The 114,934-nt window shown below is 69.7% G+C and carries 96 protein-coding genes and 4 tRNA genes (1 of these 100 cut by a window edge); 34 read left to right on the forward strand and 66 right to left on the reverse strand.

Going from position 1 to position 114,934, the window contains the following annotated elements:
• The coding region (locus IWX63_RS00005; protein ID WP_199276119.1) for an endonuclease/exonuclease/phosphatase family protein at positions 1–1,352 on the forward strand (1,352 nt) is incomplete at its 5' end.
• 109 nt (positions 1,353–1,461) lie between these two features.
• Here the strand turns inward: IWX63_RS00005 and IWX63_RS00010 are convergent.
• From IWX63_RS00010 to IWX63_RS00070, 13 genes are all read right to left on the reverse strand, one after another.
• The gene (locus IWX63_RS00010) at positions 1,462–2,958 is read right to left on the reverse strand and encodes a glycosyltransferase (RefSeq protein ID WP_199276120.1); all 1,497 of its coding nucleotides are present in this window, start codon (positions 2,956–2,958) and stop codon (positions 1,462–1,464) included.
• A gap of 80 nt (positions 2,959–3,038) precedes the next feature.
• The gene (gene wecC, locus IWX63_RS00015) at positions 3,039–4,322 is read right to left on the reverse strand and encodes a UDP-N-acetyl-D-mannosamine dehydrogenase (RefSeq protein WP_199276121.1); all 1,284 of its coding nucleotides are present in this window, start codon (positions 4,320–4,322) and stop codon (positions 3,039–3,041) included.
• Positions 4,309–6,096: a glycosyltransferase family protein gene (locus IWX63_RS00020; protein ID WP_334685508.1), complete on the reverse strand. Its 1,788-nt coding sequence runs from the start codon at positions 6,094–6,096 to the stop codon at positions 4,309–4,311. Before IWX63_RS00020 ends, wecC begins: the two co-directional genes overlap by 14 nt.
• A gap of 128 nt (positions 6,097–6,224) precedes the next feature.
• Positions 6,225–7,115 (reverse strand): ABC transporter ATP-binding protein, encoded by an 891-nt coding sequence (locus IWX63_RS00025; RefSeq protein WP_199276123.1) that lies wholly within the window; start codon positions 7,113–7,115, stop codon positions 6,225–6,227.
• Positions 7,102–7,959: an ABC transporter permease gene (locus IWX63_RS00030; protein WP_334685509.1), complete on the reverse strand. Its 858-nt coding sequence runs from the start codon at positions 7,957–7,959 to the stop codon at positions 7,102–7,104. The genes IWX63_RS00025 and IWX63_RS00030 overlap by 14 nt, the downstream gene beginning before the upstream one ends.
• Before the next feature lie 35 nt (positions 7,960–7,994).
• Positions 7,995–9,431 (reverse strand): glycosyltransferase family 4 protein, encoded by a 1,437-nt coding sequence (locus IWX63_RS00035; RefSeq protein WP_334685510.1) that lies wholly within the window; start codon positions 9,429–9,431, stop codon positions 7,995–7,997.
• Positions 9,432–9,739: 308 nt separating this feature from the next.
• A complete protein-coding gene (locus IWX63_RS00040) occupies positions 9,740–10,930 on the reverse strand; it encodes a glycosyltransferase family 4 protein (RefSeq protein ID WP_199276126.1) in 1,191 nt (396 codons plus the stop codon).
• Between the two features lie 80 nt (positions 10,931–11,010).
• Positions 11,011–11,334, reverse strand: a complete 324-nt coding sequence (locus IWX63_RS00045) for a hypothetical protein (protein ID WP_199276127.1) — start codon at positions 11,332–11,334, stop codon at positions 11,011–11,013.
• Positions 11,335–11,864: 530 nt separating this feature from the next.
• Entirely contained in the window at positions 11,865–12,935 is a 1,071-nt protein-coding gene (locus IWX63_RS00050) for an LCP family protein (protein ID WP_199276128.1), read from the reverse strand.
• A 125-nt stretch (positions 12,936–13,060) separates the two neighbouring features.
• Entirely contained in the window at positions 13,061–13,933 is an 873-nt protein-coding gene (rfbA, locus tag IWX63_RS00055) for a glucose-1-phosphate thymidylyltransferase RfbA (RefSeq protein ID WP_199276491.1), read from the reverse strand.
• Between the two features lie 49 nt (positions 13,934–13,982).
• Complete coding sequence (locus IWX63_RS00060; RefSeq protein ID WP_199276129.1) at positions 13,983–15,410, reverse strand: sugar nucleotide-binding protein; 1,428 nt, start codon at positions 15,408–15,410, stop codon at positions 13,983–13,985.
• Positions 15,411–15,414: 4 nt separating this feature from the next.
• Entirely contained in the window at positions 15,415–16,413 is a 999-nt protein-coding gene (gene rfbB / locus IWX63_RS00065) for a dTDP-glucose 4,6-dehydratase (RefSeq protein WP_199276130.1), read from the reverse strand.
• Positions 16,414–16,504: 91 nt separating this feature from the next.
• Entirely contained in the window at positions 16,505–17,281 is a 777-nt protein-coding gene (locus IWX63_RS00070) for a hypothetical protein (RefSeq protein WP_199276131.1), read from the reverse strand.
• Positions 17,282–17,493: 212 nt separating this feature from the next.
• On the opposite strand from IWX63_RS00070, the gene IWX63_RS00075 reads away from it, so the two are divergent.
• From IWX63_RS00075 to IWX63_RS00090, 4 genes are all read left to right on the forward strand, one after another.
• Entirely contained in the window at positions 17,494–17,982 is a 489-nt protein-coding gene (locus IWX63_RS00075; protein ID WP_199276132.1) for a DUF3515 domain-containing protein, read from the forward strand.
• A 50-nt stretch (positions 17,983–18,032) separates the two neighbouring features.
• The gene (locus tag IWX63_RS00080) at positions 18,033–18,890 is read left to right on the forward strand and encodes an SMP-30/gluconolactonase/LRE family protein (protein WP_199276133.1); all 858 of its coding nucleotides are present in this window, start codon (positions 18,033–18,035) and stop codon (positions 18,888–18,890) included.
• Positions 18,891–19,153: 263 nt separating this feature from the next.
• A complete protein-coding gene (locus IWX63_RS00085; protein ID WP_199276134.1) occupies positions 19,154–19,966 on the forward strand; it encodes a glycosyltransferase in 813 nt (270 codons plus the stop codon).
• The gene (locus IWX63_RS00090; RefSeq protein WP_199276135.1) at positions 19,960–20,985 is read left to right on the forward strand and encodes a glycosyltransferase; all 1,026 of its coding nucleotides are present in this window, start codon (positions 19,960–19,962) and stop codon (positions 20,983–20,985) included. The genes IWX63_RS00085 and IWX63_RS00090 overlap by 7 nt, the downstream gene beginning before the upstream one ends.
• Positions 20,986–20,989: 4 nt before the next feature.
• On the opposite strand, the gene IWX63_RS00095 is transcribed toward IWX63_RS00090, so the two are convergent.
• On the reverse strand, positions 20,990–21,904 hold the full coding sequence (locus IWX63_RS00095; protein WP_199276136.1) for a 2-hydroxyacid dehydrogenase: 915 nt from the start codon (positions 21,902–21,904) through the stop codon (positions 20,990–20,992).
• A 168-nt stretch (positions 21,905–22,072) separates the two neighbouring features.
• Here IWX63_RS00095 and IWX63_RS00100 point away from each other — a divergent pair, with 168 nt between their 5' ends.
• Positions 22,073–23,455 (forward strand): D-arabinono-1,4-lactone oxidase, encoded by a 1,383-nt coding sequence (locus IWX63_RS00100; protein WP_199276137.1) that lies wholly within the window; start codon positions 22,073–22,075, stop codon positions 23,453–23,455.
• A gap of 45 nt (positions 23,456–23,500) precedes the next feature.
• Positions 23,501–24,352: a glycosyltransferase family 8 protein gene (locus IWX63_RS00105; RefSeq protein ID WP_199276138.1), complete on the forward strand. Its 852-nt coding sequence runs from the start codon at positions 23,501–23,503 to the stop codon at positions 24,350–24,352.
• A gap of 154 nt (positions 24,353–24,506) precedes the next feature.
• On the opposite strand, the gene IWX63_RS00110 is transcribed toward IWX63_RS00105, so the two are convergent.
• Complete coding sequence (locus tag IWX63_RS00110) at positions 24,507–27,443, reverse strand: discoidin domain-containing protein (RefSeq protein ID WP_334685511.1); 2,937 nt, start codon at positions 27,441–27,443, stop codon at positions 24,507–24,509.
• 400 nt (positions 27,444–27,843) lie between these two features.
• On the opposite strand from IWX63_RS00110, the gene IWX63_RS00115 reads away from it, so the two are divergent.
• Positions 27,844–28,071 (forward strand): DUF3072 domain-containing protein, encoded by a 228-nt coding sequence (locus IWX63_RS00115; protein WP_043445882.1) that lies wholly within the window; start codon positions 27,844–27,846, stop codon positions 28,069–28,071.
• Positions 28,072–28,162: 91 nt separating this feature from the next.
• Here the strand turns inward: IWX63_RS00115 and ribA are convergent, their stop codons facing one another.
• Both ribA and IWX63_RS00125 read right to left on the reverse strand, forming a co-directional pair.
• Positions 28,163–29,551, reverse strand: coding sequence for a GTP cyclohydrolase II (gene ribA / locus IWX63_RS00120; RefSeq protein WP_199276140.1), 1,389 nt, complete (start codon positions 29,549–29,551; stop codon positions 28,163–28,165).
• Positions 29,552–29,624: 73 nt separating this feature from the next.
• Entirely contained in the window at positions 29,625–30,551 is a 927-nt protein-coding gene (locus IWX63_RS00125; protein WP_199276141.1) for a LysR family transcriptional regulator, read from the reverse strand.
• 144 nt (positions 30,552–30,695) lie between these two features.
• Between IWX63_RS00125 and IWX63_RS00130 the strand changes: the two genes are divergently transcribed.
• Positions 30,696–34,229, forward strand: coding sequence for a bifunctional proline dehydrogenase/L-glutamate gamma-semialdehyde dehydrogenase (locus tag IWX63_RS00130; protein ID WP_199276142.1), 3,534 nt, complete (start codon positions 30,696–30,698; stop codon positions 34,227–34,229).
• 124 nt (positions 34,230–34,353) lie between these two features.
• Here the strand turns inward: IWX63_RS00130 and IWX63_RS00135 are convergent, their stop codons facing one another.
• Together IWX63_RS00135 and IWX63_RS00140 are read right to left on the reverse strand one after the other, a co-directional pair.
• Positions 34,354–35,004 (reverse strand): NADPH-dependent F420 reductase, encoded by a 651-nt coding sequence (locus IWX63_RS00135; protein WP_199276143.1) that lies wholly within the window; start codon positions 35,002–35,004, stop codon positions 34,354–34,356.
• Positions 35,005–35,105: 101 nt separating this feature from the next.
• On the reverse strand, positions 35,106–35,414 hold the full coding sequence (locus tag IWX63_RS00140) for a hypothetical protein (protein ID WP_199276144.1): 309 nt from the start codon (positions 35,412–35,414) through the stop codon (positions 35,106–35,108).
• Positions 35,415–35,531: 117 nt separating this feature from the next.
• On the opposite strand from IWX63_RS00140, the gene IWX63_RS00145 reads away from it, so the two are divergent.
• Positions 35,532–36,611 carry a YeiH family protein gene (locus IWX63_RS00145; RefSeq protein ID WP_199276145.1) on the forward strand — a complete coding sequence of 360 codons (1,080 nt, stop codon included), beginning with the start codon at positions 35,532–35,534 and terminating at the stop codon, positions 36,609–36,611.
• A 161-nt stretch (positions 36,612–36,772) separates the two neighbouring features.
• Here the strand turns inward: IWX63_RS00145 and IWX63_RS00150 are convergent, their stop codons facing one another.
• The 6 genes from IWX63_RS00150 to leuC form a co-directional block, all read right to left on the reverse strand.
• Positions 36,773–37,924 (reverse strand): D-alanine--D-alanine ligase family protein, encoded by a 1,152-nt coding sequence (locus IWX63_RS00150; protein ID WP_199276492.1) that lies wholly within the window; start codon positions 37,922–37,924, stop codon positions 36,773–36,775.
• Between the two features lie 5 nt (positions 37,925–37,929).
• Positions 37,930–38,973: an NAD(P)H-dependent glycerol-3-phosphate dehydrogenase gene (locus IWX63_RS00155; protein WP_199276146.1), complete on the reverse strand. Its 1,044-nt coding sequence runs from the start codon at positions 38,971–38,973 to the stop codon at positions 37,930–37,932.
• Positions 38,970–39,791 (reverse strand): lysophospholipid acyltransferase family protein, encoded by an 822-nt coding sequence (locus IWX63_RS00160; protein WP_199276147.1) that lies wholly within the window; start codon positions 39,789–39,791, stop codon positions 38,970–38,972. The genes IWX63_RS00155 and IWX63_RS00160 overlap by 4 nt, the downstream gene beginning before the upstream one ends.
• 11 nt (positions 39,792–39,802) lie before the next feature.
• Complete coding sequence (gene murA, locus IWX63_RS00165; protein WP_199276148.1) at positions 39,803–41,152, reverse strand: UDP-N-acetylglucosamine 1-carboxyvinyltransferase; 1,350 nt, start codon at positions 41,150–41,152, stop codon at positions 39,803–39,805.
• Positions 41,153–41,381: 229 nt separating this feature from the next.
• Entirely contained in the window at positions 41,382–41,981 is a 600-nt protein-coding gene (leuD, locus tag IWX63_RS00170; RefSeq protein WP_199276149.1) for a 3-isopropylmalate dehydratase small subunit, read from the reverse strand.
• Positions 41,982–41,990: 9 nt separating this feature from the next.
• A complete protein-coding gene (gene leuC, locus IWX63_RS00175; RefSeq protein ID WP_199276150.1) occupies positions 41,991–43,475 on the reverse strand; it encodes a 3-isopropylmalate dehydratase large subunit in 1,485 nt (494 codons plus the stop codon).
• Positions 43,476–43,623: 148 nt separating this feature from the next.
• On the opposite strand from leuC, the gene IWX63_RS00180 reads away from it, so the two are divergent.
• The 3 genes from IWX63_RS00180 to IWX63_RS00190 all read left to right on the forward strand — a co-directional run bounded on the left by IWX63_RS00180 (position 43,624) and on the right by IWX63_RS00190 (position 45,621).
• Positions 43,624–44,343, forward strand: a complete 720-nt coding sequence (locus IWX63_RS00180; protein WP_043445906.1) for an IclR family transcriptional regulator — start codon at positions 43,624–43,626, stop codon at positions 44,341–44,343.
• Position 44,344: 1 nt separating this feature from the next.
• Entirely contained in the window at positions 44,345–44,896 is a 552-nt protein-coding gene (locus IWX63_RS00185) for a DUF1697 domain-containing protein (RefSeq protein ID WP_199276151.1), read from the forward strand.
• Between the two features lie 77 nt (positions 44,897–44,973).
• Positions 44,974–45,621: an MBL fold metallo-hydrolase gene (locus IWX63_RS00190; protein WP_199276152.1), complete on the forward strand. Its 648-nt coding sequence runs from the start codon at positions 44,974–44,976 to the stop codon at positions 45,619–45,621.
• Positions 45,622–45,706: 85 nt separating this feature from the next.
• Here the strand turns inward: IWX63_RS00190 and IWX63_RS00195 are convergent, their stop codons facing one another.
• Complete coding sequence (locus tag IWX63_RS00195) at positions 45,707–46,099, reverse strand: SHOCT domain-containing protein (protein ID WP_199276153.1); 393 nt, start codon at positions 46,097–46,099, stop codon at positions 45,707–45,709.
• Positions 46,100–46,284: 185 nt separating this feature from the next.
• Between IWX63_RS00195 and IWX63_RS00200 the strand changes: the two genes are divergently transcribed.
• Positions 46,285–46,845: a potassium channel family protein gene (locus tag IWX63_RS00200; protein ID WP_199276154.1), complete on the forward strand. Its 561-nt coding sequence runs from the start codon at positions 46,285–46,287 to the stop codon at positions 46,843–46,845.
• A 37-nt stretch (positions 46,846–46,882) separates the two neighbouring features.
• Here IWX63_RS00200 and IWX63_RS00205 read toward each other — a convergent pair whose 3' ends face one another.
• The 8 genes from IWX63_RS00205 to IWX63_RS00240 all read right to left on the reverse strand — a co-directional run bounded on the left by IWX63_RS00205 (position 46,883) and on the right by IWX63_RS00240 (position 54,441).
• The gene (locus IWX63_RS00205; RefSeq protein ID WP_199276155.1) at positions 46,883–48,796 is read right to left on the reverse strand and encodes a GTPase; all 1,914 of its coding nucleotides are present in this window, start codon (positions 48,794–48,796) and stop codon (positions 46,883–46,885) included.
• Positions 48,793–50,583: a dynamin family protein gene (locus IWX63_RS00210; protein WP_199276156.1), complete on the reverse strand. Its 1,791-nt coding sequence runs from the start codon at positions 50,581–50,583 to the stop codon at positions 48,793–48,795. The genes IWX63_RS00205 and IWX63_RS00210 overlap by 4 nt, the downstream gene beginning before the upstream one ends.
• 134 nt (positions 50,584–50,717) lie before the next feature.
• Positions 50,718–50,790: transfer RNA gene (locus IWX63_RS00215), tRNA-Glu, on the reverse strand.
• A gap of 67 nt (positions 50,791–50,857) precedes the next feature.
• Positions 50,858–50,929: transfer RNA gene (locus tag IWX63_RS00220), tRNA-Gln, on the reverse strand.
• A 69-nt stretch (positions 50,930–50,998) separates the two neighbouring features.
• Positions 50,999–51,757: an HAD family hydrolase gene (locus IWX63_RS00225; protein WP_199276157.1), complete on the reverse strand. Its 759-nt coding sequence runs from the start codon at positions 51,755–51,757 to the stop codon at positions 50,999–51,001.
• A complete protein-coding gene (gltX, locus tag IWX63_RS00230) occupies positions 51,757–53,265 on the reverse strand; it encodes a glutamate--tRNA ligase (RefSeq protein WP_199276158.1) in 1,509 nt (502 codons plus the stop codon). The genes IWX63_RS00225 and gltX overlap by 1 nt, the downstream gene beginning before the upstream one ends.
• Positions 53,266–53,345: 80 nt before the next feature.
• A complete protein-coding gene (locus IWX63_RS00235) occupies positions 53,346–54,119 on the reverse strand; it encodes a fumarylacetoacetate hydrolase family protein (protein ID WP_043445921.1) in 774 nt (257 codons plus the stop codon).
• A gap of 181 nt (positions 54,120–54,300) precedes the next feature.
• A complete protein-coding gene (locus IWX63_RS00240; protein WP_199276159.1) occupies positions 54,301–54,441 on the reverse strand; it encodes a hypothetical protein in 141 nt (46 codons plus the stop codon).
• Positions 54,442–54,648: 207 nt separating this feature from the next.
• Here IWX63_RS00240 and IWX63_RS00245 point away from each other — a divergent pair, with 207 nt between their 5' ends.
• Together IWX63_RS00245 and IWX63_RS00250 are read left to right on the forward strand one after the other, a co-directional pair.
• On the forward strand, positions 54,649–55,683 hold the full coding sequence (locus tag IWX63_RS00245) for a hypothetical protein (RefSeq protein WP_199276160.1): 1,035 nt from the start codon (positions 54,649–54,651) through the stop codon (positions 55,681–55,683).
• Between the two features lie 288 nt (positions 55,684–55,971).
• Positions 55,972–57,549 carry a putative bifunctional diguanylate cyclase/phosphodiesterase gene (locus IWX63_RS00250; protein ID WP_199276161.1) on the forward strand — a complete coding sequence of 526 codons (1,578 nt, stop codon included), beginning with the start codon at positions 55,972–55,974 and terminating at the stop codon, positions 57,547–57,549.
• A gap of 119 nt (positions 57,550–57,668) precedes the next feature.
• On the opposite strand, the gene IWX63_RS00255 is transcribed toward IWX63_RS00250, so the two are convergent.
• The gene (locus IWX63_RS00255) at positions 57,669–58,775 is read right to left on the reverse strand and encodes a branched-chain amino acid aminotransferase (protein WP_199276162.1); all 1,107 of its coding nucleotides are present in this window, start codon (positions 58,773–58,775) and stop codon (positions 57,669–57,671) included.
• A gap of 97 nt (positions 58,776–58,872) precedes the next feature.
• Positions 58,873–59,925: a 3-isopropylmalate dehydrogenase gene (locus IWX63_RS00260; protein ID WP_199276163.1), complete on the reverse strand. Its 1,053-nt coding sequence runs from the start codon at positions 59,923–59,925 to the stop codon at positions 58,873–58,875.
• Positions 59,926–60,027: 102 nt separating this feature from the next.
• Between IWX63_RS00260 and IWX63_RS00265 the strand changes: the two genes are divergently transcribed.
• On the forward strand, positions 60,028–61,746 hold the full coding sequence (locus IWX63_RS00265; protein ID WP_199276164.1) for a sensor histidine kinase: 1,719 nt from the start codon (positions 60,028–60,030) through the stop codon (positions 61,744–61,746).
• A gap of 30 nt (positions 61,747–61,776) precedes the next feature.
• Positions 61,777–62,316 carry a hypothetical protein gene (locus IWX63_RS00270; RefSeq protein WP_199276165.1) on the forward strand — a complete coding sequence of 180 codons (540 nt, stop codon included), beginning with the start codon at positions 61,777–61,779 and terminating at the stop codon, positions 62,314–62,316.
• Between the two features lie 42 nt (positions 62,317–62,358).
• Here IWX63_RS00270 and metG read toward each other — a convergent pair whose 3' ends face one another.
• The 7 genes from metG to ilvD form a co-directional block, all read right to left on the reverse strand.
• Positions 62,359–63,933, reverse strand: a complete 1,575-nt coding sequence (gene metG, locus IWX63_RS00275; protein WP_199276166.1) for a methionine--tRNA ligase — start codon at positions 63,931–63,933, stop codon at positions 62,359–62,361.
• A gap of 67 nt (positions 63,934–64,000) precedes the next feature.
• Entirely contained in the window at positions 64,001–64,930 is a 930-nt protein-coding gene (locus tag IWX63_RS00280) for an acetamidase/formamidase family protein (protein WP_199276167.1), read from the reverse strand.
• 26 nt (positions 64,931–64,956) lie between these two features.
• On the reverse strand, positions 64,957–66,546 hold the full coding sequence (gene serA, locus IWX63_RS00285; RefSeq protein WP_199276168.1) for a phosphoglycerate dehydrogenase: 1,590 nt from the start codon (positions 66,544–66,546) through the stop codon (positions 64,957–64,959).
• Between the two features lie 139 nt (positions 66,547–66,685).
• The gene (gene ilvC / locus IWX63_RS00290; protein WP_199276169.1) at positions 66,686–67,711 is read right to left on the reverse strand and encodes a ketol-acid reductoisomerase; all 1,026 of its coding nucleotides are present in this window, start codon (positions 67,709–67,711) and stop codon (positions 66,686–66,688) included.
• Positions 67,712–67,766: 55 nt separating this feature from the next.
• The gene (gene ilvN / locus IWX63_RS00295) at positions 67,767–68,279 is read right to left on the reverse strand and encodes an acetolactate synthase small subunit (protein ID WP_199276170.1); all 513 of its coding nucleotides are present in this window, start codon (positions 68,277–68,279) and stop codon (positions 67,767–67,769) included.
• Between the two features lie 2 nt (positions 68,280–68,281).
• Positions 68,282–70,162, reverse strand: a complete 1,881-nt coding sequence (locus IWX63_RS00300) for an acetolactate synthase large subunit (protein WP_199276171.1) — start codon at positions 70,160–70,162, stop codon at positions 68,282–68,284.
• 358 nt (positions 70,163–70,520) lie between these two features.
• Positions 70,521–72,224, reverse strand: a complete 1,704-nt coding sequence (gene ilvD / locus IWX63_RS00305; RefSeq protein WP_199276172.1) for a dihydroxy-acid dehydratase — start codon at positions 72,222–72,224, stop codon at positions 70,521–70,523.
• Positions 72,225–72,456: 232 nt separating this feature from the next.
• Between ilvD and IWX63_RS00310 the strand changes: the two genes are divergently transcribed.
• Entirely contained in the window at positions 72,457–72,912 is a 456-nt protein-coding gene (locus IWX63_RS00310) for a hypothetical protein (RefSeq protein WP_199276173.1), read from the forward strand.
• Positions 72,913–72,955: 43 nt separating this feature from the next.
• On the opposite strand, the gene IWX63_RS00315 is transcribed toward IWX63_RS00310, so the two are convergent.
• Positions 72,956–73,924: a 2-hydroxyacid dehydrogenase gene (locus IWX63_RS00315; RefSeq protein ID WP_199276174.1), complete on the reverse strand. Its 969-nt coding sequence runs from the start codon at positions 73,922–73,924 to the stop codon at positions 72,956–72,958.
• Positions 73,925–74,075: 151 nt separating this feature from the next.
• Between IWX63_RS00315 and IWX63_RS00320 the strand changes: the two genes are divergently transcribed.
• From IWX63_RS00320 to IWX63_RS00330, 3 genes are all read left to right on the forward strand, one after another.
• A tRNA-Lys gene (locus IWX63_RS00320) sits at positions 74,076–74,148 on the forward strand.
• Between the two features lie 124 nt (positions 74,149–74,272).
• Entirely contained in the window at positions 74,273–74,995 is a 723-nt protein-coding gene (locus IWX63_RS00325; RefSeq protein WP_199276175.1) for a hypothetical protein, read from the forward strand.
• An 89-nt stretch (positions 74,996–75,084) separates the two neighbouring features.
• Entirely contained in the window at positions 75,085–75,546 is a 462-nt protein-coding gene (locus IWX63_RS00330) for a VOC family protein (RefSeq protein WP_199276176.1), read from the forward strand.
• 19 nt (positions 75,547–75,565) lie between these two features.
• Here IWX63_RS00330 and IWX63_RS00335 read toward each other — a convergent pair whose 3' ends face one another.
• Both IWX63_RS00335 and IWX63_RS00340 read right to left on the reverse strand, forming a co-directional pair.
• On the reverse strand, positions 75,566–77,125 hold the full coding sequence (locus tag IWX63_RS00335) for a PfkB family carbohydrate kinase (RefSeq protein WP_199276177.1): 1,560 nt from the start codon (positions 77,123–77,125) through the stop codon (positions 75,566–75,568).
• A complete protein-coding gene (locus IWX63_RS00340) occupies positions 77,125–78,534 on the reverse strand; it encodes an aldehyde dehydrogenase family protein (RefSeq protein WP_199276178.1) in 1,410 nt (469 codons plus the stop codon). The genes IWX63_RS00335 and IWX63_RS00340 overlap by 1 nt, the downstream gene beginning before the upstream one ends.
• 223 nt (positions 78,535–78,757) lie before the next feature.
• Between IWX63_RS00340 and IWX63_RS00345 the strand changes: the two genes are divergently transcribed.
• Complete coding sequence (locus tag IWX63_RS00345; RefSeq protein WP_199276179.1) at positions 78,758–79,909, forward strand: glycosyltransferase family 9 protein; 1,152 nt, start codon at positions 78,758–78,760, stop codon at positions 79,907–79,909.
• Here the strand turns inward: IWX63_RS00345 and IWX63_RS00350 are convergent.
• The 7 genes from IWX63_RS00350 to IWX63_RS00380 form a co-directional block, all read right to left on the reverse strand.
• Positions 79,875–80,600, reverse strand: a complete 726-nt coding sequence (locus IWX63_RS00350) for an SDR family oxidoreductase (protein ID WP_199276180.1) — start codon at positions 80,598–80,600, stop codon at positions 79,875–79,877. The genes IWX63_RS00345 and IWX63_RS00350 overlap by 35 nt on opposite strands.
• 59 nt (positions 80,601–80,659) lie before the next feature.
• The gene (locus IWX63_RS00355; RefSeq protein ID WP_199276181.1) at positions 80,660–82,027 is read right to left on the reverse strand and encodes a PfkB family carbohydrate kinase; all 1,368 of its coding nucleotides are present in this window, start codon (positions 82,025–82,027) and stop codon (positions 80,660–80,662) included.
• Positions 82,024–82,620, reverse strand: a complete 597-nt coding sequence (locus IWX63_RS00360) for a D-sedoheptulose-7-phosphate isomerase (protein ID WP_334685561.1) — start codon at positions 82,618–82,620, stop codon at positions 82,024–82,026. The genes IWX63_RS00355 and IWX63_RS00360 overlap by 4 nt, the downstream gene beginning before the upstream one ends.
• A 152-nt stretch (positions 82,621–82,772) precedes the next feature.
• Complete coding sequence (locus tag IWX63_RS00365; RefSeq protein ID WP_199276182.1) at positions 82,773–84,065, reverse strand: glycosyltransferase; 1,293 nt, start codon at positions 84,063–84,065, stop codon at positions 82,773–82,775.
• Positions 84,062–85,063 (reverse strand): glycosyltransferase, encoded by a 1,002-nt coding sequence (locus IWX63_RS00370; protein WP_199276183.1) that lies wholly within the window; start codon positions 85,061–85,063, stop codon positions 84,062–84,064. The genes IWX63_RS00365 and IWX63_RS00370 overlap by 4 nt, the downstream gene beginning before the upstream one ends.
• A complete protein-coding gene (locus IWX63_RS00375) occupies positions 85,060–86,163 on the reverse strand; it encodes a glycosyltransferase family 9 protein (protein ID WP_199276184.1) in 1,104 nt (367 codons plus the stop codon). The genes IWX63_RS00370 and IWX63_RS00375 overlap by 4 nt, the downstream gene beginning before the upstream one ends.
• Positions 86,160–86,708 (reverse strand): D-glycero-alpha-D-manno-heptose-1,7-bisphosphate 7-phosphatase, encoded by a 549-nt coding sequence (locus IWX63_RS00380; protein ID WP_199276185.1) that lies wholly within the window; start codon positions 86,706–86,708, stop codon positions 86,160–86,162. The genes IWX63_RS00375 and IWX63_RS00380 overlap by 4 nt, the downstream gene beginning before the upstream one ends.
• Before the next feature lie 107 nt (positions 86,709–86,815).
• Here IWX63_RS00380 and IWX63_RS00385 point away from each other — a divergent pair, with 107 nt between their 5' ends.
• Positions 86,816–87,844, forward strand: coding sequence for a glycosyltransferase family 9 protein (locus tag IWX63_RS00385; RefSeq protein ID WP_199276186.1), 1,029 nt, complete (start codon positions 86,816–86,818; stop codon positions 87,842–87,844).
• On the opposite strand, the gene IWX63_RS00390 is transcribed toward IWX63_RS00385, so the two are convergent.
• The 4 genes from IWX63_RS00390 to IWX63_RS00405 form a co-directional block, all read right to left on the reverse strand.
• On the reverse strand, positions 87,841–88,668 hold the full coding sequence (locus tag IWX63_RS00390) for a sigma-70 family RNA polymerase sigma factor (RefSeq protein WP_199276187.1): 828 nt from the start codon (positions 88,666–88,668) through the stop codon (positions 87,841–87,843). The two genes, IWX63_RS00385 and IWX63_RS00390, sit on opposite strands and share 4 nt — an antisense overlap.
• 207 nt (positions 88,669–88,875) lie before the next feature.
• Positions 88,876–89,298, reverse strand: coding sequence for a hypothetical protein (locus IWX63_RS00395; protein ID WP_199276188.1), 423 nt, complete (start codon positions 89,296–89,298; stop codon positions 88,876–88,878).
• A 72-nt stretch (positions 89,299–89,370) separates the two neighbouring features.
• Entirely contained in the window at positions 89,371–89,697 is a 327-nt protein-coding gene (locus IWX63_RS00400) for a GYD domain-containing protein (protein ID WP_199276189.1), read from the reverse strand.
• A 291-nt stretch (positions 89,698–89,988) separates the two neighbouring features.
• Positions 89,989–90,498, reverse strand: a complete 510-nt coding sequence (locus IWX63_RS00405; RefSeq protein WP_199276190.1) for a MarR family winged helix-turn-helix transcriptional regulator — start codon at positions 90,496–90,498, stop codon at positions 89,989–89,991.
• Positions 90,499–90,667: 169 nt separating this feature from the next.
• Here IWX63_RS00405 and bcp point away from each other — a divergent pair, with 169 nt between their 5' ends.
• The 8 genes from bcp to IWX63_RS00445 all read left to right on the forward strand — a co-directional run bounded on the left by bcp (position 90,668) and on the right by IWX63_RS00445 (position 100,683).
• Entirely contained in the window at positions 90,668–91,141 is a 474-nt protein-coding gene (bcp, locus tag IWX63_RS00410) for a thioredoxin-dependent thiol peroxidase (protein ID WP_199276191.1), read from the forward strand.
• An 83-nt stretch (positions 91,142–91,224) separates the two neighbouring features.
• Positions 91,225–91,309, forward strand: a tRNA-Leu gene (locus IWX63_RS00415).
• A 273-nt stretch (positions 91,310–91,582) separates the two neighbouring features.
• A complete protein-coding gene (locus tag IWX63_RS00420) occupies positions 91,583–92,284 on the forward strand; it encodes a fasciclin domain-containing protein (protein ID WP_199276192.1) in 702 nt (233 codons plus the stop codon).
• Positions 92,285–92,489: 205 nt separating this feature from the next.
• Entirely contained in the window at positions 92,490–94,220 is a 1,731-nt protein-coding gene (locus tag IWX63_RS00425) for an ABC transporter substrate-binding protein (RefSeq protein ID WP_334685513.1), read from the forward strand.
• Between the two features lie 86 nt (positions 94,221–94,306).
• On the forward strand, positions 94,307–95,791 hold the full coding sequence (locus tag IWX63_RS00430; RefSeq protein WP_199276494.1) for a malate:quinone oxidoreductase: 1,485 nt from the start codon (positions 94,307–94,309) through the stop codon (positions 95,789–95,791).
• Positions 95,792–95,843: 52 nt separating this feature from the next.
• Complete coding sequence (locus IWX63_RS00435) at positions 95,844–99,038, forward strand: efflux RND transporter permease subunit (protein WP_199276193.1); 3,195 nt, start codon at positions 95,844–95,846, stop codon at positions 99,036–99,038.
• A gap of 50 nt (positions 99,039–99,088) precedes the next feature.
• On the forward strand, positions 99,089–99,634 hold the full coding sequence (locus IWX63_RS00440) for a MarR family winged helix-turn-helix transcriptional regulator (RefSeq protein WP_199276194.1): 546 nt from the start codon (positions 99,089–99,091) through the stop codon (positions 99,632–99,634).
• A gap of 128 nt (positions 99,635–99,762) precedes the next feature.
• On the forward strand, positions 99,763–100,683 hold the full coding sequence (locus IWX63_RS00445) for an oxidoreductase (RefSeq protein WP_199276195.1): 921 nt from the start codon (positions 99,763–99,765) through the stop codon (positions 100,681–100,683).
• A gap of 19 nt (positions 100,684–100,702) precedes the next feature.
• Here the strand turns inward: IWX63_RS00445 and IWX63_RS00450 are convergent, their stop codons facing one another.
• The 6 genes from IWX63_RS00450 to IWX63_RS00475 all read right to left on the reverse strand — a co-directional run bounded on the left by IWX63_RS00450 (position 100,703) and on the right by IWX63_RS00475 (position 107,440).
• Complete coding sequence (locus tag IWX63_RS00450; protein WP_199276196.1) at positions 100,703–101,491, reverse strand: hypothetical protein; 789 nt, start codon at positions 101,489–101,491, stop codon at positions 100,703–100,705.
• A 36-nt stretch (positions 101,492–101,527) separates the two neighbouring features.
• Positions 101,528–102,697, reverse strand: coding sequence for a cysteine desulfurase family protein (locus tag IWX63_RS00455; RefSeq protein ID WP_199276197.1), 1,170 nt, complete (start codon positions 102,695–102,697; stop codon positions 101,528–101,530).
• The gene (gene nadC / locus IWX63_RS00460) at positions 102,694–103,647 is read right to left on the reverse strand and encodes a carboxylating nicotinate-nucleotide diphosphorylase (RefSeq protein ID WP_199276198.1); all 954 of its coding nucleotides are present in this window, start codon (positions 103,645–103,647) and stop codon (positions 102,694–102,696) included. Before nadC ends, IWX63_RS00455 begins: the two co-directional genes overlap by 4 nt.
• Complete coding sequence (gene nadB / locus IWX63_RS00465) at positions 103,644–105,329, reverse strand: L-aspartate oxidase (RefSeq protein ID WP_199276199.1); 1,686 nt, start codon at positions 105,327–105,329, stop codon at positions 103,644–103,646. Before nadB ends, nadC begins: the two co-directional genes overlap by 4 nt.
• Positions 105,326–106,609, reverse strand: coding sequence for a quinolinate synthase NadA (gene nadA / locus IWX63_RS00470; protein WP_199276200.1), 1,284 nt, complete (start codon positions 106,607–106,609; stop codon positions 105,326–105,328). The genes nadB and nadA overlap by 4 nt, the downstream gene beginning before the upstream one ends.
• Positions 106,610–106,711: 102 nt before the next feature.
• Positions 106,712–107,440, reverse strand: a complete 729-nt coding sequence (locus tag IWX63_RS00475; RefSeq protein ID WP_199276201.1) for an NUDIX hydrolase — start codon at positions 107,438–107,440, stop codon at positions 106,712–106,714.
• 156 nt (positions 107,441–107,596) lie between these two features.
• Here IWX63_RS00475 and IWX63_RS00480 point away from each other — a divergent pair, with 156 nt between their 5' ends.
• Together IWX63_RS00480 and IWX63_RS00485 are read left to right on the forward strand one after the other, a co-directional pair.
• A complete protein-coding gene (locus IWX63_RS00480; protein WP_199276202.1) occupies positions 107,597–108,394 on the forward strand; it encodes an alpha/beta fold hydrolase in 798 nt (265 codons plus the stop codon).
• Between the two features lie 136 nt (positions 108,395–108,530).
• Positions 108,531–109,511, forward strand: a complete 981-nt coding sequence (locus tag IWX63_RS00485) for a serine/threonine-protein kinase (protein WP_199276203.1) — start codon at positions 108,531–108,533, stop codon at positions 109,509–109,511.
• 92 nt (positions 109,512–109,603) lie between these two features.
• Here the strand turns inward: IWX63_RS00485 and IWX63_RS00490 are convergent, their stop codons facing one another.
• From IWX63_RS00490 to IWX63_RS00500, 3 genes are all read right to left on the reverse strand, one after another.
• The gene (locus tag IWX63_RS00490) at positions 109,604–110,971 is read right to left on the reverse strand and encodes an MFS transporter (RefSeq protein ID WP_199276204.1); all 1,368 of its coding nucleotides are present in this window, start codon (positions 110,969–110,971) and stop codon (positions 109,604–109,606) included.
• Positions 110,972–111,041: 70 nt separating this feature from the next.
• Positions 111,042–114,107 carry an AAA family ATPase gene (locus tag IWX63_RS00495; RefSeq protein WP_199276205.1) on the reverse strand — a complete coding sequence of 1,022 codons (3,066 nt, stop codon included), beginning with the start codon at positions 114,105–114,107 and terminating at the stop codon, positions 111,042–111,044.
• A gap of 7 nt (positions 114,108–114,114) precedes the next feature.
• A protein-coding gene (locus IWX63_RS00500) for an exonuclease SbcCD subunit D (RefSeq protein WP_199276206.1) crosses the window boundary here: on the reverse strand, positions 114,115–114,934 show its 3' portion. The gene runs 344 nt beyond the window's last position; the window shows 820 of its 1,164 coding nt (coding positions 345–1,164); the start codon falls outside the window, past its right edge; it ends in the stop codon at positions 114,115–114,117.

Genomic DNA, 114,934 nt, shown 5'->3' on the forward strand with positions numbered 1-114,934 from the left:
CCACCTACTACTTCCGCGTCGCCGCCATCTCCGCCGACGGAACCACCAGCCTCAGCCCCTACTCCAACGCCATCACCGCCAAAACCACCACCGCCGCCCCAACGGCAACCCCGGCACCGACAGGCCTGAAGTTCACCGCTCAGCACGAGACTGCTATAGAGCTTGCGTGGAACGCCTGGAACAATGCACCGCGCTACCGCATCCAGTTCTCCACCAAGGCCGACATGTCCGCGGCGATCTACAACCGATACGACTCCACCATCGCCGACATCCGCGGTCTCACCCCCGACACCACCTACTACTTCCGCGTCGCCGCCATCTCCGCCGACGGAACCACCAGCCTCAGCCCCTACTCCAACGCAGTCGCCTTCAAGACCTCGGTAACTCCCACAAGGCCGGCCATTACCAATCCGCTGTCTGTCGCTAGCTTCAACATCGCGTGCGCGAGTTGCTTCTCGGGTCAGCCGGATGAGCTCCCCTGGTCGGAGCGACGCTCGTCAGTCGTCTCAACTATCAAGTCCAGAATGCCAGACGTGATCGGTGTGCAAGAAGCGTCTCAAGGGTGGCTCGCCGACGACTCGCGACCGGGGGGCCTATCTCAGTTTGAAGACCTCAAGGAGCGGTTGGTTCTGGCTGGAGCACCCTATGCACTGACCAACAGCAAGCGGAACAACTGCGTGAAGGACACCACTCCCACGGGCTGCGTGTACTTTGATCAGGGCGCATCCCAGGGAACGAAGCTCTACTACAACACGGCTACCGTCGACCTCGTCAGCCAGGGCTCAAAAGAACTGCCTGCAATCGATCCCGCCGACAACAAACGCTTCTTCGCCTGGGGAATCTTCTCTCAGAAATCGACGGGGAAGAAATTCTTCGTGGGCGACACCCACCTCGAGCCCTCAAGCGGATCCGCCTACTACGAACTCCGCAAGAAGCAGACTGAGGCGATTATCGCGGAGATCAAGATAAGAAACACTGAGGGACTACCCGTATTGATCACCGGGGATATGAATTCGAACAAGTGGACAGCTCCGTCAAATGCGCCGTACGATCTGCTGACCGCCGCCGGGTACTTCGATCCGCTCGGCAACACCTACGGGACGGATTTGCCCAGCGGATACGCGACTGCCGAAGAAACAGCAGGCGCGTTCTACGACAGCTACAACGGGTACGTCCGTCAGGCCAGCGCCCGTCACGACTACGGCAATGGCACCTACCTGGACTACGTCTTCACCTCTCAAATGCGTGTGGCCAAGTGGGAGACCGTGGTGAACGTCGATGGAGCTGGAAACTTCGTGGGCGTCATTCCGTCGGACCACAACATGATCAGCGTTCAGGTTCAGCTACCGTAGACCGACAGCAAAAATATCCTGATCGGCTGGACCTACCGCCCACCAATCGACGACTCACGGCACGGGAACATGATGCCGTGAGTCGTCGGATGCATCCGCTTGACAACCTCTAGACCCCGAGATCAGCTCGGACTTTATGGACCTCCGCCAACACCTTTCTGTCTGCAGCCTGTTCCATGCACTCCCCCCATCGTCCTACGACGGTCGCGTCACTGAAATCCGATGCACGGCGGACCGCCTCGGCCCGCATCGTCGCGAGCTGCGCGTCATCCATCTGCTCAATCAACGCTATTTTGCCAGCCATTGCCTCGATGTCACCGTCTGCCACAAGGAAACCATTGAGCCCGTCTGTGATGATATCCGCGGGGCCGTACGCGATGTCATACGAAATTGGAATGCACCCCGCACTCATTGCCTCGAGTAGGACCAGAGGCTGTCCCTCGGAGCGGCTGGTGAGGAGCGTGAAACTCGCTGTTCTGAAATATTGAGCAGCTCGTGGATCGAATCCTGAGATAGCGATTCCACCCTTCGCTCCGCTGGCTTCAATCATCCTCATGAGCGTTTCTTCCTGACTCCCCCCGCCGAAGATCTGAAGCGGAATACTTCGACCGACTATCTGCGCGGACAGTTGCGTTGCTTTGATTGCATGGTCCAGTCGTTTCGCTTTGGTGAAACGAGCCAGCACAAGCCCCCCCGATCTGGGCTCCTTCGAATCCTCGCCTTCGACAGGAACAGTGTTCCTGCTATTAGGAACGACGTAGGTGTTTCCAGGAGGATCGAATATCATGTCGACATCCCTTTTCTGCCGCTCAGTGAGTAGGACAACGCCGTCGAACAAGTGCAGGCGGTCGAACGTGTACCTACGCGAAGGGTTCATCTCACCGTGAGGGGGGTCAGCGACGTGCGCTGAATGCAGCTGATGCAATGTAACCACGTTCGGTCGTCGATAACGAGTCATGAAGTTGGCAGCAAATTTGCTATCGATGATCATGTACGTTTCTCTCGCGGCGACGACATGGTCCAGCCAGAAGATATAGAGAGGCCAAATCTGGCGCCATGAGACACATGGCGCGCCCGAACGGTCACACAAAGTGACAAGGCGCCCCCCTGGTACGCCCCTGTTGTCTCGATCGAGTCGATCGGACACCACGAGAGTGCCATCTTCGCGCAGGTAGTCGGTCTGTAGGGTTTGGCCTGATGCGTCCGACCTTATCCGCCTGAGACCCCCGGTGTCCGAAACCAGTTCGCGATAGTCGTCAGACTCATCAAGCGGCTGGAAGTCGATCGTACTACGCCCATTTACAGCAGCGAGTAGCAGCGACGCCTCATCGAGGTCGGCCAGTTCCTCCCACATGTTCCTCAACGCAACACCGGGAATCAGCACACCGTCTAATTCCAATTCACACCTGATGTCGTTCAGATCCGGTTCATAGCCGAACGTCAGAATGTCTACCTGCTCACCGGCCTCGCGAACGAAAGCTCTCGAACGGTGGAACAACGCGTTCGTCATCCCGCCGAAGTCGTGCGGGATGCTCCAAGTGATCGCGCAGTGATATCCACGCGGCAGAGTCATGGCACCCAAACGCGCGCCCTCCTGATTGTTCATGGGGTTCCTTTCCGGTTGATCGCGGCGGTGCCGATGGGGCATCTCATGCAGTGTTCGCCTGACGTACGCCGACAAGTGGTCTACTGATGCCAGAACCCACGCGTGTCGATTACAACTTTGCTGTCCAGGCTCTCAACCGGAATGTCCCTGAACCGGTCGTGGTCCACCAGCAGGACGACGACGTCGGCAGCGTCGACGGCTTCCTGCATCTCACACCGCTCCACATTGACGATCCCTGAAACGACCGAGGGTAGATCCTGCTTGGTCCGTAAAGGCGTCGCCACCAACAACAGGGCATGCGGTGCTGCGGACGCCAGACGCTGGACAATGTCCACCGCAGGGGATTCGCGAACATCGTCGATGTTCGCTTTGAACGCGAGACCGAGGCAAGCGACAACGGGTTGGGCGAAATCGTCCATGGCGGCAAGGACCCTCTCGACTACACGCCCGGGCTTGGCGTCATTCACCTCGCGCGCGGTGCGGATGAGGGTCGAATTCTCCGGGTCTGCCGCCACGATGAACCACGGATCGACGGCGATGCAGTGGCCTCCGACTCCCGGGCCGGGGCTGAGGATGTTGACCCTCGGATGGTGGTTGGCGAGACGGATGAGCTCCCAGACGTCGATGTTCAGGTTCTCGCTGATGACGCTCAGCTCGTTCGCGAAAGCGATGTTGACATCCCGATAGGCATTCTCCACCAGCTTGCTCATCTCAGCTGTGGCCGCGTCCGTGACGTGGATCTCGCCCTTGCAGAACGTCTGGTAGAGCTGGCGCGCGGCTTCGGACGCATGCGGGGTCAGCCCTCCGACAATTCGGTCATTGGTGACGATCTCGATCATGATGCGGCCCGGGAGCACCCTCTCCGGGCAATGCGCCACGTGCACCACAGCATCGTCGGGGGCCCCATCGAGCCGCAGGTCTGGCCGGAGTTCGAGGAGATATTCCCCGAGGCGCCGAGTGGTCCCGGGGGGTGAGGTCGATTCGAGGATCACCAATTCCCCGCCCTCGAGTTGCGGGGCGATCCCGTCCGCCGCGGCGAAGATGTACGAGAGGTCGGCACTCTTGTCCGCCTTGAACGGCGTGGGAACGGCGACGATGTAGGTGCGGGCCGGCGGGGTCCGCGTAGTGGCGCTCAGAACGCCCTGACTCACGGCACCCGCAACGTGGACGCCGAGATCGGGCTCCACGAACGGCACCTGCCCGTTGTTCACGGCGTCCACCGTCGCCTGATTGGTGTCCACCCCCACCACCTTCAGTCCTGTGGTGGCAAGGACCGCGGCGGTGGGCAGGCCGATGTACCCGAGGCCGACGACAACGACGTCGGCTCGCCCTTCCGTGGTCAGGCCGGGCTCAGATGTCAACATGCTCGTAGGGCCTTCCATAGAATTTGAGGTCGCCCGTGGCAAGCAGTTCGGCGTCGCCGATCTGCCAGGTGTGACCGGATCCGTTTCGCATTTGGACGTAATTGAACCGGTCGGCCGAATAGATCGAGCCTCCGGCCGCGGCTACCCCTTTCAGGAACGCGGTGTCCTCACCACGCGGAACCCCCGGGAACGGCGTCTCGCGAAAGACTTCTGCGCGCGCCATGATGGTGGGTCCCATGACGAAGTCGGTGAAACGATGCTCCCGCCCCCCCGCCCGCAGGATGACCGCATCGGACTCGGTGAGGCACATGTAGTGGGCCTGCTTGCCGACCACGTCTGCATCGGAGTACTGCATGGCGAACAGCTGGTCGCTGAGATATTGGGGACCATAGTGGTCGTCGTCGTCCATCTTCGTCAGCACCTGCCCGTCTGCCGCTTCGGCGCAGCGGTTGAGACATGAGCCGAGCATCGTGTCGGACGGTTCGGCAAGAAACACGAGGTCCTCGATTCCATGGCTCTGAGCAACGGCACGAACATCACGCTCGGCAAGCGGAATTCCGTGGGCCAGGAGCACCAGTTGGACGTTGACCCCCTCTTGTCGGCCAATCGTGTGGCAGATGTGGTCCAGCTGTGCACTTCGAATCGTGGAGACGAGGGCCGACATGGAGGGACGGACAAGGGGGCGGGCTTGCCTCGGAGCTGCTGCTGCGACGACGGTCTCTGCGCGGTGCGCGTAGGTGTGACCCACCCAGATACGGCGCTGAGCAAGATGGGCGGTGCGATCGTTGAGCTCGGCGTTGCGAACCAGTGAGCGTACAAGCTGGTCTGCCTGGGTGCGGGTTGCAGCAACAGGGACTTCCTCAGGGGCGAAGAACTCGGGGATCGCAGCGCTGGGAGCAGAAACCACGGGCGTTCCTGACGCTGTGATCTCGAAGATGCGCCTCGCACACATGCTGGGCGAATCCACGACCGAATTGACGTTGAGGAACACCCTGTAGGCCTTGTAGGCCGTCAACATCTGGTCGTAGCCGAGGCTGCCGACCACCCGACCGGCAAGCGGAGCCGGGAATTGGTACTCGGCTCCGCCGTCGAGCATCCGGGAGAAGATCTCGAGCCCGTGCTCCATCCCGGCGGAGGCGTCCATCGCCCCGCCCAGCAGAAAATCGAGCTGGTCCCGCCGCTCGGGGTACTTATGGGCGAAGTACATCCCGGCGAAGGCCATATCCCTGGCGTGCCGCCCGTGCGCCGGGCGCACAGGGTTATGGATGGCGGGCTGGGCGGCAAACGGCAGCACGGCTACGCGGTCGTGGCCCAGATCCTGGCGGTAGGACGCCACGCGTCCTTCGTCCGAGGTGAACACCCAGTCGGCGAGCTTCGCAGCCGGGAGGAAGTCCGCGTAGTGGGGAGGGTCTTCCTTGTTCCAGAAGACCGTGGGCAGTCCGTGGTGGCGGCACCACGTCATGAGGTCGTGGAATTCCGGCGACGGGCCTGCCGACCCAGCGAGTTTTCCGCGCCACAGGCGGCTGTTACCCGCCCAGGCCGATTCGACGAAGACGAAGTCGAGGTTGCCGGTGGTGCATTGTTCCAGCCAGCGGCGCGGATCGAGGGGGACGATCGTCCACTCGTAGGCAAAAGCCGAGGAAGAGAACTCATCGAGGATGACTCCAACCCGGAGGTCGCTTCGACGAGCGGCCCTACGGATCGGCGAAGCGGCCGAGAACGAGAGCTGCCGACTGCCTCTCCTCCCTCGCCAGACACCTTCGGCTCCTCGCAAGCCCCCGGGGGTTGCGTGGGAGCGCCCGGCACCTTCCCGGGCGGCCCACGTCCTCAACTGTTGAACACCACCGTGCCGTAGATGCCAGAGTCCTCGTCGGAGTCTGATCAGCACGTGTCCTCCACCGATCATGCTCTTCTGCGCCCCGATCCGTGGGCGTCCACCTCGGTGATGACCAAGGAGCTTCGTGCCTCTGCGCGCAGCCTGGAGGCGCTCTCGTTGTTCCCTTTGGTGAGGTGACGCGTGTACTCGAGGTAGGCCGTGGTGACCGACGCAGGGTCTCCGTCCATCAGGAGGTCGCCCCGGTCCAGCCACAGCGTCCGGGTGCACATCTCCTTGATCGTGGTGAGGCTATGACTCACGAGGAAGACCGACCCCGCTTTGGCCCGAAGCTCATCCATCCGCTCCTTGCTGCGCTCACGGAACTGCGCGTCTCCCGTATTGAGGGCCTCGTCGATCAGCAGGATCTCCGGATCCACGCTCGCTGCGATCGCGAACCGCAGTCGGGAGGACATCCCGGACGAGTAGGACCGCATGGGCAGGTGGATCGCCTTCTCCAGTCCGGAGAGATCAACGATCGAGGCGAACTTCTCATCGATCTGCGCGCGCGTCAGCCCCATCGCAAGGCATCCCAGCACGATGTTGTGGTCCCCCGACAGTTCGGGGACGAGCGCAGCGTTGACCCCGAGCATCACCGGGACACTCGACGCGTAGACCGCTCCCCCGGTGGGCCTGCTCTGTCCGCTGATGAGCCGCATGAGGGTGCTCTTCCCCGACCCGTTGCGGCCCACGATGCCGATGGACTCGCCGTGCTCGGCCACAAGGGACAGCGGGTTCAGCGCATCGACAGGCACGAGGGGGGCCCGTCCGAGAATCTTCCGGGCCAGGCCGCTCGCCCCGCCCCTCGATGTAGACTGCTGCACTTCGGTGGACGGCACGTGGTAGCGCATGCTGACGTCCCGGACGACGACGGTGGGCTGGGCCCCGCCGCTGAGCTGGTCTTGTTCACTCGCGGCCATAGGATTCCTCTGCCTTCCAGAAGAACACGATGCCCACGGCGAGCACGCCGAACGCCCACGCCGAGAGGATGGCCCACGATTCCCACGCGGGAAGGGTCGCGTACAACACGCAGTCGCGGACGATGTCCAGGACATTGAACAGTGGATTGAGTCTCACGATCGCGAGGAGGCCGGCGTGATCGATGAAGCGTTCGTAGGAGAAGAACACTGCAGAGGCGTACATCCACACCCGCAGTCCGAAGCCCAGAAGGTGCGTGATGTCATTGATCCGCGAGATCATCCTCGCGAGGATGAGCCCCACGCCCAGGTTGAAGACGGCTTGGAGGAAGAGTGCCGGCACCATCAGGAGCCAGCGCCACGTGATCTCCTCGGTCGGCGGGAAGACGAGGACGAGGATCAGCATCGTGATGAGCACGGGGACCGAGGCGAGGATCTCACGGACGTTCACTGAGATCGGCAGCGTGGCACGTGGGAAATTGAAGGCCTGGATGACGGCCTTGTTCGACTGCACGGAACGCGCGCCGTTGGTGATGGCCCGGGCGCTGATCTGGAACAGGAACACGCCGATGATCAGGTAACCGACGAAGTTCTCGATGCCCCGGCTGGTGTCGAGCAGCAGGCCGAAGATGAGGTAGTAGGTGAGTCCGTTGAGGATGGGATTGAGGATCATCCAGGCGCTGCCCAGACGGTCCTTCCGGTTGCCACTGCTGACCCGAGCACGCGCGTCATAGACGATGAAGCCGCGATGATGCCAGATCTGCCTCAAATACTCGAAAAGTCCGGGCCGCGCGCCGATGCGCAGCAGACCTTGAGTGGAGACGGGCACCACTCTGACACCTGCCACGTCCGGACCGACTCCGTCTTTGACGCCGTCCGTCATCAGGATGACCGCTCCAATTCTTTGTATGCGGCACCCAACTGGGCCGCATTGCGAGCCCAGGTGCGCGTTGCCAGTACCATCTCGCGACCTCTTGCGCCGAGGTTCACGCGCTCCGACGCACGATCCATGAGGTGCTCAATGGCCTCGGCAAGCGTCGCTGGTTCATCCGGGTCCACCAGCAGGCCGGTGATGCCGTGCGAGATGATCTCGCGCAGTGCCGGCAGGTCGCTTGCTATCGCCGGGCGGGCGCAAGCCATAGCCTCAACGGGCTTGAGCGGCGTGACGGCGTTGGTGACGTCGAGGTTCCTGCGAGGAACAACGAAGATATCCAAGGCCTGGTGGAAGGACCTGGCCTTGTGCCGCGGAACGCGGCCCGTGAAGATCACACGGGATGAGACGCCCAGATCCTCGGCCAGCGATCTGAGGGCGGGTCCGGCGGTGCCGTCGCCGACGATCAGACAGTGAAGATCGGAACGTGAGGGAGCCAGTAGTGCGACGGCCCGGAGAAGGGTGTCCAGTCCCTCGTAGTCCACCAGGCTGCTGACCGTGCCCACGAACACACCGTCCGTCGGCAATCCGAGCTGGTGTCGCGCTGTGGCTGGAGGAACCGGCGCCTCGAGATACTCCTCGCCCACCCCGTTCGGACTCAGCAGCACCTTGTCCTGCGGCACTCCGCTGCGCATGATTCCCCGCTTCATAGCCTCACCCAATGTCACCACGAGGCTGGCTTTGCGCATCACCTGTGCTTCACGATCCGTGAAGAGCCTATAGCGTTCGCTGGCCTTCACGTGCGCCGGCCGGTTCGCAGCCCAGGTATCGGCAAGCTGACCGCGGGCTTCGTACACCCACGGGATGCCGAGACTTTGGGCCACCTGTTCGACGACGATCCCGTTCACGAAGGGTGTGGTGGTGTGCAGGACCGCCGGCCTGACCTCCAGGGCGAGCCGCAGCAGTTCCTCTGCCTGCTGCTGCAGCCGCTGGTCGTACCCTCGTGCCATCGGCACCGGGAGCAGACGGTGATAACTGACGCCGTCGAGCCTGTCGACATCGCCGGCCAGGAGCTTTCCCACCTGAACGGGGTAGCCCACCCGGGTTGCCGCATGGACGGCCCAGCCAATGTCGCTCTGCGCCTTGAGGAGGGAATGGGTGCGCTGGGCGTACCCGCTCCCTGTATGGGGCAGCGAGTTGGTCAGCAGATGGAGAACGGTGTTCTCCCTCGGAACATACTCCGCCACGGCGTGGAGGGTCGGCGCCCACCCCTCGAAGACCCGCAACTCCCCTGCGAGCCGTTCAGCGTGCCGGGTGCGGCCCGCCTCCCGGAGTAGGTGCACCGCACCGCTCATATCGCCGTCGTACCAGCACCGCCGGGCCCGGGTCCCCGCGGTAGCACTACCGGACCCGGCGAAGCTGAGCAGGCTGTCCGCCTCATCGGTCATGCCCGCAGCGAGGGCGACGTCGGCCAACCGACGGGCGACGCCACCTCTGACGGGAGCTGCGGAAGACTTCCTGAGGATCGAGGCGAGTGTGGATCGCTGTCCGAGGAGTTGAGCAGAAAGGGCCTCCACGACGGGCAGTGTCACCCCGGGGACCGCCGCCAGCCTCCCCGCTGCACCGGCCGCACGGCGAACGAGACTTTCGGGCATCCTGCGGCTGATCTGTTGGGCCAGGAGCACAGGATCGTCGCTGAGGTGGACCACCGCTGCCGCCGCAGCGAGCCGGACGTTGCCCAGCAGCCGGACCGCCCTCATGCGCGGCCCTCGCGCGTGACCTCGAGGAGAAGTTCGATGTAGGCCTCTCCCAGCGCCTGCACGTTCGCGTTGTTCCTCACCCAGGCCCTGCCCTTCTCGCCGACCCTGAGCAGCTCGCGGTTCTCTGCGAGCGTCCGCCAGAGGTGCGCCACTGCCTTGGCTTCGGATGCCACGATGTGCCCGGCCTCTGCTTCTTCGAGGATGGCACGGGCCTCGCCCTTGACGATTCCCGTGACATGGCGCCCCACGGACAGCACCTCGTAGGTCTTGGACGGGATGGTGGTGTCGAACGACTTCCAATCATCGCGCAGTGTGACGATACAGCTGTCGGCCCGCTCGTAGTAGTCCATAATCTGCGGACCGTGAATCGGTTCGTGGAACTCGACGGGGGCGCCGAGTTCCGCAGCCAGAGCCATGAGGCTGTTGCGTTCCACCCCGTGGCCCACGAGCGTGAGACGCATCCCCTGACCTACCAATGCCGCGGCACGGATAGCGACATCGAGCCGCTGGCTCTCGCCGTGGTTTCCGAGGTAGAGCACCTCCAGGCGGTCCTGGTGGCTCGGCGGCGGGTCCAGCGCACGGATGGCGGCCATATCGATGCCGTTCGTGACGGTCGCGACGTTCTTGAGGCCGCGCTCGCGGAGTGTATGGGCGAACCCGTATGTGACCGTCACCACGAGGTCCGCGCGGTCCTGGATGGCGATGATCACCCGCTCGACCACACTCTTGGCGCCGCCGCGAACAATTCGGGCGTCCCGTGCGATGTCCGGCCAGGCATCCCGCATATCGACGACCAGCGGGCAACGGAGCAGGCGCGCCACCACGAATCCCGCGCCGAGTATGGGGAGGCTCGGCACGGTGACGATCACGACGTCCGGCCGGGGTGCCATCGCCGCTACGGGAACCGTCATCGCGGCCGAGAGCAGGTGGTTGATGAGGCGGCCGATCCGGGTGGTCCTGTGCCAGAGATAAGGGACGCGTCGGACGGTCTCCCCGAATTCGCCCTTCTGGGAGCCGAAGGGCCGCCCGGCAATACTGGACGGCAGCGTGCGCCGCCCGTGCGGCGCATGTGCCACCGGTGTGACGACGTCGACACTCCAGCCCGCGGACCTGAACGACCGGATGAGCTGCGTCCACCGTCGTTGGGGCGGGCTGTGTTCGGGCGCGTAGGAATGCGTGAGCAGCATTACGCGCACGTGAAAGACCCCCAGGCGATGAGCGAGACCATAATTTCCCGCTCAGCCTAGTCCCAAGGACAGCGAAAGCGTCATTTCGAGGCCCGACCGCTTGTCCGCAATTTCGAGTAATAGGCGACTCCGAGACCCGCGAGCAGGAGGATCACGAGGATTCGCGTCACCGGATGCGTGCCGATCGATTGGGCGGACGCCTGGTCGAGGTCCTTCGTCTCGGTTGTCGGCCCCGCGGACTCGGACGGGGCCGGGACCGCGGCGGTTACGGTCGACGTCGGCGCAGGTTTGTTGGTGGGCGGAGCCGACGGCTTCGTGGTCGCCTCGCTGGTCGGCTCGGGCTCGGCGGACTCGGTCGGCGACTCGTCCTCCGTGGCCGTCACATCCTCCACGACCCCGGTCACAGGATCCCATCGGAACGTCGTGTAGGCGAGGCTTCCGGGTATCACCAGGTTGTTGGTCCCGGGCTCGATGAAGTACCCCGTGGGCGGATGGATGAGCCATCCGGTGCCGGGGTCGATCTGGAAACCGGTGACTGGATCGACGGCGTTTTCCGGCTCTTCCTCAGGTGCCGGGTCCTCGGATGGCGAAGCCGACGGCGTGGGTGCGGGAGCCGGCGCAGGAGCTGGAGCGGGCGCTGGCGCTGGAGCAGGGGCGGGTGCCGGGCGCGGGGGGGCAGGCTGCACCGGACGCGTAACCACCGGCGGGCGCGGCGTCACCGGCGCCGGTGCGGGTGTTGTCGGCGCCGGTGTCGTCGGCGCGGGGGCGGGTGTCGTCGGCGCGGGGACGGGTGTCGTCGGCGCGGGGACGGGTATCGGCTCTGTCACGGGAAGCGGAATTTCATCGGCCGCGGCAGGCGCCAGCGGCTGGACGGCCAGAATGGACAGCCCGAGGAGCGTCGCCGCGACCGACTGGCGCAAAGACCTCGCAGACTTCACGATCCGACCTCAGGGTTTGCCAGGAGGTAATCGGCCAGGCTGTCCTTCTGGAGCGCTTCGCCCACCTGCGCAACCGCGGCGTCGTCCTTGACGATGATCGATTGGCCATCCGCTGAGGTACCCGGGCCGAGGTTCGGCAGGGTGAAGAAGTCGATACTGCTCGAACGGACACTGCGCAATGACACGGCCAGGGAACCCACCGCTCCGGCGTCGAGGCTGTCATCCACGGCCACGAAGGGGGACATCTGGTCGACCACCTGGTACACCTTCTGCGGGTCGGTCAGCGTGTCCGCGGTGAGCACCTTGCTGATGACGGACTTCACGAACAGCTGCTGGTTCTTCACGCGCTGGTAGTCGCCGTCGCTGAAGGCGTAGCGTTCGCGGACGAACTTCAGCGCGGACTCCCCCTGGAGCGTGATGGGACCGGCGGCGAAGGACTCCCCGTCACTGCCGCGGGACTGGAATGCAACAGGGTTGTCGACCTCGACGCCGCCAAGGGCATCGGTGAGGCCCTTGAACCCTTCGAAGTCGATGCTCGCCACGTGATCGATACGCACGTTGAACATCCCCTCGACGGTCTGGACCACGAGGGGCACCCCCCCGAGGCCCATGGCGGCGTTGATCTTGGCGCCCCCATGGCCCGGGATGTCCGTCCAGGTGTCGCGCATGATCGACATGACCTGGATGTCCTCGCGATCGGCCGGGATGTGCATGAGCATCATGGTGTCCGAGCGGCTGTCCGACGGACCCACCGCCGCGACGTCAGCCGGTTCCTCCGCGGTGGCCCGGGAATCGCTGCCGAGCAGCAGGATGTTCACGGCGCCTTCGGCCTCGGGTGGCACAGTGGGCCGTGCCTCCTCGGCGGGGAAGGCCGATTCGATCGTCTGGGAATTCTGGTTGAAGGACTGCGCCAGGGAGAACAGATACCCGCCGGCGACGAGGGCCGCGACGGCCACGAGGGACCCCAGGACGAGGAACGTGGTCCGCACCGGATGCTTGCGGCGCCCCTGGCGTCCGTCACGGGTCGTGTCGGGCTCAGTTGCAGTGGCGTAATCGTCGAGACTCAAAGGGCTCCCCAGTCGTAGCAAAGATCAGTTCATGGTACGGCGTGAAGCTGATGCTTCCATGCAGCCACGGGAGTCTGGACCGAATCGCTGAGTCAGCCAGACGCGGCGTCCACCATGCTGCTCCACTAGATGGAACGGTTGCTGATCAGTGACAAAAGGTATGTTCCGTACCCACTCTTGACGAGTGGGGCAGCGACGGCTTCGAGTTCGGAGTCGCTCAGGAAACCCTGCCTCCAGGCAACCTCCTCCGGCGCGCCGATCTTTAGTCCCTGCCGGCTCTCCACCGTACGGATGAAATTCGACGCATCGCTCAATGACTCGAACGTGCCGGTGTCGAGCCAGGCTGTGCCGCGAGGGAGGATCTCGACATGGAGCCTGCCCTGGTTCAAATACTCGCGATTGATATCCGTGACTTCGAGTTCGCCGCGAGGGGAGGGCTTCAGTCCCTGAGCGATTTCGACCACGTCATTGTCGTAGAAGTAGAGCCCGGGAATCGCGAATTTGCTTCTTGGAATTTCCGGTTTCTCCTCGAGCGACAGCGCCTTCCCGGAGTCGTCGAACTCGACGACCCCGTACGCAGACGGGTCCGCGACCTGATACCCGAAGATAGCCCCTCCGTCGATGTCGGCGAAGCGCCGGAGTTGTGATCCGAGTCCCTGACCGTAGAAGATATTGTCCCCGAGGACGAGCGCGACGGAGTCACTGCCGATGTGGTCCTCACCGAGGATGAACGCCTGGGCAAGCCCGTCCGGCGTGGGCTGCTCGACATAGGTCAGATTGACCCCGAAGCGGCTCCCGTCACCCAGCAGCCGACGGAATTGTTCAGCATCCTGGGGCGCAGTGATGATCAGAATGTCGCGGATGCCGGCAAGAATCAGCGTCGACAGCGGATAGTAGATCATCGGCTTGTCGTAAACGGGTACGAGCTGCTTGCTGATTCCCATCGTGATCGGATGTAGTCGCGAGCCGGTCCCACCGGCAAGAATTATCCCACGCATGACCTGATTATCGTCCACCGGGTAGAGCTTCCAGAATCACCGGCGCCATTCATCCGCTACGAACCCCGGGCAGCGACTCCACATAGGACCTCAATTGCTCCGAGGATAATGCGGGCACGAATCCCGTCGCCTTGAGTTTCGTGAGGTCGAGCGTGCTCCGCAACGGACGTGGCGCCGCATGCTTCCCTGCGAAGTACTCCTCGGTACTGACCCCCGTGACGTCCCCGCGGTCCCTGCCGCACAGGGCGTAGACGTCGGCCGCGATGTCCGCCCAGCTCTGCGGCGCGCCGTCGTTGCTGACGTTGTAGGTGCCGTACGGCGCTCCTGCCCCCAGCAGGTGCAGAATGGCGCCGGCAATGTCCTCGGCGAAGGTCAGGCGTCCCACCTGGTCATTGACCACGTTGGGCTTGATGTCCCGCCCGGCGAGGTTCGCCATCGTGCGGACGAAGTTGGCGCCCTCGCCGATCACCCAGCTGGTGCGCAGGATGTAGTGGCGCGGAACGATGCCGACGATCGCGTCGCCCGCCGCCTTGGTTTGTCCGTACACGCCGAGCGGGGTGAATGGCTCCGCCTCCGAATGGAGGTCCCGGGAGCCGTCGAAGACGTAGTCGCTGGAGATGTGCACGAGGGTCAGGCGGTGCGTGGTCGCCACGCGGGCGAGTGCCGCGACCCCGGACACGTTGGCGGCCCAGGCGGCGGCGCGGCCTTCCGGGTTCTCCGCGGCGTCGACGGCCGTGTAGGCGGCGGCATTGATGATCGTCTCGTACGCCGTCCACGAACGGACGGCGTCGAGGTCGCCCAACAGGTCGAGATCACTCCTAGAGGCGAACTCGATGGACGGGTGGTCGGCGAGGGCTGCGCGGAGAGCCCTGCCAAGCTGGCCGTCCGCACCGACGACGAGCGTCTTCCGCGGTGCGAGCGGCGTGACGTCGGCTAGGCGTGGGTGGTTCCGGTCCTTGTCGGAGAGTTCGGCGTCTGCCAGCGGGATCGGCCAGGGGATCGCCGCCGTCTCATCGGCGAGATTGAGGAACACGTATTGGCCCTGGGCGTCGGCGGACCAGTGGTCGTTGACGAGGTAGGTGTACGCCGTGCCGTCCTCGAGCGTCTGGAAGGCGTTGCCCACGCCGCGCGGGATGAAGATGGCCGCCGAGGGGTCGAGTTCGGCGGTGAACACCGCGCCGAAGGACGGCCCCTCGCGCAGGTCCACCCAGGCGCCGAAGACACGCCCCGTGGCGACGGAGATGAACTTGTCCCACGGTTCGGCGTGGATGCCGCGCGTGGTGCCGGCGGTCTCGTTGAAGGAGATGTTGTTCTGCACCGGCCCGAAGTCCGCGAGCCCGGCGGCGATCATCTTCGCGCGCTGCCAGTTCTCCTTGAACCAGCCGCGGTTGTCCCCGTGCGTGGGGAGGTCGAGGAGCAGAACGCCGGGGATGGGCGTCTCGTGGACGGCGAGTGGTTTCGAGAAGGTCGGGCCCATGGCGCTACTGCCCCTGCTCGGTGTACCTGGTCTCGGTGGCAGCCTTCTGCGGGCGCCACCAGTCCTCGTTGTCGCGGTACCAGGCGATCGTCTCGCGCAGGCCCTCCTCGAAGTGGTCGAACTCCGGCGTCCACCCGAGCTCGGTGCGCAGCTTCGTCGAGTCGATGGCATACCGCATGTCGTGGCCCACCCGGTCCACCACCTGGTCGTAGGCGTCCGCCGGCCGGCCCATCTCCGTGAGGATGAGTTCCACGACGTCCCTGTTGTTGCGCTCCCCATCCGCGCCGATGAGATAGGTCTGCCCGATCTCTCCCTTGTTGAGGATGGTCCACACCGCCGAGGAGTGGTCGTTCGCGTGGATCCAGTCCCGGACGTTCAGGCCCTCGCCGTAGAGCTTGGGCCGGACGCCGTCGATCACGTTGGTGATCTGCCGGGGGATGAATTTCTCGACGTGCTGGTAAGGCCCGTAATTGTTGGAGCAGTTGCTGATGGTCGCCTGGGCGCCGAAGGAGCGGACCCATGCGCGAACGAGGAGGTCGGACCCGGCCTTCGTCGAGGAGTAGGGGCTCGACGGATTGTAGGGCGTGCTCTCGGAGAACCGCTCCGGATCGTCCAGCTCGAGGTCACCGTAGACCTCGTCCGTGCTGATGTGGTGGAACCGCGCACCGTACCGGCGGGCAGCTTCGAGCAGCGTGTAGGTGCCGATGATGTTCGTGTCGAGAAACGGCCGCGGATCGTGCAGCGAATTGTCGTTGTGCGACTCTGCGGCGTAGTGGACGACAGCGTCCGCCCGCTCGGTCAGCCGGTCGACGACGGCGGCGTCGGCAATGTCGCCGACCACCAGTTCGAAGCGGCCGGACGGCACACCATCGAGGGACGCGGCGTTCCCCGCATAAGTCATCTTGTCGAGGACTGTGACGGAGACGTCCGTGTGGTCCATCAGGTAGTGGACGAAATTGGACCCGATGAAACCGGCACCACCGGTAACCAATACATTCTTCACGTCCTGCACTTTACCGGTCGGCCGCGCCGAAGCCGGGCTCGGACGGGTTCAGCGCGCGCCACCGACCTGCCCGGACGGCGGCACACCCTGATCAGTGCTGACGCCGACGGCGGACGGCGAGGACCGCGACGGCGGCCAACGCAGCGGCGAGGATGCCCGCACCGATCCAGGCGACCGGCGCCAGCGACGCCGCACGCTCCTCCTCGGCGGCCGCCGCCGCAGTCACGCTGCTGCTCGCGGTCGGCGGGGCGGACCGGGTGGAACGCGGTGTGGCACTCGCGGTGGCCGTCGCCGGGACACTGCCGACAGCGGCGGGCGAAACGGTCCGGGCCGGCGGGGCGACCGCGACCGGAGCTGTCGCCGTCGCACTGGCAGTCGGCGAGGCAGAGGGAGACGCCGTCGCCGTCGTGGCGGCCGGGCTGGGACTCGGTGCCGGTACGGGTGCCTCGTCGACGATCTCCACGACCTCGCGGGTCGCCGCTTCGTACCGGAGGTTCGTGTAGATGAGGGTGTCGGCAAACACGAGATTGCCGGTGCCGGGTTCGATGAGGTGCCCGGTCCCCGGGTGGACGAGGAACCCGGTGCGGGCGTTGATGGCGAAGCCCGTGGCCGGGTCCGTCCCCGAGGTCGCCAGCGGGTCGACGACGGGCGGGGCGGGTTCGCCGAAAGTCGCATCCGGCTGTGGCTGCTCCGCGACGCGGGGCTGCTGCGGGCCGACCACGGCGGGGCGGCCGGACGAGGGCTCCGACTCGACGGCCAGGGCGGCCACCGGTGTGGCGAGCACCGCTGCGGCAAGGAGGACGGCGACCGTGCCGGGCACGGTCCTGCGGGCGGTGGCGGTCGGGGGGAAGCGGCGGTGCGTGGTCATTCGTCCTCGGCTCGGGATCTCGCACGCGCGGGTTGTGGGGCTACGCGGGTGCGCGGGGGGAACCAGCAGCCTGAGACTGGCTGCCGGCACCTGAATCCTACTGGCGGGTGCTCCTGCTGCCCTGTTTTCCGAGAGGGCGGACGGCGTCGTGTCGCGCACCTGCCGAGACTGCCCACGGGGCAGCAGTGCAACACCACCGATAGGCTGGCATCATGCCTGCCCTCCCCCGCGCCCTGACCTCCCTGCTGCCCGCCGTGGCCCTCCTGGCCGGGCTGACCGGGTGCTCATCGGTGGTGGACGTGGACCCTGCCACGGACGCCGCGAACGCCCGGTGCGCCGACGTCATGATCGCGCTGCCGCCCACCGTCGCCGAGAACGAGCAGCGTGACACGAACAGCCAGGCCACCTCGGCCTGGGGTGACCCGTCCCGTGTGGTGCTGCGGTGCGGCGTCGACGTGCCGGGCCCCACCACCGATCCGTGCGTAACGGTCAACGACGTCGACTGGGTGGTCCGCGAGGGGGATCCGGCGTGGACGGCCACCACGTACGGGCGCGATCCGGCGGTCGAGGTCCTGTTCGATCCCGACGAGGTGGCGTCCAGCACCGTTCTCGTGGAACTCGGCGGCGCCGTGTCGCGGGTCGAGCAGACGCGCGCCTGCGTCGGGTTGTCCGACGCGACCCCCGCACCGACGGACGGCTGACGCACCACCCCGCTCCTTCGCGCCCGAACCACCGACTGCCAGGAGGCACCGTGAAAGCCGAGCAAATCTCCGACGTCTGCACATTCCACGGGGAGGGGCCGTACTGGGATCCGCGCCGCGGCGAGCTCCTCCTCGTCGACATGATGGAGGGCGACGTCCTGGTCCGGCACGAGGACGGGGGCTTCGACCGGCACAGCGTCCACCCGCGCGTAGCCGGTGTTCTCCGCGGACGCGCCTCCGGCGGCTACGTGATCGGCGTCGAACGCGGCTTCGTGTTCGCCGATGACTCCTTCTCGACCCTCGAGCAGGGCCCGGAAGCCTTCGGCGACGACACCGTCCGCATGAACGACGGCGGCTGCGACGCCGCCGGCCGCTTCCTGTGCGGATCCATGGGCTGGGAAGGCGGTTTCGGTGTGGGGTCGCTGTACTCACTGGGCGCCGATCACACCGTCTCCACCCTCCTGACAGGCCTTTCCGTGTCCAACGGACTGCACTTCTCCCCCTCGGGCGACACCGCGTTCCTCAGCGACACCCCGACTGGCCGTATCGATGCCCTCGGGTACGACGTCGACGCCGGCCGGTTCACCGACCGGCGCACCTTCGCCGTCGTCGAGCCTGCGCTCGGCATGCCGGACGGCATGGCGATCGACGCGGAGGGCGGCATCTGGACAGCCCTGTACGGAGGTGGCGCGGTCGCCAGGTACGACGCCTCCGGCAGGCTCTCCGAGCACTTACCGCTGCCCGTCACCAACGTGACGGCCTGCGCGTTCGGCGGGAAGGACCTCTCGACGCTGTTCATCACGACCACGCAGGAGAACATCCCCGAGGGATCGGAACCCGCAGCGGGCGCATTGTTCGCCGTCGAGCCCGGCGTCGCCGGCGCTCCCCTGCCCATGTACAACGGCTAGCGGGATCTCCTCAGGGGGCCCACCGATCACGGACGTCCCTGCATTACTTGAGATAATCGCCGGCCTTCTTTGAGCAAGCCCCCAGATGGATGAGGCCCACGACGACCGGCCGAGGATCGCAGAGGAGACCTTCTTGGCAAGGGCCATGGCAAAGACCCGGTATTCTGCAATGCGGTGATACAACGCCACCTGATCTGACGGGAACCGATGTTCGTGACCACCTTGAACGGCGACCGCGGGGGCCGCACCGCCCGCGCCGAGCAGTGACCTCCTCGAGTACCGCCGCGTCGGCCCTGGTGGTCATCCCAGCGTTCGGTTTGCCGGAGCTGACCGATGCGGTGGTGCGTGACCTGTGTCGCGACGGAAGCGATCTCGACCCGTCCGTGCGCATCGTGGTGGTGGACAACGCCGGTGACTACGTGCTGCCTGAGGGGCGCATCGAGGTCCATCGCCCAGGGCGCAACCTGCGGTGGATCGGCGCCGCCAACTGGGCTCTACAGACGGCATCGCGCGATGGTCATGCGGTCTGCGTGGTGCTGAACAACGACATCCGGCTGTCGCCCGGCTTCCTCGACGGATTGCTCGCGCCCTTCTCGACAGCGGACGACATAGCGCTCGCGGCGGCCTGCTACGACGATTTCTGGCTCCACCAGCGGGCCCATGCGATCCCGAGTACCGCCGCGGAGTACGTCCCGCGCGACGTGCTGCGCGACGTCGATTTCTGTGACGGCACCGCCATAGCGTTCGCGGTACCCCCCGTCGTCGAACTGGGGTGCCTGGACGAGGTCACCTTCTCCCGGCACGGCTACGGCGCGGACCTCGACCTGGCGATCCGCGTGCGGGCAGCCGGCCTGCGGTGCGTGATCACGGAGGGCGCCTACGTCTCGCACCTGCGGCGGCAGACGATGAACAGGACCGGTCAGACCTCCGAGGGCAATCGGGCGGAGATCCTGCAAGGCCTGGACGCCAAGTGGGGCGACGGGTGGCGGGCGGACGTCGGGCTCGGTCCGGACTCGTTCCCGGCCCACAACGTCGGGAGCGGCGCGTCGTGGTACCTGACCCCTCCGGCATGGTGAGCACCCCGAGACGATCCCCGGGGCGGATCGTCTACGCGGGTTTCGCCACTCCCCACCACAGCGGCGGCGTGCATGTGATGACACAGCACGTCCGGCTTCTGCGTGAGCGCGGCCACGAGGCCTGGTTGTGGCTGCCCGATCCGCATGACCGCACCGAATGGATCGCCGACGACGTGCCGATGCTGTTCGGCGCCACCACTCCGATCGGTGCTGACGACCTTCTGGTGCTGCCGGAGACACCGACCGTCCAAGGCCGCGATCCCGCACCCGGAGCCCGCAAGGTCATCTTCAACCAGAACCACTTCTACACCTTCGCCGCCGGCGCCCCCGGCGAGGATTTTCCCGGCTGGGCGCCGGCGCCCGCGCTCTGGGTGGTGTCCGAGGAGAGCCGCGACGTCCTGGCCGCCGCGCTGCCCGGCCTGCCGGTGAGTCTGGTGCCCAACCCGGTGGACGGCGAGCTCTTCGCCCCCTGCGCGAGCGAGCAGCTCCGGGTGAGCTGGTTTCCCAAGAAGCGACCGCGGGAGGCCTCGCTGCTGAAGCGGCTGCTGGTCGACGACGAACGGCTCTCTGGGGTGGATCTGGTGGAGCTGGTCCGAACCCCGCGGGCCGAGGTGGCCGCCACCCTGGGGAGCTCGGCGGTCTTCGTCGCGCTGGGGCACACCGAGAGCTTCGGTCTGCCGGTCGCCGAGGCGCTGGCGTCGGGCTGTCTCGTGGTCGGCTACGACGGCGGCGGCGGTCACGAGCTGTTCGAGGCGCCTGGAGCGTGGCGGGTCCCGGACCAGCGACCGCTGCTCCTCCGCGACCAAGTGGCGGACCTGATCCAGCACATAGACGCCCTGGCGCCCGTACGCGCCGCGAACCGCCGCTGGGTGCTGGACCGCTACCCGTTCGCCCGGACCGGCGCCGCGCTGCAGGAGGCGGTCGCAGCTGCCTTCGCCCGGCCCGGCACCGAGGCCGTGGCCGAGCATCCGGTCGCCTGGCTCGACAGCCTCGGTCCGCACTTCACGGCGTACGCCTGAAGGCTCAGTCGGCGCGCTTCACAACGTTGACGAGGTCCTCGCCGGCGACGTACCGGCGCACCTGCGCGTTGACCAGCGCGAAGGCTCGCTGACCGGACTGCGCTATGGAGCCGGCCGCGTGCGGGGTGATGATCAGGTTCGGCGCCTTCCACAGCGGATGATCGGCGGGCAGCGGCTCCGGCTCCATCACGTCCAAGGCGGCGCGCAGCCGACCGGCCGTCAGCTCTGCGAGCAGTGCGGAGGTGTCGACGACCTTGCCGCGCGCGACGTTGACCAGGAGGGCGCCGTCGGGCATGCGGGACAGGAACTCGGCATCTACGAGCCCGGTCGTGTCGGCGGTGAGCGGAACGGTCAGCACCACCACGTCAGCCTCGGGCAGCAGGCTCGGCAGCTCCGAGATGGCGTGGATGCCGTCCCGTGCGGTGTGCGCCACGAGCACCGGGACGGCATCGAAGCTCCGCAGCCGGCGCGCGGTCTGCTCTCCGAGGTCACCGGCGCCGATGATCAGGACCCGCTTGTCGCGCAGGTCGTCGGCCTCCATCGGCTCCCACCGGCCCTGTCGCTGCGCTTCGCCGAAGTGGGGCAGCCTGCGCAGCGTGGCCAGGACGACGGCCAGGACCAGCTCGGCGACGGCCGAGCCGTGCACGCCGCGTGCGGTGCATAGCGAGACACCGTCCGGGACGTGGTCGAGGATGTCCTCCACGCCGGCACTCGTCAGCTGGGTGATCTCGAGCTTGGGCATGGCGGCGAACTTCTCGGCGAGGTTGGTGGAGTCCTCGACCTGCGGCACCCAGAAGACGGTCTCCGCCAGGCGTTCGGGCTTCTCTCCCTCGCCGTCCCAGACGATCACCTCGACCTCGTCGGGAAGGGCGCCGAGGAGGTCACGGGCATTCGGGTCGGGTACGCATACGACAGTCATCTCGTCAGTGTAAACATTCCCTCAACGAGGCTGGGCTATGGTGACAGCAGGACTTCTACAGAACTGAGAAGTTCGTTCACGGCAGTGGAGAACGCCTGTGCCGGTGGATCAGCTCTGCACGTCAGTGCGGCTTCGAAGGCAGAACCGAACTTCTACAGGAGACACGTCATGGCCATCACACAGCTCGCCTACCCCCACCAGGAGCCGGAGTTCACCGGTGAGGACACCCGGCTCCGCAACTGGGCCAGGAACTCCCGCCTGGGTCCGCCCGGCTCGGTCGTCGCGCCGGCCACCGAGGCGGAGCTGTGCGACTTCCTGTCCACCAGTGACGGCCGGGTCCGGATGATCGGGAACCGAATGTCGCCCGGCAGGATGATCGAGGTCGCGGACGGGGCCGGCACGCTCCTGGACCTGAGCAGTCTCAGCGGACTGATCTCCAGCACCGATGACACAGCGACCTTCGCCGGCTCGACGTCCCTGGCCGAGGTGTACGCGTTCCTCACCGCACGAGGGCAGATGCTGGACGCCTCGCCCGGGGTGATCGCCGAGCAGACGCTGGCCGGCGCCCTGTCCACGGGAACCCACGGTCAAGGCCTGCAGCAGAGCTCGATCGCCGGCGCCGCGCTGGCCATCCGCATGGTACTGGCCGACGGCACGGTCGCGGAGTTCCACCATGACCACCCTGATTTCCCCGCCGTCCAGCTCGGCCTCGGTTCACTGGGTGTGATCACCGCCGTGACGTTGCGTGCGCGGGAGTCCATGATTTACACCTGCGTGAAGAAGGCCGTCGACGCCGGCACGCTCGAGACGGACCTGGAGACCTGGAATCGGGAGAACATCCTGGTCAAGGCGTGGTGGTTCCCGCAGGAGAATCAGGTCCAGGTGTGGACCGCCAACGAGGCGTCCGAGGACGAGGTGTCCCGGTACCGGGCGGGCGGCAGTCAGCTCGTGGAATACGCGACGACCGATGCGTCCATGAACAGCACCGTGGAGTCCACGCTGCAGCATCTGCGCGACGACAGCAAGGGTGTTGCCGACAACGGCAAGTCGCTCCGCACGGTGTCACGCTTCCGGGACTTCACCGACGTCACGGGTGACATCTACCAGGTGTTCTGCCGGGGGATCGCGACCCCCCAGATCAACGTCGAGATCGGCGTCCCGCTCGCCCGTGCCGGAGCGGTGATCAGGAAGATCAAGGACTGGCACGCTGAGACGCGCCCGCGGATGCACTATCCGGTGATCCTCCGCTGCACCGGCCCGTCCGACGGATGGCTGAGCCCGTCCCACGGCCAGGACACCTGCTACTTCGGCTTCGTGGTCTACTACGCGGCCGACGGTTCGCTGTCCGAGGAGGGCGATAGCTTCCTCCGGGCAGTGGAACGGGTCCTGGCCGAGGAGGGTGGCCGGCCCCACTGGGGCAAGTACTTCGACGAGTCCCTCTACGACTGGCCGGCGCTCTACCCCCGGTGGGAAGCCTTCCGCCGGGTGCGCGAGGCGCTGGACCCGGAGCACCGCTTCGCGAATGCCTTCACCGTTGCGCTACTCGACTGACCCGACCCGGCCACTAGGACAGGAGCACCACCGATGAACGCCTGGGTGACCTTGCTGACTCAACCCGACTACCTGATCGGGGTCCGGACGCTGAGGGCCTCGCTGGCGCGCTCCGGCAGCACCACCCCCCTCGTCGTCATGGTGACCGAGGGGATCGACGAGCAGGCCCGGCGCATCCTGCAGGACGACGGGTGCCTCCTGCGCGACGTAGCACCGTTGCGTCCCGCCGGGGGATCGGCGGACAGCTACGCCAACGCCCGGTTCGCGGAGGTGTGGACCAAGCTGGCCGTCTGGGGTCTCACGGAGTTCGAGCGCGTGGTCTTCCTGGACGCCGACATGCTGGTGACCCGGAACATGGACGAGCTGTTCTCGCTGGACCTGGCCGACGGCGCCATCGCCGCCTGCCACGCCTGCCGGTGCAACCCCAACCGGATCGCGAGCTATCCGCCGAGCTGGACACCCCAGACCTGCTTCTACACGCACTGTCGGGGCGGCGACCACGTCACCGAACCGGGCGCGACGGACAACTACCTGAACGGCGGCTTCCTCGTGTTATCGCCCGATCAGGCCGTCTTCGCCGACATGGTAGGGCGGCTGGCGGCCGTGGACGACCTGTCTCGCTACCCGTTCGCCGAACAGGACTTCCTCAACGAGTTTTACCGGGACCGCTGGCTACCGCTGCCCTACGTATATAACGCGCTGAAGACCCTGCCGCACCAGCACCCGTCGGTCTGGGATCCGGCGTCGGTGAAGAACATCCACTACATCATCGACAAGCCGTGGGCGAAGCCGCTCGACTCCACCGACCGGTACTTCGAGGTGAACCGGCTCTGGTGGGAGATGGCCGACACCCTAGGCGCACCCGCCAACTCAACACCCACCCATCGCGCCGTGTGATCATCCTCCACCAGGGCCGCAGGCCGAACCCCAGGGCCGACGGAAAAGCACCGGCAGCCGCCCTTGGTGTGATAGCCGGACGTCCGATCCGCGACCAGGAACCCCCAGCGGTCTCTCCGCAAGGGACGCCCGTCGATCGCGGGCGTCCCCTCCGTCACTTGATCGAGATAGTCGACGCGACGCTGGGCACCCCGTTGTCATCCATCGCGAAGAGCATGTAGTTGCCCGGCACGAGGATCCCGGGGTCCGCCGGCAGCGTCAGCGACGACGTGTTGCCATTCACCGAGGTCGCGGTCAGCGGAATGCGCCGCTGGTCCGTGTTCACGGTATGGGTCACCGTGCTCATCCGTACAAGGGAGAACTCGGTGACCGGCGAACCGGTGGTGATGGCGACGGTGCTGCCGACCGCGGCGGTCGTCGGTGCGGCGACGATGGCCGGCCGCGCGCGCTCGCTGCCGTCGGCGTTCAGCAGGTAGGGAGGCGTGAAGATCTCCCCGTCCAGATGGTTCGTTTTCGTGCAGTTGGTGCACAGCCCGCCGCCACCCACGAAGATCCTGCCGTCGGGAAGCAGCAGTGCGACGCTGTGATAGGTCCGGGGAACGGCCATCGGGGCCATCATGGTCCACTTGCCGGTCTCCGGGTTCCAGATCTCCGGAGCCATCCGGGCGTCCGTGTCGGTGAACGGGACGGGGGTGGCCTGGCCTCCGACGACGAACACCTGGCCGTCGGGCAGGGCGACACCGTTCGCGAACGACCGCGTGACCGCCATGTCCTCGGTCCGGTCCACGCGGACTCCGTCGTTGATGTCGATGGTGTAGGCCCGGGCGGTGGCGGGAGCATCCGAATAGGCAGTTGCGCCGCCCACGGTCAGGATCTTGCCGACGTCGTACATCACTGCATCGCCATTCATCGCGTCCGCGCTATCGGACCGCAGGCCGGCATCGGTGATGCTGCCGTTGCCGGTGGTGGAGATCCAGTTCATCCTGCGGCTCGGCCCGGCGTGGAAGACCCGACCACCGGGAGCGGCGAACAGCCAGGCGTGATTGTCGGAACGGTACTGGCCCCGGGGATCGTCGGTCAGGATGCTGTCGACCCCCACGTTCGGCAGCGTCCGCCAGCCGCCTGCTGCGGACCAGATCTCCCCGTTCTTCGCGGCGGCGCCGCCGGACCAGGATCCGCCGATGGTGAAGACCTCCCCGGTGGAGGTGGTCACGTTGCTCTGGTAGCCCCGTGCGATCTTCATGTCCGGCCCGGGGGTCCAGGCATTCGTCGTCGGGTTGTACAGGCTCGTCTTCGAACTGTTGCTGCCGCCGGTGACCATGATCGTCCCGTCGGGCAGCATCGAGGTGCCCGGGCAGAACATGTCGTGGCCGGTGTTGGAGACCTGGGCCTGGGTCACCTTGCCCGTGGCGATATCGAGGATGGATGTCTGGGTGTACCCCCTGCTGCCCCCGAACGTGGTCGGAGAGTAGGAGGACCAGGTCAGCAGTTTGTTGCCGGGCAGGATGGCCGCGGCCGCCGGCACGAGGGGGAAGTTGATGGTGGGACCCCAGGATCCTGCGGAAGACCCCGCCGACGATCCCGCCGAGGGGCCGAGGAGGTTGATCTCTGCGGCGCTGCTCCAGGGGCCCCGGTTGCCCGCCTCGGAGGTCGCGGTCAACCGGACGTACCGGGCGCTGACCGCGGTGAAGTCCACCGTCTTCTCAACACCGGTATCCGCCCAGGTGCCCGTGGCGAGCACATTCCAGGTGATCCCGTCGGAGCTGGCCTCGATCGAGTACTTGCCGATCCGCCCGTTCCCGCCGTCGGGACGCGGAAGATACGTCAGGCCCGCGATGCCCCGCGCCGCCTTCGTGTCGATCGTGATGGAATGCGGCAACGGAGCCGCCGGAGCCGGCGAGTACCTGGTGTGCCAGATCGTCGCCGTATCACCGTCCAGGACATTGGCGGCACCGTTGTTCACCCGCGCGGTCTCCGCATCACTGGCCGTGGCCGTCCACCCCGCCCGCGGCAGCACACCGGTTGCAGGGGCCGGTTCACCGCCGAGGAGGTTGATCTCCGCGGCGCTGCTCCAGGGGCCACGATTGCCGGCCTCGGAGGTCGCGGTCAACCGGACGTACCGGGCGCTCACCGCCGTGAAGGTGGCCGTCTTCTCAGCGATGGTGTCCGACCAGGTGCCCGTGGTGAGGACGCTCCAGGTGGTGCCGTCGGAGCTGGCTTCGATCGAGTACTTCCCGATCCGCCCGTTCCCACCGTCGGGGCGCGGAAGATACTGAAGGCCCGCGATGCCCCGTGCCGCCTTCGTGTCGATCGTGATGGAGTGCGGCAGCGGTGCCGCCGGCGCCGGCGAGTACCTGCTGTGCCAGATCGTGGCCGTGCTGCCGTCGAGCACGTTGGCCGCACCGTTGTTCACCCGCGCGATCTCCGCGTCGCTGGCCGTGGCCGTCCACCCCGCCCGCGGCAGCACCCCGGCGGCAGGGGCCGGATCGCCCGCGAAGAGGTTGATCTCCGCGGCGCTGCTCCAGGGGCCACGATTGCCGGCCTCGGAGGTCGCTGTCAACCGGACGTACCGGGCGCTCACTGCCGTGAAGGTGGCCGTCTTCTCGGCGATGGTGTCCGCCCACGTCCCGTTCGCCACCGGCTGGCTCCATGTGACACCGTCGACGCTCACCCGGATGTCGAAGCTCCCGATTCGCCCGTTCCCACCGTCCGGACGCGGCAGGTAGGCGAGGCCCGCGATACCGCGCGCCGCCTTCGTGTCGATCGTGATGGAGTGCGGCAGCGGAGCCGCCGGCGCCGGCGAGTACCTGGTGTGCCAGATTGTCGCCGTATCACCGTCCAGGACATTGGCGGCACCGTTGTTCACCCGCGCGGTCTCCGCATCACTGGCCGTGGCCGTCCACCCCGTGCGCGGCAGAGGAGCGGGAGCGGGCTCCACCAACGCGGCCGGAAGCACCGTGCTGTGATGCAGTTGGGTCGAGAGTGACGACCCGTTCGGGCCGGCGAGAGCGGCTCCGTGCACGTGGGAGCCGGCCGGACCTGTGGCCGCGGGCCCTACGGTTCCGCATCCGACGACGAGCAGAAGCACCATCAGGAGGGCGGGTACTCGACGTACGCTTCTCCGTCGTCCCGATCCGACCCTGGGGCTACCCAGCAGATGTATGACCCTGATGATGAAAGCGTGCGTTCGAGAAGCCACGGTGGTGCCATCCTTTTCCCCAGCAAATGTGACAAAAGACCTGCTTTCGACACTAGGAAGACGGCGACTCGTGAACAGGAGTGGGATGTACCGGAGGTTGGAGAGGGCCTACTCGTTTAACCCCGTCTGTGCTGAGGCAGGTACTTGGAAACAGGAACCGTGCCTACGCAGTACCGGTTCGCACGTCACGCAAGGGTGCGTAGCCGGCGCACCAACGGCCCCACTCGACAGGGGTGTCAGAGACAGTAAGTACACTGATGGCTCACGCTGTTCACGACGAAGAGGAACTCACATGGCAGACACACTGGGAAGCCCGAAATCCGAGCCCGAGGGCGGCTTCGAGCGCGATCCCTCCGACTGGGTCACCGGCGACGAGCCGATGACGGCGGCACAGCGGAGCTACCTCGACACGCTGGCACGCGAAGCCGGCGAGGAGATCCCCGCCGACATCAACAAGGCCGAGGCCTCCGAGCACATCGACCGGCTGCAGGGCAAGAGCAAGCGGGTCAGCGACTCCTGACCCCCGCTGATTCCACCCTCCGCGCCGGTCGTGCGGGAATGGTCGACCCTTCCCGCACGACGGGTCCGGGGAGTGGGATCAGGCGAACGGCCTACCGTGCGCCGGCGAAGTTGAACTCGGTGCAGATATCCTGGCCGAAGACGAAGCGCCGCACGGGTGCGGTACGGGCCTCGGCGATCGCATCGGATCCGGTGAAGCGGATGCCGGGAACGCCGTCCCCCACGAGCACCGGCGCCGTGGTGAGGTACAGGCGGTCCAGCAGCCCCGCCTCGAGGAAGCGCGACACGGTGTTGCCGCCACCTTCGATGAGGACCTTCTCCAGTCCCCTCGCCTGCAGGACGTCCAGGATCCGCTGGGGCGCGAAACCCTCCGCCGGCAACCGCACCACCTCCACGGAGGACGGCAGGCCGTCGGGGACCACCGCGTGGGCGCCGATGATCCAGAGCGTGGGCACGCCGTCGTCGGCCAGGACCCGCACCCCCGCCCCCACTTTCGCCGACGCGTCCAGGACCACCCGCACGGGGCTGCTGCCGGGCACGTCGCGCACCGCCAGCGAGCAGTCCTCGGCGAGGACGGTCGACGCCCCGACCACGACGGCGTCGACGAGCGCGCGCAGGCGCTGCAGGTGCCCGTGGTCGCCGCGGTCCTCGTGGAAGCCCGAGTCCCCCGAGCGTGAGGCGATGAACCCGTCGAGGCTCTGCCGCAGCTGTCCGACGACGAGCTGCCCGGACGCCCCCGCGAGGTAGCCGTAACGGTGGGTCAGCTCCTCCGCCTCGCCCGGCGCGGGGGCCGGGGGCACGGCGCCGTCGAGCAGGGCGCTCCAGGCATCGGCGGACGGCGGTGCGTCGTGCCGCATGCGGGCGCGCTTCGTCGCAAGATAACCGGCATTCTCCGATCGCTCCGACACGGCGAGGCCGCGGCGCTCGACGACGTCGATCCCGAGATCCTCGAGCGCCTCCTCCTTGGCGGGGTTGCCGGAGAGCAGGCGGACCGCGCGGATGCTAAGGTCCTGCAGGATCTCGGCCGCCTGGTCGTAGCGCCGGGCGTCGATGGGCAGTCCCAGCGCGGTGTTCGCGTCCACGGTGTCAACACCCTGGTCCTGCAGGGCGTAGGCCTTGAGCTTGGCGAGCAGTCCGATGCCGCGGCCCTCGTGCCCGCGGACGTACACCAGGACGCCGCGTCCCTCCTCGGCGATCGCTGCGAGCGCGGCGTCGAGCTGTTCCCCGCAGTCGCAGCGCCAGGACCCGAAAGCGTCCCCGGTGAGGCATTCGCTGTGGACGCGGACCAGGGGCGGCGCCTCGGCCGGACCGTGCGCGGCGTCGTCGATCCCCTGCGCGAGGGCCACGTGCTCCGTGCCCTCGCCGTCCCGGTAGCCGATCATGCGGAAGGTCCCGTGCCTGGTGGGCAGCACGGTCTCGACCACCCTCTCGATGGTGGCCGGCACGGGTGCTGATGCGTGGTGCGTGGACTGCAGGGACATGGGACAACCTTAGGAGCGGAGCGTGGTGACGCGAAAAGCAGGTGTGCTCAGGACAACGGGTGGCCGCGGCCTTTTATTGCGCTTCCTGCAGGACGGAGGGCCGTCGGACGTCGGCGGCGGCGCGGTCCAGGACCTCGCGGACGGCGAGGACGGCGGGCCGCCGCGCACCCGCACGGCGCGCCGAGGTGAAGATGGAGCGCCGCGGGTCCTCGGCGAGATCGAGCAGCCGCACGGGCACGTTCCGGCCCGTCCAGACCAGCTCCGGCATGAGCGCGACCGCGTTGCCGGACTCGATGAGCCGGATTTGCGCCTGCAGGTCCGCCGTCTCGTACCGTACGTCGGGTTCGAAGCCGGCGCGCCGGCACGCCTGCTCGGCCCAGTGCCGCGACGCCGCTCCCCGTGGTTCCATCACCCAGGCCGCGCCTTCTGCCTCCGCTACCGACGAGATGCCGGCATAGCGGTGGCCTGCCAGGGGCACGGCGAGCTGGATGGCGTCCTGCGTCAGCGCCACGTGGTCGAGTTCGGGGTGGCGGGGAGCGGCATGCCCCGGGTACTGCTCCGCGATCACGAGGTCGAAGTCCCGGGCGAAGGTCTCGTAGAGGGCGGTCTCCGGCTCGCGCTGCACCATCTCCACGCGGACGTCCGGATAGTCGAGGGTCATGGCGGTCAGGGCATCCGGCATCAGGGCGAGCGCGGCCGACTGGAACACCGCGACGCGGACCGTCCCGGACACGGTGGTCAGCGAGGCGGCGAGATCGGCCTCGGCCCGTTCGAGGGTCTCCAGCAGTTCCGCGGTGTGGGCGACGAGGACCTCGGCCTGGGGCGTGAGGACCACGCGGCGCCCGGTCTTCCGCAGCAGCTGGACGCCCACCTCCTTCTCGAGCAGGGCGAGCTGCTGCGACACGGAGGACGGGCTGTAGCTCAGGGCCGCGGCGACCTCCGCGAGGGTCCCCCGGATCTTCAGTTCACGGAGCAGCCGGAGCCTGCGCAGGTCGAGCATCGAGTCCCCATTCGTTCGGTCCTGCTGATGGATACCGTTCGGTAATCATCGCTTTTCCTAATGGTACGGTGCGCCCGATACTGGGGTTGAAGTAGCTGCGTCATCCTGTGCCCGGCGCGAGCCGACCAACCGAAAGCCGTTGCCATGACAACCCAGATCCCACCCCGCGAGGCCACCGCCACCACCCCGGCGTCCCCGAGCCCGTCGATCGCCGACCCGAGCACCGACGTCGAGCCCGCCTCCTTCTCCGCCGGCCCCGGCAGCACCACGGACATCCCGGCAGCGCTGCCGGACGAGGCAATCGCTTTGGTGCGGCGGTGGCTGACCGAGGCATCGAAGGTCCCTGTCGATTCGTCGGCCCAGCAGCTCGCCGGTGTCCTGAAGGACCCGAACGGTTTGGCCTTCACGGTCGGCTTCGTGGACGGCGTGATCCGCCCGGAGGACCTCTCCGTCGCGGCCCGGAACCTCGCGGCCATCGCGCCGAAGGTACCCGCCTTCCTCCCCTGGTACATGCGCTCCGCCGTGAAGGTCGGCGCCGCCGTCGCCCCCGTCCTGCCCCGGGTGGTCATCCCCATCGCCCGCCGCGTGCTGCGCGAGATGGTGGGGCACCTCATCATCGACGCCTCCGATGCCCGGCTCGGCCGCTCGATCGGGAAAATCAGGCGCGAGGGCGTCCGCCTGAACATCAACCTGCTCGGCGAGGCCGTCCTCGGCGACCACGAGGCCGAACGCCGCCTCGCCGGCACGGTCCGCCTGCTCGAGCGGCCCGACGTCGACTACGTCTCCATCAAGGTCTCCTCGACGGTCGCCCCGCACCCCGCCTGGGCCTTCGACGAGGCAGTCCGGCACGTCGCGGAGAAGCTCGCCCCCCTGTACACGCTCGCGGCGCAGGCCGAGACACCCACGTTCATCAACCTCGACATGGAGGAGTACAAGGACCTCGACCTGACGATCGCGGTCTTCATGGACATCCTCGACCGGCCCGAGTTCACGCATCTCGAGGCGGGCATCGTCCTGCAGGCGTACCTCCCCGACTCCCTGGCCGCGATGATCCGCCTGCAGGAGTGGGCCGCCGCCCGGCGGGCCCGGGGCGGCGCCGGCATCAAGGTCCGCGTGGTCAAGGGCGCCAACCTCCCGATGGAGCAGGTGGAGTCGTCCCTCCACGACTGGCCGCTCGCCACCTGGGGATCGAAGCAGGACTCGGACACCCACTACAAGCGCGTCCTGAACTACGCCCTGCAGCCGGGCCGCATCGACAACGTGCGCATCGGCGTCGCCGGCCACAACCTCTTCGACCTCGCCTTCGCCTGGCTCCTCGCCGGCGAGCGCGGCGTCCGTCACGGCATCGAGTTCGAGATGCTCCTCGGCATGGCGCAGGGGCAGGCCGAGGCCGTGAAGCGTGACGTCGGTTCGCTGCTCCTCTACACGCCCGTGGTGCACCCGGGCGAGTTCGACGTCGCCATCGCCTACCTCATCCGCCGCCTCGAGGAGGGCGCGAGCCAGGACAACTTCATGTCCGCGGTGTTCGAGCTCACGGAGAACGAGTCCCTCTTCGACCGCGAGAAGAACCGCTTCCTCGCCTCCCTGGAGGAGCTCGACACGACCATCCCCGCGCCGAACCGGCGCCAGGACCGCGGCGCCCCCGCCCCGGCCCATTCCGGGGCCGGATTCTCCAACACGCCCGACACCGATCCCTCCCTCCCGGCGAACCGTGCCTGGGGCCGGGCGATCCTGGACCGGGTGGCCACCTCCGAACTGGGGGACGACGTCGTCGCCGCGACCACCCTGACCCGCGAGGAGGACCTGGAGCACACCATCGCGGACGCCGTCGCCGCGTCGGCATCCTGGGGCTCCCTGACGGGCGCCGAGCGTGCCGCCGTCCTGCACCGGGCCGGCGACGCGCTGGAGGCGCACCGGGCCGACCTCATGGAGGTCATGGCCGCCGAGACCGGCAAGACGCTCGACCAGGCCGATCCCGAGATCTCCGAGGCCGTGGACTTCGCCCACTACTACGCCGAGCGCGCCCGCGAGCTCGACGACGTCGACGGCGCGTCCTTCTCCCCCGTCCGGCTCACCGTGGTGACGCCGCCGTGGAACTTCCCGGTCGCGATCCCCGCGGGCTCCACCCTCGCCGCCCTCGCCGCCGGGTCCGCCGTGATCATCAAGCCCGCCCCGCAGGCGCGGCGCTCCGGCTCCGTCATGGTCGAGGCCCTGTGGGCCGCGGGCGTGCCGCGGGAGGTCCTGCACCTCGCGCACCTCGACGAGGGCGACCTCGGACGCCGGCTCCTCGCCGATCCCCGCGTGGACCGCGTGATCCTCACCGGCGGCTACGAGACCGCCGAGCTGTTCCGCTCCTTCCGGGCCGACCTGCCGCTGCTCGCCGAGACCTCCGGCAAGAACGCCGTCATCGTCACCCCCAGCGCGGACCTCGACCTCGCCGCGAAGGACGTCGCGCAGTCAGCCTTCGGCCATGCCGGCCAGAAGTGCTCCGCTGCCTCCCTGGTCATCCTCGTGGGCAGCGTGGCCACCTCGCAGCGCTTCCGCAACCAGCTGCTCGACGCCGTCTCCTCACTCACCGTCGGCTACCCGTCCGATCCGGGCACGCAGATGGGTCCCGTCATCGAGCCCGCGACCGGCAAGCTCCTGGACGGGCTCACGACGCTCGGTGAGGGCGAGTCCTGGTTCATCGAGCCCCGGCAGCTCGACGACTCCGGCCGCCTGTGGAGCCCCGGCGTCCGCACCGGTGTGCGGCGCGGGTCCACCTACCACCTCACGGAGTACTTCGGCCCGATCCTCGGCGTCATGACCGCCGCCACGCTCGAGGAGGCCATCGCCCTGCAGAACGACATCGACTACGGCCTCACCTCGGGCATCCACTCCCTGGACAGCGGGGAGATCGCCACCTGGATCGACGGCGTGCAGGCCGGCAACCTCTACGTCAACCGGGGCATCACGGGAGCGATCGTCCAGCGCCAGCCCTTCGGCGGCTGGAAGAAGTCCGCCGTCGGTGCGGGCACCAAGGCGGGAGGCCCCAACTATCTCGTGGGCCTCGGCACCTGGGCCCCGAAGGAGTCGCAGGCACACGGCAGCCCGCTGCCCGTCGTCGTGCCCCTGCTCACGGCCGCCCGGGCGGCCGGCCTGCCGGAGGCCGACGTCGCCCGCCTCGACCGTGCCGCGGCCTCCGACGCCGCAGCGTGGACGAGCGAGTTCGGCTGCGTGAAGGACGTCTCGGGGCTCGCGGCGGAACGGAACCTGTTCCGCTACCTCGCGCATCCCGTGACCGTCCGCCTCGCGGCGGGCGCGCCCGTCGCCGACCTCGTGCGCGTGCTGCTCGCCGCGCGTGCCGCCGGTGCCCCGGTCCTCGTGTCGAGCGGCGTCGAACTCCCGATCGCGCTCCGGTCCGTCGTCCTGGCGCAGGCGGAGGGCGTCACCATCGAGGACGACGACGCCTGGCTGGCTCGGGCGGCGTCGCTGACGGCACGCCGCGTGCGGCTGATCGGCGGCGGGGCGTCGGCCCTCGCGGAGGCGACCGGCGGGCGTCCCGATCTCGCGGTGTACGCGCAGCCGGTCACCGAGTCGGGGCGGGTCGAGCTGCTGCCGTTCCTGCAGGAGCAGGCGATCAGCATCACGGCGCACCGGTTCGGGACTCCCAGCGCACTGACGGACTGGATCCTCTAGCCCGCTACCGTTCCGCCCACTGGCCGCCCGCGCCCGGTGGGCATCACCGCTGATGCCCATGGACCACCCCGGCCTGCAGAGCGGAACGGGCGCACCGAGGAGAGGGCCAAGCGCCCGGCGGGGGTCACCGGACGACGGCGACGTTGAACACCGGGGTGCCGATCGCCCCCCAGATCCTCAACCACAGTGGCATCAGGGCTTCGGTGGCTCGCGCGGTCTCGAGGGCACCCAGGTCGAAGATGTCCTCGGCGGGCCAGCCGAAGCCGGCGAGCAGGCCGGTCACGAGGGCCTTCGCGTCGGCGGCGTTACCGCTGACGAAGACGGTGTGGTGTCCCTCGAGCAGCCCCGGTTCCACCATCACGGCCGCCGTCATCGTGTTAAGCGCCTTGACCACCCTGGCCCCGGGGAGGGCCCGCTGGATCCGCTCCGCCAGGCTGTCGTCGGCGGAGCCGCTGACGGTGGGCGGCATACCGGCGGAGAAATCCAGCGTGTTCGCCACGTCGAGCAGGACCACGCCGTCCAGGGCCCCGGGATCCAGTTCGCCGACCACGCTCAGTGACACCAGGCCCGGCGTCGCATTGATGACCAGGTCGGCGCCACGGATCGCGTCGGCGTAGGAGCCGACATGGACCGCGCCACGTGCACCCGCCCCCCAGTGCCGGCCGTTCGGTCTGTCGGGCGTCCGCGACCCCAGGGCGACGTCGTGGCCCTGCCGGACGAGGGCCGACCCCAGGGTCCGGCCGACGATCCCGCTTCCCAGAATACCGATCTGCATGCGGTGACGGTGACAGGCCCGGGAGCGGGTGTCAACGCTGCCGGTCGCGGAGCCAACCCTGCCCTGACGCGCCGATCGGCCTTCCGCCCACGCGAGGCGGGTTAGGCTGCGGCCCGCCGGAGGACGTCTTCGAGCAGCCGCGCCGCGGGCCGATTCCCTTCAGCCGCGCCAGCACGGACATGGGGGTGCGCCGGAACGGTCCGTCGCAGTCCCTTCCTTCGCGGCTGCGTCGAGGGCGCCGCGGATCGGTACGGGATGAACTCGACTCCGTCGGCTTCGATGCTCTCCGCCTGGGCGGGATGACCCATGAACCGGACGGAATGCCCCCGCCGCATCAGCTCGAGGCCGATCGGGAGCGCCGGCGGGACATTGCCGCCCGCATCGAGTGTGGCGAAGAGGACAGTGGACATGTCAGCACCTCGAGAAGCTGCTGGACCGAGTCGGGTGAAGACGGTACTGCTCCCTTCCCCGTGGAACAATGACCGAGAGCTACGTCCCCTCCCCCTGAGCCCGAAAGCAGCCCTGCCATGCCATCAGCCCCCGACCGTTCCACCCTCGCGCGGGCGCGGGCCGGGTCGGTGCTGCCGGGGCTGGCCGTGGTCGCCGCAGGAGTAGCCGTCGCCGTCTGGCTCGGAGTACTGCAGTCCGTCCTGGGCCCGCTGGTGATCGCGCTGGTGCTCGGCGTGCTGCTCGCCAACTCCTCCCTGTATGCCCCGGCCCTCCGACCCGGCGTGACGGCCGGGACGAAGAAGCTCCTGCGGGCCGGCGTGGTCCTCCTGGGTCTCCAGCTCGCGTTGCCCGACATCGTGGAGCTCGGACTCCCGGTCCTCGGCCTGATCGTCGCGTGCGTGGCGCTGAGCTACGTCCTCACGCTCCAGCTGGGCCTGCGGCTCGGGCTCACGCGCGCCGGCGCTACGCTCATGGCCGCCGGGTTCTCGATCTGCGGGGCCTCCGCCATCGCGGGCCTCCAGGGCGTCGTGAACGCCGACGACGACGAGACCGCCGGCGCTGTCGCGATGGTCACCCTCTACGGGTCGCTGATGATCGTCGTCCTCCCCGTACTGGGCGGGCTGCTCGGGCTGAGCGATCACAGGTTCGGGGTGTGGTCCGGACTCGCCGTCCACGAGGTGGCGCAGGTCGTGGCCGTCGCGGGGACGGCCGGAACCGCGGCGCTCGCCGTCGCCACCGTGGTCAAGCTCGGCCGCGTCCTGATGCTGGCACCGGTCGCGGCCCTGGCGAGCCTGGGCGAACGCCGGCGTGCCGCCCGGCTGGACGCGGACCAGGCGACCGGGACGGGAGACGGAGACCCGGCCGATACGGCGGGCACAGCGCCGGGGAGCACGCGCCGTCCGCCCGTGGTGCCGCTCTTCGTCCTGGGGTTCGTGGCGATGGTAGCCCTGCGGAGCCTCGGGATCGTGCCGGAGCCGGTGCTGGAGACGGGCCGGACGGTCACGACGATCCTGCTGGCCGCCGGGATGTTCGGTCTCGGTGCGGGCATCGACGTCCGCCGCCTGCTGCGCACCGGAGGCCGCTTCGCCGTTGTCGGTGCGCTCTCGACCATCCTGCTCGCCGGAGGTTCACTCCTCGGGGTGCTCCTGGTGGCCTGAGCGCCGCATCGGCACGCTGTTCTGCCCGACGGCCCGGCCAACCCGGTGGGCATCCTCGGCGATGCCCACCGGCACGGTCAACCGAGTGGGCATCAGCGGCGCGCGCGGCAGAGAGTCACCGGCGCGCGTGGCAGAGACTCACCGGCGCGCGTGGCAGAGACTCAGCGCAGGCCGGTGCCCCGCTCCAGCGCCAGCCCGATCAGCTCGTCGATCAGCTCGGTGTAGCCGAGCCCGGACTTCGCCCACATCTGCGGGTACATGCTGATGGGCGTGAAGCCGGGCATCGTGTTGATCTCGTTGATCACCAGGCGTCCGTCCGGGGTGTAGAAGAAGTCCACGCGGGACAGCCCCTCCCCGCCGATCGCATCGAACGCGTCGGCGGCCAGGAGCCTCACGCGGGCGATGACGTCCGCCGGGAGGTCCGCGGGGCACGTCAGCTCGGCGGCGGCGCCGTCCACGTACTTCGCCTCGAAGTCGTACCAGGCGTGGTCGCCCGGCTGCATCGCGATCTCACCGGGCAGCGACGTGCGGGGGGCGTCGACTCCGCGTCCCTGCAGGACCGCCACCTCGATCTCGCGCCCCTCGATCCCGGCCTCGATGATCACCTTCGGGTCGAACACGCGCGCGGCCTCGATGGCCGCCCGGATCCCGTCGGCGTCGTCGACCCTGCTGATCCCCATGGAGGAGCCGGCGCGGGCGGGCTTCACGAACAGCGGGAAGCCGAGCGCGGCGGCGCGTCGCAGGCTGCCCTCGGGATCGGTGCGCCACTGGCGGTCGGTGACGACGTCGTACGGGCCGACATCCAGCCCGGCGGCCTCGAACACCACCTTCATGTAGTGCTTGTCCATGCCGACGGCGGACGCCAGGACCCCGGCACCGACATAGCGCATGTCCGCCATCTCCAGCATGCCCTGCAGGGTGCCGTCCTCGCCGAACGGACCGTGCAGGAGCGGCAGCACGACGTCGACGCCGCCGAGGCTCTCGGGTACGGACCCGGGGGCGGCGATGAGCAGCTCCTGGCCCGTCCCGCCGTCGACGGCGGAGCCCATGACCACGGCGTGCTCGGTCGCGGTGACCTCGGGCAGGACATCGGAGCGCAGGGACCACGCCGACGGGTCGGCGGAGACCAGGGACCACTGCCCGGAGCGCGTGATGCCCACGGGCACGACCTCGTAGCGGGTGCGGTCGATCGCCTCGAGGACGCCGGCCGCGGTCACGCAGCTCACGGCGTGCTCACTCGAGCGTCCGCCGAAGAGGACGAGGACGCGGACCTTGCCGGGACGGGCCGGGGCCTCGGTGGGCGCAGTGGACACGGTGGTCACGGGGTGTGATCGCCTTCCGGCTTGAGGTTGCGGGCCAGCAGGCGCGGCCCGAGGTCGTCGACGGACAGCCGTCCCTGGAGGACGGCCACCACGCCCGCGGTGATGGGCATGTCGACGCCGTGCTGGATGGCGGCGTCCAGGACGGCCTGGGCGGACTTGATGCCTTCGGCGGTCTGGTTCATCTTGGCCGTCACCTCGTCGAGGCTCAGTCCCTGCCCCAGCAGGTGTCCGGCGGTGTGGTTCCGCGACAGCGACGACGAGCAGGTGGCGATGAGGTCCCCCATACCGGCGAGACCGGCCATCGTCTCCCGGAGTCCTCCGAGGGCCACGGCCAGGCGGGTCGTCTCGGCGAGGCCGCGCGTGATCACGGAGGCCTTGGTGTTGTCGCCCATGCGGCGGCCCTCGCACATGCCCACGGCGAGGGCGATCACGTTCTTCACGATGCCGCCGATCTCCACGCCGATCACGTCCGTGGAGGTGTAGGGACGGAAGTAGGAGGCGGTGCAGGCCAAGGCGATCCACGCGGCCGTGTCGTGGTCCACACAGGCGACGACGGACGCCGTCGGCTCCTCCCTGGCGATCTCGAGGGCGAGGTTCGGACCCGAGAGCACGGCGATCCGCTCTGCGGGCAGCGCGAGTTCCTCGGCGATCACCTCACTCATGCGGGCGTCGGTGCCGACCTCGAGGCCCTTCATCAGGGAGACGACGACGGCGTGGGGCGCGAGCAGGGGACGCCATGCCGGAAGCTGCGCGCGCAGGGACTGGGCGGGCACGGCGAGGACCACGAGGTCGCTCCCGGCGAGGACGGCTCCGACGTCGGACGACGCCGTGATGTTCGAGGGGAGCCGTGTCTCGCCGAGGTAGCGCCCGTTGCGGTGATCGGCGGTGATCTCGGCGGCCACGTCGGGCCGTCGGGACCACAGCATGACCGGGGTCTCCGGGGACGCGTCGGCGAGCACCTTGGCGAACGTGGTGCCCCAGCTGCCGGAGCCGAGGACGGCGATCTTCGCGGGTCGCTCGCTGCGTGGTTCGGTCGTCATCGCGGATCTCCCGGCTTCGGTGTGCCGTGTCCGGCGTCGTCGTCTCCCTCGGAAGCGCCCTGGGAAGAACCCTCGGAAGGGACTTCGAAGTCGCGGCCCGTGAGCTTCTGGTGCTTCCGGGCCGGATCCCAGCGCTCGGCGGGGGGCTCCTCGCCCCTCAGTTCGGCCAGCAGGACCGTGATGGCATCGACGATGCGGTCGGTGGCGCCGTCGAGCGTCGTCTTGGTCAGCGGGGCGTCCCGGAACTCGGAGAGGTCGACCGGGTCACCGACGAGCACGCGGACCCGCTTGCGGGGGAACAGGTGGAAGCGCTTCGCGTAGCGCGGGAAGACCTCCTGGGCCCCCCAGTGGGCGATCGGCACCACGGGCGCGCCGGTCTGCAGGGCCAGGCGGGCTGCCCCGGTGCGGCCCTTCATGGGCCACATGTCCGGGTCCCTCGTGAGCGTGCCCTCGGGGTAGATGATGATCCCCCCGCCATCGGCGAGTGCCGCGCGGGCAGCCTCGAGCGAGCGGTTGGCCCCCGCGGAGGTGCGCTCGACCGGCACCTGCTTGATGGTCCGCAGGATGAACCCCACCACCGGCACCTCGAACAGGGTCGCCTTCGCGAGGAAGCGTGGCATGACGCCCTGGTTGTAGAGGAAGTGCGAGACGACCACAGGGTCGATCTCGGTGAGGTGGTTGGGGCACACGATCATGCCCGTGCCACGCGGGAGTTTCTCCTGCCCCCGCCATTCCTTGGCCATCAGAGCGTTCATGACCGGCCTCACCCACAGGCCGAGGAACGTGTACATCGCGCGTGAGCCCCGTGACTCCCCCATTGCCGGGCCGCCTACGCGAGTGCCACGGCGACAGCCGGGGCGTCCTCCGTGACATCGAAGTCCGCGCCGAGGCCCTCGAGCTTGTCCTGGAAGCGCTCGTAGCCGCGGTTGATGAGCTCGATGCCGGTGACGCGGGAGACGCCGTCGGCGGCGAGGGCGGCGATGAGGTGGCTGAACCCTCCCCGCAGGTCCGGGATGTCGATGTCCGTGCCGTGCAGCTGCGTGGGACCCGAGATCACTGCCGAGTGCAGGAAGTTCCGCTGACCGAAGCGGCACGGGACGCTGCCGAGGCACTCGCGGTGGACCTGGATGTTCGCGCTCATGCGCAGCAGCGCCTCGGTGAAGCCGAACCTGTTCTCGTACACCGTCTCGTGCACGATGGAGACGCCGGTGGCCTGCGTCAGGGCGACGACGAGCGGCTGCTGCCAGTCCGTCATGAAGCCGGGGTGGACGTCCGTCTCGAGGACGAGCGGCTTCAGGGGTCCGCCCGGGTGGTAGAAGCGGATGCCGTCGTCGTCGACGTCGAAGGCGCCGCCGATCTTGCGGTACGTGTTGAGGAAGGCCGTGAGGTCGAGCTGGCGGGCGCCCTCGACGTAGATGTCACCCTTGGTGACGAGCGCGGCGGACGCCCACGACGCGGTCTCGTTGCGGTCCGAGATGGCCTTGTGGTTGTAGCCGGTCAGTTCCTCGACGCCCTCGATGCGGATGACGCGGTCCGTCTGCACCGTGATGATCGCGCCCATCTTCTGCAGGACGGCGATCAGGTCCATGATCTCGGGCTCGACGGCGGCACCGGAGAGCTCGGTGATGCCCTCGGCGCGGACCGCGGTCAGGAGCACCTGCTCGGTGGCCCCGACGCTGGGGTACGGCAGCGTGAGCTTGGCGCCGTGCAGGCCCTTGGGCGCGGAGATGGAGATGCCACCCGGGCGCTTGTCGACGACGGCCCCGAAGTTGCGGAGGACCTCCATGTGGTAGTCGATCGGCCGGTCGCCGATCTTGCAGCCACCGAGGTCGGGGATGAAGGCTTCGCCGATGCTGTGCATCAGGGGCCCGCAGAAGAGGATGGGGATGCGCGAGTCGCCGGCGTGTGCGTCGATGTCCTTGGAGCGCGCCATCTTCGCGTCGCTCGGGTCCATCGTGAGGTCCCCGGTGATGGGATCCTTCGTCACCTTGACGCCGTGCAGCTGCAGCAGGCTGGTGACGACGTCGACGTCCTTGATCTCGGGGACGTTGCGGAGGACGGACGGCGTGTTGCCCAGCAGCGAGGCGACCATCGCCTTCGGTACCAGATTCTTCGCCCCACGCACGAGGACCTTGCCCGTCAGCGGAATGCCGCCTCGGATGGTCAGAACGCTACCCATGAATACCTGTTTCCCTCATACGTTGAACCCCCGCGAACCCGAAAATACCCCCTCCAAGCATAGGAGCACCCTCGGGCAGACAAAAAACAAGGGTACTGGGTGCACTCCCTGCTCCCCTACAGGAACCTCCCGGGTTACGCCTCCATTCCGCCCGGCCCAGGGCGCGGCCCGTGAGATGCGCGACAGCAGATCGCATCCCGGGGCGCCCGGACTCGGCCGGCGCGGGGCGTCAGGTGCGCACGGGGAGGGTGGTCGGCTTGTGGGACGGCCGGTGGGCCTCGAACGCCGTGATGTGCTCCTCCTGCCGGAGGGTCAGACCGATGTCGTCGAGTCCCTCGAGCAGGCGCCACCGTGTGTAGTCGTCGAGCTGGAAGGGCGCGCTCACGGAACCGCAGTGCACCATGCGCGCCTGGAGGTCCACCGTGACGGTCGCGCCGGGCTCGTTCTCCAGGATCTTCCAGATGAGCTCGATGTCGTCCTGGGCGACCTGCGCCGCGACGAGCCCCTGCTTGCCCGAGTTGCCGCGGAAGATGTCCGCGAAGCGCGATGACAGGACGGCCCTGAACCCGTAGTCCTTCAGCGCCCAGACGGCGTGCTCGCGCGAGGACCCGGTACCGAAATCGGGCCCGGCGACCAGCACGGAACCCCGGGAGTAGGGCTCGCGGTTGAGGATGAAGTCCTCGTCCTTGCGCCAGCCGGCGAAGAGCGCGTCCTCGAACCCCGTGCGCGTGATGCGCTTGAGGTAGACGGCCGGGATGATCTGGTCGGTGTCGATGTTGCTCTGGCGCAGCGGGACGCCGATGCCGGTGTGCGTGGTGATCTTCTCCATGGCGGGCTCCTAGGCTGCGGTGACGGTGGACGGGGCGGCGTGGGAGCCCGTGCCGCGGGCACCGGCGTCGTCGGGTCGCGGGGGGAGGTCCGACGGCGAACTGAGGGTACCGCGCACCGCCGTCGCGGCGGCCACGACGGGTGAGACCAGGTGGGTCCGGCCGCCCTTGCCCTGGCGGCCCTCGAAGTTCCGGTTCGAGGTCGACGCACAGCGCTCCCCCGGCGCCAGCTGGTCCGGGTTCATGCCGAGACACATGGAGCACCCGGCGAACCGCCATTCCGCCCCGAAATCCTTGAAGACGCGGTCCAGGCCCTCGGCCTCGGCCTGCAGCCGTACGCGGGCCGACCCCGGGACCACCATCATCCGCACGGCAGGGTCCTTCTCGCGCCCCCTGATGATGTCGGCGGCGATGCGGAGGTCCTCGATGCGGCTGTTGGTGCAGGAGCCGAGGAACACGGTGTCCACCCGGATGTCCTTCATGGGCGTGCCGGGCTGCAGTGCCATGTAGTCCAGCGCGCGGCTGCACGCAGCCTTGTCGTTCTCGTCGGAGAAGTCCTCGGGCGACGGCACGGCCTGCGAGAGCGAGACCCCCTGGCCCGGGTTGGTCCCCCAGGTGACGAAGGGCTCCAGCTCGTCCGCGTCGAGGAAGACCTCCGCGTCGAAGACGGCGTCGTCGTCGGTGCGCAGCTCGCGCCAGTCGGCGACCGCGGCATCCCAGTCCGCCCCCTGCGGCGCGTGCGGACGGCCTTCCAGGTAGGCGAACGTCGTCTCGTCGGGGGCGACCATCCCGGCGCGCGCACCCGCTTCGATCGACATGTTGCAGATGGTCATGCGCGCTTCCATGGACAGCGACCGGATGGCCGAGCCGCGGTACTCGAGCACGTAGCCCTGCCCGCCGCCGGTCCCGATCTTGGCGATGATGGCGAGGATGATGTCCTTCGAGGTGACGCCCGGCTTCAGCGTCCCCTCGACCGTGATGCCCATGGTCCTGAACGGCTTGAGCGACAGCGTCTGCGTGGCCATCACGTGCTCCACCTCGGACGTGCCGATCCCCATCGCGAGCGCACCGAAGGCGCCGTGCGTGGAGGTGTGCGAGTCGCCGCAGACGACGGTCAGTCCGGGCTGGGTGAGGCCGAGCTGCGGTCCGACGACGTGCACGATGCCCTGTTCGGCGTCGCCGAGCGAGTGGAGCCGCACACCGAACTCCCTGCAGTTCGCGCGCAGGGTCTCGATCTGGGTGCGGCTGGTGAGGTCGGCGATCGGCTTGTCGATGTCCAGCGTGGGCGTGTTGTGGTCCTCGGTGGCGATCGTCAGGTCGGGGCGGCGCAGGGGCCGGCCGGCGAGCCGCAGTCCCTCGAACGCCTGCGGCGAGGTGACCTCGTGCACGAGGTGCAGGTCGATGTACAGGAGGTCCGGCTGCGCTTCCGCCCCGACGACGTCGCCCTTCCGCACCACATGTGCGTCCCAGACCTTCTCTGCCAGTGTCTTGCCCATGCCGATCGTCCTTCTTCTCCGGTCCGGCGGCCGGGTCCCGGGAGGGGGCGGCGGCCGGAACTCATCGTGCGTCAACTCAACCAGCGCCCGCCGACGAGTGCCAGCGCGGCGGCTTGCGTCTCAGATTATGAGACGGCAATATCATTCTATGGACAATTCTAGCGGCGTCGGAGTCATCGACAAGGCCGCCCTCGTGCTCGACGCCCTCGAGGCCGGGCCCACCACCCTCGCCCAGCTCGTCGCCTCGACGGGCCTGGCCCGTCCGACCGTGCACCGGCTGGCCCTGGCCCTCGCCCACCATCGGCTGGTGGGCCGGGACATGCAGGGTCGCTTCGTCCTCGGCAGCCGGCTCGTGGAGCTGGCCTCGGCCGCCGGCGAGGACCGCCTGATCGCCTCGGCGGGACCGGTGCTCCTCGGCCTGCGGGACGCCACGGGCGAGAGCGCCCAGCTGTTCCGCCGGCAGGGCGAGTGGCGCGTCTGCGTGGCGTCCGCCGAGCGCCCCGTAGGTCTGCGCGACACCATCCCGGTCGGGACCCAGCTGTCCATGAAGGCCGGCTCCGCCGCTCAGTGCCTCCTGGCGTGGGAGGACCACGACCGCCTGCTCAAGGGCCTGCAGGACGCACGCTTCACGCCCACCGTGCTGGCCGGTGTGCGGCGCCGCGGGTGGGCGCAGAGCCTCGGCGAACGCGAGAACGGCGTCGCCTCCGTCTCTGCCCCGGTCCGTGGCCCATCCGGCCGGGTGATCGCCGCCGTGTCGATCTCCGGGCCGATGGAACGCCTCACCCGCCAGCCCGGCCGCATCCACGCCGAGGTCGTCTCTGACGCCGCGCGCCAGCTCACGCTCGCCGTGGCGAAAGCGGCCGACTGAGATGGGCGAGGAAGCCCCCGACCCCCGGCATCGGTATGCGATCTTCCTGCGGGGCGTGAACGTCGGCGGGGTCACCCTCAGGATGGCGGACCTCCGCGAGCTCCTGGCAGGCCTTCCGGTGGGCGACGTCGCCACGGTCCTCGCGAGCGGCAACGCCACCTGCTCGTCCGAGCTCGGCGCCGGGCAGCTCAGGGACCGCGTGGAGGAGGCCCTGCGCGCACGCTTCGGCTATCCGGCGCGCGTGATCGTCGTCGAGCGCGCGGAGCTCGCAGGGATCGCGGCGTCGGTGCCCGAACAGGAGCGTGCCGACACGCACACGTACGTCACGCTGTTCACGGGGCCCGACGAACGGGCGGCCTTCGTCGACGAGGCCCGCGGCCTCGGTGAGCAACCCGTGGTCCTCACCGGCGGTGCGGCGATCGCCTGGTTCCCGCCGAGAGGCAGGTCGACCGACGTCCCCCTCGCGAAGCTGCTCACCCGGGCACGGCACGCGGAGAACTCGACGACCCGCAACATCAACACCGTGGACAAGGTGCTGCGCCTCCTCGCATGAGGCGCGCGGGTGCTCCCCCCTTGGTAGGGTTCGAGCACGCCGTGCGGCCGATCGTGCCCACCCAGCCGAAGGACACCATGCGACTCATCGCCCAGGATTGCCACGAGCTCGAGCAGCAGAAGGGCTCCCACGGCTTCGTGGTGGCCGGCGCCGGTCGCGCCGCCCTGATCGATCCCGGCATGGCGTCGGGGGCCGACGGCGTCCTGGCGGAGCTGCGGGCCAACGAGGCGACGACGGGCCCGATCACCGACATCGTCCTCACCCACTACGACGCCGACCACGCCCAGGCGGCGCGGAGACTCCAGGACGCGCTCGGCGCGACCGTCTGGATAGGTTCCGCCGACGCCGACGTGCTGCGCGGACGGATCAAGCCGAAGACCCGGGTCCGGAGGGTGCTGCGGCGGATCGCCCGTGTCGAACTGCCGGAAGACGTGCGGGAACTCACCGGCTCGGGCGAGGTCTTCCCCGGGCTCGAGTTCTTCCCGACCCCCGGCCACACCGCGGGCCACTACGCCTACCAGTGGCGCGGGGTCCTCTTCACGGGTGATGCCGCGAGGGTGTCCGCGGACGGGGCGGTCCGGGACTTCTACGCGCCCCTCATCGATGACAGGCCCATCGCCGCGCACACCGTGCGGCTCCTCGCCGAGCGCATCCGCACAGGATCGGTGGGCTGGGTCTGCTCGGGCCACAGCCCGATCGCCCGGACCACGGCACGCACTCCCTGAACCCTGCCGTCCCGGACCTACCGGGCCCGCACATGGGTGATCCCGTCCTCCGGTCACTGATCGGTGGACGGGATCGCCGGTGCGCTCAGGCCGAAGCCAGTGCGCGTTCCTTCAGCTTCACGAACTCCGGCTCCGAGATGGCGCCGGCCTCGAGCAACTCCTTCGCCTTCGCGATCTCCTCGGCCGACGTCGGTACGGCCACGCTGCGGACGTAGTTGTCCATCGACTCCTGCGCCGCCTGCCTGCTGGCCAGTTCGCGGTCGGCCATGCCGCGTCCGCGTGCCAGGAGGTAGACGATCGCGGTGATCAACGGGATGAAGATCAAGCCGATCATCCAGAGCACCTTCAACCAGCCGGAGAGTTCGCGGTCGCGGAAGAGATCAATGATGACCTGGAACAACACGATCAAATAGGCGAAGAACACCATGATCGAGAAGGACACCCATATGACGTTCCAAATGTTCTCCCAAAAATCCATCTGTCCACTCCTGTCAGGATACGAAAAGCGCCGCGAGGACAGACGAACCGGCGCGGCTTGGGTATCACAAGTGTGGTGACCGATCACCGCGCGGCAAAAGGGCCGAAGGTCCTGACGGCGCCGCCACCGCCCGCACATCGGGCACCTGCCCGGAGAGGGACCGGACGGCGGATGTACCATCGACCATGGGTGAGAAAAGCATCGGGCAGGGTAGCCCGGCATTCTTCCGTGAACTCGACAAGACGGGCCGCCGGCGTGCCGTCGCGAATTCGATCATACGGCTTATCATTTTCTGCACCATTCTCCTCGGTGCCTATGTCCTGATTCCCGTCGGCGGATTCAACGAATCGAATCCCGTCGGCGCGTGGATCCGGCTGATCGCCGTCATCATCATCTTCCTCGCGGCGATGGCCCTCGAACTGCAGACGATCATGGGGGCGCAGATCCCCCAGATCCGGGCGGCCGAGGCCGTGGTCGAACTGATCCTGATCCTGCTGTGCCTCTTCGCGCTGCTGTACGTCTCCATGTCCGTGACCGACGTCGCCTCCTTCAGCGAACCGCTCAACCGGATCGATGCCCTGTACTTCACCACCTCGACCTTCGCCACCGTTGGATTCGGGGACATCACGCCGCGCACTGAACTGGCCCGGGTACTCCTGATCGTCCAGATGCTGGCCGACCTCGGCGCCCTGGTCCTGATCGGGAAGGTCGCCTTCCTCGCGGCCTCCACACGGCTGACGCGGTAGACCCGGGGTGGTGCCGGGTGGTGCGGGTGCTGCTGTCTCAGCCGCCCTGCGAGGCCGCACGCACCGCGGCGCTGAAGGCGTTGCAGCGCTCCACCTCCTCGACGACGGGCTGCAGGACGACGTCGTCCGCCACGCGTGAGCAGGCGGCCAGCAGATTCCGGCGGACCCTCGCCGCGCGTCGTCCGGCTCGCCATCGCGCGAGGAATGCCGCGATGACCCCGAGCAGGACGCCGGCCGCCAGGCCGCCGAGGATCAGCAGGGTGGGCAGCGGGAAGCCCTCCACCCGGGGCACCTCGAGGGCGGGCAGCTGCAGGAACGCAAGGACCGCCAGGAGGCCGAGCCACGCGAGTCCCGCGACGAGGGCCGCGAAGCCGATCCACTGGAGGACGCCGAAAATGCCCCACCACCTGCTCCGACCGGTTTCGAGGTCGGTGCCGGTGACGGCCGCGTCGAGGGCGTCCGTGAGCTCGGTGGAGGCATTCCGGGCAGCGTCCCGGACGGAGGTACGCCACGGGTCGCCGAGGCCGCCGGCCGCCGCGTCCCCGAACACCCGCAGGGCCTGACCCACCCGCGCCTGCTGCGCCGGGTCCCCGACGGGCAGCGAGGACCGGCGCAGCTCGGGAGCGAGGTCCTGCCGCCGGAGGTTCAGCCGGCGCAGCGGATCCGGGCGGAGCCCGGCCACCCAGCGGGTCACCGGCCAGCCCGTGGTGGCGTGCACATCCCGCCGATAGGCGCTGCGGACGGCGTCCACCACCACGGGGACTCCGGCCGCCCGGCCGAGTTCCACGGACAGGGCCGTCCTCGCGGCAGCGGACGGGGCCGCGGCGCGCTCCGCCACGAACGGGCGGAGGTCGCCCGCCGCGCGCTCGGCGTCCGCCGCAACCCTGCGCGTCGCCGCAGCACGGCTCTCCGCGAGCTCCCTGATGGCTCCGGCGAGCTCGGCGACCCCCTGACCCGTCCGAGCGGACACCGGGACGACGTCGACGCCGGGCAGTCCCTCGCCGGCGAGGATACCGGCGAGGGAGGACGACACGGCCTCGAGGTCCTGCGGGTCCAGGCGGTCGGCCTGGTTGAGTGCCACCAGGATCACCGCCTCGTGGGTCGCCAGCTTCCGCAGGAAACCGTGGTGGAGCGCCGCATCGGCATACTTCTGGGGATCGACCACCCAGAGCAGCACGTCCACCTGGCCTGCGAGGCGCTCCACGATCTCCCGGTGCGCCTCCGCCGTGGAGTCGAAGTCGGGCAGGTCCAGGAGGATCAGCCCGGCGGTGTCCGGCGCCATGGGCTGCGCCAGCTGGATCGACTCATCGCGTGCCGCCGGCGTCCGGTCCCGTCGGCGCCGGCGGAAGAACCCGCGGCGCACCCCCGTGTCGCCGGCGTCGGGCGTTCCCGCTGTGCTGTCGTCGTCGGCCTCCACGGACCCGGTGACAGAGACCTGCCTGTCGTCACCGCGGTGGAGCTCGCCTCCGCCGGAGCCCCCACGCCCGTCGAGCGAGGCGTCGGTTCGGACTCCCCCGGGCGATACCGCCTCGAGCACGAGCGGTCCACGGACGGTCCCTCCCCCGACGAGCGGGGCACCCTCGGGCAGGGCCACGCGCTGCCGGACCTCCAGCCAGTCGAGCAGCTCGTCGCTTCCGCTGCGCCCCCACACGAGGGCGAGTGGTTCCGACGTCGTCGGGCGCCGGACGGCGACCCGCGCTGCCCCGGTGCCGCTCAACGCGTTCACGAGCGAGGACTTGCCGCTGCCGGTCGGTCCGAACAGGCCCACCACCGTGTGGTCCGCCGACAGCGACCGGCGCCGTCCTGCACGCTCCAGTGTCAGGTGCAGCCGCTCGAGCTCCTCCTGCGGGAGCCGGTCCACGCCGAGCTCATAGGCCTCCTGGAGGTGTGCCAGCACCTCGCCCAATGTGGTCTCCGTCCCCGTCGTCGTGTCCTCCCGGGAACGACTCATGCGTCGTCCCCTGCGTCGAAGGGCTGGGCCGGCAGTGCCGTGCGGAGCCGACTCGCGAGCACAGTCAGTGCTTCGGCCGGTGTCTGCAGCGCCAGGGGCTGGAGGCACCGGGCGTAGGCTTCACGCTCGCGACGGAACAGCGCGTCGACGCGCTGGTAGAGGTTCCTGCGGGCCGTGGCGGCAAGGCGGCGGACGGCGTCGTCGCCGAAGACCGCTTCCAGGAGCTTCTGACCCGCGACCGCGGACGCCCCGGCGATGCCGATCTCCCCGCCCGTGAGCCCTCCAGTCGATGCGAAGACCACGACCATCAGTGCCACGGCGACGCCGTTGACACCGAAGGACAGCATGCGGGCCGTGAAGCGCTTGTCCGCGCCCTCCGCCTGGACGAGCAGCAGGATGTCCTGCTGCCACTCCCGGATCTCACGGGCCACCTCGGCCGACACACCGGCGGCGTCCCAGACCGGGACGTCCTCGAGCAGCACCCGGCCCGCGTGGTCGGCGCGCCACCGTCGGCGCGTCGTCTCGTCCGCGCGTGCCGCCTGCTCGACGATCACCGTCTGCAGGCCGCTGCCGATGGCCTCCGCGACGGTCGCCGCCGGAGCCGGGCGTCCCGTGAAGAACGCACTCATGCGGTCGCGCGCCCGTCCGATCCTCGTCTCGAGGCCGCGCATGAACTCACCGGTGCCGACGAAATCCTGCCATCGCGCGAGGACCTCCCCCCGCAGCAGCTTGCCGTCCTCCGTGGCGGCGAGGACGTCCGCCAGGGCGTCTCCGTAGGCGCCCTCGACCGCTGCGCGCAGCCCGTCGGCCACGGACTGCTCCTGGTCGGCGGCCTCGGCGATGGCGTCGACGCGTCCTGCCAGGGCGCGCATCGCACCGCTCACCGTCCGGCGTGCGATGTCCCGCCGCCCGTCGGCGTCGGCCGCCAGTGCCTGCAACCAGCGGGTGATCGGCTCGACGGCGTGCGCCGGCAGCATGCGCGCCGGCTCGAGCGTCATCTCCGGGACCACGAAGATGGGCGCGTGGCCGAGGTTCTCGGCCGACAGCAGGGTCAGGAGGTCGCTCCTGATCTCCTCCTCCACCCCGGCCGGTACGCGGTCCAGCACGACGGCCACGAGGACGTCCCGCCGGCCCGCTTCCGCCAGCAGCCTCCACGGGACGGCGTCCGCGTAGCGGTTGGCCGTGGTCACGAAGATCCAGAGATCCGCCGCCGCGAGCAGCTGGCCCGCGAGCCTGCGGTTCTCGTCGGCGATGGAGTCGACGTCGGGGGCATCGAGGAGCGCGAGGCCTGGCGGGAGCGTCGGGATCGGCCGCAGGAGCAGCGTGTCCGCCCCCGATGCCTGATGGAGCGCGGCGCTCGGGACCGCCGCCGGTGAGCCCTCGGATCCGCCGTCGTCGGCCGCGAGGCGGACCCGGCTGAGCGTAGGCAGGATCCGCGCGTCGTCGAACCATGCGCCGTCGTCCGGGTGGTGGAGCAGCAGCGGCTGCCGGGTGGTGGGGCGCACGGCGCCGGTGACGGAGACGGGGCGCCCCACGAGGGCATTGACGAGGGTGGACTTCCCGGCTCCGGTGGACCCGCCGACGACGGCGACGAGCGGAGCGTCCAGGCTGGCGAGCCGCGGGAGGATGTAGTCGTTGAGCTGCGCGCGTGCGGCCGCGGCCGATTCCCGCGCCTCGTCCGACCCGGGAAGCTCCAGGGGGAACGCGAGGCTGTCCAGCGCCCCGCGCACTTCGCGCAGCAGCGGGGAGAGCCCGCGGGCTTCGCCGGCCAGGGAAGGTGCACTCATGAAACCATCATGCCAGTCCCCCGACGCCGCGCCCGGACGTGCTTGCACCCTCCGGAAAAGGAGAAGTCCCGGACATCGTGGTGATGTCCGGGACTTCCCGGTGTCCTGACGGACCAGGCCCTTGCGGGCTGCTGTGACCCCAGCGGGATTCGAACCCGCGTTACCGCCGTGAGAGGGCAGCGTACTAGGCCGCTATACGATGGGGCCAGTACTTTTCATCCTACTATGTGCTGCGTCGTGCTTTTGCCATCCCGCCCCGGAGGGCCGAAGTGCGCTGGGGTACCAGGACTCGAACCTAGAATGTTGGTACCAGAAACCAGTGTGTTGCCAATTACACCATACCCCAATGGCACATTTCGAAGCCCCGATCGTGCTGGGCCCCGGTCGCGTAACCGCTCCGCGCCGAGAAACAACTTTACCGGACGGAAGGCAGGAACTGCAAAACGGGCGCCAGGCCCACGATGCGCGGCACCTCCGGGGCGTGCCCGGCGTCGGCCGCCGAGCCGCCGTCGGTGCCTGATTCCCGGCCCTCCCCGGCGCGGTCCAGCCACACGCCGACCAGGCCGGCCGACCGCGCTCCGACGGCGTCGATCAGCCGGTTGTCCCCGACGTAGAGGGTCCGCGCGGGGGCGGTTCCGAGCAGCCGGGCGCCCTCGTGGTAGATCGCCGGTTCCGGCTTGGCCACGCCGACGGTGTCGATGCCGACCAGCGTGGCGACGCGCTGCAGGCCCGCGTGGTCCAGCTTCGCCCGCTGGTAGGCGTGCACGTTGTTGCTGACCGCGCCGTACGGGATGCCGCGCGCGTCCAGTGCGTCCAGGAGCGGCTCGACGTCGTCGTACGCCCGGAAGTGCAGGGGCAGGGTCTGCTCGTACGCGCGCACCCACGCCTCCGCCATGTGCCCCACGAACGGCTCCGGGGTGAAGGAGGCCCGCGCGTGACGGACCCGGTGCACCCGCTGCTCCTCGAAGGTGACGTCCCCGGCGAGGAAGCGGTCGTAGTGCCGCTGCGGGTCCGTCGTGTACAGCGCCTTGTACCGCGCCCAGTCGTCGTCGCTCAGGTGGCTCAGGAACGGATCCGGGATGGCCTGCAGCGTATGCCCCATGGCCCCTTCGAGGTCCACGAGCGTGTCGTCGATGTCGAACAGAACGCCGTCCACGCCGGGGCGGTGCCCCATCACGCGGCCGTCGCGCGCAGCGCCCGGACGCGGGCGATCGAGGACTCCCGCCCGAGGATCACCATCGACTCGAACAGCGGCGGGGAGATCTTGCGGCCCGAGATCGCGGTTCGCACGGGGCCGAAGGCGAGCCGCGGCTTCAGCCCGAGCGTGTCCACCAGCGCGGCGCGGAGCGCGGCCTGGAGCGACTCGGCGTCCCACGTCGAACAGCCCTCGAGGGCGGCCAGGGTGGCGTCGAGCACCTCGCCGAGGTTCTCGGGCAGTCCCTTGCGGGCGTCGTCGGCGATGTCCACTGCGTCGTCGGCCTTGAACAGGAACCCCAGCATCTCGGGGGCTTCGCCGAGCAGGGTGATGCGTTCCTGGATCAGCGGGGCTGCCTCCGCGACGATACGCAGATCCTCCTCGGTGGGATCGGCGCCGATGAGGCCGGCGGCTGCGAGGTAGGGCAGGAGGCGGGAGCGGAACTCGGCCGGGTCGAGCAGGCGGACGTGCGTGCCGTTGATCGCCTCGGCCTTCTTGAGATCGAACCGGGCCGGGTTCGCGAGCACGTCGCGCACGTCGAACTTCTCGACGAGCTGTTCGACGGAGAAGATGTCCTGGTCCGCCGACAGGCTCCAGCCGAGCAGCGACAGGTAATTGAGGAGGCCTTCGCGGATGAAGCCGCGCTCCCGGTGCAGGAACAGGTTGGATTCGGGATCCCGCTTGGACAGCTTCTTGTTGCCCTGGCCCATGACGTAGGGCAGGTGACCGAACAGCGGCATGTGCTGGGCGACCCCGATGTCGATCAGGGCCCGGTACAGCGCGACCTGGCGGGGTGTGGAGGAAAGCAGGTCCTCGCCGCGCAGGACGTGCGTGATGTTCATCAGGGCGTCGTCGACCGGGTTCACCAGTGTGTAGAGGGGCGCGCCGTTGGCCCGGACGACGGCGAAGTCGGGGACACTTCCGGCGCGGAACGTGATGTCCCCGCGCACGAGGTCCGTGAAGGTGATGTCCTCGTCGGGCATCCGCAGGCGCAGGACCGGGGGGCGTCCGGCGGACCGGAAGGCGTCCTTCTGGTCGTCGGTCAGCGTGCGGTCGTGATTGTCGTAGCCGAGCTTCACGTCGCGCCCGGCAGCACGGTGTCGCTCCTCCACCTCGTCCGGCGTCGAGAAGGACTCGTAGAGGTGGCCCGCCTCGACGAGGCGTTCGATGACGTCCCGGTACAGTTCACCGCGCTCCGACTGACGGTAGGGCGCGTGCGGTCCGCCCACCTCGACGCCCTCGTCCCAGTCGATGCCCAGCCAGGTCATGGCCTCCAGGAGCTGCTGGTAGCTCTCCTCGCTGTCGCGGGCGGCGTCGGTGTCCTCGATGCGGAAGATGAGCTTGCCGCCGGTGTGCCGGGCATACGCCCAGTTGAAGAGCGCGGTCCTGATCAGCCCGACGTGGGGGGTTCCCGTCGGCGACGGGCAGAATCGGACCCGGACGGGCGTGGCATCGGAGACGGTGGGGAACTTTGCGGCAGTAGTCATGATGATCCCAGTCTAGGTGGGACCAGCAGGGTCATTCGAGCGCCGTCGGGCCCCGCGCGGGGCCCGACGGCGGACGGGCGTCAGCGGCGGGCCGGGTTGGACAGGCGCCCGATGCCCTCGATGTCGACGTCGTACCGCTGGCCGTCGGTGATCATGCCGACCCCGGCCGGCGTACCCGTGAGGATGATGTCCCCGGGCAGCAGGGTGAAGGCCTGCGAGACGTAGGCCACGAGCTCACGCACTCCCCAGATCATGTCGCTCGTGGAGCCGTCCTGGCGGAGTTCGCCGTCGAGGCTCCCCCGGACCGTCAGGTTCTCAGGGTCGAGGTCCGTCTCGATCCAGGGGCCGATGGGGCAGGACGTGTCGAAGCCCTTGGCGCGCGCCCACTGGTCGTCGGTCTTCTGGACGTCGCGCGCCGTCAGGTCGTTGGCGCAGGTGTAGCCGAAGACGACGTCGTCCACGCGCTCGAGCGGGACGTCCTTGCAGATGCGGCCGATCACGACGGCCAGTTCGGCTTCGTAGGAGATCTGGTCCGAGAAGGACGGCAGCATGATCGGGTCCCCGGGACCGATCACCGAGGTGTTGGGTTTGAGGAACATGAGCGGCGCTGCCGGTGTCTCACTCCCCATCTCCTGGATGTGGTCCGCGTAGTTCCGGCCTACGCCCACCACCTTGCTGCGGGGGATGACGGGCGCCAGGAGGCGGACATCCTCCAGGGCGTGGCGGACGCCGGTCAGCTGGATCCCGGCGTAGAAAGGGTCGCCCTGGATGACGGCGACTTCCTCGCTGCCCTCGGTCCCTTCCACAACGCCGAACATTGGGTCATCGTTTACGACAAAGCGTGCGATTCGCATGCCGCCAAGCCTAACGCGGGCCCTCGGGTCCGGATGTCAAGGCAGGCGGTTGCGTGACGTGGGGGCACAACGAGATACCGCGGGCACTCCCTCCCCAGAGAGAGGGTGCCCGCGGTATCGGACCTCCTCAACGACCAGAGTGTCCGTGTTTCTGACAAGCCGCTTCGAGCGGCCGAGTGGCTCAGTAGGGCCAGTTGCCCACGCGGTCGAGGATGGAGACGGACGATCCCGTGCTTGCTTTGGCCGGAGCAGCATTGGCCGCAGCAGCTCCTCCAGTGACGAGGAGCGTTGCGAGGAGGAGTGCGGAAGTGATGCGCTTCATTGTGTTGGTCCTTTGGACGTGATGGACAGTGGTGATGGAGTACCGCTCTTATATCATGGGCGGCTCAATAAATATCGTAAGCCACACCAGCCACTTTAGTAACAGCCTCCTCCGTTTTCTTTTATTTTTCTCTGCACTCATGGCTCAGCGGTGCGCAAACCCAGATAATGAACTGAGCCGTCTAGTAGATCGAGAGCGTGAGAATCGATGACATTGCAGGAGCCGCGGGCACAGCGATTGATGCTCGAACTCCAAGCGCGGGACGCTTGGAATCACCGGGACTATCAAGGAGCGCAGAGTCTCGCCGAGGCGCTGGCCGCATCGGCAGTCGCCAGCAACGACGCCGCGGACTACTGGAATGCCACTTTCTTGGTCGCTGAATGTCTGCGGAAACAGGGTGAGATGGGCAAGTCGCAACTACTCGCCGACGAGCTCGCACAGCACCCCCTTACTCAGGAGTCCGACGCCCTACGTGCACGGGTGCTGACGCTTGCAGCCTTCGCCCTTCAGGGCAGCGGAGACTTAAGGCTGGCTGCGCTTTCTGCTCGTTCCGCGTTGGAGGCTGCTGCTGCCGCGGAACCGAATCAAGTTGCGATCAGGATAGAGGCGCAGAACGCGCTCATCGCCGCCTTGGCCGAGAGCGGCAAATTGGAGGAGGCATGGATAGAGTGCCTCGTGCTCGCGGAGCTTTTGTCAACGGAACCGGGCAGCCAGACCAATGGGTTGGGTTACTGGGCCATAGGCAACGTGGCGTTCCTTCTCAAGCACATCACCGAGGGCGTGGCCTATCACCAGCTAGCGGCCAAGAACCTCTCCCCTACTAATGACCTGGATCTTTGGGCACGATTCAATCGAGCCTCAGCATCCTTGCGTTTGACCGCCGGAGTCGTAGAACCCGAGACCCTCGAGTGCATCGAACGGGCGGAGCTTGCAAGCTCAATTGTCGGCGGGACCGAGAGGGACAGGCTCGAACTCAGCCTCACGCGGGGCCAATGGCTGGTCCTGACCGGCCAGTTCGACGCGGCTATCGACCAGTTGAGGGGCGTCCTCGACCTCAAACACCTCCTTGCGTCCCACACTGCCGCGGAGGCCCACCTGTTTCTTGGACAAGCCCTGTCCGGGAGAAGTCGCAATGAGGAGGCTGTGTCCAGTCTGGAGGCCAGCGAAGGCCTGTTCCTTCAGTCAGGCGCAGAAGACAGGGCTTCTTCCGCCCGAGCGCTGATCGAGTCCATCAAACGCTGAACCCGGGGCAGGCAACTTCAGTGCACGCTGTCAAGGTGAATTAAGTTCCTATGCGTATGCATGATCTTCTGCGTCGCAGGCGTAGACTGATAAACAGACCCCGGCCGGGTCGGGCGTTTTCCCCCATTACTCCCATCCCGACCGGGGTTCCTTCGTCCCCGGACCATGGCGCCGACGTCAGGGCGTGGACCGCCGCGACCGGCGCAACGCATCCCGGACGCCCACAACGCGCCGCCCCGACAGGCGCCTCACCGTGTGAGGCGCCTGTCGGAATGTACTCTGGGATCGATGAGCGCTGACCAGAAGGACCCCCGCCTCGCGATGCTCGTCGAGAGCATCGTCCGGCTGTCGCGTGGAGAACTGAGTAGCCGTATCGAGCCGTCGAGTGCCCGGGACGAGGTGGACGCCGTGATCACGGGCGTGAACCTGCTGGCCGAGGAACTGGAACAGGTCTACGAGCAGTTCGAGAAACGCGTCGAGAGCCGGACGGCCATGCTGCGGCAGGCACACCTCGACATGATGAAGATGGCGATGTCCGATGCCCTGACCGGTCTCGCCAATCGCGTCGCCCTCATGGACGGCATCGAAGAGGCGCTCAGCCAGGCGGCCGCTCACGACGCCGAGCCGCCGGCCCTCCTGCTCCTCGACCTCGACAGCTTCAAGAACGTCAATGACCGCTTCGGGCACGATGCGGGCGACCGCGTCCTCCGGGAAGTCGCGACCCGCCTCCTCGGCGTGGTCCGCGAGAGTGACCTGGTGGCGCGGCTCGGCGGAGACGAGTTCGCCATCCTGCTTCCCGGCGCCACCATGGAGATCGCCATGCAGGTAGCCCGCCGGGCGCTCGACGCGCTCGCCGAGCAGATCCGCCTCGACTCCCTGTACGTCCACTCGCGTGCGAGCATCGGCGTGCGCCTCGGCGCTGCCGGCCAGACGGCGGACGAACTCCTCCTGGACGCCGACACCGCCATGTATGCGGCCAAACGGGAGGGCCGCAGCATCATCAAGGTCTTCGAACCCGTGATGCTGTACTCGCGGCAGCTCCGCAGCCAGATGGCCACCGAACTCCGGGACGCGATCAGTTCCAACCAGCTCGTCCTGCACTATCAGCCCGTCGTCGAGCTCGCCACCAACCGGATCCTCGGCGTCGAGGTCCTGGTGCGCTGGCAGCACCCCCTCCGCGGGCTGATCCCGCCGGACACCTTCATCCCGCTCGCCGAGGAGATCGGCGTCATCCACGACCTGGACCGCTGGGTGATGTCCGCGTCGCTGCAGCAGCTCGCTGCCTGGCGCAGGGACTTCCCGCTCGACGAGGACTTCCAGTTGCGGGTGAACCTCTCCGCCGTCGAACTCAAGCAGCTCGACCTCGTCGACCACATCCGGGGCCTGCTCCGTGAGCTCGGGGTCCCGGCGCACAGCCTCGTCGTGGAGATCACCGAGACGGCGATCGTGACACGCGGGGAGGTCGAGATGTACTCGCTGCTGAGCCTGCAGCAGCTCGGCGTCGGGATCGAGATCGACGACTTCGGGACCGGCTATTCCTCCATCAGCTATCTGCGGGAACTGCCGGTCAGCATGGTCAAGGTGGACCGTTCGCTCCTCGTCGAGCTCAACACGAGGCCCGGTCAGCTCGAGTTCGTCGCAGCCATCCTGCAGCTCATCCGCGCAGCCGGCCTTGAGGCCGTCTTCGAAGGCATCGAGACCCGGGAACAGGCCGATCAGCTGAGGTCCATGGGGTGTGCCAGCGGGCAGGGGTACTACTTCAGCCGCCCGATGCCCGCGGACGAAGCCTCCGCGCTTCTCGCGACCACGCGGTACCTTCGGGTGGGCGAGGGCATCGACGGTTCCGAGACGGCTCCGTCACTCTGACTCCCCCGCGTCCTGACGTCCCCTGAGCGGTGACGGAACGACCCGGGCCCGGGAACGACCACGGCGCCCGTCCGCATCCCTCGCGGGGCGCAGCGGACGCCGTCGTATCCTCGCGGACGTCAGACCAGGCGCGTGAGCCAGCCGTGGGTGTCCTCGACGACACCGGTCTGGATACCGAGCAGCTGACTGCGGATGGACATGGTCACCTCGCCGGCGGTGGCTCCCTCGGCGCCGATGAACTCGTCGCCGTCGCGCAGCCGCCCGATGGGCGTGATGACGGCGGCCGTACCGCAGGCGAACACCTCGGTGATCTCACCGCTGGCAACGCCGTCGCGCCATTCGTCCAGCGTGATCTTGCGCTCGGTGACCTCCAGTCCCCGGTCCCGGCCGAGCTGGATGATCGAGGACCGCGTGACGCCCTCGAGGATGGTGCCGGAGAGGGCCGGGGTCACGATCGACCCGTCGCGGAACACGAAGAACACGTTCATGCCACCGAGTTCCTCGACGGCGTTGTCGTTGAACTGGTCGAGGAAGAGCACCTGCTTGCAGCCGTGCGCCTCGGCTTCGAGCTGGGCCGCGAGCGAGGAGGCGTAGTTGCCGCCGGCCTTCGCCGCTCCGGTGCCACCGCGTCCTGCCCGCGCGTAGTTGCGGGACACCCAGATGTCGACGGGCTTCACCTCACCGCCGAAGTAGTTCCCGGCAGGCGAGGCGATCACACGGTAGGACACCTCACGGGCCGGCCGGACGCCGAGGAACGCCTCCGTGGCGATCATGAAGGGACGGATGTAGAGGCTCTCGCCGTCGCCGGTCGGGATCCACTCCTGGTCGGCCGCGACGAGCTGGCGCAGGGATTCGAGGAAGAGCTCCTCCGGAAGCTGGGGCAGGGCGAGGCGGATCGCGGAGCGGTTCAGGCGCGCCGCGTTGGCGTCTGCGCGGAAGGTCCACACGGAGCCGTCCGCGTGGCGGTAGGCCTTCATGCCCTCGAAGATCTCCTGGCCGTAGTGCAGGACCGCGGCTGCCGGATCCAGGGCGATCGGTCCGTAGGGCTCCACGCGTGCGTCATGCCAGCCGCCGACGCCCGACGGGTCGACGCTGAAGTCGACGATCGCGGTGTGGTCGGTGAAGAAATTGCCGAAGCCGGGGTTCGCCAGCACCGCCTCCCGCTCCTCGGCCGACGCCCGTTGCATCGACAGATGCTGGGCGAAATGGGTATCGGTGGCTGTCATGGTTCCTCCGCGCTGGAACGGACTGCACGCGCGGCTCGGCCGCCGTCGTCCGTCGGTGATCAGTGCTCCGGCACTGGGTTAATGATGTGTAACCACCTTAGGACACGGCCGCGGCAATAGCATCGCCGACGGCGGAGGTGCTCCGAGCACCCGAGCGCGCAGCGATGTCCTCCTCGACAGCCCGCTCGATGCGCGCCGCGTGGTCGCCGAGGCCGAGGTGCTGCAGGAGGAGTGCCGCCGAGAGGATCGCGGCCGTGGGGTCCGCCAGCTGCCGGCCGGCGATGTCCGGCGCCGAGCCGTGCACCGGTTCGAACATGGACGGGGCGGTGCGGTCCATGTTGAGGTTCGCCGACGCAGCGAGTCCGATGCCGCCGGTCACCGCGGCCGCGAGATCGGTCACGATGTCCCCGAAGAGGTTGTCGGTGACGATCACGTCGAACCGGGACGGATCGGTCACGAGGAAGATCATCGCTGCGTCCACGTGCAGGTAGTCGTGGGCCACCTCCGGGAAATCGGCGGCGACGGCCTCCACGGTGCGCTTCCACAGGTGGCCCGCGTACACCAGGACGTTGTGCTTGTGCAGGAGCGTCAGCTTCTTCCGGCGCGCGGCGGCCCGCCGGAACGCATCCCGCACCACACGCTCGACGCCGTACGCGGTGTTGAGCGACACCTCGGTGGCCACCTCGTGCGGCGTCCCTCCGCGCAGCGTCCCGCCGTTGCCGGTGTAGGGGCCCTCGGTGCCCTCGCGCACGACCACGAAGTCGATCACGCCGGGCTCCGCCAGAGGACTGGGGACGCCCGGATACAGCCGCGAGGGCCGCAAGTTGACGAAGTGGTCCAGCGAGAAGCGGAGCTTCAGCAGGAGCTCGCGCTCGATCAGCCCCGACGGGATGCGGGTATCGCCCGGAGCTGCGCCCACCGCCCCGAAGAGTATGGCGTCATGGCCGCGCAGCCGGTCGAGCGTCTCCTCCGGCAGCGTCTCGCCCGTGGCCAGCCAGTGCTCGGCGCCGAGCGGATACTCGGTGAGGGCGAGGTCGACGTCGTGGCCGACCGCCGCACGCAGCACCTTGACCGCCTCTGCGGTCACTTCGGGCCCGATCCCGTCTCCGGGGATGACGGCGAGGTCGATACTGCGGGGTGCGTCAGTCATGATCCCAGCGTAGGAAAGCGCTTCGAGCGGCAACAATCCGTCCGCAGGGTGAGACAACTCCCGGCACCTCCTGTGCCGCCCTATATTGGGAGAATCGCAGTCGTGGCCGGAGAGGACGCCGTGGGGCAGGACGAAGCAGCAGGGAACGACGTGGGGGCGCTCGCCGTCGTCGCTTCCGCGTCCGCGCCGGACGGCGCGGCTGTGCACCGGGCGCTCATCGAGGGCGGGTACCGTGTGAGGACCGTCGCGACCGGCGCGTCCGTCCTCGACGAGGTCCTCGAAGCCACCCCGGACATCCTGCTGGTGGATCTGCCCACGGCCCTCGGCCACGCGGACGCCCTGGCCGGCGTCCATACCCGCCATCCGGCGCTCGCGTCCCTGCCCGTGATCCTCCTGCTCCCCGCGAGCTGGACCGGGGAGGTACCGGAGGCTATCGGACGGTACGTCTCCGACGTCGTCTTCCATCCCGTGCGCCCCGCCGAACTGCTGCACCGCGCCCACGCGGTGATCGCCCGACGTCGCCGCAACGGTGCGCGGCGGGCGTCCGCTGTCCGCATGAGGGAGGACATGCGGGGCATCTCCGCCCGTATCCGGGCCACGAACGACCCCGCCGTCATGGTCGACCACTTCCTCCCCGGCGTCGGACGTGCCCTCGGCGCGCACCACGTGGCCCTGCAGGTCTTCGACGACGATCGGGTGGCCGCCCACGGCAGCAGCTGGACCGACCCCGCCGAGGGCACGCGGATGCCCCTGGCTGCACCGGCGCGCGAGCACCAGGACGCCGCGCTCCCCCTTGCGCTGACCCTGTGGGAGGACAGCGCGACCGCCACCTTCAGCACCGGCCCCGGCGCCGTGCCCGACGCCGACGCCGTCCCGGCTCCGGGATGGCTGCGGGAGGGCGACGCCGGGCGACGCACCGTCCACGGCGTGGTCGCCGCACTCGGCGAGGGGGATACACCGTTCGGCCTCCTGTGGATCATGAGCGAGGAGCAGCCGCAGGCCTGGGCCGGCGTGGCAGGCGCCCTGACCCAGCACGTCCTCGGGAACCTCGCCCACGGACTGATCCAGGCCCAGCTCATCTCGCGCCAGCAGCAGGCGGTCCGGAAGCTGCAGGCGCTCAACCAGGCCAAGACGGACTTCGTCGGCACCGTGAACCACGAGCTGCGCACCCCGCTCGCGTCGATCGCCGGATACCTCGAGATGATCCTCGACGGCGTGGGCGGCGAGCTGCCGGCGGAGGCGAGCACCATGCTGCAGGCCGTCGGGCGCAACACCGCCAAACTGAGCCGGCTGATCGAGAACATCTCCGCGCTCTCCTCCCGGGAGTCCGAGGCGCCAGGACACGGGCCCGTGGACATCGTGCACCTCCTCTCGGAGCTCGCCGGCCGTGCGGCACAGCAGGCCTCCGCCGGCGGCATCGCCCTCGAATGCACGCTGCCGGATCACCCGGTGACGGTGTCCGGGGACCGCGGGCAGCTCTCGGCGGCCCTGGAGATCGTGCTGTCCAACGCCATCAAGTTCACGCGCGAGCAGGGCACCGTCTCGATCGGGCTGGCCCACGAACCGGACCACGGACGCGTGGTCGTCGTCGTGAGGGACACCGGCATCGGGATCCCGGCGGACGACGTGCCGCGCCTCTTCGACTCCTTCCACCGGGCCGCCAACGCGAACCATGCGCTGCCCGGCGCCGGCGTCGGGCTCTCCATCGCCAAGAAGACCTTCGAGGCGCACCGCGGGAGCATCACGGTCGAGTCCATCCTGGACGTCGGCACCGCCGTCGCGATCATGCTTCCGCTGCTGGATCACGCTGCCGTAGGGTGAGGTGCTGATCATCCGATGGAAGGAACGCCCATGACGAGCGCCACGAACGGCATCCCGGGGAACCGGTTGGACCCCGACACCCTCCTGCCGTACCTGGACCTCCATCTCGCCGGCGCGACCAACGGCGTCCGGCTGTTCAACGCGGCCCGGATCTCCTGGGCGAACACGCCGCACGAGGTGGAGTTCACCCGGTTGCGGAAGGAGATCAGCGAGGAGCGTTCCTACCTGAAGAAGCTGATCAAGGGCCTGGGACACCGCCCCAGCCGCATCAAGATGGGCTTCGCGCATGTCGCGTCCGTGGTCGCCGAGTTCGATCCGCTGAACCCCCTGCGCCGCAAGGCGACGGCCGGGGCGCAACTGGAACTCGAGGCCCTCCAGTCCCTGCTCCGGGGCAAGGAGGCGCTGTGGTCCACGCTCCTCGCTTTGCCGCCCGATGCTACGGCCGGCCCCAGGCACACCGGTTTCGACCGCGCGGCACTCGAGCGCCTGCTGACGGCGTCGAAGCGGCAGCAGGACACCGTGGCCCGCGTCATGACGGAGACCGCCCCGGCCCGCTTCCTGCTGCAGTAGCCCCTTCGGAGGCCGCAGCCCGGCCTTCGAAGGGACGGCCGGTCAGGCCGTGACGGGCTCCTCGTACTTGGGGAACACCGGGGTCGGCGCGGGGAGCACGGTTCCTGGCGCGATCCGCTCGTCCAGGGCGCCAAAGAGCCGCCGGGCGTCGTCCTCGGCCTCCCCCTGGCCGAGGGCCGTGAGGATCCGCCCCGCGCTGGTCGGCATGACCGGCTGGGCGAGGACGGCGACGACGCGGAGCACCTCGAGCGTCACGTACAGCACGGTGGCCATGCGTTCCGGATCGGTCTTCCGCAGCACCCACGGCTGCTGATCGGCGAAGTACGCGTTCGTCTCGCCGAGGACGGTCCAGACGGCCTCGAGGGCGCGGGAGAACTCCTGCTTCCCATATGCAGCGCGGCTGGTGTCGAGCAGGGCGTGCGCCCGGTCGAGGATCTCGGTGTCGGCGGGGGTGAACTCCCCGGGCTGCGGCACGGCGCCGCCGCAGTTCTTGGCGACCATCGACAGCGACCGCTGCGCGAGGTTCCCGAAGTTGTTGGCGAGATCGGAGTTCATGCGTCCCACCACGGCCTCGTGGCTGTAGGAGCCGTCCGCACCGAACGGCACCTCGCGGAGGAGGAAGAAGCGCACCTGGTCCAGGCCGTACTGGTCCACCCAGTCGGCCGGCGCCACGGTGTTGCCGAGGGACTTCGACATCTTCACGCCCTTGTTGTGCAGGAACCCGTGGATCATGACGCGCTTCGGTACCTCGAGCCCGGCGGACAGGAGGAACGCCGGCCAGTAGATGGCGTGGAAACGCGAGATGTCCTTGCCGATCACGTGGACGTCGGCGGGCCAGAACTTCCGGAAGCGCTCCGACTCGGTGTCGGGGAAACCGACGCCGGTCAGGTAGTTGGTGAGCGCGTCCACCCACACGTACATGACGTGCCGGGGATTACCGGGCACGGGGACGCCCCAGTCGAACGTGGTGCGGCTGATGGACAGGTCCTCGAGGCCGCGGCGCACGAACGAGATGACCTCGTTGAAGCGGGACTGGGGCGCCCCGAACTCCGGCTGCGCCTCGTACAGGTCCAGCAGTTTCTGCTGGTATGCCGAGAGCCGGAAGAAGTAGCTCTCCTCCTCGGTCCAGGTGACCTCCGTGTCGGTCTCCTTCGCGTACCGGACGCCGCCCTCGCGCACCTCGGTCTCGTCCTCGCCCCAGAACGACTCGTCGCGGACCGAGTACCAGCCGGCGTACTTGTCGAGGTAGATGTCGCCGTTGGCCTCCATCCGCTTCCAGATCTCGGTGGCTGCGGCGTAGTGGTCCTCGTCCGTGGTGCGGATGAACCGGTCGTAGGAGGTGCCGACGACGTCGTTCATGTCGCGGAACGCCTGCGCGTTGCGCGTGGCGAGCTCGCGGACCGGGACGCCCTCGCGGTCCGCGGCCTGCTGCATCTTCAATCCGTGCTCGTCGGTGCCCGTGAGGTACATGACGTCGTAACCGTCGAGGCGCTTGAAGCGTGCCATGGCGTCGACGGCGATCGTCTCGTAGGCGTGGCCGATGTGCGGCACGCCGTTCGGGTAGGAGATGGCCGTGGTGATGTAGAACGAGGGCTGCTCGTCGGCTGCGGGAGTCACCCTATGAAATTACCCCGCGCGGCCCGCATTTGCCCAAGCGCGGAGTGCGGGTACCTCGCAGGTGGCGTCAGGCGGTTCCGACGGCGTCGAGCCCCAGCACCGCGTGGACCCCCCAGGTCTGGTTGGCGATCTGCGTGACCCGGAGGTCGACGACGGCACTGGCCAGCGCCAGCGCGGCCTTCCGTTCCAGCCCGTGCAGCTGCTGCAGCCAGGTGAGCATGGCGCCGAGGGCCTCCGCCGTCGCCCGGTTGAGGTCGGCGTCGAAGCCGAAGGTGATGCGCGCGGTGGGGGTGACCGCGTGGATGCCGGGCACGGGTGGGTCGCGGAGGACGTCGACGGCGATCGTCGTCGTCATGCCGCACTCGATGGCCGTGCCGCCCACCTCGCCGTCGCCCTGGACCGCGTGCCCGTCGCCGAGGTGCAGCAGGGCACCGGGCACCGTCACGGGGAGGAAGAGGGTGGAGCCGGCGGTCAGTTCGCGGCAGTCGATGTTGCCGCCACCCGCGGCGCGCGGCGGGGTGGTCGAGTGCTCGCCCGGCTCCGACGGCGGCAGCCCCACCACGCCGAGGAACGGCGCCAGGCGGACGACGTGCCCGTACTGGTTCGTGCCCGTCCCGGCCTCCCGGTCGAGGTCCCAGAGCAGCCACGCCGGCTCCGTCCCCTCGAGGCCGAGGCTGCGCGCGAAGGCGTCGTCCCGCCGCCCGGCCACCGTCCAGCCCCAGTCCGCGGGTTCGAGCGCGTCGAAGCGCACCGCCAGCACATCGCCCGGCAGGGTCCCTGCGACGTCGACCGGCCCGGTGAGGGCATGACCGCGCCGGTCCGGGAAGCGGTAGGGCGTCACCGCTCCCGGCGTGGCCTGCCGCTCGAGATGGCCGAACGCGTCGAGCGACCCGACGATCACGCGGTCGCCGGGCTCGATCCGGAGCACGGGCCGGGTGTCCCGCGACAGGACCTGCGTGGCGGTCGCCTGAATCGCGGGGAGGTGGTGGGTGGTCATGCTCGTCCTCTCGTGGCTGCCGGCGCTCAGTCCTGCAGGTCCACTTCCCGGGCCACGGTGGCACCGATCTCCGTCCGGATGGCGTCCAGGACGTCCTGCGGCACCGCACTGTCCACGGTCAGGAGGGACAGCGCCTGGCCGCCCTCCTTGTTCCGGGCCACCTGCATGCCGGCGATGTTGATGTCCCGCTCGCCGAGGAGGCGGCCGAGGGCGCCGATCACGCCGGGCCGGTCGGTGTAGAGAAGCACGAGGAGGTGCTCGCTGATGGGGATCTCGAGGTCGTAGCCGTTGACGCCGACCAGCTTCTCCACCTGCTTGGGACCCGTGAGCGTGCCCGCCACGGAGATCTGGCTGCCGTCCGACAGCGCCCCGCGCAGGGTGAGCACGTTGCGGTACTCCTCGGACTCCGGCGTGGTGATCAGGCGCGAGGTGATGCCGCGCTGCTCGGCCAGGACCGGAGCATTCACGTAGGACACCTGCTCGGAGACGACGTCGGTGAAGACGCCCTTGAGGGCGGCGAGTTCCAGGGCCTTGACGTCGAGGGACGCGATCTCGCCCGCCACCTCGATGTCGATCTGCGTCAGGGAGGTGTGCGTGAGGGCCGTGAAGATCCGACCGAGCTTCTCCATGAGCGGGATGCCCGGGCGCACCGCCGGGTCGATCACGCCGCCGGCCACGTTGACGGCGTCGGGCACGAGCTCCCCGGCCAGGGCGAGCCGCACCGATTTCGCCACGGAGATCCCCGCCTTCTCCTGGGCCTCCTCCGTGGACGCCCCCAGGTGGGGGGTCACCACGACGCTGTCGTGCGCGAAGAAGGGGAGGTCGGTGCTGGGCTCCCTGACGAAGACGTCGACGCCGGCGCCGGCGATCTGCCCCTGCTCCAGCGCGGTGTGGAGGGCCTCCTCGTCGACGAGCCCGCCCCGGGCCACGTTGACCACGTAGGCGGTGTCCTTCATGAGCGCGAAGGCCTCGGCGCCGAGCATCCCGACGGTCTCGGGGGTCTTGGGCATGTGGATGGTGACGAAGTCCGCTTCGCGGAGCAGCTCCTCGAGGGTCACGAGGCGTACCCCGAGCTGGGCCGCGCGGGCGGAGGTCACGTAGGGGTCGTAGGCGAGGATCTGCGTGCCGAAGCCCTGCAGGCGCGCTGCGACGAGGGCGCCGATCCGGCCGAGGCCGATGATGCCGATGTTCTTCTCGTACAGCTCCGTGCCCGAGTACTTCGACCGCTTCCACTCCCCCGCCTTGAGCGCGGCGCTGGCCTGCGGGATGTTCCTCGCGAGGCTGAGGATGTGGCCGACGGTCAGCTCGGCGGCGGAGATGATGTTGGACGTCGGGGCGTTCACGACCATGACGCCGGCCTGCGTCGCGGCCTTGATGTCGACGTTGTCGAGGCCCACTCCCGCCCGGGCGATGACCTTCAGCTTCGGCGCGGCCCGGATGGCTTCCGCGTCCATCTGCGTCGCCGAGCGCACGAGCACGGCCTCGACGTCGGCCAGCGCGCCGAGGAGCTGGGAGCGGTCGGCGCCGTCGGTGCTGCGGATCTCGAAGTCGGGGCCCAGCGCTTCGACGGTGGCGGGCGAGAGTTCTTCGGCGATGAGGACGACGGGCTTGGTCACTGGGGGTTCCTTCGGGTGGGCGGGATCAGGCGGGTGCGGACGGGATGGACCGTGCTCGGAGGCGGACACACGTCCGGCAGGACACCTGCTCGTCGCTGAGCATCGAACACGTGTCCTGCCGGGAGCGGGGGTGGCGGCGCTAGCGCGCTACGGAGCCCTCGGTGTAGTCGTCGTTCGTCTTGATCCACGAGAAGAGCTTGCGGAGCTCGCGGCCCGTGCTCTCGATCGGGTGGTCCTGGCCCTTCTTCCGGAGTGCGGTGAACTCCGGCGCCCCGGCATCCTGGTCGTCGATGAACCGCTTGGCGAAGGCGCCGTTCTGGATGTCCGCGAGGACGGCCTTCATGTTCTCCTTCACCTCGGGCGTGATGACCCGGGGGCCGGAGACGTAGTCGCCGTACTCGGCGGTGTCGGAGACGCTCCACCGCTGCTTGGCGATGCCGCCCTCGACCATGAGGTCGACGATGAGCTTGAGTTCGTGCAGCACCTCGAAGTAGGCGACCTCAGGCTTGTAGCCGGCCTCGGTGAGGGTCTCGAAGCCGTACTGGATCAGCTGCGAGGCACCGCCGCACAGCACGGCCTGCTCGCCGAAGAGGTCCGTCTCGGTCTCCTCGGTGAAGGTGGTCTCGATGACGCCCGCACGGGTGCCGCCGATCGCCTTCGCGTAGGACAGCGCCAGGTCGCGGGCCTTGCCGGACGCATCCTGCTCGACGGCGATGAGGTCCGGAACGCCGCGCCCGGCCTCGAACTCGCGCCGGACGATGTGCCCGGGGCCCTTGGGCGCCACGAGGGCGACGTCGACGTCGGCCGGCGGCTGGATGTAGCCGTAGCGGATGTTGAAGCCGTGCCCGAAGAACAGGGCGTCGCCGGCCTGCAGGTTCGGCGCGATCTCGTCCTTGTACACGTGACGCTGCACCTGGTCCGGGGTGAGGACCATGATGAGGTCCGCCTCGGCGGTTGCCTCGGCCACGGAGAGGACCCGGAGGCCCTCGGCCTCGGCCTTGGCGCGCGACGCCGAGCCCTCCTTCAGTCCGACGCGCACGTCGACGCCGGAGTCCCGCAGGCTCAGTGCGTGGGCGTGGCCCTGGCTGCCGTAGCCGATGACGGCCACGGTGCGGCCCTGGATGATCGAAAGATCTGCATCGTCGTCATAGAACATCTCGGTCACGGGTGTTTTCTCCTTGGGGTGGGTGCTGCTGGAAAGATCTGGTGGGCTGCGGGGGTCAGGCGCTGCGCAGGGCGCGGTCGCTCATCGACTTGGCGCCGCGGCCGATCGCGAGCGTGCCGGACTGCACGATCTCGCGGATGCCGAACGGTTCGAGGACGGACAGGAGCGCCGAGAGCTTCTCGGCCGTGCCCGTCGCCTCGATGATCAGCGAGTCGATCGCCACGTCGACGACGGACGCGCGGAACAGGTCCGCGGCCTGGGTCACCTGGAGGCGCGTGGCGGCGTCGGCCCTGACCTTGATCAGGACGTGGTCGCGCTGCACCGACTGCTCGGTGGTGAGTTCGACGATCTTGATGACGTTGATGAGCTTGTTCAGCTGCTTGGTGACCTGCTCGAGGAGATCGCCCTCGGCCTCCACCACGACGGTGATGCGGGACATGCCCGTCACCTCGGTCGGTCCGACGGCGAGGGAGTTGATGTTGAACGCGCGCCGCGCGAACAGGCTGGCGACGCGGGTCAGGACGCCGGGGACGTCCTCGACGAGTACGGAAAGGGTATGGCGTGCCATGGTCAGTCCTCCTGTTCCCAGGTCGGGGTCATGTTGCGGGCGATCTGGATGAGGTCGTTGCTGACGCCCGAGGGCACCATCGGCCAGACCATGGAGTCCCGGCTGACCACGAAGTCGATGACGACGGGGCGGTCGTTGATCGCCAGCGCCTGCTCGATGGTGGCGTCGATGTCCTCGTCCCGCTCGCAGCGCAGGCCCACGCAGCCGTATGCGTCGGCGAGCTTCACGAAGTCGGGTACGCGGACGGTGTCATGGCCCGTGTTGAGGTCGGTGTTCGAGTAGCGGCCCTCGTAGAAGAGGGTCTGCCACTGGCGGACCATGCCGAGCGAGGAGTTGTTGATCACCGCGACCTTGATGGGGATGTTGTTGATGACGCAGGTGGCCAGTTCCTGGTTGGTCATCTGGAAGCAGCCGTCGCCGTCGATGGCCCAGACCACCCGGTCCGGGTTGCCCACCTTCGCGCCCATGGCCGCGGGGACGGAGTAGCCCATGGTGCCGAGGCCCCCGGAGTTCAGCCAGGCGTGCGGGCGCTCGTACTGGATGAACTGGGCGGCCCACATCTGGTGCTGGCCGACGCCGGAGACGAAGACGCCCTCGGGCCCGGTGAGCTCGCCGATGCGCTTGATGACCTGCTGCGGTGCCGACAGGCCGTCGTCGGGCTGCGTGAAGCCCACCGGGTAGGTCTCGCGCAGGTGGTCGATGGTCCTCCACCAGGCGGAGATGTCCGGGCGTTCCTGCGCGGCGAAGGACTCGCGGACGGCAGCCGTCAGTTCCGGGATGATCTCCTTCACCGAGCCGACGATCGGCACGTCGGCGGCACGGTTCTTGGAGATCTCGGCCGGGTCGATGTCGGCGTGGATCACCTTGGCGTGCGGCGCGAAGCTGGCGAGCACGCCGGTGACGCGGTCGTCGAAGCGCGCGCCGAGGGTGATCAGCAGGTCCGACTGCTGCAGCGCGGTGACGGCCGAGACCGAGCCGTGCATGCCCGGCATGCCGACGTGCTGCTGGTGGGAGTCGGGGAAGACGCCCCGGGCCATGAGGGTGGTGACCACGGGGGCGCCGACGAGTTCGGCGAGCTCGCGCAGTTCGAGGGAGGCATGCCCCTTGACCACGCCGCCGCCCACGTAGAAGACGGGCCGCTGTGATCCGCTGATCAGCCGCGCGGCCTCACGGACCTGCTTGGCATGGCCGCGCAGCACGGGCCGGTAGCCGGGGATGTCGACCCGGGGCGGCCAGGAGAAGGTCATCGACGCCTGCTGGGCGTCCTTGGCGATGTCCACGAGCACGGGGCCCGGACGTCCGGTCGTGGCGATGTGGAACGCCTCGGCGAGGACGCGGGGGATGTCCTGGGCAGCGGTGACGAGGTAGGAGTGCTTGGTGATCGGCATGGTGATGCCGACGATGTCCGCTTCCTGGAAGGCGTCCGAGCCGATGAAGGCGCTCGAGACCTGCCCGGTGATGGCGACCATGGGCACGGAGTCCATGTGCGCGTCCGCGATGGCGGTCACGAGGTTGGTGGCTCCGGGCCCCGAGGTCGCGATGCACACGCCGGGACGGCCGGTGACCATGGCGTAGCCCTGGGCGGCGTGACCGGCGCCCTGCTCGTGCCGGACGAGGATGTGCCGGAGCTTCGTGGATGCCAGAAGGGGATCGTAGGTGGGGAGGATGGCCCCGCCGGGAAGGCCGAAGACGTCGTCGACGCCGAGTTCCTCGAGGGAGCGGACGATCGCCGCCGACCCGAGCATCTCGGTGGGGGCCACGACCCGGTTGGGGCCGCGGACGGAGCTCGCCGGAACGACGGGCGCGGACTCACGCGCGGGTGCTGCGGGAGGTGCTGGCCTTGCTGCCAGCAGCGCTGGGCTGATGGGCGATCCCTTGGACATCTCAGACTTCCTTTGGAACGTTCGCTGCACTGCTGCAGCTGTGACTGCGGGCTTCCGCGCGCTCTTCCGTGCTGACAGGTCGTGTCAACAAAAAAACCCCTCAGCCTTGTGGGGCTCTGCGAGGGGTTGCGCGTGACTGCAGTCGTCTACCGGACGGGCTTCAGGCCACGCGCTGTATAAGGACGACGACTACGGGTTCGGGCTGCATACCTGTAGTTTCCCCGCCCCCGTGAAAGGGTGTCAACCGGACCCTTCCGCATCTCACATGGTGGACAAGCAGTCCAGTTAGTGGACATTAACCCCGGAGGGCCGTGAGCCCGCCGGGAAGTCGCATCCTCCCCGGCGGGCCACACCGGCCTCAGCCGCAGTAGGCCCCTTCGGAGGCCGAGTGGACGAGCTTGGCGTACTTCGCCAGGACGCCCTTGGTGTAGCGGGCGGGAAGCGGCTCCCAGCCGACCCTCCGCTCCTGGAGCTCGGCCTCGTCGACGAGGAGGTCGAAGCTCTTCGCGGCGATGTCCACGCGGATGCGGTCGCCGTCGCGCACGAAGGCGATGGGTCCGCCATCCACGGCCTCCGGCGCGACGTGCCCGATGCACAGGCCCGTGGTGCCGCCGGAGAAGCGCCCGTCGGTCAGCAGGAGCACGTCCTTGCCGAGCCCGGCCCCCTTGATGGCGCCGGTGATCGCGAGCATCTCCCGCATGCCGGGGCCGCCCTTCGGGCCCTCGTAGCGGATGACGACGACATCGCCGGCGTGGATCCCGCCGGCGTCGAGAGCGTCGAGGGCGCCCTGCTCGCGTTCGAAGACGCGCGCGGTGCCCTCGAAGACGTCGGCGTCGAACCCGGCGCTCTTCACCACGGCACCCTCAGGGGCCATGGACCCGTGCAGGATGGTGATACCGCCGGTCTTGTGCAGCGGGTTGTCGAGGGCCCGGAGGATCTTGCCGTCGAGATCCGGCGGATCGATGTCCGCGAGATTCTCCGCGAGCGTCTTGCCGGTAACGGTGAGGCAGTCGCCGTGCAGCAGTCCGGCGTCGAGCAGTGCCTTCATGATGACCGGCACCCCGCCCACCTTGTCGACGTCGAACATGACGTAGCGACCGAACGGCTTGAGGTCGCCGAGGTGCGGGATCGTGTCGCCGATCCGGCTGAAGTCGTCGAGGCTCAGGTCCACCTCGGCCTCGCGGGCGATCGCCAGGAGGTGCAGGACGGCGTTCGTGGAGCCGCCGAAGGCCATAGTGACGGCGATGGCGTTCTCGAAGGCCTTCTTGGTCATGATGTCGCGCGCCGTGATGCCGAGGCGCAGGAGGTTGACGACGGCCTCGCCGGACTTCTGGGCGAAGGCGTCGCGTCGGCGATCGACGGAGGGAGGGGCAGCGGACCCGGGCAGTGACATCCCGAGGGCCTCGCCGATGCAGGCCATGGTGTTGGCGGTGTACATACCGCCGCACGCGCCTTCCCCGGGACAGACAGCTCGTTCGATGCTGTCGAGGTCCTTCAGGCTCATCGTGCCTGCTGCACAGGCTCCCACGGCCTCGAAGGCGTCGATCAGGGTGACTTCCTTCTCGGTGCCGTCCTCGAGCTTGGCGAAGCCCGGCATGATGGTTCCCGCGTAGAGGAACACGGAGGCGAGGTCGAGGCGGGCGGCCGCCATGAGCATGCCCGGCAGGGACTTGTCGCAGCCGGCGAGGAGCACGGAGCCGTCGATGCGCTCGGCCTGCATGACGGTCTCGACCGAGTCCGCGATGACCTCACGCGAGACGAGGGAGAAGTGCATGCCCTCGTGGCCCATGGAGATGCCGTCGGAGACGGAGATGGTGCCGAACTGCATGGGGAACCCGCCGGCGGAGTGGACGCCCTCCTTGGCACCCTGGGCCAGGCGGTTCAGGGAGAGATTGCAGGGGGTGATCTCGTTCCAGGAACTCGCGACGCCGACCTGCGGTTTCGCGAAGTCGTCGTCTCCCATGCCCACCGCACGAAGCATCCCGCGTGAGGGGGCCGCGTGGATGCCGTCGGTGACGATGCGGCTTCTTGGCTTGATGTCTGGGGTTGTGTCCGCGCTCATAGTGGAGAGTCTAGGCCCGCGTTGCGGGCAGGTTTCGCCATGTGACCGGCCTGTTACAGCCGTCCGCAGGCCCGGCGGCGGGGGCTCCTGCGGCACGCGCGGCGCCTCGTCCGGGGGGTACACGCTCCGGTACAGTGTGGACTTCGCGGGCGAATCGACAGCCCGCCGGGCGCACCGCGAGCAGCCCCGCGAGGGGCCGAGTCCGACAGCCTCCTACCGCAACGGCCGTGATATGACCCCCGCAGAGCCCTCCTCCTCCAGCCGACCGCTCGACGGCGGGCAGGGCCTGAAGAACGCCCTGCGCCGGGTCTTCGACTCGCAGATCCCGAACTACGGCGACTACAACCTCGTCTTCGCGGTGCAGGCGGCCGCGCCCGGCGCCCGGACGGCCTACGTGGTGGGCTACCGGTGGAAGCCGGCCGAGCTGATGATCGCCCCGGTGGACCTCGCCAGCATCACGGGCGCGGGCGTGCCGGTCGAGGTGAACATGACCAACCTCGCGCACGCGCTGCAGTGGGGCGAGGACGGCAGCTTCGAGGTGGGCACCAGCACCGGGAGGGTCTTCCGGTTCGGCGTCACCGCGTCCCCGGTGCTCGACGTCGGCCCCGGCACGGCCCTCCACCTCGACCAGCACGACGACGTGACGGACTTCACGTCCTTCATGGAGGCCTTCATCGGGATGTCCTGACGCGTCCACCCCGGCCCGCTCCGGGGCACAGGACCCGGATGGATCAGGCCCAGGGGCCGCGCCGCACGAGGTTGGCGGGTTCCGCGCCGCGGCCGAGCAGCTCGATCTGCCGGCGGAGCAGGGCGAGGATACGGGGCGGGAAGGCCTCGGTGTTGCCGCCGACGTGCGGCGTGATGATCGCGCCCAGCGCACTCCACAGCGGGTGCCCCGCGGGCAGCGGCTCCGGCTCGACGACGTCGAGCGCCGCCCGGAGTCGGCCGGCCAGCACCTCGCGGGCCAGCGCCTCCGTGTCGACGACGGCGCCGCGCGCCACATTGACGACGAGCGCGCCGTCGGGCAGCGCCGCGAGCACCTCGGCCCCGATCAGCCCGCGGGTGGCGTCCGTGAGCGGCGTGATCACGATGACGACGTCGTGCTCCGGGGCGAGCCGGACGAGTTCGTCGCTGGCGTGGACGTGGCCCAGGGCGTCGTCGCGCGCCGAGGTCCCGACGCGCGTGACCGCTGCCTCGAAGGGTACGAGCCTGCGGCGGATCTCCTCGCCGATGCCGCCGACGCCCACCAGCAGGACCCGCCGGTCGGCCAGGCCCGGATAGCGCGCGCTGCGCCAGCGGCCCTCGGCCTGCTGCCGCACGGCGTCGTCGATCCCCCGCAGGGACGCGAGCGCGAGTCCGACGGCGAGTTCGGCCGTGGCGGCCGCGTGCACTCCCGCGGCCGTGGCGATGGCGACGTCGGGGCCGACGAGGTCGGCAACGCCGTCGTACCCCGTGGTCTGCGTCTGCACGAGCAGGAGGTCCGGTGCGGCGTCGAGCGCCCCGTCGAGGTGCGCGCGTCCCGTGTACGGGAGGACGACGGCGTCGAGCGCGGCCGGGTCGACGCCCTCGGGCGGAGCCTGGAAGTCCCACAGCACGACGTCGACGCCGGTCGACACACCGACCAGCGCGTCCCGCAGGTCGGCGGACGGGACGCTCAGGGTGCGGACGGTGAGGGGCGCGGCGGCGGCGAGGGTCGTCATGGCGCCAGCCTAGCGCCGCACCGGTGCCCGATCCGTCGGACGCCCCGGGCAGGCATCGATCCCCCGGTTTCGGGTTTCGGGCAAAGTGCTGGTAGAGTTTTATGCTGTTGCGGATGACCCGGACGGCACGAAAAAGCCGGGAAAACGCCACGCACCTCTAGCTCAATTGGCAGAGCAATTGACTCTTAATCAATGGGTTTCGGGTTCAAGTCCCGAGGGGTGCACATCGAAGCCCCGTTCTTCAGGTCTCGCCGCCTGGAGGACGGGGTTTCGTTTTCTTTAAGCGGCTCTACGCGGTGCCGCGCCCTGTCCTCGTGGGGCGGCGGTGGCCGGGCCTACGATGGACGCGTGAACGATATCCTCTCCTTCGCCGGGAGTTACTGGTGGCTTGTCTTCCCGCTCTCGGGAGTGTTCGCCATCTGGGGCAAGTCCGTCTCGGAGGCGACGGAGCGGCGGCACCAGCGGAAGATGGAGCTGTACCGGCTGAAGCACCCCGGGGCCCTCCCGGCCTCGCGCGAGGGTTCGGCGCAGACCGACGCGACGGCGTCCTCCCCCACGAAGAGCCAGCGCGAGCACGTGCGGCGCATGCACGACGAGGTCGACCGGAGATGGCTGTCCTACGAACTCGACGCCGCGAAGCTCATCGACTTCCCCATGATGACCGACGTCCGCGAGCCCCTGACCGTGGCGTTCCTGCGGGCCAAGCGCGAGGCGGACTCGCTGCGGCCGGAGGATTCGGCCGCGGTCTCGGCCGAGGACCTCGCGGTGTACCGTTCCGCGGTCACCTCCTACGACGTCGCCTTCCAGGTCGCCGAGACGGAGGCCCGGCGGGTCCGTGCCAGCGGGTTCACCACCGAGGAGCGGCAGCGGCTGGAGACGGCGCGTCGGCTCGTGACCGTGGCGATCGACGACGCCGCCACGGCAGCGGAGCGCCAGACCGCCTACCGGCGGGCCCGCCGTGAACTCGACGGCCTGATCGTGCTGCCGGACGCCACGGTCAGTTCACTGGAGGAGAAGATCGCCGGGGCGATCGGTCAGCGGCAGGAGCCCCCGACGCCCGGCGATCCGTAAGGCCCTTCCCGGCGCGGCTCCCGAGGACGATAATCGCGCTGTCCAGCACACAGGCGTGGCCGGCGAGCCACCCGACGAGAGGCGACCTCATGGCAGCGACGATCAACACCTATCTCAGTTTCAAGGACACCGCGAAGGAGGCCATGGCCTTCTACCAGTCGGTGTTCGGCGGCGAGCTCACCAGCAGCACCTTCGCGGACTACCAGGTCAGCGAGGATCCGGCGGAGCAGGACAAGATCATGCACTCCATGCTCACCACCCCGTCCGGGCAGGTCCTGATGGCGGCCGACACCCCCGACAGCATGGAATACACCGCTCCCGCCGGACACTCGCTGTCGATCAGCGGCGACGACGAGCAGGAGATCCGCGGCTACTGGGACGCCCTCGCCGGCAGCGGCACCGAGGTGATGCCGCTGGCGCCGTCGCCCTGGGGCGACAGCTTCGGCATGTGCGTCGACCGCTTCGGGATCAGCTGGATGGTGAACATCGCCGGGGCACCGGCGCACGACGCGCAGGCCTCGGGCCAGGGATCGACGCGGGAATCGGTCTAGGGAGTCGGTCCAGGGAGCATCATGGGATGTCCCCCGCCGACGGCGTGGCACGGATCCGGCGGACCACCTCCGCGGTGGATCGCTCGGGCACGTAGTCGAGGATGCTGACGCGCCCTCCGCAGGCCTCGACGGCGGGTGTCTCCTCCAGCATCTGCGCGGTGTAGTCGCCGCCCTTGGCGTAGACGTCGGGCCTGAGCCGGTCGATCAGCGGCACGAGGGTGTCTGTGGCGAAGACGGTGACGTAGTCGACGCAGCTGAGGGAGGCGATGATGCCCGCGCGGTCGGCGATCGGGTTGATGGGCCGGTCCGGGCCCTTGAGCCGGCGCACGCCGTCGTCGTCGTTCAGGGCGACCACGAGGACGTCTCCGAGCTGCTTCGCCTGGTTGAGGTAGCGCGTGTGGCCGCGGTGCAGCACGTCGAAGCAGCCGTTGGTGAGGACGATCCGCTTGCCCGCGGCGCGGTCCGCCGCCACCCTCCGGAGCAGTTCGTCCGTGGCGAGGGCCGTGTCGGCGAACTGCTGCAGGTGGCCCGTCAGGTCCGCCGTCGTGCACACGGACGTGCCGGGGCGGTGGACGACGACGTCCGCTGCGGCCTGGGCGAGGTCGAGGCTCGTGGTGAGCGGCAGTCCCGCGGCGCGTGCGGCGGTGAGGCTCGCGACGAACGTGTCCCCCGCGCCCGAGGCCTGCTTCTCGGTGGCGGGCCTGGCGTAGGTCCGGTGCACCTCCCCGTCGGGTCCGAGCAGGACCGTGCCGTCGCGGTCCAGCGTCACGACGACGTTCACCGCGTTGGTCGCCGCGAGGAGGTCGCTGCTGCGTGTCGCGACGAAGGCGGCGCGGTCGGTCCGCACATCGAGGCGCGTGCCGAGGGCCTGTGCGGTCTCCTCGGCATTCGGGGTGACGATGTCCGGGCGCAGGGCGGACCACGCCGCGGTGTCGTGGGCGTCGACCACGACGACCGCGCCGGGATCGACGGTGCTGCGGCGTGCCAGGGCTGCGCGGACGTCCCCGCCGAGCGCCCCGGAGCCGTAGTCGCAGACGATGACCGCGTCGGAATCCGCGACGGCCCCCGGGACCCGTGCGGCCAGCGCAGCGATCGCGGCAGGGGGAAGGCCGTCGTGCGTGTCGTCGAGCCGCAGCATGACCTGGTCCCCGGCGAGGATGCGGTACTTGGTGGTGGTGGGGACGCGCGGGTCCTGGACGAGGTCCGTGGTGTCAACGCCGGCGGCCTCGAGGATGGCGCGCAGGCGGCGCCCGGCGTCGTCGTCCCCGATCAGTCCGCACATCCGCACGCGGGCGCCGAGCGCCGCGAGGTTCACGGCCGTGTTCGCCGCACCGCCGGCCGCGTACTCGCGGCGGGCGATGTCGACGACCGGGGCGGGTGCCTCCCGGCAGAAGCGCTCGATGGTGCCGCTCCACCAGCCATCCAGCATGGCGTCCCCGACCACCGTGATGGTCGGCGCGCGATCGGCGATGGCGACGGGGACCCACGCCGCGAGACCGCGCACCTGCGTCAGGTCGTGCGGACCGATCGAGCCCTCGGGCGCGACGTCGGCTGGGTGGCGCTGCAGGGCGTCGTCCATCAGGCCTCCTGCGGGGGTGTGCTGATGTGCACGACCTTCACGAGCGAGAATTCGTCCAGCAGTTCGGGGCCGTAGCCGAAGCCCGCCCCACTGATGCCGCGCGGCTGTGCGGACCCGCCCGGGGCGCCGCCGAAGACCGCGTTGACCTTGACGGTCCCGACGGCCAGCCGGGCGATGGCCCGTTGGGCGTGGGCGATGCTCGCCGTCAGGACGGACGCGGCGAGCCCGTAGGGGCCGGCGGCGGCGAGGCGCAGGGCGTCCTCGAAGCTGTCGACGACGGTCACCGGCGCCACCGGGCCGAAGGTCTCCTCCGCCATCACGGCCATGGTCTCCGTGCAGTCCGAGAGGACCGTGGCCGGGTAGTGGGCGCCCGGCCCCTCGGGAACGGCGCCGCCCTCGAGGCACACGGCACCCTGCCCGAGGGCCTCGACGACCTGCCCGTCGACGGCGTCGCGCATGCGGCGGTCGACGAGCGGAGGGAAGGACCCGCTCGTGTTCCGGCTGCGGGCCTCCTCGGTGAGGGCCGCGAGGAACGACTCGGCGATGGCCCTGCACACGTAGATGCGCTCCACGGAGGTGCAGATCTGCCCGGCGTTGGCGAAGGCCCCGAGCGCCGCCTGGCCGGCCGCCCACACCGGATCGACGTCGGCGTCGACGATCAGGGGGTCGTTGCCACCGTTCTCGCGGATGACGTGGGCGCCGGTGAGGGCCGCGGCGCGGGCGATGCGGGCGCCGGTGTCGCTGGATCCGACGTGGGCGAACACGTCGACGTCCGCTTCCGTGGTAATCTGCTGCCCCACCTCGGCACCTCCGGTGAGGGTGATGAGGACCCCGTCCGGGAAGGCCGGCTGCAGCAGGCGGCCGAGGAGCTCGCCCACGTGGGGGCAGCGTTCGCTGGGTTTGTGGATGACCGTATTGCCTGTGACGAGGGCAGCGCCGATCAGGCCGGCGGCCACCGCCACGGGATCGTTCCAGGGGGTCAGGAGCACCGCGACGCCGCGCGGTTCGGCGACCGTGTAGTCGGTCGCGGTGACGGCCCCGCGCAGGCTGAGCCCGCGGTGGACGGGGCCGAGCTCCGCGTACTGTTCGAGCGTGGAGACGGCCGCCTCGATGCCACCGAGCGCGTCAGCAGGCGGCTTGCCCGTCTCCCGGGTGTTCAGGTCGGCCAGTTCCCGGGCGCCGTCGCGCAGCGCCGTGGCCGCCCGTCTCAGCGCGGCGCCCCGCTCCGCCGGGCTGGTGGCCGCCCACTCGGGCTGTACGGACCGGGACAGGGAGACGGCGAGCGAGACCTGCTCCCGCGCGGCACAGGGCAGGGTTCCCACGTCGCTGCCGTCCCCGGGATCGACGATGGTGATGGACCCGTCGTCCCGCACGTCGGACAGCGGGTGTGTCTGGGCGTTGACGGACATGGTGCTCCTCGGGGTGGAAGGCCGTGACGGCTGATCTACTCTTCCCGTACCCGGCTCCCGCGCGTTCACACAGGCGGCACGGCGATTTCTCCGCTCCGTCCCGCAATCATCAGCAGGCTTAGCATATGGTGGCAGGAGGCGTGGCAGCGGCCTTCTCCACAGGCGGGGAAAAGCAGCGCAGAGGTCGGCCGCAGGGCGGGACAGACGGACGGAGAGGACATCCATGCAGGACGGGACGACGGCGGACTTCGGCGGGCTGCAGGACACGGCGCGATCGGTGGGACCCGTGCTCGAACCGTTCCGGGACATCCGGCGGATCGCCGTCCTGCGCGGTGGCGGCCTCGGGGACCTCATGTTCGCGATGCCCGCGCTCTCCGCCCTCGAGGCCCGCTATCCCGACGCCGCGATCACCCTGCTCGGCATGCCCGGCCACGCCGCGCTGCTCGCGGGACGGCCGGGGCCGGTGGCATCGGTCCTCGTGCTGCCCGTCTCCCCCGGTGTCCGCCCCGGGGACGAGGAGCCGGGCGCCGTGGACGCCTTCTTCGCCGGCATCGAGGGGTCCTTCGACCTGGCCGTCCAGCTGCACGGCGGCGGCCGCAACTCGAATCCGTTCCTCCTGCGGCTGGGGGCCCGCCACACGGTGGGAACCCGAACGACGGACGCCGCGGCGCTGGAACGCACCATCCCCTACGTGTACTACCAGCACGAGGTGTTCCGGGCCCTGGAGGTCGTGGGCCTGGCCGGCGCCAGGCCCGTGGACCTGGAAGCGCGGGTGAGCGTCCTCCCGGAGGAGGTGGACCGGGCGGCGCAGCTGACCGGCGACGGCGCCGTCGTCGCCCTGCATCCCGGCGCCACGGACCCGCGCCGCCGGTGGCCGTCGTCGTCGTTCGCCGACGTCGCGGTGCGGGCGGCGGCGGACGGCTGCGACGTGGTGGTGGTCGGGGACGCGACGGACGTGCCGGCGGCGGAGGAGATCGTCCGCCTGGCCCTCGCGCAGGACCCGACGGCGCACGTCCGTTCGCTCGCGGGGCGGCTGTCGCTCGGTGAACTGACCGGCGTGCTCCACCGCAGCGCGGTCCTGGTCGGCAACGACAGCGGACCCCGGCACCTCGCGCAGGCCGTGGGCACGCCCACGGTCGGCGTGTACTGGATCGGCAACGTGATCAATGCAGGGGCTGTGGGCCGCACCCTCCACCGCGTCCACTTCTCCTGGGTGACACACTGCCCGGTCTGCGGCGTGGACATCACCCAGGTGGGCTGGACGGCGGAACGCTGCGAGCACGATGACTCGATCGTCGCGACCGTCCAGCCCGAAGCCGTCTACGCGGATGTGGCCGAACTCAGGGCCACGAGCCTTCTTCTGCGTGGGCGATGACCATCTCGCGGATCTCGCAGCTCTTCGGCTGCGAGAGTGCGAAGAGGATCGCCTCGGCGACGCGCTCGGGATCATTCAGGCGTGAGTCGTCCTGCGGCTTGTACTGCTCGTCGCGGTCGTCGAAGAAGCGGGTCTTCATGCCGCCGGGGATGATCGTCGTGACGCCGATCTGCCCGGCGGTCTCCGCGGCCAGCGCCTGCGAGAACCCCATGACCCCGAACTTCGACGCGCAGTAGGCCGTGGCGTCGCCGACGGCCTTGATGCCGAGGGTCGAGGCGATGGTGACCACGCGGCCGTGGGTCTTCTTCAGGTACGGCAGGGCGGCGCGGGCGGTGGACGCCGTGCCCATAAGGTTCACGCCGATGACCTTCTCCCACTGGTCGGCGGGCACGGTGTCGAGTGCCCCGCACCGGTCGATCCCGGCGGCGGTGACGACGGCGTCGAGCCCGTCCATCATCTCGGCGGCCTCGCGGACCGCGGTCTCGACGGCCTCGCGGTCGGCGACGTCGACCTCGAAGGCCTTGACGCCGGTCACGCTGCTGATGTCACGGTCCAGCACCACGGGGGTTCCGCCCGCGGCGAGGACGCCCTGGACGATGGCCGCGCCGAGGCCGGAGCCCCCGCCGGTGACCAGGACGCGTCCCGGGTTGAAGCCGTTGCCGCTCGTGGTGGTCGTGGTGTTCTCGGTCATGTGCGTTCCTTTCGTAGCGTGCACGGGGCCGGCCGGACGGGCCGGGAGGTCTCTGGAGGTCAGCCGACGCGGGCGAGCGCGGCCGCCAGTTTCGTGGTGGAGCGTGCGGGGATGTACGGGACGGTGACGGTCCTGCCGCCCCAGCTGCTCACCAGCGCGGCTTCGGGGAGGTCCTCGGCCGCGTAGTCGCCGCCCTTGACCCAGATGTCGGGTTGCAGGCGGGAGATGGCGTTCTCGGGTGTCGACTCGGAGAAGACCAGGACGGCGTCCACGCACCCGAGGGCCGAGAGCAGCTCGGCGCGGTCCTCCTGCTTGATGATGGGCCGGTTGTCCCCCTTGAGCCCGCGCACCGACTCGTCCGAATTGAGGCAGACGATCAGGCAGTCACCGAGCCGGCGTGCCGCGGCGAGTGTCCGAGCGTGCCCGGCGTGCAGGAGGTCGAAGCATCCGCCGGTCGCGACGACGGTCCCACCGGCCTCACGCGTCCGCCGCACCACGGCGAGGGCGTCAAGCCCGTCGACGGGCAGCTGCTGCGGGGCGTCCTCACGCTGCCGGCCCATCGCCCCGACGCCCCCGGAGGTGAGGAAGTGCGCGGCGGTCTCGACCGCCTGCTGCGCGGCGGCGTCGATCGGCGCTCCCTGCGCGAGTCCGACGGCGAGCGCCGAGGCGAAGCGGTCACCCGCACCGCAGGGGTCCGAAGCGCTGACCCGGGGCGCGGGCACCACCTGGGGCAGGAGGCCCGTCGCGGCGACGAGGGCCCCGTGGTCGCCCATGGTGACGAGCACGGCCCTGCTCCCCCAGTCGGCGAGGAGGACGTCGGCAGCCGCCGCCGCGGCCCGGGTCCCGGAGTCCCGGATCCCGGCGAAGCGCAGGGCCTCCCCGAGGTTGGGGGTCACCGCAGCCACGCCCGGGACGGGCCGGGCGCCGGCGGGATGGGGATCCCAGACCACCGGGATCGTCCCGGCGAGCGCCTCGAGGCGGGCCCGCAGGGCTTCGTTGGCGAGCAGGCCGCGGCCGTAGTCCGCCGCGATGATCGCGTCGGCGCCGTCGAGGGCGGCCAGCATCTCGTCGGTGGATCCCGGCACGGGAGGCGTCGCGCAGCCCTCGTCGAACCGGACGACCGCCTGGCCGGAGGCACGGACCCTCGTCTTGACGGGGGTGGGCGCACCCGAGGGACCGGCGACCACGGTCACGCCGTCGAGCTCGGCCCGCAGCAGCCCGGACGCCTCGTCCTCCGCGAGGACGGTGACCAGGACGGCGTCGTGCCCGTCGAAGTGCAGCATGCGGGCCACGAGGCCCGCTCCCCCGGCGCGGCGCTGGACGTCGTCGACGTCGACGACGGGCACGGGCGCGTCCGGCGACAGCCGACCGGCCCCGCCGGAGAGGTCGGTGTCGAGCAGGACGTCCCCGACCACCACGATCCTCATCGCTGCTCCTCCCGACGGCGGCGGTGGACCTCGGCGTCGAAGGCCCGGCAGATCGCATGCAGGGCGATGAGGTGGCCCTCCTGGGCATTGGCGGACTGCGCGTCGACCGCGACGAAGTCGTCGACGCACTCGGTGAGTGGGTTGGGTCCGGCGCCGGTGAGCGCCCAGGTGGTGATGCCGGCCGAGCGGGCGGCATCGACGGCGTGGAGCAGGTTGGGGCTCCTGCCACTCGTGCTCAGGAGCACCAGGATGTCCCCCGGGCGGCCGTGGGCGCTCACCTGGCGGGCGTACAGGTGGTCGAACCCGTAGTCGTTGGCGATCGCCGTGACCGCGGAACTCTCCGCGTGCAGGGAGATCGCCGAGAACGGTTCGCGCTCGCCGTCGAACCGGCCGACGAGTTCCGCGGTCAGGTGCTGGGCCTCGGCGGCGGAGCCACCGTTGCCGGCCGCGAGCAGCCGCCGGCCGGCCAGGAGGCGGTCCGCCATCTCCACTCCCCAGCCCGCGAGGGTCCCGGCGTTGAGGGCGAGGGATTCCAGGGCGGGGGTGACCGCACGGAGGTGGTCCAGGACGAGGCGTCGCGAGTCCTCCAGCACGGTGTGCGGGACAGTGTCCGGGACGGTGTCCGGGACGGTGTCCGGGACGGTGTCCGGGACGGTGTCCGGGACGGTGTCCGGGACGGTGTCCGGGACGGTGTGCCGGACGGCGTCCGACCTGATGTCGGCCTGGATGTCCGAGAGATGCGTGGTCACAGTGCCCTGCCTCCTGTGCTTTCGAGTCGACGCGCAGCACTGCGCCGCGCGGTGGCCGGTCCTGCGGGTGCTGCGTCGGTGAGGGCCGCCTGGTAGGCCTTCTCGGTGTCGGCCGCGATACGGCTCCATGAGTAGCGGGCCTTCACGCGGCGGTAGCCGGTGTCGCCGAGCTCGCGCGCCCAGGCGGGTTCGCCCACGATGTCGGAGATCGCGGCGGCGATGGCCGCCGGATCCCTGGGCGGGACGTGCAGCCCGGTCGAGCCGTGCACCACGGTGTCGACGAGGCCCCCGACGGCCGCGGCGACCACCGGGACGCCGCACGCCATGGCCTCGAGCGGGACGATCCCGAACGGCTCGTACCAGGGGGCGCAGACCACGGCGTCCGCGCTGCGGAGCACCGCGGGCATCTCCGCCCGGGACACCTGGCCGCGCAGGACCACCCGGTCGGCGACGCCGAGATCCACGGCGAGCGCGCGGAGCCGCTGCGCCTCCGGATCGTCCTCGAGCGCGGTCGAACTGCCGGCGCCGCCCACGATGTGGAGTTCGACGTCGACGCGGCCCAGGTCGGCGAGCGCGCGCATCGCGCGGATGACGAGATCCATGCCCTTGCGCGGGACCAGCCGTCCCACGCTCACGATCCGGTGCGCGCGGGCGCGGTCCTCCGCGGGCCCGTGCGGCGTGAACAGGTCGACGTCGACGCCGCAGGGGGCGATCGACACCCGGCCGCCCGGGACGCCCATGGCCTTGAGCTCGAACACCTCGTCCGAGCACGTCGCGACGACGCGGTCTGCGCTGCGTCCCACCATCGCCTCGAGCACGAGCCGCTCGGACGGACTGGTGTCCTCGGCTCCCTGGTGGCGGCGTTTGACGGTGCCGAGGGCGTGGAAGGTCTGGATGACCTGCACGGGCCGGCCCTCGGCGCGCGACTGTCGGGCGGCGTCGAGCGCGGCGAGACCGGACATCCAGAAATGCCCGTGCACGATGTCCGGCGGTTCCTGCCCCCAGTCCTCCACGATGCCTTCGGCCAGCTCACCCATGTAGGGCAGGAGCAGGTCCTTCGGGACGGTCCGCACGGGGCCCGCGGTGACGTGCACGACCTCCAGGCGCGGATCGGTGCGCACCCGGTCCGGCAGGGCCGGATCGTCGCGCCGCGTGTACACCGTCACGTCGTGTCCCCGGCGGGCCAGCGCGAGGGACAGCTCGGCGACGTGGACGTTCTGCCCACCGGCGTCGACACCCCCCAGCGCGGCGAGCGGACTGGCGTGCTCCGACACCATCGAGATCCTCACTGGGCTTTCCTCTCCGTGACCGCCAGGACGCGGTGTCGCGTCGGTTCCTGCTCCAGGACCTCGTCCCAGTCCGCCAGGAAGCGGGCCAGCCCGTACCGTGCGAGGACCGCCTCCCGTGCCGCGCGTCCCCGGGTCCGGGCGTCGTCGGGGTCGTCGATCAGCCTCGCCGCCATGCGGACGAGGTCGTCGACGTCCGTCGAGATCGCTCCCGCCTCGGCGGGCACCGCGCGTGCCGCCTCCGTGGTGGCGAGGGCGAGCACCGGGAGCCCCACGTGCATCGCTTCGAGGAGCGAGAGTCCGAGGGACGTCCAGCGGACCGGGTGGATGTAGGCCCGGGAGCGCCCGAGCCGTGCGTGCAGCTGCGCCGTGGCCAGGTCGCCACCGATGCGCAGTTCCCCGGGCGCGAGGTCCAGGGTGTCGGCGAGCCCGTCGGTCCCCATCCCGAAGACCTCCAGCGGCGCGACCCTTGCGAAGCGGGGCAGCAGGTCGGTCCCGGTGATGCGGCCGCGGCGCACGGGCTCGTTGACGACGACGGCGAGCTGTTCGAGCTCACCGGTGTAGAGGTAGCCCGGGTCCACGATGCCGTGCTCGATCACCGTGGTGCTCGCGGCGCCGTTGTCCCAGAAGAGGGCATTGAAGTGGGTGACGTGGACGATCGGGATGTCCGACTGGCCTGCCAGCGGGTGGACGGTGCCGACGATGTCGCGGCGCGGCGTGTTGTGCTCGAGGAAGACCGCCGGGAGGTCGCGGCCCGGAGTGCGTCCCAGGAGCCGCTCGCACTCGGCGATCTCCTCGACCCGCTGCAGGACGACGACGTCGATGGCGGCGTCGGCGAGGTCCCCGGGTGCCACCTCGACGACGGACGCCGGCCAGGCGCGGCCGGCGCGGCCGAGGCCCCAGGCGCCGCCGTCGGGCGTAGTCGGTAGCACGTAGGTGTGCTCCCCGCGCACGAAGGCATCGGTCCATCCTCCGTGCACGTGCCATAGCAGGATCCTCATCGGTGTCCCCTCGTTGGTCGGCGGCCCTCTGTGCGGCCGATGCTGCGGCGTGAGCCGAGTGACGATATGCCGGAACCGAGCCGGAGGACGGCGTCCACCACGTCCTCCGGGGAGACGCCGGACAGGCAGGGATGCCCCTGCACCGGGCAGACGCGGGCCCGGCTGAGTGCGCAGGCGGCGTCCTGGTCACCGAGCAGTTCCACCGGCACACGGTAGGGCGCCCAGCGCACCGCCGGGACCACGGGAGAGAACAGGCAGACGACGGGGGTGCCGACGGCGGCCGCCAGATGTGCCGGCCCGGTGTTGCCGGTGATGATGACGGACGCGCCGGCGATGACGGATCCAAGGGTGGCGAGGTCCGTCCTGCCCCCGAGGTCCAGGGCCTCCGGGCCGGCGACCGTGGACGTCAGGTCGGTCTCGTCCGGCCCGCCGGTGACCACCACGCGGAAGCCCGCGGCGGTCAGGAGTTCGACGGCGGCCGCATGGTGGAGCGGGGGCCAGGCGCGGGCGGGCACGGAGGCACCGGGGTGGACGACGACGTAGGGGCCGTGTCCCACGAGGGCGGAGGCATCGGCGAGGCCGGTGACCTGCAGCCGGCCGTCGTCGCCCGGGGGCAGGGCATACCCCGCCGCCTCCGCGATGCCGAGGGCCCGCTCCGCTTCCGGCTGGTCCTCCGGGAAGTCCTCGCCGGGCTTGAGCCGGATGTCGAGGAGCGATCCGGCGTAGTCGACGGACGCGCCGGCGATCCTCCGGATACCGGCGAGCCGGAGCAGCAGCGCGAGGGGCAGCGGCGACTGGTGGAACGAGGTCAGGAGCACGGCCTCGTCCACGCCGAGCGCCACCACGGCGTCGTGCAGTTCGGCCATCAGCTCCGGCGTGGGCTCGGGGGCCGGGTCCACGATCCACGGAGCGGACCAGATGACGACGTCGACGACGCCCGGCAGCAGCCACGCCGCCGCCGCGCCCTGCGGCCCGCACAGCATGACGACGTCGTTCGGGGAGTCCCCGTGGTCCCCTGCGGCGACGGCCCGGACGGCGGGCCCGGCGAGGAGGACGTCGCCGGCGCTGTCCAGGCGGGCGACGAGGACCCGGCGCCTCACGGCGTGACCGTCCACAGCGCGTCGACGGCCTCGGCGAGGGTCCGGGCGACGGCGGGCGCCGAGCGGATCTCGTCCTGGAGCGTGATGCCGGTCGGGACGAGGACGGCCTGCGCACCGGCGGCGGCCGCGGCTCCCATGTCCGCCCCGATGTCCCCGATCACGGCGACGTCCGCGGCGTCGAGGCCCAGACGGGCGCTGGCCGCGAGGACCATCCCCGGGCCGGGCTTCCTGCAGGTGCAGCCGTCCTCGGACCCGTGGGGGCAGAGCTCCCACACGTCGAACGGTCCGAGCAGTTCCTCGACGCGGGCGTTGACGGCGTCGACCTGCTCACGGGTGATCAGTCCCCTGGCGATCCCCGACTGGTTGGTAACCACGCCCACCGGGATGCCGCGGGAGCGCAGGCCGTCGAGCACCTCGCGCGCCCCCGGCATGGCCCGCACGAGCGCAGGATCACCGTTGTAGGGGACGTCCACGACGATCGTCCCGTCGCGGTCGAACAGGACGGCCCGGGGAGCTGTCCGCGGGGGTCCGGCCGAAGTATGCATACAGGCTTAGTTCCCGGGAAGGAGCAGTACTAAACACTTTCGGCCGAACTTCTTCCCAGCGGGCACGCCCGCCGGACACGCATCGATCCTCTGGCAGGATCGTCCCCATGACCTCCGAGGGCACCGGCACCACAGGCACGTCCGCTCCACCGTCCGGACGCGGCTCCGGGCCCGCTTCCCGTCCCGTCCCCGCATCGACGCCCGCATCCGACGGGCGTCCCGAGATCCTGGCGCTGCGGGCCCTGAAACTCGGTGATCTCCTCGTGGCGGTGCCCGCCCTGAAGGGGTTGCGGCGCGCCTTCCCGGAGCACCGCATCCTCTATGCCGCCCAGGAGTGGCTGCGCCCCATCATCCCGCTCACCGACGCCGTGGACGACCTGCTGCCCACCCACGGCCTCGACGACCCCCTGCCCATCGAGCACGGGCGCATCGACCTGGCCGTGAACCTCCATGGGAGCGGCGCCGAGAGCAGGGGGCGTCTCGAGGAGATCGGCGCACGACGCCGGATGGGACACCGCTCGCCGGGCTGGGACGGCCCCGAATGGCGCCACGGGATCCTCGAGCGCGAACGGTGGGCATCGCTCATGAGCTGGCACGGCGTCCCCGCGGACCCGCTGGACTGCAGGCTGCGGGTGCCCGACGTCGGGAATCCGGCACCGGACGCCGTCGTCGTGCATGTCGGGGCCGCCTACGGGAGCCGGCTCTGGCCCGTGGAACGGTTCGCCGACGTGGCGCGCACCCTGGCCGCCGCCGGGCACCGGGTGGTGTTCACGGGCAGTGGCAAGGAGCGGCCGCGCGCCCTCGCGGTCGCCGACGCCGCCGGCCTGCCGGAGGCGTCGGTCGCCGCCGGGGACCTGCCCCTCGACGCCTTCGCGGGCCTGGTGGCCGGCGCATCCCTGGTGATCTCCGCGGACACGGGGGCCGCGCACCTCGCCTCGGCCTACGCCCGTCCGTCCGTGGTGCTGTTCGGGCCCGCGCCGCCCTCTGAGTGGGGTCCGCCGCCCGGACCTCACACCGTCCTGACGGACGCGTCGGTGCGCGTCGGCGAGACGTTCTCCGCCACACCCGATCCGGCCCTCCTGGCCGTGACCGTCGACCAGGTGCTGGCTGCGGCAGCCGACCACGGGATCTCCTAGGCGATACCGGACCGCACCGCCTGCCCGTCCTCGGCGGCGGGAGCGCCGAGGAGTCTCTTCTGCAGTTTGACCAGGATCCGCGCCAGCGCCCTCGAGACCTGCATCTGGGACATGCCGAGCTCGTCCCCGATGCCCTGCTGGGTCTGCTCCATGAAGTACCGGCGGTAGAGGAGCTCCTTCTCGCCGTCGCACAGTTCGCTGACGGCACCGCGCAGGCAGATCATGTCCTCCCTGCGCTCCATGCCGCTGGACCGGTCCGCCAGGGTATCGGCCCAGGTGCGGCCCTCCACGGGGGCGTCGAGCGAGACCGGTCGGAGACTCGTCGCGCACGCCTGCGCTTCGAGGACCTTGCTCTCCGGCCGGCCGAGCTCGAGCCCCAGCTCGCGTGCGGTCGCCTCGCGGCCGAGCCGCTGGGCCATGGCGGGAGCCGTCCGGGCGATCTCCGTGCGGAGGTCCTGCACCTCCCGCGGCGGCCGGACCACCCAGCAGGAGTCGCGCAGGTAGCGCTTGATCTCCCCGCTGATCGTCGGGACGGCGAACGAGGCGAACGGAATGCCGCGTGCCGGGTCGAAGCGCTGCACCGCCTTGATCAGGCCCAGGTACGCGACCTGGCGGATGTCCGAGGCCTCGGGGCCCGCGACCGCGAAGGACCGCGCGACCGATTCGGCGATGTCCAAGTGCCGTAAGGCGATGTCGTCCTGCAGGGCCGCCTTGAGGGGCCCGTCCTGGGACGAGCGACCCGTCGGCCTGTGCACGGCAGCTGCATCGGAGGAACATGCCGGGCGTGCCCGGACAGTCGGCGGTGCGTCGATGGTGGTCTGCATGCTGTTCTCCCATGTGCGCTGGACACTCCCGTGTCCCAACAAAACATCAGCACACTTAGTATGCAAACAGTCCGGACCAGAAGGGCACCATCAGCCGGAGCTCTTCCCTTTTTCGCCGGGTGGATGTAGGACACGGTGGTCTCGACCTCCCGGAACACCGGCCGTACCCGATGGTGGTGCCCGACCGGCGCGCTCCCCGAGTCGGCGTCAGCGGATGAGGATGTTGTCGTGGACCTCGGTCCAGTCACCGCTCGTCAGGGCGTCAGTGGAGTAGGAATCCGTGATGAGCGTGGATTGAGGAAGATCTGAACCAGCGCCAGGAGCGACTGTGACCGGCTGACCATGGCCTTCCCCGCAGCCCCCGATGAAGTCGTCGTCCGTGGTCGAGTAGGCGCAGAAGCCCCTGTCGTCCGTCATCTCGCCGATGAAGTAGGAGATGTGGTCCTGTTCTGCGACTTTCCGGACGGAGTCGATGGTCACGCTCGGGTCGATGACGAAGTCCGGAGGTCGGTCCTCGGATGTCGCTTCCCGATTCGAAGCGGCGATGCCGTACTCGGCGCCGCTGCACGCGCTGATGGCGGTGCCCGCCGGCGCCAGTCCCGCAGCAATGGCCACCTGGTCGAACCGCATCTTCGTGCCCAGTCAGTGGTCACAGCGCGCTTCGATCGTGAACCGGCCGTCGTGCATGTCCACCTGAGCAGGTCAGGTACCGGGAGGTCGGTACCTGATCTGCTCGGCACTGCGCAGTGCCTCCATCGTCTCGTCGACGGTCAGGAGCACCGTCGTCTCGAACGAACTCAGTGCGCCCCCTCCGCTGATCGCCAGTGCGACCGCGGCCATGGACACGTTGTCGGGAGCCTCCCACAAGTTGTAGCCATCGTAGGCGCCGAAGGCGTACCAGAATCCATGGAGCGTCCCTCCGACGGATTCTATGTACGACTGTGCGGCCTTGCCGCGGTCCTCGGGGGAGCTGATCAGCCGCGCCCAGGTCTCCGGTGCATAGCTGAATTTCGATAGATAGAGCGGCATCGTTTCTTCCTCGCATTCGCTGTCAGAAGGGCGGATCCCCCAAGGATGGCACTTCGCACCCGGGTCAGCAATGAGTGGGAGGGCAGCCTCCGTCAGGCCGTTCCCGGGGTGTGGATGGTGATGGATGGGGTGGGTGTCATCGACGATCCGCGAACCTGCGGGCAGCGTGGCCGGCGCCTTCAGCGATCGAGGCCGGGCGTGCTCGTGCGCCGCGTCCGCCAACGCAAAAGCCCCCTGCCTCTCGGGCAGGGGGCTTGCATCAGGACCGTGGGGCCCGCGGCGGACCTGGAGTCAGCCGGGCACCGGGGCAGCCGGCCCGGTGGCGTCGGAGCCATCGCCGGCTCCGCCGTCGCGCGAGGCCACGCCCGCGGCCGCTGAGCTCCAGCGCGGCGCACCGAGTTCCCGGATGACGGCCTTCAGGTGGTTCCGCAGCTCCTCGGAGATCAGACCCCCACCGGGGACCAGGGTGCGCTCGATGTCCGCGGAGGCCTCGAGGACCCGACGACCCGCCGGCGAGATCGAGACCATGTGGGAGCGTCGGTCCAGATCGTTCCGCACGCGCGTCACATGGCCCCTGGACTCGAGCCGGGAGAGGGTCTTGCCCATCGTCTGCGCCTGCACGCGCACGATCTGGGCGAGGCTCGCCTGCGTCATGGCGCCCTGGTCCTCGAGGACGCCGAGGGCGATCACCCCCGCGTGGGTCACTCCGATGTCGACCAGACGTTCGTTCCATGCGTGCTCGACCAGACGCGCCGCTGTCGTCAGCAGTCGACCGGTGGGCCATTGCTCCAGATCGGGCATAGAACAGTGCACTTCCTCTCGCTCGCGAGACCGGCGGCCGCCATCGGCGTCGGATCTTCCACCTATGATAACTAAGCTGGCTGCTCGATCTCTCCAGGCCGGCCGCCGGGAGCCCTGCCTCCCGGCCCGCCAGACCACACCGCCTTCCGACGATTCCACAGGAGTATGCATGTCGCACCGACTGGCCACGGGTGATAGCGCCCCCGATTTCACGCTCATCGATGCCGCCGGCAACGACGTGACGCTGTCCTCGCTGAGGGGCGACAGCGTCGTCGTGTACTTCTACCCCGCCGCCGCCACGCCCGGCTGCACCACCGAAGCCTGCGACTTCCGCGACAACCTGGCTTCGCTGGGAGCTGCCGGTTACAAGGTGCTCGGGATCTCCCCGGACCCGGTGGGAAAGCTGGCCGCCTTCTCGGCGAAGGAGTCGCTCACCTTCCCCCTCCTCTCGGACGAGGACCACGCCACCGCGGAGGCCTACGGGGCCTGGGGTGAGAAGAAGAACTACGGGAAGACCTACGAGGGCCTCATCCGCTCCACGGTGGTCGTCGACCCCGACGGCAGGGTCGCCGTGGCCCAGTACAACGTGCGCGCCACCGGTCACGTCGCGAAGCTGCGGCGTGACCTCGGGATCGACCGGTAGGGCCCCTTCCGGAACCACGGACGCGGGTCCGGTCGCGTTACAGTGAAAGGGAAGGGATGCCCTCCGCGCGAGCGGCATCCCGAGCGCGAGTGGCGGAATTGGCAGACGCGCTGGATTTAGGTTCCAGTGTCTTCGGACGTGGGGGTTCAAGTCCCCTCTTGCGCACCAGCAGCACCAGCAGCACCCGTCGTCGGGCCGGCCCCCGACCGGCCCCCAGAGCCCTGCCGGGGCAGCACGCCCGGCAGGGCTCTTCCCTGCCCGGCCGCGCCTGCGCACCCATCACCGCAGGTCACGGGCCGGTCACGAAATCGGCGCCTCCCACATCGCACCCATCCACCTCGTCCGCGCGCCCGAAGTACCTCCGAGACATCGACACGATGTGTTTCACACGACAGTCACTGACCCAGGCAGCAGCCGGGTCGTAACTATGGAGGAAAACCCATGCAAATCATCAAGCGCAGGAACCTGTCCATCCTCGGTATCGCGGCGGTCTCGATGTTCGGTCTCGCAGCCTGCGGCGGCGGCAGTGACACGGCGTCCGAGGCAGCTCCGAGCGGCATGGCCGAAGAGACCGGCATGGCCAGCGAGTCCCCCTCGATGGAAGCCAGCATGAGCCCCTCCGCTGACGCCATGATGGACCCCGCAGCGAACCTCGTCGGCCCCGGCTGCGAAGGCTACGCCGAGCAGGTTCCGGACGGTGCAGGCTCGGTGGCCGGCATGGCCCTCGACCCCGTGGCCACCGCCGCAGGCAACAACCCCATCCTGACCCAGCTGACCGCTGCCGTCTCCGGTGGCATCAACCCCGACGTCGACCTCGTCGACACCCTCAACGGCGGCGAGTTCACCGTCTTCGCACCGGTCGACGAGGCCTTCGCGGCACTGCCCGCCGAGACCGTCGAGGGCCTGAAGACCGACACCGAGGGCCTCAGCAGCATCCTCACCTACCACGTCGTGCCGGGCAAGATCCAGCCGTCCGAGCTCGAGGGCACCATGCAGACCACGGTCCAGGGTGCTGAGCTCGAGGTCACCGGTTCGGGTGACGAGCTCCAGGTCAACGGCGCCAACGTGATCTGCGGCGGCGTCCAGACCGCCAACGCCGTCGTGTACCTGATCGACACCGTCCTCACGCCCCCCGCCGGCTAAGGACTCCCCCACCTCCCTGGTTCAATCCTCTAACGTGTCCCAGGGATCACGGACGGGCCTCCTCACCCCAGGGTGAGGGGGTCCGTTCGTGCGTCCGGTCCACCCCGGTCCTGGGCGGCAGGGACAGGACCATCGCCTACACTGGGGCATTCCAGACACCGGGCCACGACGGACCGGCCCCCCTGCCCTTCGGAGATCGACGCTTGTGACCAACCCTGCCGCGCGCCGCACCAGCCACGGATGGGCGACCCACGGTGTGACCCGCGTCGCCACGATGGCGGCTGCCCTCGTCTCCGCGGTGTCCCTCGCCTCCTGCACGGTCGGCCAGGTACCGCCACCCCAGCCGGCGACGACGACGGCGGCTCCGGCCGCGGATGCCGCGACGTTCACCTTCGGGACGGCAGCGCATCCCCGGACACTCGACCCGGCGCTCGCGAACGACACGGAGTCCTACCGCGTCAGCCAGCAGATCCTGCAGGGACTCGTCGGCGTCGATCCGCTGACCTCGGAACCGACGCCGCTGCTCGCGGAATCGTGGGACGAGAAGGACGAGGGGCGGTCCTACGAATTCACGCTGCGGGACGACGTCGTGTTCCAGGACGGGGAGCCGTTCGACGCGAAAGCCGTGTGCACCAACTTCGACCGCTGGTACACGTTCCCCGAGAGCGCGCGAGCCGGCACCAGCAGGCTGCCCTTCGAGAACGTGTTCAAGGGGTACTCCGACACTCCCGACGTGAGTCTCTACCAGGGCTGCACGGCGACCTCGGCATACACGGTGGACCTGCAACTCACCTCCCGGATCACGGGGCTGATCCCCGCACTCGCGTCGCCCGCCTTCGCCATGTCCTCCCCCGCGGCACTCGAGGCCGGCGCGGCGGACCAACTGACCGAGTCACGGGACGGCGCAGCCATCTCCCGCTACGGTCAGGCGCCCGTGGGGACCGGCCCCTTCCGGCTCGTCTCCTGGGAGGAGGGCGACGTGGAGCTCTCGTTCTTCGACGGGTACTGGGGTGAGCGCGGGGAAGTGGATCGTGTGGTGTTCACCACCATCTCCAGCCCCGACTCCCGGGCGCGTGCCCTGGCCTCGGGCCGGATCGACGGCTACGACTTCGTGTCCGTGGACAGCGCCGTCGACCTCGCCCGCAACGGACTGCAGTTCCTGCAGCGCGACCCCTACTCGGTGCTCTACCTCGGCATGAACCAGGGTTTCCCCGGTGTCGACGACATCCTGTTCCGCCAGGCCGTCTCCCACGCCATCGACAAGAGCGCCCTCATCGACGGCCGCTTCCTGAACGGGACCAAGCCGGCGCGCCAGTTCATCCCCGAGAAGCTCGGTGTCAGCAACGAGACGGTCAAGGACTACGGGTACGACGTCGCCCTCGCCAAGGACCTGCTCGAACGTTCCGGCTACGACGGGCGGGAGCTGCCCTTCTACTACCCGCGCAACGTCTCCAGGGCCTACCTGCCGTCCCCCGAGAAGGCCTACGCCGAACTGAGCCGGCAGCTCACCGAGGCCGGTTTCAACATCAAGCCGGTGCCCGTCGAATGGAGCGACGGCTACGTCGCGACGGTCCAGCAGTCCGGGGACCGGGCGTTCCACCTGCTCGGGTGGAGCGGCAGCTACCAGGACCCCGACAACTTCGTGGGTGCACTCTTCGGCACGTACTCCGAGGAGTTCGCCTACGAGGACCCGCAGCTGTTCAGCAAGATCAACCGGGCGCGGGGACTGCCTGCGGGCGAGGACCGCACCGACGCCTACGCGGACATCAGCTCGCAGATCTCCGACAGGATCCCGGCCGTCCCGCTGGCCTTCCCCATCTCCGCGCTGGCGATGAGCCCCCGCGTGAGCACCTACCCGGTGAGCCCCGTCATGAACGAGGTCTTCAACCGCATCGACCTGGCCGACGTCGAGCCCCGGCCGGCGACGTCGGACTGAGGTACCGGACGATTTAAGTTCGGTCACCACCAGACGCTAGTCTTTGTCTGCTAGTGACCTCGCGACTGGAGACTCCGTTGACCACAATCCATCAGGGCACGCCCGCCAAGACCACCGATGTCGTCCTGATCGGCGGCGGGATCATGAGCGCCACCCTCGGCGCATTCCTCCGTCAGCTGCAGCCCGACTGGGACATCTCCCTCTTCGAACGGCTCGACGTCGCAGGCCTCGAGAGCTCCGACCCCTGGAACAACGCCGGCACCGGCCACTCGGCCCTCTGCGAGCTGAACTACTCGCCCGCCGGGAAGGACGGTTCCGTCGACCCGGCGAAGGCCGTCGCGATCAACGAGCAGTTCCAGGTCTCGCGGCAGTTCTGGTCGCACATGGTCTCCGAGAAGCTTATCGGCGACCCCCGCACGTTCATCAACCCCGTGCCGCACATGAGCTTCGTCTGGGGCCAGGCCAACGCCGAATACCTGCGCCGGCGCTACGAGGCGCTGAGCCCCCAGCCGCTGTTCAGCACCATGGAGCACAGCGAGGACCACGACACTATCGCCGGGTGGACCCCGCTCGTGATGCAGGGTCGCAACCCCTCCCAGCCCGTCGCCGCCTCGCGCGTCGAAGGCGGCACCGACGTCGATTTCGGTGCCCTCACCCGCCACCTCACCACCTACCTCGAGGGCACCGGCGTCGACCTGCACTACGGGTTCGACGTCCTCGACGTCGCCCGGGCGAGCGACGGCCGCTGGGACGTCAAGGTCAGGAACAAGGCCACCGGCGAGACCACCACCGTCACCACCAGGTTCGTCTTCATCGGCGCCGGCGGCGGCGCACTGCACCTGCTGCAGCGCAGCGGGATCCCCGAGGGCCGCGGATTCGCCGGCTTCCCGGTCTCCGGCCAGTTCCTGCGCTGCACCGACCCGGACCTCGTCGGCAGGCACAACGCCAAGGTCTACGGCCAGGCGTCCGTCGGCGCCCCGCCGATGTCCGTCCCCCACCTGGACACGCGGTACGTTAAGGGCGAGCGCTCCCTGCTGTTCGGCCCCTACGCCGGTTTCTCCACCAAGTTCCTCAAGAGCGGCTCCTACCTGGACCTGCCGACGTCGATCCGCCCCTCGAACCTCGTGCCGATGCTCGCGGTCGCCAAGGACAACATGTCCCTGACGAAGTACCTCATCACGGAGGTCCTGAAGAACCGCGATGCCAAGAACGACGCCCTCACCGACTTCCTGCCGATGGCCGAAGGCGGCAGCTGGGAACTGATCTCCGCGGGCCAGCGTGTACAGGTCATCAAGAAGGCTCCCGGGAAGGGCGGCGTGCTGCAGTTCGGCACCGAGGTCATCACCTCCTCGGACGGCTCGGTCGGGGCTCTGCTCGGCGCCTCTCCCGGAGCCTCCACGGCGGCTCCGATCATGGTGAAGCTGCTCGAGCGGTGCTTCCCGACCAGGATGTCCGGCTGGGAGCCGAAGCTGAAGGAGATGCTGCCCGGGTACGGCGTCAAGCTCAACGAGAACGCCGCCCTGGCCGCCGAGGTGCAGTCGACGACCGACCGGGTCCTCAAGCTCATATAAATCCCGACGGAGCCAGCCGGCCGGTCGACCGTCAGCATCAAAGGCAGGTTCCTTGTTCCGTCTGGCTCACCTCTCCCTGGGCAACAGGGCGCTCATCGCGCTCATCACCATCTTTGCCTCCGTCTTCGGCGTCATCACCCTCGGCTCCCTGAAGCAGGAGCTCATCCCGTCGCTCGAATTCCCGCAGATCACGGTGATCTCCGCGCTGCCCGGAGCATCCCCGGAGTACCTCGACCAGCAGGTCAGCGAACCGCTCGAGGCCGCCCTGAGCGGCGTGGAGGGCCTCGAATCGTCGTCGTCCACCTCCCGCTCCGGCGTCTCGACCGTGAGCCTCGTGTTCGTGTACGGCACGAACCTCGACCGCGCCCGGGCGCAGGTGGACCGCGCGATCTCGACGGTGCGTCCCACCCTGCCGGACGACGTCGAGCCCCAGGCCCTCGCGGGCAGCATCAGCGACCTGCCCATCATCTTCATGGCGGTCTCGTCCGACGAGTCCCTCAGCGAGCTCAACGGCGACCTGGCCCGGCTGACCGTCCCACGCCTGCAGAAGATCGACGGCGTCCGGACCGCCGACATCTCCGGCGGGACCACACAGCACGTGGCGATCCTGCCGCGCGAGGGCGCCCTGGCAGCAGCCGGGCTGACGGTGGGTGACATCAGCAGCACCCTCGAGGACAACGGCGCACTGTTCCCCGTCGGGAGCCTCGAGGACGACCCCAGGTCACTGACCATCCAGGCGGGCAGCCGGATCGGGTCCCTCGAGGACATCCAGGCGCTGCCGGTGCTTCCCTCCTCCTCGGACACGCCCTCCTCCGGTCCGGTCAGCACGATCGGCGAGCTGGCCGCCGTCAGCCTGGCCGACGACGAGCCCACGTCCGTCGCGCGCACCAACGGGATCGAGACGCTCGCGCTGACGGTGACGAAGGTGCCCGACGGCGACACCGTGAAGATCTCCCAGCAGATCGTGGACCTCGTCCCCGAGCTCGAGACCGAACTGGGCAACGCGGCGGACATCACCGTGGTCTTCGACCAGGCCCCGTTCATCGAACGCAGCATCGACGACCTCACCACCGAGGGGCTGCTCGGCCTCGGCTTCGCCGTGCTGATCATCCTCGTCTTCCTGCTCTCGGTCCGCTCCACCCTGGTCACCGCGATCTCGATCCCGCTGTCACTGCTCATCACGTTCATCGGGCTCTACGTCGCGGGGTACTCCCTGAACCTGCTGACCCTCGGTGCCCTGACGATCGCCGTCGGGCGCGTGGTCGACGATTCGATCGTCGTCATCGAGAACATCAAGCGGCATCTCGGGTACGGGGAGGAGAAGCGGGAGGCCATCCTGACCGCGGTCCGGGAGGTGGCCGGAGCCATCACCGCCTCGACCCTCACCACCGTGGCCGTCTTCGCGCCCATCGGATTCGTCGGGGGCCTCGCGGGAGAGCTCTTCCGCCCCTTCGCGATCACCACCGGGATCGCCCTGCTGGCCTCCCTCGCCGTGTCCCTGACCATCATCCCGGTGCTCGCCTACTGGTTCCTGAAGCGCACACCCCCCGCACCCCGCGATCCCCGCCACGTCGCGGCCCCGGCGGCCGCCGCCGTCCCCGCCGCATCAGCCTCCTCCCGGGGGGAATCGCCCGACCGGCCGTCCCTCCTCCAGCGCGGCTACCTCCCGATCCTCACCGGCACCCAGCGCCACCCCGTCATCACCCTCATCAGCGGCGGGATCATCCTCGGCGCCACGGCCGCCATGGTCCCGTTCCTGCCGACCAACCTGCTCGGCTCCTCGGGCCAGAACAGCTTCTCCATCACCCAGAGCCTCGCCCCGGGCACCAGCCTGGCGACGACGGCGGGGACGGCCGCCCGGACGGAGGAGATCCTCATGGACAACCCGGAGATCCGCGATGTGCAGCTGACGGTCGGCAACGCCGACGGCGCCTTCGCCGCGCAGTTCTCCGGCGGCGCCTCGGTGGCGACGTTCACCGTCATCACGGACGACGACGCGGACCAGGAAGCCCTGCAGGAGACCGTACGCCGGGACCTCGAGGGCCTCGAGGACGCGGGCACCATCTCCCTGTCCAGCCAGCAGGGCGGCTTCGGAACCTCGAGCACCATCGATATCGACATCACGGCGCCCGTCACCGCGGACCTCCAGGCCGCGGACAGGGCCGTGTTCGAGGGGCTGCAGGGGATCGACGGCGCGGGTGAGATCACGAGCAACCTCGCGGCGGCGCAGCCGCAGGTCCAGATCGATGTGGACCGCACGGCTGCCGTGGAGGCCGGCCTGAGCGAGGGCCAGATCGCAGGCCTCCTCGGTGGGAGCATCAGCCCGGTCCCGGCCGGCTCGGTGCGCTTCGACGCGGACGACTTCCCCGTGCTGATCGGGGAAGGGACCACGATCACGAGCCTCGACCAGCTCCGGAACCTCCAGATCCCCACGGCGACGGGACCCGTCCCCCTGACCGACGTCGCGTCGATCGAGGAGGTCCAGGTGCCGCTGTCCGTCACCAGCTCCAACGGCGAACGCACGGCCCGGGTCTCGATCACGCCGTCCGGCGATGATCTCGGCACCCTGACGGGTGCGGTGAACGAACGCCTCGACAGCATCGACCTGCCGCCCGGAGCCACCGCCACCATCGGCGGCGCCTCGAGCCAGCAGGCGGAATCGTTCGACCAGTTGTTCCTCGCACTGTGGGCCGCCGTCGCGATCGTGTACGTGATCATGGTCGCGACGTTCAAGAGCCTCGTGCAGCCCCTGATCCTGCTCGTCTCCATCCCCTTCGCGGCCACCGGCGCCATCGCCCTGCTGCTGATCACCGGCACCCCCCTCGGGCTGCCCTCCCTGATCGGCATGCTGATGCTCGTGGGTATCGTGGTCACGAACGCGATCGTGCTGATCGACCTCATCAACCAGTATCGCCTCCCCCGCGACGGCAGGCCGGGGCTGCCGGTCGCCGAGGCGATCCACGAGGGCGCGCGGCAGCGCCTGCGACCCATCCTGATGACCGCACTGGCCACCATCTTCGCCCTGACGCCCCTGGCGCTCGGCCTGACCGGGAAGGGCGGGTTCATCTCCCAGCCCCTCGCCATCGTGGTGATCGGCGGGCTCGTCTCCTCCACGGCCCTGACCCTCGTCCTCGTCCCGGTCCTCTACCGTCTCGTCGAGGGCCGCCGCGAGCAGCGGGCGCTGCGTCGTGACGAACGGCTGCGGCCTGACCCGGTGGGGCAGCGGCAGCTGGACGGCGTACACTAGATGCAAATGAATCTATTTGCCGGTGCCCCGGCAGGAGGCCCGAGATCGCCATGGCTGACGAAACACCCACCGCCGTCGAACCGGTCCTAGGACTGGCCGTGGAACCGGCCATAGAACCGGCCGACGACCCGGCGGTCGCCGGGAACCGCGAGCCGGAGCCTTCCGTCCGGCAGGCCTCGGAGACCTGGGAGTCCCTCTTCCGTGCGCAGGTCGGCATCATGCGACGCATCCGGGAGGACCGGGCGTTCAGGGACCTGCCCATCCGCGAGTACGACGTCCTGTTCAACCTCAGCCGCTGCCCCACGGGCTGGACGCGCCTGAACGAACTCAACCACCACCTGCTGATCAGCCAGCCGAGCCTCAGCCGCATGGTGGATCGGCTCGAGGCCAGGAACCTCGTGCGCCGGCGGCCGGCGGCGGCCGACCACCGCGGCATCGAGCTCGCGCTGACCGAAGAGGGCAGGGCTCTCCAGCGACGGATCGGTTCGAGCCACGTGCACCGCATCCGGGAGGTCCTCGCGCCCGTCCTCGACCCCGGGGAGATGGACCAGCTGAAGGCCCTCACGGACAAGATCAACGCCCGACTCGGCGCCTGACACCGAGCGCGGCGGACACGGCAGGCGTTCGGCCCGTCCCCGACCCTATGCTGGAACGAAGGGCGGCATCCGCCCTGTCGGACGGGCACCGCCCGGCCCGACAGCACGCACGGACGGTAAGGACCAGGATGAACGATTTCACGGCGGACGCGATCGGCGACCTCACAGGCAGGCGCGCGGTCATCACCGGGGCCAACAGCGGGCTGGGTCTCCAGACCGCCGTCGGGCTCGCGAGGAAGGGCGCCGAGGTCATCCTCGCCTGCCGCAGCGAGCAGCGCGGGCGCGACGCCGAGCAGCGGGTCCGCTCGCTCACGGGCAGCCGGCGGGTCGAGCTGCGCATCCTCGACCTGGCCAGCCAGCAGTCCATCCGCGAGTTCGCGGCCGGCCTCAGCGGTCCCGTGCACCTCCTCGTCAACAACGCCGGGGTCATGGCGACGCCGAAAGCGACGACGGCCGACGGCTTCGAACTGCAGTTCGGCACCAACCACCTCGGCCACTTCGCCCTGACGGGCCTGCTGCTGGAGAACCTGCGCGAGGCCGGGTCCTCCCGCGTCGTCACGCTCTCGAGCCTCGCCCACAAGCGGGGACGCATCGACTTCGACGACCTCCAGTCGGAGCGCCACTACCGACGGTGGGCCGCCTACGGGCAGAGCAAGCTCGCCAATCTCTACTTCATGATCGAGCTCGACCGGCGCGCCCGTGCCGCCGGCTGGGACCTCACGTCGGTGGCCGCGCACCCGGGTCTGGCCAACACGAACCTGACGGCCGGGATGAAGACGCCGGCGGTGCTCGACGTCTTCTCCGGCTTCATCGGGCTGATGAGCCAGTCCGACGCCGCGGGCGCGCTGCCCACCCTGTATGCAGCCACCGCTCCCGATGTCCGGGGCGGGGACTACTACGGTCCGTCGGGCCTCGGCGAGACCCGCGGCGCACCCCGCCTCGTCGCGCCGGTGCCCCGCGTGCTGGACCGCGACATCGCGGTACGGCTCTGGAACCGCAGCGCACAGCTCACGGGAGTGGACTTCGAGGCCCTGCAGCCCGTCGACTGAGGACGATCCTGCGGGGAGGTCAGCCGGTGGTGCCCGGGACGATCCGGAGGGAGCGGAGCATCTCTCGGATGGTCGCGAAGTCCGGGGTGTCGTAGTAGGCCTGGGCCTCCCCGATCGTCCCGAAGGTGACCGTCTGCGGTCCGGTATTCGCGGGCGCCTTGGGCGCGAGCACCTCGAGGTCCCCGAAGCTGACCCGTCCGAGGGCATCGCCGCCCTGGACGGTGTTGGACAGTGTGCAGGCCAGACCGTCCGCGCCGCCCACCTGGTCGGTGATGCCGTAGGCCGCGAAGAAGCGGAAGCCCGTGATGAGCCGGATCACGAAACGCGGCTCGAGGTCCGCACTCACCGGCGCCTCCCCCGTGAGTTCGAGCGGTTCGCTGCCGATGACGAAGTACGGTGTCCGCTCCGCGTCCGGGCAGGGCGTCTCCGGCGTCTGGATGCCGGTGTGCAGCTCGGCGGTCGTCACGCCCTCCGGTGTGCGGACCGCGTAGTGCAGCGAATCGGGTGCGTAGACCCCGGGCTCCGGCTCGATGAGCTGCACCAGCCACTCCTCGGGCAGTTCGAAGCTCAGGAGACGCCCCGGATCGGTGAAGACCTTCCACCCGTCGCGGGCCTCACGCAGGGGGGCCACCGCCGGCTCGGCCGTCGCGGTCGCGGTGTTCGTCGCGGTCGCTGCGGGCGACGACGGCGCGCCCTCACCGCCGTCGAGGGCCGTGCACGCGGTGATCAGCGTCAGGGTGAGTGCGGCAGCGGCGAGGACCTGCGGCAGGCGCCTCCCGCCCGGCCCTCCGGTCTGTCCGTGCTCCATGGCGTCCCTCCCTGGATGTGATTCGATGCCGCCAGTCTAGGCTTCGGCGTGGCTGCCGGCGCGTGCCGCGCCGAGGCCCCGGACGGCCTCCACCGCCGCGACGACGGCGCCGGCCGCCTGGTCGAGGTCGGCGGCGGACGTGTCCTGCGTCCAGGAGAGGCGCACCGCGCTCTGCGCCGTCTCGCCGTCCAGACCGAGCGCCAGCAGGACGGCGGACGGCTCGGAGGATCCGGCCGCACACGCGGATCCGCTCGAGCAGACGACGCCGCGACGCTCGAGTTCCAGGAGGATCGCCTCACCGCTGACGCCGGGGAAGCAGAAGGAGGCGAGATTCGGGAGTCGGTGCGCGGCATCGCCCGTGAGGAGCGCCCCGGGCAGGCCGTCGAGCACGTGTGCGGTCAGGGCGTCCCTGGACGCCGTGGACCGGTCGGCAGCCCCCGGCAGGGCAGCCTGGGCGAGGTCCAGGGCGCGGGCGAGCCCCACGGCCCCGGCGACGTTCTCCGTGCCCGACCTGCGTCCGCGTTCCTGGCCGCCGCCGTGGAGCACGGGTTCGCACGGCGTCCCCGAGCGGAGGTACAGCAGACCGATCCCCTTCGGTGTGCCGAGCTTGTGCCCCGAGATGCTGAGCGCCGTGACGCCGAGGCGGTCGACGTCCAGGGGAAGCCATCCCGCGGCCTGGACGGCGTCGGTGTGGAAGGGGACGCCTGCCCGCCGGCAGACCTCCGCGAGGGCCGGGATGTCCTGGACGGTCCCCACCTCGTTGTTCGCGTACATCACGGTGCACAGCGTCGTCGCATCCTCGAGCGCGGCGGCGAGGTCCGACGGCGCGACGCGGCCGCCGGCGGAGACGGGCAGCACCGTGATCCGGAAGCCGTGGAACTCCCGCAGGTAGGCCAGGACCTCCAGCACCGCCGGGTGCTCGATCGCGCTGGTGACGATGTGCCGGCCGCGCGGGGCGGCGAGCGCCATGCCCTTGAGTGCCAGGTTGTCCGCCTCCGTGCCACCCGAGGTGAAGATGATCTCCCCCGGCCTGCAGCCGAGCAGCGCGGCGACGCGGGACCGGGCGCGCGCGTAGTCCGACGCCGCGGCCTCGCCGTAGGTGTGGTGGCTGGAGGGGTTGCCGAAGGTCGCGGTCAGCAGGGGCCACATCTCCTCGAGGACCTCGCGCCGGGCCGGCGCGGTGGCGGCTGCGTCGAGGTAGATCATGGCTGCCCTCCCGGGTCGATGGTCGCCGCCCCCTGCACCACGAAGTCCAGACCGAGATCGAGGGATCGGACGCTGTGGGTCAGCGCTCCCGCGGAGATGATGTCGACGCCGGTGGCCGCGATCGCCCCCACCGTGTCGAGGCGGACGTTGCCGCTGGCCTCCACGAGCGCGCGGCCGCCGATCCGGCGGACGCCCTCCGCGAGGTCGGCCGGGGCGAAGTTGTCGAGCATGATGGTGTCCACCCCGGCGGCGAGGACGGGCTCGATCTGGTCCAGCCGGTCCACCTCCACCTCGATGTGCACGGTGTGCGGGAGGCGCGACCGGGCGGCCCGGAGGGCATCGGTGAGGGCCTCGGGCCCGTCCGCGGCGAGGAGCGCCAGGTGGTTGTCCTTGACCATCACGGCGTCGGACAGGCCGGAGCGGTGGTTCGAGCCGCCCCCGCAGCGGACGGCCCAGCGCTCCAGGAGACGGAGCCCCGGCGTCGTCTTGCGGGTGTCGGTGATGCGCGCCCGGGTGCCCGCCGCGGCGTCCACGAAGGCGCAGGTCATGGTCGCGATCCCGCTGAGCCGCTGGGCGATGTTGAGCGCCGTCCTCTCGGCCGTGAGGATGCCGGCGGCCGGTCCCGCGATCTCCGCGAGGGTATCCCCCGCAGCGAAGGCGGTCCCGTCGGTCCGTGGGAACACGACGCGGATCCGCGGATCGGTGAGGCGCATCGCGGCCTCGATGGCCGCCGTCCCGCACAGGACGCCCGGCTCGCGGGCCGTGATGGTCGCCGTCGCCCGCTGGTCCGGGTCGATCAGGGCCTGGCACGTGAGGTCCCCCCACGGGGCGTCCTCGGCGAGGGCGGCGGCCACGACGGCGTCGATGAGGTGCTGCGGCGGGCGCGCCGGCTCGACGGCGGACGGCCGGACGGGCGTGACGATGGCGGTTGCGGTCTCGGTCTCGGTCATGGGAGTGTTCCTTCGATGGCTCGTGCGTAGGACCGGCTCGGGGCGGGAGCATGCGGCGTGGCGTCGGGCTGGTCCGAGCGGTGGTGGGCGCCGCAGGACACGGTGCGGCGGGACGCCGCGTGGACGAGCAGCCGCGCGCACAGCAGCAGGTTCCCGAGCTCGGGATCGGTATCAGGACGGTAGGAGGCGAGGTGCTTGCGGGCGAGTTCCAGCCCGGCACCCGTGCGCAGCACCCCCGCGTGGTCGGACATGACGGACTGGAGGTCGCCGCGCGTGAACGACTGCGTGGCAGTCTCCTCCCCTTCGAGGTCGAGGTGCTCGACGTCGAAGGACGGCGCCCTCCCCCCACCGGTGGCGAGCGCCGCCGCACAGCGGGCACCGAACACCACTCCTTCGAGCAGGCTGTTGGACGCGAGCCGGTTCGCGCCGTGCACGCCGGTCCGGGCGACCTCCCCGACCGCGAAGAGGCCCGGGACGGACGTCCGTCCCGAGGTGTCCGTCCGCACGCCGCCCATCCAGTAGTGGGCTGCCGGCACCACCGGGACCGGCATGGAGGACCAGTCGAACCCGTGCCGCGCGGTCAGGGCCGTGAGCGTGGGGAAACGCCGGGCCAGGAACGCGCCGCCGAGGGCCGTCGCGTCCAGGTACACGCCGGCACCCCGGCGTCCGTTGGGTCCGCCGCAACGGTCGCCGCGGGGATTGCCGGAGCGAGCACCGGCGAGGTGCTGCGCGATGCTGCGCGAGACCACGTCCCGCGGCGCCAGGTCCCCGTCCGGGTGGTAGTCGGCCATGAACCGGTGGCCGTCGGCGTCGACCAGGCGGGCTCCCTCGCCCCGGACCGCTTCCGAGATCAGCGGGTTGCCGGGGACGTCGAGGGAGGTGGGATGGAACTGGAAGAACTCGAGGTCCGCCACCGCGGCACCGGCACACCAGGCCAGCGCGACGCCGTCGCCCGTGGCGATCCGGGGGTTGGTCGTCGATTCGAAGAGCTGGCCCGCTCCGCCGGTCGCGAGGACGACGGCGTCCGCCCGGATGAGCCGCGCGATGCCACCGTGGAGCACCTCGACGCCCGAGGCGCGCTCGTCTCCCCGGAGGATCGGGCCGGCGTCGGCGCCGTCCCCGTCCTGCAGCAGCACGCGCGTCACGAGGGAGTCCTCTAGGACCTCGATGCGCGGGTCCCGGCGCACCGCGGCGGTGAGCGCCGCGACGAGTCCCGCCCCGGTGGCGTCGCCGCCGAGGTGCAGGACCCTCGGCGCCGAGTGCGCGGCCTCCCGGCCACGGGCCAGCACCGTGGCATCGGCCTGCGAGGTGTCGAAGACGACCCCCGCGGCCTGCAGGGCGGCGATGCCCACCGCCGCCTCCCCGCAGAGCACGGCGACGGCCTCGGGATCGGCCAGCCCCGCGCCGGCAGCCAGGGTATCGGCGATGTGGTCGGCGACGGAGTCCTGCGTGTGCGCTGAGACAGCCGCCTCGGGAACGACGGCGGCGATGCCTCCCTGCGCGTACCGGGTATTGCTCTCGGCGAGCGCCGTCTTCGACGTGAGGACCACGTCGGAGTGCGGCGCGAGCCTGCGCAGCACCAGGGCGGTCTGCAGGCCGGCGACGCCCGAGCCCACGATGACGACGCGCTGCACTGCCCCGGGGGCCGTCCCACGCGCTCCCCGCACGGCCTCCCCCGTCATGGCTGGACCGCCAGCATCCGGTTCAGCGCGACACGCGCCGGCTCGGCGACGGCGTCGGGCACCGTGATGCGATTGAGGACCCGCCCCTCCACGAGCCCCTCGAGCACCCAGGCCAGGTAGCCCGGGTGGATCCGGTACATCGTGGAACACGGGCAGATCACCGGGTCGAGGCAGAAGATGGTGTGCTGCGGGTACTGGGCGGCGAGCCGGTTCACCATGTTGATCTCCGTGCCGACGGCGAAGGTGCTGCCCGGGGCGGCGGCGTCGATCGCCTTGCGGATGTAGTCGGTGGATCCCGCCTCGTCGGCGGCGTCGACCACGGGCATGGGGCACTCGGGGTGCACGATCACGCGCACCCCGGGGAATTCTGCACGGGCCTTCTCGATCTGCGCCACGGTGAAGCGCCGGTGCACGGAACAGAAGCCGTGCCAGAGGATCACGCGGGAGTCCCGGAGCGTCTGCTCGTCCGTGCCGCCCCAGGGCTTCCGCGGGTTCCACATCGGCATCTGCTCCAGAGGCACGCCCATGGCCTTGGCGGTGTTGCGTCCGAGATGCTGGTCCGGGAAGAACAGGACCCGCCGGCCCCGCTCGAACGCCCACTCCAGCACCGCAGCCGCGTTCGAGGAGGTACACACGATCCCGCCGTTCTCCCCGCAGAAGCCTTTCAGGGCGGCCGAGGAGTTCATGTACGTCACGGGGATCACGGGGAGGCGCCCCTCGGCGTCCGGCGCGGAGCCGAAGAGGGCGGTGAGCTGGTCCCAGCACTCGGAGACGGAGTCGATGTCCGCCATGTCCGCCATCGAGCAGCCGGCGGCGAGGTTGGGGAGGATGACGGCCTGCTCCGGCGTCGAGAGCATGTCCGCCGTCTCCGCCATGAAGTGCACTCCGCAGAAGATGATCGCGTCTGCCTCCGTGCGTTCCGTGGCGGCGCGCGCGAGCTGGTAGCTGTCGCCCACGAAGTCGGCGTACTGCACCACCTCGTCGCGCTGGTAGAAGTGGCCGAGGATCACGACGGACTCGCCGAGGGTCTCCCTGGCGGCGCGGATGCGCCGGTCGAGGTCCTCGGCAGACGCCGTCCGGTACTCCTCCGGCAGCTGTCCCTGGCGGGGGGTGGAGGCCGGCGCGGTGTCGTCCATGGACGCGCCGGGGCCGTAGTCGGGCAGGGGGAGGGCGTCGAACGCCCACGGGTTCTGCGCGAGGTCCGGGGAGCAGGTCCCGGTGGTCGTGGAGGCTCCGGCCTCGCCGCGGGTGATCAGCTGGATGGCGGTGGTGACGGACATGGTGCTTCTCCCTGGGGTGGGGCCGGCACGGTGGTCGGCAACGGGGGTGGAGATACGGGGACGGAGATGGAGTCGGGGTTCGTGTGAGGTTTGGGCCCGGGGCTAGGGCCCGGGGGCCTGCGCTGCGGGTACGGCATCGGTGGGGGACGCCCCGGAGTGGGGTCCCGTGTAGCGGTAGAGGCGGGGCGGCCGGTTCCGCCCGCCCTGGAGGACCTCGTCCGTCGCGGCGATGTCCGTCGCGGATCGGAGCTGGCGCCGGAAGTTGGCCGGGTCGAGGTGCTTGCCGAGCACGGCCTCGTAGACGCCCCGCAACTGCGCGAGGGTGAAACGCTCACCCAGGAAGTGGAAGGCCACGGACCCGTAGGCGATCTTGCCGCGCAGCCGTTCCAGGGCGTAGGCGACGATCTCGTCGTGGTCGAAGGCGAGGCCCACCGCCTCGGCGGCGCGGAACCAGCGCACGTTCTCGGAGTCGCGGGCCAGGTCCGCCTGATCGGGACGGACGAGGGCCCAGTAGACGATGGACACGAGCCGCTGGGTGGCCGACCGGTCGAGCCCGCCGAAGGCGTAGAGCTGCTCGAGATAGGTGGGGTCGAGGGCTGTCGTGTCCCGGAGATTGCGCGACGCCGCATCCTGCAGCGATTCCCGGGCCCCGAGTGGCCCGCCGGGCAGCGCCCACTTGCCGAGGTGAGGCTGCCGGATGCGACGGACGAGTGGCAGCCAGATCTCCGACCGGCCCGTTGAGGGGTCGGTGCGGAGCGCGAAGATCACGGTCGAGATGGCGAGGGAGGGTGCCTGGGACTGCCGTTCCGAGACGTTGGCCGAGCTGTGCATCCCTGTCCTCCGTCCGATCGATGCGGCGTCACTTGTTAGGGTCATAACGACTATAACTCATGCCGGGCGATTGCCCCAGAGGCCTCTCGGTCCATCCTGCCCCGCAGCGAGGTGTCCTTCGACACGCAGGTTCCGGCCGCGCCTACGATGGGAGACATGGACCACCATGCCGTACACGTCGTCGAAGGCGTCGACCCCCGCCTTTCCATCACCCGCAGCGATGCCGAGGATCCGCTCGACCTGCCGCCGATCCTGCTGCTGCACGGCTTCGGCTCCTCGTCCCGGCAGAACTGGGTGGCCACGGGGTGGGTCCGTCTCCTGAACGACGCCGGGCGTTCCGTCATCATGGTGGATCTCCCCGCACACGGTGACAGCGCTGCGCCGGAGGACGCGGGATCCTACGCACCGAGCCGCATGCGTGCCGACATCCTGCAGGCCCTGTTCGACGAGCGGGTCCTCCCGCTGCGCGACGGTGTGCCGGGGTCCGGTGTCGACGTCGTCGCCTACTCGCTGGGGTCGCGCCTGGCCTGGGAGTTCGGTGCCACGCAGCCCGAATTGGTCCGCAGGATGGTGCTCGGCGGGCCCGGCACCGCCGATCCGCTCGCGACGTTCGACCTCGCGGGAGCGGAGCTCTTCCTCGCCGGAGGGCCCGCCTCGCAGGACCCGACGACGGCTGACCTCCTGCGCATGGCACAGGCCGGCCCGCACAACGACCTCCCCTCGCTGCTCGCGATGGTCTCCGCCATCAAGACGGAGCCGTTCGACCCGCAGCATGCCGTCCCGAAGATGCCCCTGCTCCTGGTCGCCGGAGACCAGGACGAGTACGCCGAGGGCATCACCGACCTCCGGGACTGGGCCCCCGATGCCCGCATCACGACGCTGCCGGGCAGGACCCATTCCGACGCCATCACCTCCAGGCTCTTCAAGGATGCTGCCCTCGCTTTTCTGGCCTGATACGCCGATGATCAAGGTTCGAGAAAGCGTGTGTCAGCCGGGTCCGCCCGCCGATTCGCGGCGTTATACTGGCAGCTGATCAGCACCCTTAGGGGTGACCGGATCGATCATGGACATCAGCAGCGGGAGTACACGCATGACTGTTCTCCTCGGGGACCGGTACCAGACCACGGACCTGCTGGGGGTCGGCGGCACGGCATCCGTGTACCGCGCAATCGACCGCAATCTCGGACGCGATGTCGCCGTGAAGATCTTCAACGCCACGACCTCCGACGACGACGACTACCGTCGCCAGCACACGGAGACGATCCTGCTGTCCACCCTGAACCATCCGGGCCTGGTGACCCTCCACGATGCGGGGATGCACGAGGACCAGGAGGGACGCACTGCCGGCTTCCTCGTCATGGAACTCGTGGACGGCGAGGATCTCCGGCACCTGCTCAAGCGCGGTGCGCTGGCCGCCGACGACGTCGCGCAGCTCGGAGCCGATCTGGCCGATGCGCTGGCGTACATCCACTCCGAGGGCGTCATCCACCGCGACGTGAAGCCCGCGAACATCCTCATGTTCCACAGCGGTGACAACGGGACGCGGCTGTACCCGAAGCTGACGGACTTCGGCATCGCCCGCATGGTGGAGGCCACCACGGCGACCGCGGTCGGGGCGACGATCGGATCGGCGAACTACCTCAGCCCCGAGCAGGCGAAGGGTGACCCCCTGGACGAACGGAGCGACGTCTACTCGCTGGGCCTCGTGCTCCTCGAGTGCCTGACCGGCGAGAAGTCGTTCCCCGGCCCGGTGGTCGAGGCGGCGCTCGCCCGGCTCCTGCGCGACCCGGAGGTGCCCGATTCCCTGGGCCCGGACTGGAGCGGACTCCTGCGGCGGATGACGGCGAGGAATCCCTCGCTCCGGCCCCAGGCGCACGACGTCGCGCTGCAGCTCCGCAGCCATGCCGAGGCACTGACCGTCACCCGGGGCATCGCACCCGGCGCGTTCACGACCCACGCCACCTCCGGGACCACCGGCGGGACGGACGACGGCGACAGCGTCACCGGCGGTGTCTTCACGGGCACCGTCCACATCCCGGATCCGCCGAGCCGCGCTCCGCGCATCAGCTGACCCCGAGGGCCCGGTCGACCGGTCAGGCCGCCGGCTCCCCCGCCCCTCGCCCGCGTCTTCCTCGGGCTCGATCGACGGCGGGCGGAGACCCGTCAGGCCCGGCTGACGTGCCGCAGCGCCGCGGCGGACACGGCTCCCAGGACGAGCAGGACAGCCGCAGCCACTGCAGGAACGACGACGGCGGCGGCCGCTCCCCCGGCCTCGGCGAGCGTCCCGGCCAGTCCCGACCCGATCGCCGTGCCGGCGACGATGCCGCTCGCGAGGAGCGTCATGACGGTGCCCAGGCGGTGCGGCGGTGCGACCGCCGAGCCGATGGAGAAGATGGTGACCATCGTGGGCCCGACGAAGAGACCCAGGAACAGCAGCGCGACGAGCATGGCGGCGACCGAGGCGGGCAGGGCCAGCGCGGCTGCGGCGACGGTCATGGCGGCGGCCGAGGCCATCCACCGGTGCGTGTGGCGGAAGCGCTGGGGCCAGTAGGCGACGGACAGTGCCGCGACCGCCGAGGTCAGGCCCATGACGGCGTAGAGCAGGCCCGATGATTCGGCGGCACCGAACTGGCCCGAGAAGGCGGTCAGGAAGGTCTGGGTGGAACCGAAGAACGTGCCCACCGCCACCATGCCCGCCACCGGCAGCAGGACGAGGGCGAATCGGGTGGACCCGGCCCCGGACGGGTCGTCCCCGTCCGTCCGGGCATGGGCGTCGGTGTCCACGTCGGCGTCCGTGTCAACGAGGGAGCGGGCGGCGGATGAGCCCCGATCGCTGTAGGCCACGGTACGGTGCACGGCGAAGGCACTGACGAGGGTGATGGTGAGGGCCGCGGCCAGCGCGAGCGGGAGCCACGGGGCGATCAGGCTCGCGAGCAGGCCGACGAGGGCCGGCCCGAGGACGAAGGTCAGCTCGTCCGCCGTCCCTTCGTAGGAGAGCGCGGTATCGAGGGCAGAACGGGGGCTCCGCCGGGTCATGGCCATCCAGCGGACCCTGGCGAGCGGACCGATCTGCGGGCAGGTGAAGCCCACGGTGAAGGCGGCCGTGAGGACGAGCGCCAGCGCTCCCCCGCTGAAGGTCGCGCTGGTCAGCGTCACGATCAGGAGGGCGGCGATCGCCGCGGTGTTGAGCAGTGCCGAGACGAGCAGGACGATCCGCTGCCCGCGTTTGTCCGCGAGGAGACCGAGCAGGGGCGCCCCGAGCGCCGAGCCGAGGCCCACGGCGCCCGCCGCGAAACCGCCTGCGGCATAGGAGTTGCTCGCCGTCGTGACGAGCGTCAGGGCTCCGACGGTGAGCATCGCGAGGGGAAGCCTCGCGAAGAGGCCGAGGACGAGGAAGGACGTGCCCGCGAGCTGCGGGAGGACGCCGAACTTGCCGAGACGGGACCGCTCAGGGTCCGGCAGGGTCGGGGTCGAGGGGGTGCCGTGGGACGGTGTGGAGTCCGGCGAGGCCGGTGAAGGGGTCTGATACATGCGCTTTCCGGGTGCATCGAACGCGCATCGTCCCCCCTCCCGATGCGCCCGACCCGGTAACGGCCCGAGTTTACACGCTGACGGGCTGCTCCACATAGCGCAGGATCGAGCCCTGCCGGCCCTTCACGACCTGCAACTGTGCGCTCACCCGCTGCTTCAGCTCCGGCACGTGACTGACGAGCCCCACCACGCGTCCGCCGCTCCGCAGTCCCTCGAGCGCATCCATGACCTGCTCGAGCGCCTGGTCGTCGAGGGAACCGAATCCCTCGTCGACGAACAGTGTCTCGATGTCGAGCCCGCCGGCTTCCTGCTGCACCACGTCGGCCAGTCCGAGCGCGAGGGCGAGGGAGGCCATGAAGGACTCTCCTCCGGAGAGCGTCGATGTGTCGCGCCGGTTCCCCGTCCAGCCATCGATCACGTTCAGGCCGAGGCCGGACCGCCGGTTGCCCGCCGTGGCGTCGCTGTGCACCAACTGGTAGCGGCCGTCCGACATCTGCAGCAGCCGCTCGGTGGCCGCTGCCGCCACCTGCTCGAGGCGTGAGGCGAGCACGTAGGTGGCCAGTGACATCTTGTAGAGGTTGTCCCCGCCGCCGCGCGCGGTGTCGGCCACGGCCGCAGCCAGCTGGGCCTCCTCGCGCAGCGGGGTGATGTCCTTCTCCAGGTCGGCGAGCTGCCGCGCATAGGATTCCAGCTGCGCGACCGAGTGCCCGAGCACCTCGGCGCCGATGCCTGCCCGGTGCGCCCTTCCCCTCAGGTCGTCGGCCGATGTGCCGGCGAGGCGCTCGTCGTCGTCCGTCGGCGTGGCGATCCCCTCCTCCTCCTCGCGGAGGGTCTCCCGGATGGCGTCGTCGTCCCACGCGGCATCGAGGCGGTGCCCGCGCAGCTCGTACTCCTTCACCGTCGCGGCGAGGCTCGCGGAGCGCTCCTCGGGCAGGAGGGCGATGCGGGCGTCGTCAGCGGAACCGAAGGGTGTCCCGTGCAGGGCGTCCTGGAGGCGCTGCGCGTTCTCCTGCCGGGTGCTCGTCGCCCGCGTCAGCGCGTCGAGGGTCTCCCGGACGCGGTCGAGGTCGTCATGGGTGCGCTGGACGGCATCGATCCGCGCGGCCAGCGACGGCGCATCCGCCTGCAGCCCGGCGAGCCGCTGGGACAGCTCGGCGTCCTGGTCGGCCAGGGACGACTGCCGGCTCCCGGCGGCGGCGCGCTCCTCGCGCAGCGCATCACGCAGCTCACCGGTCCTCTCCTCGTCCGCGACCGCTCGGCGCAGCCGTTCCTCGACGGCGGCGCACTCGGCCTCGGCGGTCTCGGCGCGCTGCAGCGTCGAGCGCGCGTCCCGCGTGGAGACGGCCGCGTCCTCCGGGGCGGCCTCGCCGCCGCGGGCTGCCAGCTGTGCCACCTCGAGCCGCCCGTGGTCCCGCGCCTCGCGCGCCTGCTGCAGCGCCGCTTCCGCCTCGGCCTGAAGGCGGCGCGCCGCCTGTTCCTCGTCGAGGCTGATCCTTTCGCCCCCGGGCTGCGGCACCGGCGCCGGGTGCTCCGTACTCCCGCACACGGGGCATGCGTGGCCGTCCTGCAACTGCTCGGCGAGTTCCTGGGCTGCCTGCTCGAGCCGGAGCTGCAGCTTGGCCAGCCACTCCTCCTTGAGCGTCAGGAAACGTTCCGAGGCCAGCGCGTGGTCGGCGTCCGCTGCCGCCTGGCGCTTCCTCGCGGCGCCGTACTGCTTCACCGTCTCCTCGGCGTCCACCGCGGCCGCGAGGTCCGCGCGCAGGTGGACGAGTCCGTCGGCGGCCTCCCGCAGGGGCACGAGCCGCTCGGCGTCGTCGGCGCGCTGACGCTGCAGCCGCGCGATGCCCTCGCGGGCCTCGTCCAGCCGCTCGTCGAGCCGGCGGATCGTCGACTCGAGGGCTTCCAGCCCCGTACGGACATCGCGCAGCCGCTGTTCGTCGGGCAGCGCCGCCCGGAGGACGGCCAGGAGCGACGCGGACGCCGTACAGGCGCGGGTCAGTGCGTCGCGCGGGACGGCGTCGGGGCCGTCGCCCTCGTCCGCGGGTGCGACGTCGAGGTACTCGCCCGCCATGGCGTTGCGCCGGAGGCGGTCGAGCGCCCCCGCGTGCCCCGCGCGTGCATCCTCGACGAGCGCGACCGCCTCGTCGTCGAGCCGGAGGTGGGCGGCGAGTCCGCGGGCCTGGTCGTGGCGTCGGGCGAGCTCCACCATCTCCGCGATCTCCTCCGCCCGGCCCTGGTGCTGCGCGCGCTGCACCCGGAGCTGCGCCAGTGAGTCGAAGCGCTGCCGCCGCCGCCTGAGCGTCGCCAGCGCACCATCGGCCAGCGCACTCTGCTCGGCGAGTTCCGTGGATTCGAGGGCGGCCGCATCGCGGCGTTCCGCGAGCGCCAGCGACAGCGACTGCAGCGACGCGGCCCACGCGTCCGGGGCCTCCGGATCGGCGCCGAGGTCCGCCGCCGCGAGGTCGTGGCGTTCGGCCTCGTCGATGGCGCGCAGGAACAGGTGCCGCTGCCGGCCCTCCTGCTCCGCCAGCCGGCGGGCGGTCCGCTGGCCCTCGTCGGCGAACAGCCGCTCGAGGTCCTCGAAGCGAGCCGTCGAGAAGAGCCGCTGCAGCAGTTCCCTGCGCGGTTTGGCGTCGGCCCTCAGGAAGGCGGCGAACTCGCCCTGCGGCAGCATCACCACCTTCGTGAACTGCTCCTTGTCCATCCCGAGCAGGGACTGCAGTTCCAGGCCGGCTTCGTCGTTCCGCGCCGACTTCTGGACCCAGTCGCTGCCGATCCGCTCGCTGAGCAGGGTGCGCGCCTGTTCGGTGGTGGTGCCGCTCCCGCGTCGCGACGGCCTGTCCCAGGCCGGTGACCGTTCCACCCTGAAGCGGCGATCGGAGACGGAGAACTCGAGGGAGACCTCCGGGGCGACGGACTCGGCCGCGTGGTCGCTCCGGAGCCTCTTCGCCGCCTGGCGCGCCCCCGGGACGGAGCCGTACAGCGCGAAGCAGACGGCGTCGAGCACGCTCGATTTGCCGGCGCCCGTGGGCCCGTTGAGGAGGAACAGGCCCTGGGCCGAGAGGGCGTCGAAGTCGACGCTCTGCCGGTCGGCGAAGGGGCCGAAGGCCTGGATCTCGAGGTGGTGCAGTCTCATGGGCTGGCTACCGTTCGTGGGCGAGGCTCAGCGCGGCGTCGACGGTCGACCGGACGAGTGCCTGTTCCTCGGCCGAGGCCTTCCGGCCGCGCACGTGCTCGAGGAAACCGCAGCAGATCTCGGCGTCGTCCCGGGCCTCGGCGAGGCGCTGGCTGTAGGTGCGGGTGTCGGCCTGCTCCCCGCCCTCCGGTGCGAAGGCGAGGACGAGGGTGTCCGGGAAGCGGGCTCGCAGGCGTTCCATGGCGCGTGCAGGCCGTTCGGCGTCGGTGAGGGTGACCTGGCAGTAGGCCCCCTCGGCCCAGGCGAGGTCCTCCCGTGCCAGCAGGTCCTCGAGCCGCCCGCTGAGGACTGCGAGGTCGCGGGGTGCTGGCCACTCCACGGCCCGGATGCCGCCGATTCCCTCCGGGGTCACCTCCAGGAGCCAGGCCCCCTTGGCCTGGTTGGCCTCGGAGAAGGAATATGCGAGGGGCGACCCCGAATAGCGCACGGTCTCCGAGAGCCTCTGCCTGCCGTGGAGATGCCCCAGGGCGCTGTAGTCGAAGCCGTCGAAGAGGGAGAGCGGCACCGATCCGAGCCCGCCGATGGCAAGGTCCCGTTCGCTGTCCGAGCCGGCCCCTCCCGCAGCGAAGGTGTGGGCCAGGACGATCGAGACCACGCGCCGCACGGACGAACGCTGCGCCAGGTCCTCGCGGATGCGGTCGAGCGCCGCGGCGGTCACCGCGGTGTGCGTGGGAGCTTCGGCCTGCAGGCTCTCCGCGACGACCCGCGGCTCGAGGTAGGGCACACCGTAGATCGCCAGTTCGGCATCCCCGTCGAGCGGGCAGATG

Origin of the sequence: Arthrobacter sp. CAN_A2, assembly GCF_015752045.1 — a bacterium.
Classification (GTDB): domain Bacteria; phylum Actinomycetota; class Actinomycetes; order Actinomycetales; family Micrococcaceae; genus Arthrobacter_D.

Coding starts and splice junctions, on each gene's coding strand:
- IWX63_RS00010 (WP_199276120.1), bottom strand. CDS start 2,958: ATGAACAATCAGGAGGGCGCGCGTTTGGGTGCCATGACTCTGCCGCGT.
- wecC (WP_199276121.1), bottom strand. CDS start 4,322: ATGTTGACATCTGAGCCCGGCCTGACCACGGAAGGGCGAGCCGACGTC.
- IWX63_RS00025 (WP_199276123.1), bottom strand. CDS start 7,115: ATGGCCGCGAGTGAACAAGACCAGCTCAGCGGCGGGGCCCAGCCCACC.
- IWX63_RS00035 (WP_334685510.1), bottom strand. CDS start 9,431: ATGACCGATGAGGCGGACAGCCTGCTCAGCTTCGCCGGGTCCGGTAGT.
- IWX63_RS00040 (WP_199276126.1), bottom strand. CDS start 10,930: ATGCTGCTCACGCATTCCTACGCGCCCGAACACAGCCCGCCCCAACGA.
- rfbA (WP_199276491.1), bottom strand. CDS start 13,933: ATGCGTGGGATAATTCTTGCCGGTGGGACCGGCTCGCGACTACATCCG.
- IWX63_RS00060 (WP_199276129.1), bottom strand. CDS start 15,410: ATGGGCCCGACCTTCTCGAAACCACTCGCCGTCCACGAGACGCCCATC.
- IWX63_RS00070 (WP_199276131.1), bottom strand. CDS start 17,281: ATGACCACGCACCGCCGCTTCCCCCCGACCGCCACCGCCCGCAGGACC.
- IWX63_RS00075 (WP_199276132.1), top strand. CDS start 17,494: ATGCCTGCCCTCCCCCGCGCCCTGACCTCCCTGCTGCCCGCCGTGGCC.
- IWX63_RS00090 (WP_199276135.1), top strand. CDS start 19,960: ATGGTGAGCACCCCGAGACGATCCCCGGGGCGGATCGTCTACGCGGGT.
- IWX63_RS00095 (WP_199276136.1), bottom strand. CDS start 21,904: ATGACTGTCGTATGCGTACCCGACCCGAATGCCCGTGACCTCCTCGGC.
- IWX63_RS00100 (WP_199276137.1), top strand. CDS start 22,073: ATGGCCATCACACAGCTCGCCTACCCCCACCAGGAGCCGGAGTTCACC.
- IWX63_RS00110 (WP_334685511.1), bottom strand. CDS start 27,443: ATGGTGCTTCTGCTCGTCGTCGGATGCGGAACCGTAGGGCCCGCGGCC.
- IWX63_RS00115 (WP_043445882.1), top strand. CDS start 27,844: ATGGCAGACACACTGGGAAGCCCGAAATCCGAGCCCGAGGGCGGCTTC.
- ribA (WP_199276140.1), bottom strand. CDS start 29,551: ATGTCCCTGCAGTCCACGCACCACGCATCAGCACCCGTGCCGGCCACC.
- IWX63_RS00125 (WP_199276141.1), bottom strand. CDS start 30,551: ATGCTCGACCTGCGCAGGCTCCGGCTGCTCCGTGAACTGAAGATCCGG.
- IWX63_RS00130 (WP_199276142.1), top strand. CDS start 30,696: ATGACAACCCAGATCCCACCCCGCGAGGCCACCGCCACCACCCCGGCG.
- IWX63_RS00135 (WP_199276143.1), bottom strand. CDS start 35,004: ATGCAGATCGGTATTCTGGGAAGCGGGATCGTCGGCCGGACCCTGGGG.
- IWX63_RS00140 (WP_199276144.1), bottom strand. CDS start 35,414: ATGTCCACTGTCCTCTTCGCCACACTCGATGCGGGCGGCAATGTCCCG.
- IWX63_RS00145 (WP_199276145.1), top strand. CDS start 35,532: ATGCCATCAGCCCCCGACCGTTCCACCCTCGCGCGGGCGCGGGCCGGG.
- IWX63_RS00155 (WP_199276146.1), bottom strand. CDS start 38,973: ATGACGACCGAACCACGCAGCGAGCGACCCGCGAAGATCGCCGTCCTC.
- IWX63_RS00160 (WP_199276147.1), bottom strand. CDS start 39,791: ATGGGGGAGTCACGGGGCTCACGCGCGATGTACACGTTCCTCGGCCTG.
- murA (WP_199276148.1), bottom strand. CDS start 41,152: ATGGGTAGCGTTCTGACCATCCGAGGCGGCATTCCGCTGACGGGCAAG.
- leuD (WP_199276149.1), bottom strand. CDS start 41,981: ATGGAGAAGATCACCACGCACACCGGCATCGGCGTCCCGCTGCGCCAG.
- leuC (WP_199276150.1), bottom strand. CDS start 43,475: ATGGGCAAGACACTGGCAGAGAAGGTCTGGGACGCACATGTGGTGCGG.
- IWX63_RS00180 (WP_043445906.1), top strand. CDS start 43,624: ATGGACAATTCTAGCGGCGTCGGAGTCATCGACAAGGCCGCCCTCGTG.
- IWX63_RS00185 (WP_199276151.1), top strand. CDS start 44,345: ATGGGCGAGGAAGCCCCCGACCCCCGGCATCGGTATGCGATCTTCCTG.
- IWX63_RS00190 (WP_199276152.1), top strand. CDS start 44,974: ATGCGACTCATCGCCCAGGATTGCCACGAGCTCGAGCAGCAGAAGGGC.
- IWX63_RS00195 (WP_199276153.1), bottom strand. CDS start 46,099: ATGGATTTTTGGGAGAACATTTGGAACGTCATATGGGTGTCCTTCTCG.
- IWX63_RS00200 (WP_199276154.1), top strand. CDS start 46,285: ATGGGTGAGAAAAGCATCGGGCAGGGTAGCCCGGCATTCTTCCGTGAA.
- IWX63_RS00205 (WP_199276155.1), bottom strand. CDS start 48,796: ATGAGTCGTTCCCGGGAGGACACGACGACGGGGACGGAGACCACATTG.
- IWX63_RS00210 (WP_199276156.1), bottom strand. CDS start 50,583: ATGAGTGCACCTTCCCTGGCCGGCGAAGCCCGCGGGCTCTCCCCGCTG.
- IWX63_RS00225 (WP_199276157.1), bottom strand. CDS start 51,757: ATGGGGCACCGCCCCGGCGTGGACGGCGTTCTGTTCGACATCGACGAC.
- gltX (WP_199276158.1), bottom strand. CDS start 53,265: ATGACTACTGCCGCAAAGTTCCCCACCGTCTCCGATGCCACGCCCGTC.
- IWX63_RS00235 (WP_043445921.1), bottom strand. CDS start 54,119: ATGCGAATCGCACGCTTTGTCGTAAACGATGACCCAATGTTCGGCGTT.
- IWX63_RS00240 (WP_199276159.1), bottom strand. CDS start 54,441: ATGAAGCGCATCACTTCCGCACTCCTCCTCGCAACGCTCCTCGTCACT.
- IWX63_RS00245 (WP_199276160.1), top strand. CDS start 54,649: ATGACATTGCAGGAGCCGCGGGCACAGCGATTGATGCTCGAACTCCAA.
- IWX63_RS00250 (WP_199276161.1), top strand. CDS start 55,972: ATGAGCGCTGACCAGAAGGACCCCCGCCTCGCGATGCTCGTCGAGAGC.
- IWX63_RS00255 (WP_199276162.1), bottom strand. CDS start 58,775: ATGACAGCCACCGATACCCATTTCGCCCAGCATCTGTCGATGCAACGG.
- IWX63_RS00260 (WP_199276163.1), bottom strand. CDS start 59,925: ATGACTGACGCACCCCGCAGTATCGACCTCGCCGTCATCCCCGGAGAC.
- IWX63_RS00270 (WP_199276165.1), top strand. CDS start 61,777: ATGACGAGCGCCACGAACGGCATCCCGGGGAACCGGTTGGACCCCGAC.
- IWX63_RS00280 (WP_199276167.1), bottom strand. CDS start 64,930: ATGACCACCCACCACCTCCCCGCGATTCAGGCGACCGCCACGCAGGTC.
- ilvN (WP_199276170.1), bottom strand. CDS start 68,279: ATGGCACGCCATACCCTTTCCGTACTCGTCGAGGACGTCCCCGGCGTC.
- IWX63_RS00300 (WP_199276171.1), bottom strand. CDS start 70,162: ATGTCCAAGGGATCGCCCATCAGCCCAGCGCTGCTGGCAGCAAGGCCA.
- ilvD (WP_199276172.1), bottom strand. CDS start 72,224: ATGAGCGCGGACACAACCCCAGACATCAAGCCAAGAAGCCGCATCGTC.
- IWX63_RS00310 (WP_199276173.1), top strand. CDS start 72,457: ATGACCCCCGCAGAGCCCTCCTCCTCCAGCCGACCGCTCGACGGCGGG.
- IWX63_RS00315 (WP_199276174.1), bottom strand. CDS start 73,924: ATGACGACCCTCGCCGCCGCCGCGCCCCTCACCGTCCGCACCCTGAGC.
- IWX63_RS00330 (WP_199276176.1), top strand. CDS start 75,085: ATGGCAGCGACGATCAACACCTATCTCAGTTTCAAGGACACCGCGAAG.
- IWX63_RS00335 (WP_199276177.1), bottom strand. CDS start 77,125: ATGGACGACGCCCTGCAGCGCCACCCAGCCGACGTCGCGCCCGAGGGC.
- IWX63_RS00340 (WP_199276178.1), bottom strand. CDS start 78,534: ATGTCCGTCAACGCCCAGACACACCCGCTGTCCGACGTGCGGGACGAC.
- IWX63_RS00345 (WP_199276179.1), top strand. CDS start 78,758: ATGCAGGACGGGACGACGGCGGACTTCGGCGGGCTGCAGGACACGGCG.
- IWX63_RS00350 (WP_199276180.1), bottom strand. CDS start 80,600: ATGACCGAGAACACCACGACCACCACGAGCGGCAACGGCTTCAACCCG.
- IWX63_RS00355 (WP_199276181.1), bottom strand. CDS start 82,027: ATGAGGATCGTGGTGGTCGGGGACGTCCTGCTCGACACCGACCTCTCC.
- IWX63_RS00370 (WP_199276183.1), bottom strand. CDS start 85,063: ATGAGGATCCTGCTATGGCACGTGCACGGAGGATGGACCGATGCCTTC.
- IWX63_RS00380 (WP_199276185.1), bottom strand. CDS start 86,708: ATGCATACTTCGGCCGGACCCCCGCGGACAGCTCCCCGGGCCGTCCTG.
- IWX63_RS00385 (WP_199276186.1), top strand. CDS start 86,816: ATGACCTCCGAGGGCACCGGCACCACAGGCACGTCCGCTCCACCGTCC.
- IWX63_RS00390 (WP_199276187.1), bottom strand. CDS start 88,668: ATGCAGACCACCATCGACGCACCGCCGACTGTCCGGGCACGCCCGGCA.
- IWX63_RS00395 (WP_199276188.1), bottom strand. CDS start 89,298: ATGCGGTTCGACCAGGTGGCCATTGCTGCGGGACTGGCGCCGGCGGGC.
- IWX63_RS00400 (WP_199276189.1), bottom strand. CDS start 89,697: ATGCCGCTCTATCTATCGAAATTCAGCTATGCACCGGAGACCTGGGCG.
- IWX63_RS00405 (WP_199276190.1), bottom strand. CDS start 90,498: ATGCCCGATCTGGAGCAATGGCCCACCGGTCGACTGCTGACGACAGCG.
- bcp (WP_199276191.1), top strand. CDS start 90,668: ATGTCGCACCGACTGGCCACGGGTGATAGCGCCCCCGATTTCACGCTC.
- IWX63_RS00420 (WP_199276192.1), top strand. CDS start 91,583: ATGCAAATCATCAAGCGCAGGAACCTGTCCATCCTCGGTATCGCGGCG.
- IWX63_RS00440 (WP_199276194.1), top strand. CDS start 99,089: ATGGCTGACGAAACACCCACCGCCGTCGAACCGGTCCTAGGACTGGCC.
- IWX63_RS00445 (WP_199276195.1), top strand. CDS start 99,763: ATGAACGATTTCACGGCGGACGCGATCGGCGACCTCACAGGCAGGCGC.
- IWX63_RS00450 (WP_199276196.1), bottom strand. CDS start 101,491: ATGGAGCACGGACAGACCGGAGGGCCGGGCGGGAGGCGCCTGCCGCAG.
- IWX63_RS00455 (WP_199276197.1), bottom strand. CDS start 102,697: ATGATCTACCTCGACGCAGCCGCCACCGCGCCGGCCCGGCGCGAGGTC.
- nadC (WP_199276198.1), bottom strand. CDS start 103,647: ATGACCGAGACCGAGACCGCAACCGCCATCGTCACGCCCGTCCGGCCG.
- nadB (WP_199276199.1), bottom strand. CDS start 105,329: ATGACGGGGGAGGCCGTGCGGGGAGCGCGTGGGACGGCCCCCGGGGCA.
- nadA (WP_199276200.1), bottom strand. CDS start 106,609: ATGTCCGTCACCACCGCCATCCAGCTGATCACCCGCGGCGAGGCCGGA.
- IWX63_RS00475 (WP_199276201.1), bottom strand. CDS start 107,440: ATGCACAGCTCGGCCAACGTCTCGGAACGGCAGTCCCAGGCACCCTCC.
- IWX63_RS00480 (WP_199276202.1), top strand. CDS start 107,597: ATGGACCACCATGCCGTACACGTCGTCGAAGGCGTCGACCCCCGCCTT.
- IWX63_RS00485 (WP_199276203.1), top strand. CDS start 108,531: ATGACTGTTCTCCTCGGGGACCGGTACCAGACCACGGACCTGCTGGGG.
- IWX63_RS00490 (WP_199276204.1), bottom strand. CDS start 110,971: ATGTATCAGACCCCTTCACCGGCCTCGCCGGACTCCACACCGTCCCAC.
- IWX63_RS00495 (WP_199276205.1), bottom strand. CDS start 114,107: ATGAGACTGCACCACCTCGAGATCCAGGCCTTCGGCCCCTTCGCCGAC.